Raw genomic sequence first — 115,343 nt, 5'->3', positions numbered from 1 at the left:
CCCTGGCTCAGGCATTGCCGAGCTTCGTGCGCAACGCCCTCGGCATGCTCGGTCAGGTCAGCGCGAAACCGGTGCCGAGCAGTTTCCCGCTGCCCGACCGGCTGCTGCAAAGTCTGGAAGGTGAAGGCGATCTGGAACACTTGCTGCGCCTCGCTGCAGCCGCCGTGTCGCGCCTGCAAAGCCATCAGCTGTCGAGTCTCGAACAGACCGGCGTCACCGACGACGGCCGCCTGCTCAGCACCTGGCAACTGGAAATCCCGATGCGCAATATGCAGGACATCGTGCCGTTGCAGGTCAAGTTCCAGCGCGAGGAAGCACCGGAGAAACAGGAAGCGAACGAACAGCGCCGCGATGAGCGCGAACCGAAACAACAACTGTGGCGCGTCGATCTGGCGTTCGACTTGGAACCGCTGGGGCCGATGCAGATTCAGGCGCAATTGATCAGCGGCAGCCTGTCCAGTCAGCTGTGGGCCGAGCGGCCGTACACCGCGAGCCTGATCGAAAGCAACCTGACCGCCCTGCGTCAGCGCCTACTGGATTCCGGGCTGAATGTCGGCGACCTCGACTGCCACCTCGGCACCCCGCCGCAAGGCATCCAAACCCGCCTCGAACACCGCTGGGTCGACGAAACCGCATGAATGACACCACCGCTCCACGCCAGGCCATCGCCCTCAAATACGACGGCAGCCACGCCCCGACCCTCACCGCCAAGGGCGACGAAGCACTGGCCGAAGAAATCCTGCGGATCGCCCGTGACTGTGAAGTGCCGATCTACGAAAACGCCGAGCTGGTGAAACTGCTGGCGCGGATGGAACTGGGCGACAGCATCCCTGAAGAGCTGTACCGCACGATCGCCGAGATCATCGCGTTTGCCTGGAACCTCAAGGGCAAGTTCCCGCAAGGGCACGACCCGGATGCACCGATGGTCGAGAAAGACGTCACCGAACGCGGCGACGATTACTGAGACTTCAAAGACGCCTTCGCGAGCAAGCTCGCTCCCACATTGGTTCGGCGTACACCGATCTAATGTGGGAGCGAGCTTGCTCGCGAATAGGCCATCAGCTTGAGCGCAAAAATCAGTTCTTGTGCAGCTTGCGCATCAACTCCGCCTCAGCCTGGGTCAACCCGCAGGACTGAGTCAGCTCATCAACGCTTGCGCCCATCCCCACCAGTTTCGCCGCCTGGGCGAATGACAGGCTGGAAGGATCCCGCTGTTCGAGCTGGCTGATTTTGTCCGGGATCGGACCGACGACCGAGCGCAGCTCGTGCAGGGCTTCGCCCATGCGCACGTTGCCGTTCTGGTAATCGTCGACACGCTTGGCCAGGTCCTTGATGCGCTGATCACGCAGCGCATCGCCCTGGGCCTGTTGCGCAGCGATCACGCGCTGCGCCTTGATGTACGCCAGAAACATCGCCAGCGTGCCTGCCCAGAACAGGAACAGGACAATGACCGCTACCTCGAGAATCAATCAGATGTTCTCCAGTTCCGACCATTCTTCTTCGCTCATCATCTTGTCCAGCTCGACCAGGATCAGCAACTCGTTGTTCTTGTTGCACACGCCCTGGATGAACTTGGCCGACTCTTCGTTACCGACGTTCGGTGCGGTCTCGATTTCCGACTGACGCAGGTAAACCACTTCGGCCACGCTGTCGACCATGATGCCCACGACTTGCTTGTCGGCTTCGATGATGACAATACGGGTGTTGTCGCTGATCTCACCGCTCATCAGGCCGAAGCGCTGACGGGTATCGATCACGGTCACCACGTTGCCGCGCAGGTTGATGATGCCCAGCACGTAGCTTGGCGCACCCGGCACCGGAGCGATCTCGGTGTAGCGCAGGACTTCCTGAACGCGCATCACGTTGATGCCGTAGGTTTCGTTGTCCAGCTTGAAGGTCACCCATTGCAGGATCGGATCTTCGGAACCCTTTGCCGCCGTAGCCTTGTCGTTCATACCCTAGCCCCTCGAAAAACCGCGCCTGGCGGTGTGTGTTTCGTTCGCCGGCATTTGAATGCCGGTACTGTCTTTATGTCGGTTTGTGGTTCGGCTTACTGCCGGACATGTGCTTTGCCCCACCGCTGGCGATCAACTCGGCCAGAGCGGAAACATCGAGCAAGGCGCACATGTGTTCAATCACCGTGCCGGCGAGCCATGGCCGCTGACCCCGGTGACTTCTCCATTTGATTTCATTCGGGTCCAGGCGCAACGAGCGACTGACCTGATGCACCGCCAGGCCCCACTCGTAACCCTGCACCGAAATCACGTATTGCAGGCCCTGACGGAAGTCATCGCGGTAGCGATCCGGCATGACCCAGCGTGCGGTGTCCAGCACCTTCAGGTTGCCGGCCTGGCTCGGCAAAATCCCGAGGAACCATTCCGGCTGGCCGAACAGCGGCGTCAGCTCATGGCCGGCCAGCGAATAGATCGAGCCGAGGCACACCAGTGGCACCGCCAGCGTCAACCCGGCCACGTCGAACAACAGGCATTCGAATGCTTCCGAAGCCCAGGCCGGACGGCCGTCGGTTTCCAGCGGTGGCGGCGTATTGTTTGGCGGTAGATGCACTTCGACCAGCGGCGCAACCAGGGTCGGTTCGACCGGGGCTGGCGCAGGCGCTTCAGGTTCTGGTGCCACGGGAACCGGAGGCGTTTGCAGAAGTTGGGTTTGCAGCAGCGGTGCCAGAGTCGAGACCACGCGCACCGGCTCAGGCTCTTTGATCAACGTCGCCGGTGCCTTCGCTACCACAGCGGCAGGTGCTGCAACCGGGGCGATCGGTCGGGCGGCTTTTTGCGCATCCCGGGCCTGCTCTTCAAGGACAGCGGCCTGGAATTCATCGAGTGCCGCGGCGGTCTCGACCACCTCGACCGGCGCTACGACTTCCTGCTCGACCTCGTCCGTCACCTCCGTCAGCAAGCCGTCCAGATAGGACTGCAACGCCAGTTGCGGCTTCGACGTCAGCTTGATCGGCCGATTCATGCTCAAGCCACCTGCGGAACGAGTTGCTGCGCCAGCAGATGCTTGAGCAGCGCGCGGTAAGCCAGCACGCCACGGCTCTTGCCGTCGAACTGCGAAGGGGTGACACCGGCACGGCTGGCGTCGCGCAGACGGGTATCGACCGGGATGTAACCCTGCCAGATCTCGTCGGGGAATTTGTCGCGCAGCACGCGCAAGGTGCCCATCGACGCCTGGGTGCGGCGGTCGAACAGGGTCGGCACGATGCTGAACGGCAGCGCCTGTTTGCGTGAGCGGTTGATCATCGCCAGGGTGTTGACCATGCGCTCCAGACCTTTGACGGCCAGATGCTCGGTCTGCACCGGGATCACCAGTTGCTGACTCGCAGCCAGGGCGTTGACCATCAGCACGCCGAGCAACGGCGGGCTATCGATGATCGCGTAATCGAAGTCCTGCCACAGTTGCGCCAGACTCTTGGCGATCACCAGACCCAGGCCACTCTGCCCCGGTGACTGGCGCTCGAGGGTGGCCAGTGCGGTGCTCGACGGTAACAGGGAAATACGTTCATCGCTGGTCGACAACAGCAATTGACCCGGCAAGCCTTGCGGCACCGTGCCCTTGTGCAGAAACAGGTCGTAGTTGCTGTGTTCCAGGCTGTCGGGGTCGTAACCGAAATAGCTGGTCATCGAGCCGTGCGGGTCGAGATCGACCACGACCACGCGCTTGCCCGCCTCGGCCAGCAACCCGGCTAAAGCGATGGAAGAAGTGGTTTTACCAACACCACCCTTTTGATTGGCGACTGCCCAGACTCTCATTCGGATCGTTCCTCTCGGCCGAGGTGCTCGGCCAAGACATGGTTCAGCGTATTAATGCGGGCGACGGAGAATTGACGGCACTCTCGCGTCCCGGCGTCTTGACCGGGGTCGGTGCAGTTTGTGTGCCAGCACGCTTCAGTGCGGCGTCCGGTGTTGCATTGGCGGTTCCGGTGCCGGTCAGGCTGCGGCGCACATCGAGATTGCGCGACACCACCAGCACTACACGACGGTTCTTCGCCCGGCCTTCGGCAGTGGCGTTGTTGGCCACCGGCTGAAACTCGCCGTAGCCCACCGAAGCCAGACGACCGGGGTTCACACCCTGCATCGCCAGCATCCGTACGATGCTGGCCGAACGCGCCGAAGACAGTTCCCAGTTGGTCGGGTACTGCGCGGTACGGATCGGTTGATCGTCGGTGAAGCCTTCGACGTGGATCGGGTTGTCGAACGGTTTGAGGATCGCCGCGACCTTGTCGATGATGTTGAACGCGATGTCGCTCGGCATCGCATCACCGCTGCCGAACAACAGGCTGGAGTTGAGTTCGATCTCGACCCACAGTTCGTTGCCGCGCACGGTCATCTGGTTCGAGGAGATCAGGTCGCCGAACGCGGCACTGATGTCATCGGCGATGCTTTTCAGCGGATCGCTGGCCCCGGCGATGCCGGCGTCGACCTGTTCGGCATCCTTGACCAGCGGCTTGGCCGGGGTCACGGTCTTGGGTCGTTCTTCACCGATCGGGATCGGCTTGAGCGCACGGTCGGAGTCGGTGAAGACCCCGATCAGCGCTTCGGAAATGATCTTGTACTTGCCTTCGTTGATCGACGAGATGGAGTACATCACCACGAAAAAGGCAAAGAGCAAGGTGATGAAGTCGGCGTAGGAAACCAGCCAACGTTCATGGTTTACGTGCTCTTCATGCTGGCGACGACGTGCCATGAGGTTAGTCCCTTAATCCATGAAGCCCTGAAGCTTCAACTCGATGGAGCGTGGGTTTTCACCTTCAGCGATCGACAAAATACCTTCCAACAACATTTCGCGATAACGCGACTGCCGCAATGCAATTGACTTGAGCTTGGCGGCAACCGGCAGCAACACCAGGTTGGCACTGGCCACACCGTAGATAGTGGCGACGAACGCGACCGCGATCCCGTTGCCCAGTTGCGACGGATCGGCCAGGTTGCCCATCACGTGGATCAGGCCCATCACCGCACCGATGATGCCGATGGTCGGCGCATAGCCGCCCATGCTTTCAAACACTTTGGCGGCCTCGATGTCGCGGGCCTCCTGAGTGTAGAAATCCACCTCGAGGATGCTGCGGATCGCTTCTGGCTCGGCGCCGTCGACCAGCAGTTGCAGCCCCTTGCGCGAGTAGGCATCAGGCTCGGCATCCGCCACGCCTTCCAGACCCAGCAGGCCTTCCTTGCGTGCGGTGAGGCTCCAGTTGACCACGCGGTCGATGCCGCCGGCCAGGTCCACACGCGGCGGGAAAAAGATCCAAGCCAGAATCTGCATGGCGCGCTTGAACGCGCTCATCGGCGATTGCAGCAGCGCGGCACCGATGGTGCCACCGAGCACGATCAGCGCCGCCGGGCCGTTGGCCAGTGCGCCGAGGTGACCGCCTTCAAGGTAGTTGCCGCCGATGATGGCGACGAACGCCATGATGATCCCGATAAGGCTTAGAACATCCATCAGACGCACGCCTCGACCAGGTGCTTGCCGATATCGTCCAGGCTGTACACCGCATCGGCGAGGTCAGCTTTGACGATGGCCATTGGCATGCCGTAGATCACGCAACTGGCTTCGTCCTGAGCCCAGACCGTGCTGCCGCCCTGCTTGAGCAGGCGCGCACCTTCGCGGCCGTCGGCGCCCATGCCGGTCAGTACGACCGCCAGAACTTTGTCGCTGTAGGACTTGGCTGCAGAACCGAAGGTGATGTCCACGCACGGCTTGTAGTTCAGACGCTCGTCGCCCGGCAGGATTTTCACCGCGCCACGGCCATCGATCATCATCTGCTTGCCACCCGGTGCCAGCAGCGCCAGGCCCGGACGCAGGATGTCGCCATCCTCGGCTTCCTTGACGCTGATGCGGCACAGCTTGTCCAGACGCTCGGCGAAGGCCTTGGTGAAGGCCGCCGGCATGTGCTGGATCAGCACGATCGGCGCCGGGAAGCTGGCCGGCAACTGGGTCAGGACCCGTTGCAGGGCTACCGGGCCGCCGGTCGACGTACCAATCGCGACGAGCTTGTAGTTTTTGCGTTTCGGGGCCGGCGACGAAGCGCTGGCCGCTGGCGCGCGAGTCGGAGCAGGCGCAGGTGCCGGACGGACCGGAGCACTGTGGCTGCCAAAACTCGACGGCGCCGGCGCAGGAGTCGACGCAGGCGCAGGTGCAGCGGCAGGCGCCGGCGCACTGTAGGCACTGAAACGACGGTTGCTGCGCGAGATGCTGTGAACCTTTTCGCACAGCAGTTGCTTGACCTTCTCCGGATTGCGGGAGATGTCTTCGAAATTCTTCGGCAGGAAATCCACCGCGCCGGCATCCAGCGCATCCAGAGTGACCCGGGCGCCTTCGTGCGTCAGCGAGGAGAACATCAACACCGGGGTCGGGCAGCGCTGCATGATGTGCCGCACGGCCGTGATGCCATCCATCATCGGCATCTCGTAGTCCATGGTGATCACGTCCGGCTTGAGGGCCAGGGCCTGATCGATCGCCTCTTTACCGTTGGTTGCCGTGCCGACAACCTGGATGCTCGGATCCGCTGAAAGAATTTCCGAGACGCGGCGGCGGAAAAAACCCGAATCGTCCACCACCAGGACTTTGACTGCCATAAACACTCCATTAGGTGCGGCGGAACGTTGTCGCCCCGCCGCCCCGGATTCAAATACGCCGTGCGGCGTAACGCTTGAGCATGCTCGGAACATCGAGAATCAGTGCAATGCGGCCGTCACCGGTGATGGTGGCGCCGGACATGCCCGGAGTTCCCTGGAGCATCTTGCCCAATGGCTTGATGACCACTTCTTCCTGGCCGACCAGTTGATCGACGACGAAGCCGATCCGCTGGGTGCCCACCGAAAGGATCACCACATGGCCTTCGCGCTGCTCTTCGTGAGCGGCGGAGCTGACCAGCCAGCGCTTGAGGTAGAACAATGGCAGCGCCTTGTCCCGCACGATCACCACTTCCTGGCCATCCACCACGTTGGTGGTCGACAGGTCGAGGTGGAAGATTTCGTTGACGTTCACCAGCGGGAACGCGAACGCCTGATTGCCGAGCATCACCATCAGCGTCGGCATGATCGCCAGCGTCAGCGGCACCTTGATGACGATCTTCGAGCCCTGGCCCTTGGTCGAGTAGATGTTGATCGAACCGTTGAGCTGGGAAATCTTGGTCTTTACCACGTCCATGCCGACACCGCGGCCGGACACGTCGGAGATCTCGGTCTTGGTCGAGAAACCCGGAGCGAAAATCAGGTTGTAGCACTCGGTGTCGCTCAGGCGATCGGCGGCATCCTTGTCCATCACACCGCGTTTCACGGCGATGGCGCGCAGGACGTTCGGGTCCATGCCCTTGCCGTCGTCGGAGATCGACAGCAGGATGTGGTCGCCTTCCTGCTCGGCGGCCAGGATCACCTTGCCGCCACGAGCCTTGCCCGACGCTTCGCGTTCTTCCGGCGACTCGATGCCGTGGTCGACCGCGTTGCGTACCAAGTGGACCAGCGGGTCGGCCAGTGCCTCGACGAGGTTCTTGTCGAGGTCGGTCTCTTCGCCCACCAGTTCCAGGTTGATCTCTTTCTTGAGCTGACGCGCGAGGTCGCGAACCAGACGCGGGAAGCGGCCGAAAACTTTCTTGATCGGCTGCATCCGGGTCTTCATCACCGAGGTCTGCAAGTCGGCGGTGACGACGTCGAGGTTCGACACAGCCTTTTGCATGGCTTCGTCGCCGCTGTTCAGGCCCAGGCGCACCAGACGGTTACGCACCAGCACCAGTTCGCCGACCATGTTCATGATCTCGTCGAGACGCGCGGTATCGACGCGAACGGTGGTTTCGGCTTCGCTCGCCGGTTTTTCCGGTGGCGGAGTCGCCGGTGCACGGGCCGGAGCCGGTGCAGCAGCGGCAGCCGGTTTGGCCGGTTCGGCTTTCGGCTCAGGCGCTTTTGCAGCAGGTTTTGCCGCAGCCGCCGGGGCCTTGGCGGCAGGCGCCGCAACAGCCGAAGCAGTGCCGGCAGTCACGACGGCACCGGTGGCGACGTCAGTGAACTTGCCTTTGCCATGCAGATCGTCGAGCAGCGATTCGAACTCGTGGTCGGTGATCAGATCGCTACCGGCCGCAGCCGCTGCCGGAGCAGCCGTCGCAGGAACGGAAGCAATCGCCGACTCCAGCGCATCGACGGCAAAGTTGCCCTTGCCGTGCAACTGATCGAGCAAGGCTTCGAATTCGTCGTCGGTGATGTCCGAGCTGTCGCCCGCCGCAGGAGCCGCCGGAGCTGCAGCCGCGGGTGCCACGGCGTCGGCCGCGAACTGGCCCTTGCCATGCAACTGGTCGAGCAGCGACTCGAACTCGGCGTCGGTGATTTCATCGCTGGCTGCTTCATCGGAAGCAGGCGCAGCGGCAGCCGCCGGGGCTTCGGCTTCGGCCTTGACGGCGTTCAGCGAGTCCAGCAACTGCTCAAATTCGTTATCGGTGATGTCGCCCGAATCGCCTTCGACGACCAGTTCTTCGATCATCTCGGCAACGGGGGAAGCCGCAACCTCATCGGCCGACTGCGGTTCGGCCAGGCGCGACAGAGCGGCCAACAGTTCCGGGGTAGCCGCAGTGATCGGGCTGCGATCGCGGACTTCGCCGAACATGCTGTTCACCGCGTCCAGCGCTTCAAGCACCACGTCCATCAGTTCTGCATCTACGCGACGCTCACCCTTGCGCAGGATGTCGAACACGTTTTCGGCGATGTGACAGCACTCCACCAGCTCGTTGAGCTGAAGGAAGCCGGCGCCCCCTTTTACAGTGTGGAAACCGCGAAAAATTGCATTGAGCAGATCTGCGTCATCCGGGCGGCTTTCCAGCTCGACCAGTTGTTCGGACAGTTGCTCAAGAATCTCGCCGGCCTCAACCAGGAAATCCTGAAGGATCTCTTCATCGGCGCCGAAGCTCATTAATGGGGTGCTCCTACAGGTCTAAAAACCCAAAAAAACTCAAAATCCAAGGCTGGATAGCAAATCGTCCACATCGTCCTGACCGGACACAACGTCTTCTCGTTTATCGGCATGAATCTGCGGACCTTCACCCTGCGAGAGATGTTTTTGTGGATCTTTTTCAGCAAGCATCGCCGCACGGTCATGTTCGATGCCCGCAAAGCGGTCCACCTGGCTGGCCATGAGCACGAGTTTGAGCAGGTTGCTTTCGACTTCGGTGACCAATTGGGTCACGCGCTTGATCACCTGGCCGGTGAGGTCCTGGTAATCCTGGGCAAGCAGAATGTCGTTCAGATTGCTCGACACCGCCCGGTTATCCGCGCTGCTGCGTGACAGAAAACCGTCGACCCGACGCGCCAGTTCACGGAACTCTTCAGCCCCGACCTCACGGCGCATGAAACGGCCCCAATCGGCGCTCAATGCCTGGGCTTCGTCAGCCAGGCCATTGACCACGGGGGTAGCGCTTTCCACCAGATCCATGGTGCGGTTGGCTGCGTTTTCGGTCAGTTTGACCACGTAGCCCAAGCGTTCGGTCGCATCAGTGATCTGCGACACTTCCTCGGCTTGTGGCATGTGCGGATCGATCTGGAAATTGACGATCGCACTGTGCAATTCACGCGTGAGCTTGCCCACTTCCTGGTACAGGCCACGGTCACGGGTCTGATTGAGCTCATGGATCAGTTGCACGGCTTCGCCGAACTTGCCCTTTTCAAGGCTCTCGACCAGTTCGACCGCGTGTTTTTTCAGGGTCGACTCAAAATCGCCCTGTGAAGATTCGTTGTGCTCCATAGCTCCCCCGCGCGTCATCAGCCGATGCGTTCGAAAATCTTCTCGATTTTTTCTTTCAACGCCTGGGCCGTGAAAGGTTTGACCACGTAGCCGTTCACGCCGGCCTGGGCCGCTTCGATGATCTGCTCGCGCTTGGCTTCAGCGGTCACCATCAGCACCGGCAGGTGCTTGAGTTTTTCATCGGCGCGCACATGGCGCAGCAGGTCGATACCGGTCATGCCGGGCATGTTCCAGTCCGTCACCAGAAAGTCGATGCTGCCGCTGTTGAGCACCGGAATGGCGGTGGTGCCATCGTCGGCTTCAACGGTGTTGGTGAACCCGAGATCACGCAACAGGTTCTTGATGATCCGCCGCATCGTTGAGAAGTCATCAACGATGAGGATTTTCATGTCTTTGTTCAATTCGACCTCCAAGCAGTCTTAAACGCGCCCAGCACCTGGACGCGCCATTTCAATCAATCCGGCAAAGCACTCGATGACTGTCTGGAGCACAACAGATCGAGACCGGTGCCGTTCACCACCGCACCAGCCTCGTTCGCAGTGTCCCCACACTGCCTTCAGCGCGCTCGCCACTCCCCCAAACGCCCCCGCAAACGGGCCGCGCACTGGCTGTGTAACTGGCTGACCCGCGATTCACTGACGCCAAGGACTTCACCGATTTCCTTGAGGTTCAGCTCTTCGTCGTAGTACAGCGCCAACACCAGTCGCTCACGCTCCGGCAAATTGGCAATCGCGTCCGCCAGCGCTGCCTGGAAGCGTTCGTCTTCCAGATCGCGCGACGGCTCAAGATGAGCACTGGCGCCATCCTCGTGCAGCCCTTCATGTTCGCCGTCCTGCAACAGGTCGTCGAAACTGAACAGCCGGCTGCCCAGGGTGTCGTTCAAAATCCCGTAGTAATCGTCGAGACTCAATTGGAGTTCGGCCGCAACCTCGTGATCTTTAGCGTCACGGCCGGTTTTAGCTTCAATTGCGCGAATCGCGTCGCTGACCATACGGGTGTTGCGGTGAACCGAGCGCGGTGCCCAGTCCCCCTTGCGCACTTCATCAAGCATCGCGCCGCGGATCCGGATGCCCGCGTACGTTTCGAAACTGGCGCCTTTGCTGGCGTCGTATTTGGTCGAGACTTCGAGCAGCCCGATCATGCCGGCCTGAATCAAGTCTTCGACCTGAACACTGGCCGGCAACCGTGCCAGCAAGTGGTAGGCGATGCGCTTGACCAGTGGCGCGTAACGCTCGATCAACTCGTACTGCGCGTCACGCGCCGACTTTTTGTAAAGGTTCATACCGCTGGCGGTCATAGCACAGGTCCTGCCGTTTGCTGCACGAGGCGCTCGACGAAAAACTCAAGGTGGCCACGCGGGTTGGCGGGCAGCGGCCAGGTGTCGACCTTCTGGGCGATCGCCTTGAACGCCAACGCGCACTTGGAACGCGGAAAGGCTTCATAGACCGCTCGCTGCTTCTGCACCGCTTTGCGTACGCTTTCGTCGTAGGGCACCGCACCGACGTATTGTAAGGCGACGTCGAGGAAGCGATCCGTGACCTTGGTCAACTTGGCGAACAGGTTGCGACCTTCTTGCGGGCTCTGGGCCATGTTGGCCAGGACGCGGAAGCGGTTCATGCCGTAATCGCGGTTGAGCAATTTGATCAACGCGTAGGCGTCGGTGATCGAGGTCGGCTCGTCACACACCACCAGCAACACTTCCTGCGCCGCACGAACGAAACTGACTACCGAGTCACCAATACCCGCAGCGGTGTCGATCACCAGCACATCGAGATTGTCGCCGATGTCGCTGAAGGCCTGAATCAGACCGGCATGCTGGGCCGGGCTCAGATGAACCATGCTCTGGGTGCCGGATGCAGCCGGCACGATGCGAATTCCGCCGGGACCTTGCAACAGCACATCGCGCAGCTCGCAGCGACCTTCGATCACGTCCGCCAGCGTACGTTTGGGAGTGAGGCCCAGCAGAACGTCGACGTTCGCCAGCCCCAGGTCGGCGTCCAGCAGCATGACCCGACGGCCAAGCTCTGCCAGCGCCAGGGACAAGTTCACTGACACGTTAGTCTTGCCGACGCCACCTTTGCCGCCGGTCACCGCGATCACCTGTACGGGATGCATGCTGCCCATGTTATTTCTTTACCTTGTCTTGCATAGACGGAGGCCACATTACTGGCTGCGCGTTCACAACCGGAACAATGCGTGGCAGACCATCGATGTAGGTACGAAAACTGTTCATTACCTCAGCCAACCTGCTTGGTCGGACTGTGGTAGATATCAGCGAACATGTCGGCCATGGCTTCTTCGCTGGGTTCTTCCTGCATTTGCACGCTGACGGCACGGCTGACCAGTTGATGACGGCGCGGCAGATGCAGATCATCCGGAATCCGCGGGCCGTCGGTCAGGTAGGCGACCGGCAGTTCGTGACTGATCGCCAGGCTCAACACTTCGCCCAGACTGGCCGTTTCATCCAGTTTAGTCAGGATGCACCCGGCGAGCCCGCAACGCTTGTAACTGTGATAAGCGGCGGTTAGAACCTGTTTCTGGCTGGTGGTTGCCAGCACCAGATAATTTTTCGACCGAATGCCACGACCGGCCAGACTTTCCAGCTGCATGCGCAGGGCCGGATCGCTGGCCTGCAGGCCGGCGGTATCGATCAGCACCACGCGTTTGCGCAGCAGTGGATCCAGCGCCTGCACCAGGGACTGGCCCGGATCGACGTGGGTCACCGACACATTGAGGATGCGGCCCAAGGTCTTGAGCTGCTCCTGCGCGCCGATGCGGAAACTGTCCATGCTCACCAGCGCGATGTTCTGCGCGCCGTACTTGAGCACGTAGCGGGCGGCCAGTTTGGCCAGCGTGGTGGTCTTGCCCATGCCGGCCGGGCCGACCATGGCAATCACGCCGCCCTCTTCCAAAGGTTCGACTTCCGGCACGGCAATCATCCGTGCCAGGTGCGCCAGCAGCATGCGCCAGGCCTGACGCGGCTCGTCGATCTCGGTGATCATCGACAGCAGATCACGGGACAACGGGCCGGACAGACCGATACGTTGCAAACGACGATACAGATTGGCCTGTGCCGGGCGGCTGCCTTGCAGCTGGTTCCAGGCCAGCGTGCCTAGCTGAACTTCCATCAGCTCGCGCAGGCTGTTGAGTTCGAAACGCATCGAGTCCAGCGCACGCGGGTCGACGCCAGCGGCGGCCGGCGCAGGCGCCGGGGCTGGACGGGCCGGAGCCTCGTAGGTCGGCTCGGTCAGCGGTTCGGCGGCGGTCAGCGGCAGGCCGGCCGTCAACGGCAGCCCGGCGAACAGCTGGCGATTGGTGTTGCCGTCGGCTTCGCCACGCAGGCTCAGCTCGGCCTGTGCGGTAACGATGCGCGACTGGGTCTTGCGCAGCTCATCCTCGAGTTCCATGTTCGGAACACGCGGGGCCAGCGCCGACAGTTTGTAATCGAGCGCCGCCGTCAGCTCGACGCCGCCGGCGATGCGGCGGTTGCCAATGATGGCGGCATCAGCGCCCAGCTCATCACGAACCAGCTTCATGGCCTGACGCATATCGGCGGCGAAAAAACGCTTAACTTGCATAAACCACTACCTCAGCCGTTGGGCCCTACTGTCGCAACGATGGTCACTTGCTTGTTGTCCGGAATTTCCTGGTAGGCCAGCACATGCAGTCCGGGAACTGCCAGGCGACCAAAGCGCGAGAGCATCGCGCGAACCGGGCCTGCTACCAACAGGATCACCGGCTGACCTTGCATTTCCTGGCGCTGCGCCGCTTCGATCAGCGAACGCTGCAGCTTCTCGGCCATGCTCGGCTCCAGCAGAACGCCCTCTTCCGAGCCTTGTCCTGCCTTCTGCAGACTATTGAGCAATATTTGTTCCAACCTTGGCTCCAGCGTGATAACTGGCAGCTCCGACTCAGTCCCCACAATGCTTTGGACGATGGCGCGGGATACGCCGACCCGCACAGCGGCCACCAAAGCGGCGGTATCTTGACTCTTGGCGGCATTGTTGGCGATGGCTTCTGCAATGCTGCGGATATCGCGCACCGGCACGTGCTCGGCCAGCAACGCCTGCAACACCTTGAGCAACTGCGACAGCGTGACCACGCCCGGCACCAGCTCTTCAGCCAGTTTCGGCGAGCTCTTGGCCAGCAGTTGCATCAATTGCTGCACTTCTTCGTGACCGATCAGCTCGCTGGAGTGCTTGTACAGAATCTGGTTCAAGTGAGTCGCGACCACGGTGCTGGCATCGACCACGGTGTAACCGAGCGATTGCGCCTGGGCACGCTGGCTGACTTCGATCCACACCGCCTCCAGGCCGAAAGCCGGATCTTTGGCGGTAATGCCATTGAGCGAGCCGTAGACCTGACCCGGATTGATCGCCAGTTCGCGATCCGGGTAGATCTCGGCTTCGGCCAGGATCACGCCCATCAGGGTCAGGCGATAGGCGCTCGGTGCCAGGTCGAGGTTGTCGCGGATGTGCACGGTCGGCATCAGGAAGCCCAGATCCTGCGAGAGCTTCTTGCGCACGCCCTTGATCCGCGCCAGCAATTGCCCGCCCTGGTTGCGGTCCACCAGCGGAATCAGGCGGTAGCCGACTTCCAGGCCGATCATGTCGATCGGGGTCACGTCGTCCCAGCCCAGCTCCTTGGTTTCCATGGCGCGGGCCGGCGACGGCAGCAATTCCTGTTGACGCTTGACCTCTTCCAGCGCGACGACCTTGGCCACGTTCTGCTTCTTCCAGAACAGGTAAGCGCCACCGGCAGCCAGGGCGGCCATGCTCAAGAACGAGAAGTGCGGCATGCCCGGCACCAGGCCCATGACCGCCATCAGACCGGCCGCCACCGCCAGCGCTTTGGGCGAGGCGAACATCTGGCGATTGATCTGCTTGCCCATGTCTTCCGAGCCGGAAGCACGGGTCACCATGATCGCTGCCGCTGTAGATAACAACAGTGATGGCAATTGCGCCACTAAACCGTCACCGATGGTCAGCAAGGCGTAAACCTTGCCGGCGTCGGCGAAGGTCATGTTGTGCTGGAAGATACCGACGGCCATGCCGCCGATCAGGTTGATGAACAGAATCAACAGGCCGGCGATGGCGTCACCACGGACGAATTTGCTGGCACCGTCCATCGAACCGTAGAACTCTGCCTCCTGGGCCACTTCCTGACGACGGGCCTTGGCCTGCGCCTGGTCGATCAGACCGGCGTTGAGGTCGGCGTCGATCGCCATTTGCTTGCCGGGCATCGCATCGAGGGTGAAACGCGCGCTCACCTCGGAAATCCGGCCCGCACCCTTGGTCACCACGACGAAGTTGATGATCATCAAGATCGCGAAGACCACGATACCGACCACGTAGTTACCGCCGATCACCACCTCACCGAAGGCCTGGATCACCTTACCGGCAGCGGCGTGGCCGTCCTGACCGTGGAGCATGACCACTCGCGTAGACGCCACGTTCAGCGCCAGTCGCAACAGCGTCGCCACCAGCAGGATCGTCGGGAACACCGCGAAATCCAGCGGCCGCAAGGCGTACACGCAGACCAGCAGCACGACGATCGACAGGGCAATGTTGAACGTGAAAAACACGTCGAGCAGGAACGGCGGCACCGGCAACATCATCATCGCCAACATGACCAGCAGCAACAGCGGCACACCCAGATTGCCTCGACTGAGGTCTGTCAGGTTGCTGCGTGCACTGCTGAGTAACTGAGAGCGATCCACCGGTTTTCCCCGTTCCTTTAAAGCAAACTTTTGACGCCCGAAGCAGGCGCACCGCGGCTACTGCAAGAAGCCTTCCAACTTTTGCCGATGATTGAAACAGAGGGGTTTGAGCGAGGTTTTTCTGCTGACCGGGATGCCGCCTTCGCGAGCAAGCTCGCTCCCACATTTGGAATGCATTTCCCTGTGGGAGCGAGCTTGCTCGCGAAGAGGCCCGAGAAATCAGCACAAAGTGCCTTTTAAACTCGGGTGTTTAAAAGACACCTTCAGACACGCCTTACAGGCTACGAATCCTTGCGCCATTGCCTACAGCTACGCCAGAATCCGCCGGCTTGTGCGCCTTGGGGTCGGATTCTATTGTGGATCGGTCGCTGACGAATCAGCGATCGGGTTTAGCGACTCGGTTCGAATTAAAGGTGCACCAGCGTCCCAGGCTTCGTTGCGGATCTGTATGTCTGCAATTTCGTTATGGTGGCTGTATGCGGGAGACCCTTGCGGTCTACCGGGTGCCTTTGACCGGTTCGCTAACCTGCGTACAGCCGCCACCCTTCCTGTTTAGCGACTGGATTTGGCGGCTCCACCCAAAGGAGCTTCACCATGATCAAACCCACACCCAATCCACCCGAAACCGACCCCGCCTCGCCCTACGAATCTGCCGATTCCAGAAAGCTTCACGAAGCCGCCGACCGCGCCCTCGATCACTATCTCTGCCCGCCCGGCTCCACGCCACCACCGCGCAAGACCCGTAGAATGTATGCCGTCACCGCGGACTTCAAAAACGAAGAGCTGCTGGCCGATGCCTGCGAAACCCTCGCTTCAGCCAGAACCATCGTCAATGACTTCACCCACCTCATGCCCGCCTCACAGCGCAGGACGCTGGTGGGCATTGCGCAACTGATCATGCTCGGGGAACTGGCAGTGAATCGGGTGCTGGATAATCTGGAAATACCGCCGTCGCAGACTTCCGCGTAAAGACTTGAGAGATGTGCCGTGGCGGCTGACGCCTTCGCGAGCAAGCTCGCTCCCACAGTGATTTGTGGCGTGCTCATATTTCCCGAGCGACGCCAAACCTGTGGGAGCGGGCTTGCCCGCGAAAGCGGCCTCACAAGCACCACAGATCATCTGTGACATAAAAAAACCGCCACCGGGTTCAACCGGAGGCGGTTTTTTTTACTTCATCAGCATCAGGAATCGCGCCGCAGATCCGGCGGGATCGGCAAGTCATCACTGAGCGGATCCGGGCGCTTGCCCTTGCCGGCCTGGTGCTGGCGAATCTGGTAGACGTAAGCCAGTACCTGGGCGACCGCCAGATACAGACCACCGGGGATTTCTTCCTCAAGCTCGGTGGAGTAATAGATCGAACGCGCCAGCGCCGGCGATTCGAGGAGCATGACATTGTTGGCCACGGCGATTTCGCGGATCTTCAGTGCCAGGAAGTCACTGCCCTTGGCCAGCAGCAACGGCGCCCCGCCCTTCTCCGAGTCGTACTTGAGCGCCACGGCGTAGTGGGTCGGGTTGGTGATGACCACGTCGGCATCCGGGATCGCTGCCATCATCCGCCGTTGCGACATCTCGCGCTGGACCTGACGAATGCGCTGCTTGACCTCCGGCCGACCTTCCTGGTCCTTGTGCTCGTCGCGCACTTCCTGCTTGGTCATCTTGAGCTTCTTGATGCTTTCCCAGATCTGCACGGGCACGTCGACAGCGGCGATGATGATCAACCCGCACGCCAGCCACAGCGAGCTCCAGCCCACCAGCTGCAAGCTGTGAATGATCGCGCGGTCCAGCGGCTCATGGGCGATGCGCAGCAGGTCATCGATGTCCGAATTGAGCACCACCAGCGCCACACCCAGCGTGATGAGGAACTTGGCCAGCGCCTTGAGCAGCTCGATCACGGCCTTCATCGAAAACATCCGCTTGAGGCCCGCCGCCGGGTTCATCCGGCTGAACTTGGGTGCCAGCGAACCGGCGGCGAACAGCCAGCCACCCAGCGCGATCGGCCCGAGAAAGGCCGCCAGCAACAGAGTAATCATGATCGGCTGAATCGCCAGCAAAGCCTGCAATCCGGAACTCATCAGGAACGTCGCCATGGAGCGCTCGTCCATGATCACTTCCCGCGACAGCGTGAAGTTCTGGCGCATCAGATCCATCAGTTCTTCTGCGAGCATGCCGCCAAAAATCAGCAGCGCAGCGGAACCGGCGAGCATGATCGCCAGGGTGTTGAGTTCCTTGGAGCGCGCAATCTCACCCTTTTCCCGGGAGTCCTTCTTGCGCTTCTCCGTGGGGTCTTCTGTTTTGTCCTGACCGCTTTCGCTCTCTGCCATGACTCAGCGCGCCTGTGCCAGTTCGCGTAAAAACTGCAAGGCCTCGGTGGCCAGCGGTTGATACTGATTGAGAATGTCCGCCATCCCGACCCAGACGATGAACAGGCCGAGCACGAGGGTCAGCGGGAAGCCGATGGAGAAAATGTTGAGCTGTGGCGCAGCGCGGGTCATCACGCCAAAGGCGATGTTGACCACCAGCAGCGCGGTGACCGCCGGCAGCACCAGCAACAACGCAGCACCCAGCACCCAGCCGAGTTTGCCGGCCAGTTCCCAGTAATGCGTGGTCATCAGCCCGCCGCCGACCGGCAGCGTGGTGAAGCTTTCGGTGAGCACTTCAAAGACCACCAGGTGCCCGTTCATAGACAGGAACAGCAAGGTCACGAGCATAGTGAAGAATTGCCCGATCACCGCCACCGATACGCCGTTGGTAGGGTCGATCATCGACGCGAAGCCCATGCCCATCTGGATCGCGACGATCTGCCCCGCCACCACAAAGGCCTGAAAGAACAATTGCAGAGAAAAGCCCAGCACCGCACCGACCAGAATCTGCTCGGCAATCAGCAGCAGACCGCTGAGATCCAGCGGACTGACCGCCGGCATCGGCGGCAGGTTGGGCGTGATCACCACGGTGATCGCGAAGGCGAAGTACAGACGGATCCGCCGGGGCACCAGCGTGGTTCCGAAGACCGGCATCACCATCAACATCGAGGCGACGCGAAACATCGGCAGCATGAACGACGCCACCCAGGTGCTGATCTGGGTATCGGTCAACTGAAGCAGCGATTGCATGGCTTAGCCGATGACCATCGGAATGTTTTTGTACAACTGCGTGATGTATTCCATGAACGTCTGCACCAGCCACGGGCCGGCGACGATCAGCGTTACCAGCATCACCAGCAGACGCGGCAGGAAGCTCAGGGTCTGTTCGTTGATCTGCGTGGCGGCCTGGAACATCGACACCAGCAGCCCCACCAGCAAGCTCGGGACCACCAGAATCGCCACCATCATGGTGGTCAGCCACAGGGCTTCGCGAAAGATGTCGACCGCTACTTCTGGCGTCATGGCGATACACCTCCGAAACTGCTGGCCAGGGTGCCGATGATCAGTGCCCAGCCATCCACCAGCACGAACAGCATGATTTTGAACGGCAGGGAAATGATCAGCGGCGACAGCATCATCATACCCATCGCCATCAGCACGCTTGCGACCACCAGGTCGATGATCAGGAACGGAATGAAGATCATGAAGCCGATCTGGAACGCGGTCTTCAGCTCAGACGTCACGAACGCCGGCACCAGAATCGTCAGCGGCGCCTGATCCGGCGTCGCGATGTCGGTGCGTTTGGACAGGCGCATGAACAGCTCCAGATCGCTGGAGCGGGTCTGAGCGAGCATGAAGTCCTTGATCGGCACCTGAGCCTTTTCCACCGCCTGCTGAGCCGTCAGCTTTTCCGCGAGGTACGGCTGCAAGGCATCGTTGTTCACCCGATCGAACACCGGCGCCATGATGAACAGCGTCAGAAACAGCGCCATGCCGGTGAGGATCTGGTTCGACGGGGTCTGCTGCAGACCCAGGGCCTGACGCAGGATCGAGAAGACGATGATGATCCGGGTGAAACTGGTCATCAGAATGACGGCGGCCGGAATGAAGCTCAGCGCCGTCATGATCAGCAGGATCTGCAGGCTGACCGAATACTCCTGCGCGCCCTCGGCGTTGGTGCCCAGAGTGATCGCCGGGATCGACAACGGATCGGCGGCAAATGCCAGCGGCGCGGCCAGCATCAAGGCCAGGGTCAAGACGATGCGCAACGCACCCATTACTTCTTATCCTTCTGATCCTTGCCGAGCACCTTCAACAGATGCTGGGCAAAATCCGGTGTCGCCTTTTCGGCAGCGGCGGGAACTTCAATCGGTTCTTTGAGCACGTGCAGTGCAGTGATGGTTCCCGGGCTGAGGCCGAGCAGGATCTGCTCGTTGCCGACCTGCACCAGCATCAGACGGTCACGCGGCCCAAGCGCGCGGGAACCGATCAGCTCGATCACCTGGCCCTTGCCGGCGGGACCTGCCTGCTGCACCCGGCGCAACAGCCAGGCGAGGAAGAAGATCAACCCCAGCACGAGCAACAAACCCAGCACCAGTTGCGTCAGCTGTCCGGCCACGCCGCTGTTGACGGCCGGCGCAGCCGCCGCTGCCGTGGTCGCCACCGGCTCGGCCGCCAGTACGCTGAACGGCAACGCCAGTGCCAGACCGAACAAAGCACCCAGTACTTTTTTCACTCAGCGCAGCTTCTTGATGCGTTCGCTCGGGCTGATCACGTCAGTCAGACGGATGCCGAACTTTTCGTTGACCACAACCACTTCACCGTGAGCGATCAAGGTGCCGTTGACCAGCACGTCCAGCGGTTCGCCGGCCAGACGATCGAGCTCGATCACCGAACCCTGGTTGAGTTGCAGCAGGTTGCGAATGTTGATGTCGGTGCTGCCCACTTCCATCGAGATCGACACCGGAATGTCGAGAATCACGTCCAGATTCGGACCGTCCAGCGACACTGGCTCGTTGCTTTTCGGCACGCTGCCAAACTCTTCCATCGGCAGACGGTTGGAGCTCGAAACGCCAGCGTCGGCGGCCAGCAGCGCGTCGATGTCGGCCTGTCCGGCTTCACCGGTTTCTTCCAGGGCCGCAGCCCACTCATCGGCCAGTGCCTGATCGTCCTGGGTGTTCATATCGTCGTTCATCATTTGTCCTCGGCGGGCAAAAAACCGGTAAAAAAATTAGAGAGTTGGGGCGCCGCCTCAGCGGCGCTCGATTGGCTCGATCACTTGCAACGCCAGGTTGCCTTTGTGCGAGCCCATCTTGACCTTGAAGGCCGGCACGCCGTTGGCGCGCATGATCATGTCTTCCGGCATTTCCACCGGGATCACGTCACCCGGCTGCATGTGCAGGATGTCGCGCAGCTTCAACTGACGACGAGCGACGGTAGCGCCGATCGGCACGTCGACGTCGAGCACGTCCTGGCGCAGGGCGTTGACCCAGCGCTCGTCCTGGTCGTCGAGGTCCGACTGGAAACCGGCGTCGAGCATTTCGCGCACCGGCTCGATCATCGAGTACGGCATGGTCACGTGCAGGTCGCCGCCACCGCCGTCGAGTTCGATGTGGAACGTGGAGACCACGATCGCTTCGCTCGGGCCGACGATGTTGGCCATGGCCGGGTTCACTTCCGAGTTGATGTACTCGAAGTTGACTTCCATGATCGCTTGCCAGGCTTCTTTCAGATCGACGAATGCCTGCTCCAGCACCATGCGCACCACGCGCAGTTCGGTCGGGGTGAACTCACGCCCTTCGATCTTGGCGTGACGGCCGTCGCCGCCGAAGAAGTTGTCCACCAGTTTGAACACCAGTTTGGCGTCGAGGATGAACAGCGCGGTGCCGCGCAGGGGTTTGATCTTGACCAGGTTGAGGCTGGTCGGCACGTACAGCGAGTGAACGTATTCGCCGAACTTCATCACCTGCACGCCACCGACGGCAACGTCAGCCGAACGGCGCAGCATGTTGAACATGCTGATGCGGGTGTAGCGGGCAAAACGCTCGTTGATCATTTCCAGAGTCGGCATGCGTCCACGGACGATGCGATCCTGGCTGGTCAGGTCGTAGCTTTTGACACTGCCGGGTTCGGCAGCGTTATCGGTCTGTACCAGACCATCGTCGACGCCATGCAACAGCGCGTCGATTTCATCCTGGGACAGCAGATCCTGCACGGCCATGTCGTGTTCCTACTGCAGTACGAAATTAGTGAAAAGCAACTGTTCGATCACCACTTTGCCCAGCTCTTTCTGCGCCACTTCCTGGACGCTGGCTGTGGCCTTCTGGCGCAACATTTCTTGACCGACCGGGGTCGCCAGCGTGGCGAAATCCTGACCGGAGAAGAGCATCACCAGGTTGTTGCGGATTACCGGCATGTGCACTTTGAGCGCTTCCAGATCAGCCTGGTTGCGCGCCAGCATGGTGATGCTCACCTGCATGTAGCGCTGACGGCCGTTCTGGTTGTAGTTGGCCACAAAGGCCGGCGCCATCGGCTCGAAAATCGCCGGTTGCTTGCCGACAGGTGCAGCTTCAGCAGCCGCCTCGGGCTTGCTCTGGGCGCTGTGCATGAAGAACCAGGTCGCCCCCACAGACGTACCAATGGCCAGCAACAGACCCAGCACGATCACGATGATCAGCTTGAGTTTGCCTTTGGTTGCGGGGTCTTTTACTGCTGCAGCTTCGCTCTTCGCCATGCCAATAATCCGTCACTAATCGGGTTTTCACAGTCGCACGGCAAGGCAAGAGCAAGTGTTATGCCAGAAGTGTCGGAGGGGTAGACAGGGGCAACGTAAACAACTGTGGGAGCGAGCTTGCTCGCGAAAGCGGTTTAACATTCAACACAGGTGTTGTTCGTCAAAAAGCCTTCGCGAGCAAGCTCGCTCCCACAGTTAATTTGCCTTGAATATCAGGCGTAGTAGTCGACGGCGCTGGAGCCGATCACGTGAGTGGCCGTAGCCGCCGCTTCAGCGACGGCCGCTGGCGTCAATTCCTCTTCGGCCGAATCCAGACGACCGCCGGCAGCGCTGGTACGACCGCCCTGCCCCTGCTGCGCCTGCTCCTGGCCCTGGCCCTGCCAGCCACGGTTCTGGTCGGAAACGTTGACATCGACCTGCCCCATGCCTTGCTGGTTGAACATGTCGCGCAGGCGATGCATCTGGCCGTCGAGAGCTTCACGCACACTCGGGTGAGCGCTCATGAAGGTCACTTGGGTCTGCTGGTCCGGCACCATGTTCACCCGGATATCCAGACGCCCCAGTTCGGCTGGCTGCAACTGGATGTCAGCCGCCTTCAGGTTGTTGCTCGACAGGTACATGACCCGGTTGACCACTTCTTCGGTCCAGCCGTTCTGGTGCATCGCGATCGGCTGGCTCACCGGCACCGCGTTGGCGGTTTTCGGCGTGGCTGCCTGAGTGAGCGCCGCCAGTCGGTTGGCGAAATCATCCACGCGGGTGTCGCTGGTGGCGGTCTTCAGGTCTTTCAGGCCGTCATCGATCAGGCCGCTGAACGCCTTCTCACCGCCCTGACTGGTGCTGTCCTTGTCAGCCTGCACATCGAGCATGCTGGCCATGCCGGCAGCGAAGTTCTGCGCCGAGGTCAATTCGCCGTCAGCCTGAGTCTGGGCCGTGGCGGCCTTGGGTTGGGACTGGCTGGAGGCGGAAATGTGACCACTCTGCTCCATGGCCATGCGCACGGCGGGAAGCGAATCCAGCGGATCCGCCTCGGGGTCAAAAGACGGGTCAGTGGCTGGTGCCGGATCCTTGACCACACCCGGCAATACCGTCAGGACAGGTTGATCGGTTTCCGGTTTCGCGGCGGTATCGACGACGGGGGTGACTACCACCGGTGCCGTAACGACGGGCTCTACCGCTGCCACCAGTGCCGGATCCACTGGCGCCGTATCGGCAACCGGAGCCGGTACGGTTTCAGCCGTTTCGTCATCGGTCGTGGTCTTGTCGTCCGCTGCCGCCGTCGCCGGTTTGTCGGCGGGCAAGGCTTTGCCGCTATCGGCAACCGCCGGCTCCGGGGCGGCAGACTGATCCTTGCCAACGTCCTTCTTGCCGCTGTTGTCGGCGGCTTTGTCACGGGCAGGTTTTGCCGAATTGTCGACGGTCACCGAGGGCTTGTCAGCCCCCTGATCGGCGAACACCTGAGCGAAGCTGGAGGCCTTGTCCCCGGGCTCTGCGGCCACTGCCGATGATTTGGTCGAGGCAGCTTGTGCCTTGGCCTGGGCGGCGGTCTGAAGAAGAATGTTGGGGCTTGCAGGCATGGCACGGTCTCCGCTGCACTGGGATCGTAGGTACAGTTGAGTTAGTTGACTGCAAGTGCCGGGCCAGTTTCGTCAGAAATCCGGCAAAACCGCCCGACGGCAGGATCAGTGCGTCAGAGAGCGCTGTCGCTCGGCAACATAAACGGGCCGGACATCCGCAAATTCACTATGGATATCGGCGACCAGCTTGATGATTTCAGAAGGACTTTTGTCTTTGGCGTGCTGTTCCAGCTCCTGGCACAGCACCGCTAGACGAATCGCCCCCATATTGCTGCTGCTGCCCTTGAAACTGTGCGCAACGGAAGACAATGCGTCGGCATCGGCAGTCTGCTGCAACTCCCGCAGGCGATTTTCGGAATCGGCGATGAAGGTATCCAGCAATTCCGGATAGCTGTCTTCCATCACTTCCCGCAGCGCGTTGAGCGCCTCGTGGTCCACATGGGTATCAGCCACTTGTTCACTCCTTGATCAAGAATGCGTGGATTATGCCAGAGCCTCCCAGAAAAACTCCACGCGGGCACTGCGACCATCGTCTGACCAGCTGGCGTTGCTGGCCAATTGGCGGATCAGACTGACACCGCGCCCCGACAGACGGACAGCATCGAGCGGTCGCTCCATCACGCGCGAGACATCAAATCCCTGGCCGCTGTCTTCGACACGCACAACCAGACAGCCGCCCGCGCCTTCGGGGCGCACTTGCAGATGCACGCGTACGTAGCCGTCCTGCAGCGCTTCGAGGCGCGAGTTGCGCTGCTCATAATAACGGCCAAAACCCGAAGCATCACGTTTGAGGCTTGAATCAAGACCCAGCACGCCGTGCTCCAGCGCATTCGAGTAAAGCTCCGCCAGCACGCTGTATAACGCTCCGCTCTGGGCCCGCAATCCATGCACCTCCAACAAAAGCTGCAACAGATAAGGCAAGGGATTGAAGCGTTTGAGGGTGGCGCCGCGAAACTCGAAACTCACCGACCAGTCCAGCGGACAGGACTGACCACTGTCGGAATACACCGGTGCCGACGGATTGACCTGGGCCATCTCCAGCAGGCTGACCTCGACCATGCTCACGTCGTCACGGGCCTCGCCTCGAAAATCCTGTAACGCCTGCTCGATTTCCTCGAACAATCGATCCGGCTGGCGATTGGCGGCGAACACCTTGTGCAAGCGCTCGACACCGAACAACTGATCGCTGGCATCGCAGGTGTCGATGACCCCGTCCGAGAGCAGAAACACGCGATCACCCACCGCCATCGAGTGAACCTCGGTGCGGTCGTCGAAAGCTTGCGGACTCAACACCCCCAGCGGCAAGTGCCGCGCCGCCAGTGGCGTGCGCTCCCCCGTGGCGAGGCAATGCAGATAACCGTCGGGCATGCCGCCGTTCCAGACTTCCACCGAACGCCGCTGGAAACTCAGGCACAACAAAGTTGCGCAACAGAACATGTCTACCGGCAGGATGCGCTTGAGCTTGGCATTCATTTCCCGCAGGGTCTCGGCCAGACCGTAGCCCTTGGCGGTCATGCCGTAAAACACCTCGGCGAGCGGCATGGCCCCGACGGCGGCCGGCAAGCCATGACCGGTGAAGTCACCGAGCAACACATGCATGTCCCCGGCCGGCGTGTAGGCCGCCAACAGCAAATCACCGTTGAACAGGGCGTACGGCGATTGCAGGTAGCGGATGTTCGGTGCGCTCAGGCACCCGGAATGCGCCACCTTGTCGAACACGGCCTTGGCGACCCGCTGCTCATTGAGAAGATAATCATGGTGTTTGGCAATCAAGTCGCGCTGTTGCAGCACCGTGGCCTGCAAACGTCGCAGGCGATCCATCGCCTTGATTTTGGCGGCGAGGATCACCTGGTTGTACGGCTTCGCCAGAAAGTCGTCACCTCCGGCCTCCAGGCATCGGGCCAGCGCCTCACTTTCCGTCAGCGACGTCAGAAAGATGATCGGCACCAGACTTTCGCCGGCCAGCGCCTTGATCTGTCGCGCCGCTTCGAATCCGTCCATCACCGGCATCATGGCGTCCATCAGCACCAGATGCGGCTTGTGCCGGGTAAACGCCTCGATCGCTTGCGCGCCGTTGGTGGCCGTCAACACCTCATGCCCCTGCCGCCGGACAATGGTCGACAACAGCAGCCGGTCGGCAGCGCTGTCTTCGGCAATCAGAATCGTCAGCGGCTCTTGCGGCTGCATGGCCGTCAACTGATGTCGAACAGTTTGTCGAAATTGGAGATGGCGAGGATCTTTCGCACATCCGAATTGCTGTTGACCACCCGCACGTCCGAATCGTCGCCACCGGCGTGATCACGCAGCAGAAGCAGCATGCCCAGCGCCGAACTGTCGAGGTAGGTCGCTTCTTTCAGATCGACAACGATGGATTCGGGCTTTTTGACAAGCCGCTCATAAGACTCGCGAAACTCTTGGTGGCGACCGAAATCGAACCGCCCCCTGATTGAGATCGTCAGTTTTTGCCCATCCGGAGACACTTCTGTAACGACTGACATGTACTGGCTTCCTTGTCATTGACGAACGTGTACAAGGTTTAGCACCTGGAGGGGCCATGGGCAAGGCGCGATGGCGTCGGGATCTGTCAGATATCTGCCCGTCAGAACGCCTGATGACGCGGCAAACGCTGGGACAACTCGTCCAGCAGCTTTTGTTCGCGCTTGTCTTCAAGGCGTTGCGCCTCTTCGCGATAACGCTGCACCAGTTTGCGCAGGCCTTCAACCTTGGCGAACGCCTGCTGCCATTCCTCTCGCGCCTTGTCGAGCTTGTTCTGGTGCCATTGCAGGCTCTGGCGCTGCTGATCGACTGCGGTATCGAGTTGCGCCAGAAAGCCCTGAAAACCCAGCAGCCATTGCCCGGTCACACCGGTGCTGCCGCGCACGATCCACTGCTGGGAGTAATCCAGACGAAAGGCATTGAGGTCGGCCAGTTTGCTTTCAGCAACCTTCACCTGCCCCTGAAAGTAGCCCAGGCGCTGCACGGCGGTTTTTTCGGCCTTCTCGGCCATATCCACCACCGGCGCCAGACGCGCGGCTCGACTGACAGCGGCCATGAGCGGTTAGCCGCCCGCCGCCGGGGCAAAAAGGGTTTCGAGATAAGCCTGGCTTTCGCCCATGTTGATTTTGTCGTTCAGCCCCTGCCGCTGGTATCTGACCAACTGCGGCTGCAGGGAAATCGCCAGGTCGGTCTCACGATCACCACCGGCCACATAGGCGCCGACGCTGATCAGATCGCGACTCTGCTGATACCGCGACCACAGCTGCTTGAAGTATTGCGCCCGGGTCATGTGCTCCGGTGACACCACCGCCGGCATCACCCGGCTGATCGAGGCTTCGATATCGATGGCCGGGTAATGCCCTTCTTCGGCCAGACGCCGGGACAATACGATGTGCCCGTCGAGCACACCCCGCGCAGAGTCAGCAATCGGATCCTGCTGATCATCGCCTTCGGACAATACGGTGTAGAACGCAGTGATCGACCCCCCGCCCTTCTCCGCATTACCGGCGCGCTCAACCAGTTTCGGCAGCTTGGCAAATACCGACGGCGGATACCCCTTGGTTGCCGGGGGCTCGCCGATGGCCAGGGCGATTTCCCGCTGGGCCTGGGCGAAACGGGTCAGGGAATCCATCAGCAACAGGACATTTTTGCCTTTGTCGCGGAAATACTCGGCGATCCGCGTGCAGTACATCGCCGCGCGCAGACGCATCAGCGGCGCATCGTCCGCAGGCGACGCCACCACCACGGAGCGCTTGAGGCCCTCTTCACCGAGAATGTGCTCGATGAACTCTTTAACTTCACGACCCCGCTCACCGATCAGGCCGACGACAATAATGTCGGCTTCGGTAAAGCGGGTCATCATGCCCAGCAGTACCGATTTACCGACACCCGTACCGGCAAACAGGCCCAGACGCTGACCGCGACCGACCGTCAACAAACCGTTGATGCAACGGATGCCGACGTCCAGCGGCACGCTGATCGGGTCACGGTTGAGCGGGTTGATCGTCGGGCCGTCCATCGGCACCCAGTCTTCGGCTTTCATGCCGCCCTTGCCGTCCAGCGCACGTCCGGCGCCGTCCAGCACGCGACCGAGCATGCTCATGCCCATCGGCAAGCGACCGGTGTCGGCCAGCGGCACTACGCGGGCACCAGGAGCAATGCCGGCCACGCTGCCGACCGGCATCAGAAAGACTTTGCTGCCGGAGAAGCCCATGACTTCGGCTTCAACCTGGGACGGGTGATAGGTGTCGTCGTTGATCACCATGCAGCGGGTGCCCATGGCGGCACGCAGACCTTCGGCTTCGAGCGTCAGGCCGACCATGCGCAACAGGCGCCCTTCTAGAATCGGCGCACCGGCGATTTCGGTGGCCTCGGCGTAAGTGCTCAGGCGCTTGGCGAAACTGGTGCGTTCAAGGCGCATCGGGGGCGTCCGCGAGCGGCTCGTCAGTGGCCGTTGCCGGTTTTGGCGCTTCAGGCAAGTCCAGACTCAGGTCCGGTGCCGCCGGGTGAAGGGCCTGTTCGTGCAACTGATCGAACAGCTTGTCCATGACCTGGCCGACGCGGGTTTCGATGCTCGCATCGATACGGCTGTGCTCGGTTTCGACCCGGCAGCCGCCCGGCAGCAGGGATTCATCCTCGACGATGCGCCAACTTTCCTCATGGCGCTCACGCAGGGCTTTGACCTGTGCAAAATCCTGCGGATTGACGTATAGCCGCACGTTTTCCACACCCAAGGGCAACAGCTTGAGCGCGTCACGCATGACATGTTCGATCTGCGTCGAGTCGATGGCCAGTTCGCGCTTGATCACCTGCCTGGCGATATGTTGCACGAGGTCGACCAGCGACTTTTCGATCTGAGTGTCCTGCTCGGCGATAGGCTCGAACAGATGCGCCATCAATTGCTCAAGGCTGGCAATCTTGGCAGCCAGGGCCACCTCGGCTTCCTGACGGACCTTGAGCGTGGTGCTGTGGAACCCTTCCTTTTCACCAATGGCGAAGCCTTCGTTGTAAGCCTCCTGACGGATGCTCTCGAGTTCTTCCAGCGTCAGTGGCTGGACTTCCTCCAGCGGCACTTCTTCCATTTCCGGCGGTTCAGGCTCCGGTTCCGGCTCGGGCTCAGGCTTCGGCGGATCGAAGCTGGGCAACGCCCAGGTATCGAAACCGCGGACGTCCCGGGCACGGATCAGATCCGTCACATCGTCGTCGTGCTTTTCCATGGGCTTAAATCATTTCCTCGCCACCCTTGCCACCGAGCACGATTTCTCCGGCTTCGGCCATACGGCGGGCGATGGTGAGGATTTCCTTCTGCGCCGTTTCCACGTCGCTGACGCGCACCGGGCCCTTGGCCTCGAGGTCGTCGCGCAACAGTTCGGCGGCACGTTTGGACATGTTCTTGAAGATCTTCTCCTTGACGCCTTCGTCCGAACCCTTGAGGGCCAGCACCAGCACATCGGAGGACACTTCGCGCAACAGCGCCTGGATACCGCGGTCGTCGACATCGGCCAGGTTGTTGAACACGAACATGAGGTCTTCGATCTGACCGGACAGGTCTTCGTCGACTTCGCGGATCGAGTCCATGAGCTGGCCTTCGATCGAGCTGTCGAGGAAGTTCATGATGTCCGCCGCCCGCTTGATGCCACCCAGGGTGGTGCGCGAGGCATTCGAGTTGCCGGAGAACTGCTTCTCGAGAATCTGGTTCAATTCTTTCAGTGCGGCCGGCTGCACGGTATTCAACGACGAAACGCGCAGAATGATGTCCAGACGCACCTTGTGGTCGAAGTTGCCCAGCACTTCACCGGCCTGATCCGGATCGAGGTACGCGACCACGATCGCCTGGATCTGCGGGTGTTCGTAACGGATCACGTCGGCAACGGCGCGCGGCTCCATCCATTTCAGGCTGTCGAGGCCGCTGGTGTTGCCGCCCAGCAGAATGCGGTCGATCAGGCCGTTGGCCTTGTCTTCACCCAGGGCCTGGGTGAGCATTTTGCGCACGTAGTCGTCGGAGCCGACGCCCAGGCTGGTCTGGTCGCCGACGATGTCGACGAACTCGCTCATGACCTGCTCGACCTGCTCACGGTGGACGTTGCCCATCTGGGCCATGGCCACGCCGACACGCTGAACCTCTTTCGGGCCCATGTGGCGCAGCACTTGTGCGGCATCGGTCGAACCCAGGGACAGCAGCAGAATCGCGGCTTTATCGACCCGGGACAGTTTGGCGACGGCGGCTCGGTTATCACTCATCTGCGTTAATCCACTCTTTCACGACCTGGGCCACACGGCCCGGGTCTTCTGCCACCAGACTCTTGATTGCGTTCAACTGAGCGTCATAGCCTTCGCTCGGGCTCGGCAGCAGGATGCTGGTCGGGCCGCCGAGGCTGACGCGATCGTTGGCCAGTTCACCGTCCAGACCGCCCATGCCACCCAGTTCGACGTCACCGCCCAGACCGGCCAGTTCCTTGCCTTTGCCGCCGCCGGTGATGTTGTTGAGCACCGGACGCAGCACGCCGAACACCAGCACCAGGATGAACAACACACCCAGCACTTGTTTGACGATGTCCCAGAACCATGGCTGGGAGTAGAACGGAATATCGGCGATCACTTCGCCGCGCTCGGCGGAGAACGGCATGTTGATCACGCTGACGCTGTCGCCACGGCTGGCGTCGAAGCCGACGGCGTCCTGCACCAGGCGAGTGAAGCGCGCCAATTCGTCGGCGCTCCACGGCGCACGGGTTGTTTCGCCGTTGGCCGGGTTGATCTTGACCTGATCGTCCACAACGACCGACACCGACAGGCGATTCAGACGACCCTGCTGCTGCTTGGTGTGGCTGATGGAACGGTCGAGCTCGAAGTTCTTGGTGGATTGTTGACGCTTGTCCGCCGGATACGGTGCGAGCATTGGCTGGCCGGTGGCCGGGTCCATGATCTGCTGACCGTTGGCATCAACCAGTGGCTGGCCAGGTTGCACCATGCTCGCCGGGGCAGCAGCGCCACCGGTGGTTTGCGGTGCGGAGGCCGGCGACGGCGGCTGGTTGCTCAGGGCACCCGGTACGCCTTGCGGGCCATTGCTGGCAGTGCGCTGTTCGTTGACCGACTGCTCGCTGCGCAGGGCCGGCTGATCCGGGTTGAACTGCTCGGCGGTCGACTCGACGGCGCTGAAATCCACATCGGCCGACACTTCAGCCTTGTAGCGATCATTACCCAGTACGGGTTGCAGAATGTTGTGCACGCGCTGGGTGAGCATGCTTTCCATGCGACGGCTGTAATCGAACTGCTTGCCGGCCATGGTCATTTCGGAGTTTTCCGCCTGGTCCGACAGCAGGTTGCCCTTCTGGTCGACGACGGTGATCTGCGATTTGCTCAATTCGGGAACGGAGGTCGCTACCAGGTTAATGATCGCCACCACCTGGCCCGGCTCCAGCGAACGGCCGGAGTACAGCTCGACCAGTACCGAAGCGCTCGGCTTGCGCTCGTCACGCACGAACACCGAGCTTTTCGGGATCGCCAGATGCACGCGCGCACCCTTGACGTTGTTCAGGCTGGAAATGGTGCGGGCCAGTTCGCCTTCGAGGCCGCGACGATAACGGGTCGCTTCCATGAACTGGCTGGTGCCCAGACCCTGTTCCTTGTCGAGGATTTCAAAACCGATGTTGCCGTCGCTGGGAGTGACACCAGCGGCCGCGAGCTTGAGCCGCGCACGGGACAGGTCATCGGCCTTGACCAGCAAGGCACCGGAGTTCGGTTCGACGGTGTAGGGAATGTCGGCGGAGGCCAGAGTGTCCATGACCTGTTTGGCGTCCATGCCGGCAAGGCTGCCGTACAGAGGCCGGTAGTCCGGTTGCTGTGACCACAGCACCACGGCAAAGCCAATCGCCACGCTCGCAGCCAGGCCGACCAACAGGCCTACCTGACGCAGCATGGTCATCTCGGAGAGGTTTTCCAGGAAGGACAGGCCGAACAGCGGCGGTTTGCCGTCTATCGGGGTGGCCTTGGCCGGAACGTTATCGGCGACTGCTTCTGCCATGACTCAATCTCGTCCTTATACCGGCATCTGCATGATGTCTTGATAAGCCTGAACCAGCTTGTTACGTACCTGGGTCAGAGCCTGGAACGACACGCTGGCTTTCTGCGAGGCAATCATCACGTCAGTCAGATCGACGCCGCTTTTGCCGATTTCAAATGCGTTGGCCAACTGAGTCGACGCCTGCTGGGTATCGCTGACTTTGTTGATGGCCTGACCGAGCATGTCGGAAAAGCTGCTGCCTGCCACTTCAGGGACGGCGGCAGTCGATTTCGGCTTCGACATGGCGTCCATTTGCATGGCCTTCATGTCCATCATCAACCGATTAAATTCAATACCTTGGCTCATGGTCTACTCTCTTGGGCGGCCCGCAATTTTTTGACACTCACTCGGCGGGTACTCAGGTGTTAGCAACAACGGTGCCAGCTCATGGACACCGCCTTCAGAAAAAGCCGATTCAAACGTTTGCGCGAGCTGTCACGTGGCGAACAGATAGCCTTCGACATCCATGCCCGCATCGCGCATTTGCGCCAGTTTGTAACGCAGGGTGCGCGGGCTGATGCCGAGTTTTTCGGCGGCTTCCTTGCGTCGACCGCGCTCGGTACGCAGGGTGTCGATGATCATCTGGAACTCGCGGCGACGCAGGTCATCGCCCAGCGCACCGGCCGAATCCGCCTCGATTTCCACTTCACGAATGACCGGCGCGATCGGCACCACTGCCGGCAATGGAGCAAACAACGCAGGCCCGGAGAGACAAAAATCCTGCGGCTGGATCAACCCGCCCTGCTGGAGAATCAAGGCCCGCTGGACCGCGTTATCCAGCTCGCGCACATTGCCCGGCCACGGATAACCGATCAGGCACGCTTGCGCCTCGGGCGAGAACTTCGCCATCGCATGCTTCATTTTATTGACGTGTTTGGCCAGCAGACGCTCGGCCAGCGGCAGGATATCGGCGGTGCGCTCACGCAGCGGACGCCAGGCCAGCGGAAATACCGACAGTCGATAATAGAGATCTTCACGGAACCGCCCCGCCGCCACCTCGCCGGCCAGATCACGGTTGGTAGTCGCCACCACGCGAATATCGAGCGTGATCGGCTTGCGTGCGCCGACCCGCTCCACCTCGCGCTCCTGCAACACCCGCAACAGTTTGGCTTGCAGGCCCAGAGGCATTTCGGAAATTTCATCGAGCAGAATGGTGCCGCCGTCCGCCTGTTCGAACTTGCCGGCCTGGGCCGCGATGGCGCCGGTGAACGAACCTTTTTCGTGACCGAACAGGGTGGCTTCGAGCATGTTGTCGGGGATCGCCGCACAGTTGATCGCAATGAACGGCTGACTGGCGCGATGGGATTGCTGGTGAATGTAGCGCGCCAGCACTTCCTTGCCGGTGCCGGACTCGCCGGAAATCAGCACGGTTGAATCGCTGCGTGCAACCCGCGCCGCCAGGTCCAGCAACTGAGCACTGGCAGGCTCGACTGCGACCGGCCCTTCGGCGTCACTCGCCCCCACACTACCCAAAGCGTGACGTGCTACCAGATCCAGCAGAGCCTTGGGTTCGAACGGCTTGACCAGATAATCCGCCGCGCCCTGGCGCATCGCATCGACCGCACGCTCGACCGCACCATGCGCGGTCATCAGCAGCACCGGCAATTGCGGTTGCCGCGCGCGCAGCAGGCCGAGCAACTGATGGCCGTCCATGCCCGGCATGTTGACGTCGCTGACCACCAGACTGAACGCTTCGCACTCGACGGCGCTCAACGCCTCTTCGGCCGAACCCACCGCGTGATAGTCGTGACCGGCCAGCAACAGCGTATCGGCCAGCGCTTCGCGCAACGAGCGGTCATCCTCGACCAGCAGAACTTTGATGCCCATGACCTTCACTCAGCTCCCTGTACAGCAGAAAACAACGGCAGGATGACCTGCGCGCACGTACCGCGCCCGACCCGCGAACGCAGCTGCAATTCTCCCTGATGCGCACGCGCCACAGCCTTGACCACGGTCAGGCCCAGGCCGGTCCCGGTGACTTTGGTGGTGAAAAACGGCTCGCCCAGCCGCGCCAGCACCGCCGCATCAATACCGCTGCCGCTGTCACTGACACACAAACGCAAGGTGTTGTCGCGGGTATAGCAATGCACCTTCAGACGCACCTCACCGGCACTCGCCTGAATGGCGTTTTCAATCAGATTGAGCAGCGCCCCGACCAGCGTGTCGCGATTGCACAGCAACTCGCCGGCATGGCTGTCGCACTGCCAGCGGATCGGCAGATCCTGCACATGGGTCAACGCGGCAGCCTGCAACGACTGCATCAAGGCGTTCGGCGTGACACGGTCGGTCAGTGGCAGCTCGCCACGCGCAAAGACCAGCATGTCACGCACCTGGTGCTCCAGTTCATGCAGACGCTCCTTGAGACGCCCGGCGAAACGCTGCTGGGTAGCGACCGGCAGCTCCTGCTCGGTCAAATGACTGGCATAGAGCAAGGCGGCGGAAAGCGGAGTACGGATCTGATGAGCCAGCGACGCGACCATCCGCCCCAGGGACGACAGGCGCTCGTGACGCGCCAGCTGATCCTGCAAGTGACGGGTTTCAGTCAGATCGTTGAGCAGCACCAACTGCCCCGGCTCGGCATCCAGCGAGCGGGTGGCAATCGACAGGCGTCGACCGTTTTTCAAGGAAATTTCGTGACCGTCATCTTCGCGAGGCGCAAAGCAACGGGCGATGACATGGCGCCACAGCTCGCCTTCCAGCGGCAGGCCAAGCAATTCGATGGCGGCAGGATTGGCCTCGCAAACAATGCCGTGACCGTCGATAACGATGACGCCACCGGGCAACAGATCGAGGAGGTTTTGCAGACGGTTGGCCAGGCGTTCTTTTTCCGCCAACTCCTGCATGCGCTGGGCGCTGACCACGGCCAGCTCGCCCTTGAGCTCGGTGACCCGGGCTTCAAGCATGCTGTAGGAGTCGGTCAACTGGCTGGACATCTGATTGAACAGGGCGAATGCCTGTTCAAGCCCCTGGCGGCTCGCCTGCTCTACGGACGGCAGTTGCCCCGAGGACTCGGGAACAGAAGACATCTGGGAGGCTTGGGGCATTGGGCTCTCTCGCTTGGCTGACCGTCAGTTAAACGGAACGTTGCGAGGGATGTAGCAATACCCGTGCCTAAAAAAAACTGCTTATAAATGAGACAGTTGAAAAACAGGCGTCAATCATCCGCCTGTTCATCACCTTCACGACGGCTCATGCCGTACTTGCGCATCTTCTCCACCAGCGTGGTGCGGCGAATGCGCAGGCGTTCGGCGGCACGGGCCACGATGCCGTTGGCGTCGTCCAGCGCCTGCTGAATCAAGCCTTGCTCCAGACCACCGAGATAGTCCTTCAGGTCCAGGCCTTCCGGCGGCAGCATGGCGTTGGCGGTAAAGTCCGGCGTATGGCCGTTGATCGCCACGCGCTCTTCCAGGTCGCTGCGCAGGCTGTCGACCATTTGCTCGTCTTCGTCGTCGACGTAGCGGAATTTCTTCGGCAGCTCGACCACGCCGATGACCCCGTATGGGTGCATGATCGCCATGCGCTCCACCAGGTTGGCCAGCTCGCGGACGTTGCCTGGCCAGCCGTGACGGCACAGGGACATGATGGCGGCGGAGTTGAAACGGATCGAGCCGCGTTTCTCATGCTCCATCCGCGAAATCAGTTCGTTCATCAGCAGCGGAATGTCTTCGACGCGCTCACGCAGCGGCGCCATCTCGATCGGGAACACGTTCAGGCGATAGTAGAGGTCTTCGCGGAAGGTGCCGATCTCGATCATGCTTTCGAGATTCTTGTGGGTCGCGGCGATGATGCGCACGTCGACGCTCTGGGTCTTGTTGCTGCCCACGCGCTCGAAGGTGCGCTCCTGCAATACGCGCAACAGCTTGACCTGCATCGGCAGCGGCATGTCGCCGATTTCATCGAGGAACAGCGTACCGCCGTTGGCCAGTTCGAAGCGGCCGGCACGGCTGGTGATCGCGCCGGTGAAGGCACCCTTCTCGTGGCCGAACAGTTCGCTTTCCAGCAACTCGGCCGGGATCGCCCCGCAGTTGACCGGGACGAACGGCGCGTCGCGACGCTTGGAATGGTAATGCAGGTTGCGCGCAACCACTTCCTTGCCGGTCCCGGACTCGCCGAGGATCAGTACGCTGGCGTCGGTGTCGGCCACTTGCTGCATCATCTGACGCACGTGCTGGATCGCACGGCTGGTGCCGACGAGGCTGCGGAACAGGTTGGGTTCGCGATGGCGGCCGCGTTCGCGGGCCTGGTCGTACATTTCGCGATAGACCTGGGCACGGTGCAGGGAATCCAGCAGTTTGCTGTAGCTCGGCGGCATTTCGAGGGTCGAAAGTACCCGGCGGCGTTGGTCTTCGGGCAGGTCTACCGAAGAATTATCGCCCATCAGCAAAACCGGAAGGAACTCATCCCAGGTTGAGAGTGTCTTTAACAGGCCCAAAAGTGCACCAGGAGCATTGACCGTCCCGATCAGTACACAAATGACCTCACGACTAGACGACAAAGAGCCGACTGCCTGCTGCCAGTCATGGCTTCCGCAGGGTAAATTTTCTTCGCCAAGAAAATTTAAGATCACCGCCAGGTCGCGGCGGCGGACGCTATCGTCATCGATCAGCAGAATTTTGGTTTCACGCCACATGCAATAGCAACTTCCCTAGTCAACTCAATGCCCAAAATGAGGGGCAAGCGAGACGCTTGCAGGACACCTTGTGCCTGTAGACGCCTGAAATCTGAAAACAGCCACTAGTTAAGTCAAAAAACCGTGCACAGTCAAATTTATGGCGCACATGTCTGGATTAACTGAGGGTTAATTAACCAAACAGATGGTAAACCTTTGCCGCGTTCTGCGCTTGGGTGATCTGCGACATCTCGTCGACTATCGCCTGACGCTCACCCATGGCAACTTCAAGCAGCTGCTTGTAGACATGCAGCAACTCCTCAAGGTTATCGCGCAACGCGACCTCGTCCACCGAAGCCTCACTCAATACATCTTCCATGCAGGAACGGCAATCGAGATCCAGTTGACCGATCGCCTCCCAGTTGCGCTCGGCCAGGGCGCCGACCAACGCTGCTCGGGTTTCTTCGATTCGCTGCAATACAAGACTCATGGTGATCTCCTCAGAACTGCGGAGCGGGCGCAGGCGCGATCGCATCCCAGCCTTCCTTGACGGTGCTCAGCAAGCCGGCAACCTCATCAAGAATGCGCGGATCGCTGCTGATGTTCGCCTCGGCGAGACGCTTCATCATGTAGATGTAAAGACCGTCCAGATCAGCCAGCGTGTCCGCGGAATTCTCCAGATCCAGACCTTCGCGCAGTCCGCTGACGATGCCGATGGCCTTGCTGATCGACGTGCACTTGGCAGGAATGTCCTTGCGCTCGATCGCACCCTTGGCCTGGGCGATACGGTCCAGACCGCCTTCCATCAGCATTTGCACCAGACGATGAGGGCTGGCTTCAGATGTCTGAGCGTGCGCACCTACTTTCTGGTATTGCCGAAGGGCTAACATCGGATTCATGTTCTACCTCATTTGCCACAATGACTCGTATGAACAGTGTATCGCCAGCGAGTCGAAAAACTTTAGACCATAAGACAAAAACCCGGCGCACGCTCGAAAGCGTAGCCGGGTTTTTGTCGCTCTTGCATGTTACTTCGCAGATTGCTGAGCGTTCAGCGAGCTGAAGAACGAAGTAATGTTGCTCGCCGTCGCTTTCATTTGCCCTACCAGCAAGTCCATGGCGTTGTACTTGGCAGTCAACGTCTTGGTCAGGTTGGCCACACGGACATCCAGCGCTTTTTGCTGATCGGTGATCGTCCGGCTATTGGCATTCAGGATCGTCAGCCGCTGATCCAGCAGGCCTTGAGTCTTGCCATCGGCCGATGTCTTGAGATACGGGTCGACCGCCTTGCTCATGCGCGCCAGCAGACCGTTGGTGTCATTGGTACCACTGAACAACTGCTGTACCTGACCCGTTGCCCCCGGAGCCGCCATGGCCTTGTTGAAGGCAGTGGTGTCGAGCTTCAGGTTACCGGTAATGGAGTCGGTCATGATCCCCACTTCCGACAAATAGGCCATCGAGCCACCCGCGCCCGCGCCGGTAAACTCGGCGCGAATGCTCGCGATCAACGAACGCGGCAAGGAATCGCCAGTGAACGCCGCCTGCACGGTCAGCTTGCCGTCTTCATCCGGCGTGGCCTTGGACAGGCTGTCAACGGTGGTCTTGAGCGAATTGTAGGCATCGACGAACTGCTGAAGCGACGTCTGCAGCCCTTTGGTATTGGTATCAACGGTAACCGTGGACGGCGTCGTGCTGGCAGCTACCAGATTCAGGGTCATGCCACTGATCGCACCGGTAACCGTGTTGCTCTTGCTGGTGACTGCCAGACCATCGATAGTCAGGGATGCATCCTTGGCGAGCGCCCCCACAGAACCGGAATCACCCGCCGCCGGCGTAGCCGACATGACTTTGCTGCCATCGATTTCCAGACCGGCAATACCGCTGACAGAGAGATCGGAACCCGCACCGGTCTTGTTCGAACCGATCACCAGACGAGAAGCGCCAGTGGCGTCGGTCACGATGTTGGCGGAAATACCATTGCTGCCCTGGGCCTTGTTGATCGCATCACGCGTGCTCTGCAAGGTGGCATTGGCCGGGATGGTGACATTGTAATCAGTGCCATTCTGACTGATTTTCAGGGTACCACTCGGAATGGCACTGGATGCACCGCCGGCAAAGGCTGCAGAGGCGACCTTCGAACCGGTAGCCAGTTCTTTCACGACAACGCTGTAAGAGCCCGAAACCGCAGTGTTATCGGAGGTTACAGTCAGCGTTCCAGGCACGCTCGATGTCGCCGTGTAGCCAGCGAATGCGGGATTGGTCTTGCTGCCCAGAGTGGCCAATGCCGCCTGAAAGGTGGTCAGCGCGCTCTTCAGAGCACCCACACCGGAAATTTTCAGCGTGTTGGTTTTGGTCTGGTTATCGATCTGCGTTTGCTTCGGCGATTTGTCAGCGTTGACCAGCGCAGTAACGATCGCACCGATGTCCAGGCCGGAACCCAGGCCCGAACCCGGTAAAATTGGACTTGCCATGTGCATCTCCCTTGGGTTGTTGCCAGTCTTTTGACCAATACCTGCGTCTAAAGAACTTCAAACACTATTCATGCCAGCTATCAGACTTTGGCGTCGAACAACACGTGACTTGCGTTGGCGAGGCTGTCTGCCAGCTTGAGGGCTTCTGCGGAGGGGATCTGTCGTACGACCTCGCCCGTCTCGCTCGCGATCACCTTGACGATGACCTTGCCGGAATGCTCGTCGATCGAGAATTCCAGATTGCGCTTGATCGACTGAACGAACTTCTCGATCTCCTGCACCGCCAGCTTCAGCTTGGTCTCATCCGCTTCCTGGCTCTTTTTCGAGGCAGGAACAGCATCAACGGTCTGAGGCTTGGTCTCCGACGGTTTGTCGGTGACGGTATTGGCTGGCTTGGGAGCCGGATAAGACACGTTAAGCTTGACGCTCATGTCCATGCTCATCACCTCATAACGTAAAAAGCGAGAGAGCACGCAAGCGCACTCCCCCGCTAAAACTCATTCCGAAATTACTGAAGCAGCTTCAGTACAGCGGAAGGCAGTTGGTTGGCTTGAGCCAGAACAGAGGTCGAAGCCTGTTGCAGGGTTTGCTGCTTGGTCAGGTTAGCAGTCTCTGCGGCGAAGTCGGTATCTTGTACGCGACCTTGTGCAGCAGTGGTGTTCTCGGTGATGTTCTGCAAGTTCTGGATGGTGCTGGTCAGACGGTTTTGCGAAGCACCCAGGCTGGCACGAGTTGCACCGATTGCAGCGATAGCGGCGTCGATTGCAGTGATCGCGTTGTCGATGTTCTGCGAAGCGCCAGTTACGGTAGCACCGGTCAGGGACAGAGTACCGCTACCAACCGACAGGCTGACGGCGTCGAACTTGGAGCTCAGTACCAGGTCGATGTGGTTAGCCGAACCGGTGTTTGCACCCACTTGCAGGGTTACAGTACCAGCCGAACCGTCCAGCAGGTTTTTGCCGTTCAGGTTGGTCGAAGCCGAGATACGGGTGATCTCGTCGGACATCTGAGCGAATTCAGCGTTGGTAGCGGTCTGGTCAGCAGTGCCGTTGGTACCGTTACGTGCTTTAACAGCCAGTTCACGCATACGCTGCAGGATGTCGGTAGTAGCTTGCAGAGCGCCTTCAGCGGTCTGGGCAACGGAGATACCGTCGTTGGCGTTCTGGATTGCCTGGGTGTTACCGCGGATCTGGGAAGACATACGGTTGGAGATCTGCAGGCCAGCGGCGTCGTCTTTAGCGCTGTTGATTTTCAGGCCGGAAGACAGGCGCTGCATCGAAGTCGACAGAGCGTCGGAAGCGCGGTTCAGGTTTTTCTGAACGTTCAACGACGTGGTGTTGGTGTTTACTGTTAAAGCCATGACGAATTCCTCGTTGGTTGGGTACTGCGGCTTCCGGCCCTGGCAACCGCCGGGTATGGCCTAGAGAACCTTCGTAATAGTTATCGTCGGGTTTGGAGGTTGCTTGAGGGCTTTTTTGAAAAAATTTGCCATCAACCTGCCACCCCCTAGAAAACAAAGACTTAGCAGCACTTTACCTTCGAAAAAATGACGTCATAAAACCGTCCGTGGCGCAAACCTGCGGGCCAGCGCCTTCGACCGTCTTCAGGCGGACGACTCTTCCAGCAATTGAATCAACTCGTACTCCATGAAATCGGCAAGTCCCAACCAGTCCTGACGCTCCTGACATTCGAGCATTTGCGTGAGCAACTGCGCCCAGGCCTGCTGTGTCTGTGCGCCGGCCGACAGCAAAGACTGCTGTGCACCCTCGAACACATCGACCATGGTCAACGCGGCCTCGACATCACGCCCCAGGCGGAACAATCCGGCGCACTGGTGGCATTCGTCGACCCAACTTTGCAGCGCAGTCATTGCACAAACTCCTGATTGAACGCGGTACCGGCAATCTGCGCGCCCGCGCGGCTGCTGTTGAAAAACGCCACCTGCGGCTGACCGGCGATGTATCGCTCCAGCACGCACAGATAACCGCGAAAATTGAGCTGGGTACTGACGCGCTGGCCATACCCGTCACGCACCCAGTGCCGAGCCTGATTCACCGACGGCCCAAGGTCCCCGTCGTTCCAGCCGGCATGGGTCTTGTTCATCGGGAAGGCAAAATCGGCGCCGAACAGCGTGATGCGTGCAGCGCCCATTTTCACCGCCAGATCCACGGCCGGGTGAATCACACTACCGCCCACATGCAGCAGCGCCCTCGGGTGCTGCTCACGCAATGCCGCATAGACCGGACTGGCCGAGTAACCGCCATAACGTTTGCCCTTCCAGGCCCTCAGCACCTCGGGATCACTCATGGGCAGATACACCAGCGGGATGCCGTCGGACTCCTCGAATGGCAAATGCCGAAAGCTGATGCGCTGATCGATGCTCACCACATAGTCGGGCACGATCCCGTGCTCGCGCAGCGGCCGGTAAGCGGTATCGACGCAAATGAACAGCGGGCGCTCGTCTTGCTCGCGAATGGCGGCCAGTCGCTCGAAATGCTGCTCGAGTGTCGGCCCGGTACCGATCACATAAATCTCCCGACCGGCACAGGTTCCGAACAGCGTCGCCACATCGTCGTCGGCGAGCAATACCGGCAAGCAATCCTGCAGACGCTGCTGAATGAACGGTGACTGCGGATCGAACTCACGGTTGTTGAAGCTCAGGTGCACCTCGCTGACCAGCCGATCACGGATCTTTGCGTTGAAGTCATCGGCCAACAGCATCTCGGCAGGCAATGCGAAGAATGGCGTACAGATGTCGGGCAGGTCGCCGGCGTAGAGCAATTCAACCCGCGGATCCTGCAGCCACTCCCGCTGATCGAGCAATTGCAGCACCAGAGCGAACAGCGCGCCGTTGAGGATGTGCACATACAAGCGCTCAAGCCCGGCGCGCTCCAGCAACACCGTGGGCAAATCCCCGAGGCCGGTGCCGTAGACATGCAGCTGCGGCTTGTCCGCCGGCAGGTTGGCGGCCTGAATCTGCGCCTCGCGGACACGGTCATGCCGGCTGGTGAGCTGAATGCCGCCAATGCTCAGCGTCGAGCCCAGCCCTTGCGTCAGCTCGGCCTCGATTGCCGAACTGTCTTCGGTCAGCAATCGTGCGAACAGCGTCGGCCAGCGTCGTTCGATGACTTCAGCATTGGCCTGGAAAAACTCGTTCATGGTGCCTCGCGCTCCCTTCAGGCAAAAAAATAGCGTTCAAGGTTAACCCTTGAACGCTATTTTTGTATCCGTCGCTCTTTGCGGATTCAAGGACGATAAATAATCGCCGAACCCCACGACAGACCGACACCGAAACCACTGATCGCAATGCGATTCCAGTCAGAATCCATCACGTGCTTTTCCAGCAGCAGCGGCACACTGGACGACACGGTGTTACCGGTCTCGACCATGTCCTTGATGAACTTCTCCGGCTCGCCTTCGAAGCGCCGCGCCACGGCATCGACAATCGCCGCACTGCCCTGGTGAATGCAGAAAGCATCGATGTCATCGGCCTTCAGGCCGGAATCGTCGAGCAGTTCGTGCAAGTGCGCCGGCACTTTGAGCAGCGCAAAGTTGAACACCTGACGGCCGTTCATGAAGAACACGCCATCGGTGACTTTCAGGTGCGGTGCGCCGGAACCGTCAGTGCCGAACTTGGCCTTGCCCAACGCCCAGACCGGGTCTTCGCCCATCCAGGTCGCGGTGGCGGCGTCGCCGAACAGCATGGTGGTGTTGCGATCTTCCGGATCGACGATCTTCGAATACGGGTCAGCGGTGATCAGCAGACCGTTTTTCAGGCCGGCGGCTTCCATGAAGCCCTTGATCGCGTAGATGCCGTAGACGTAGCCGGAGCAGCCCAGGGAAATGTCGAACGCCGCAACATTGGTCGGCAGACCCAGTTTGTCCTGCACGATTGCAGCGGTATGCGGCAGGCCTTCTTCGTCACCGTTCTGGGTGACGACGATCAGCGCATCGATGGATTCACGCTTCAGTTCCGGGTTACTGGCAAACAGCGCATTGGCCGCTTCAACGCACAGATCGGAAGTTTCCTGTTCTGCATCTTTACGTGGCAGGAAGGCCGAACCGATCTTGCCGAGGATGAATTCTTCATCCTTCTCGAATTTTGCACCTTGTGCGTAATTGTCCACGCCGGCTACAGGAACGTAGCTCGCAATGCTTTTTATGCCAATCATTACGGCTTCCCAATAATAAACAGCCCAATACCACCGCTCGCAAGGATTCGAGGGGCGCCGACAAACAGAAAACGGCCGCCACAACGGGCAGCCACGGGGAGCGCAAAGGGCTATCACTGGAACCGAAAACGGGCCAGGCGCCATCTCCCCGGTCATTACAATACAGTGAAGATGCGCGTTATGACTCGCAGGTCACGCTATTTTGCCGAATCGGTAACAGATCGGGTCATTCGACCAAAGACCAGTCCAGCGGTGTACCGCGTTTGATTGGCTGGCGCGCGCGGCGCCCGAGGACGGCATCGGTGTGCTTGGGCGGCAGACCGAGACCGGGACGAATGGCGCGCAGGTTGGCCGCCGTGAAGGGTTCACCGGCCGCCATATCGGCCGTGACGTACAGCGACCGACGGTAGACCAGCGACTTTTTCTCAGCCTCGGTCACGCCGTAATGCACTTGGCCCATTGCCTGCCAGGCGCGTTCGGTCTCCACCACCAGACTGGCCAGTTCCGCCGGTTCCAGCGAGAAACTGGCATCCACCCCACCCGCTGAGCGGTCGAGGGTGAAGTGTTTTTCCACCACGGTCGCGCCCAACGCCACCGCCGCCACCGATACGCCAACGCCCATCGAATGATCGGACAGACCAACCTCACAGCCAAACAGCTCACGCAGATGCGGGATCGTGCGCACGTTGCTATTGATCGGGGTCGCCGGGTAGGTGCTGGTGCATTTGAGCAGCACCAGATCCTTGCACCCGGCCTCGCGGGCAGCGCGCACGGTTTCGTCGAGTTCGGCGATGCTGGCCATGCCGGTGGAAATGATCAGCGGCTTGCCGGTCGCGGCCACGCGGCGAATCAGCGGCAGATCGGTGTTCTCGAAACTGGCGATCTTGTACGCCGGCACGTCGAGGCTTTCAAGGAAGTCCACGGCGCTGTCGTCGAACGGCGTCGAAAACGCGAGCATGCCCAGTTCCTTGGCACGGGCGAAGATCGGCGCATGCCATTCCCAAGGCGTATGGGCCTTTTCATACAGGTCGTAGAGCGAGGTGCCCGCCCACAGACTGTTCGGATCCTTGATGAAGAATTCGCCTTCAGCCAGATCCAGGGTCATGGTTTCGGCGGTGTAGGTTTGCAGCTTCAAGGCGTGCGCCCCGGCCTTTGCCGCCGCTTCGACAATCTGCAAGGCGACGTCCAGCGACTGGTTATGGTTGCCGCTCATTTCAGCGATGATGAACGGCGGCGCATCGGCACCGATCTGGCGGTTGCCGATCTTGAAACTGCTCATAGACGGGATTCCTTCAAAACCTTGCTGAACGCGCAGGCACTCTGGGTGAACCCGGCGTCACAAAAAACATTCATCGAGGGCCGATTGGCCGGCAACACCTGGGCGGTGATGGCGGTCATCTGCGGCCAGTGCGCGGATACAAAAGCCTCACCCTGCGCCAGCAGCGCCCTGCCCCAACCCAGACCGAAACGCCCCTCGAGCAGATACAGCGAAACCTCTGCCTCAAAGCCGCGCAGATCGTAGCGCAGGACACCGACCGGGCCGTCATCCGCCTCGGCTACCAGCAGCAATCGCTGAGGATTGCGCAGGCTCGCGTCCAGCCAGTTCACGTGCTGCGTCCAATCGATCGCCCCGCTGTCCAGCGACCAGCGGCGCACAGCCTCGGCATTGCGTCCATCGAACAGCAACTGTGCGTCATCCGGCGTCGCCAGACGCAACTTGAGCACCGCACCGGCCAGTGCCGCCGCTACCCGCAGCGCACCGCGCCCGTCGACCAGTTGCCGCGAACGCTCGGCCAGGCTATGGCGCAGATAAAAGTTGCCCACGACAAAGCCGACGGCATCGCGCAGTTGTTCGACGCTGATCTGCTCCCGCGCACCCATGAACACATGCGCGCCGGCCGCCGCCATCACTTCGCCGTTGGCCTGCTGGTTGTTCGACACCGCGATGCAGATCGTCGGCAGGCCCAGCGCCGCGCGTTCCCAACTGGTGCCGCCGCCGGCACCGATAAACAGGTCGGCCTCGGTCATGCGCCGATGAAAATCGCTGACAAAACTGTGCAGCCGCCAGTGCGGCCGCGTTTCGGCCAGCGCCTGCATCTCTGCCCAGGCCGGGTTGTCGGCACCGGCGACAAAATCCACTTCAAGCCCGGAAAAATCCGCCAGCGCCAGCATCGCGTGATGGGTCTGGCGCGCCGCATCGAAGCCGCCGAAATTCACCAGCACCCGGCGCGCCACCGGTTTGATCTCGATGGCCGGGCCACTGAACTCTTCGCGCAACATGGCGAAGCGCGGACCGAGCAGCGTTCGGCAACCGGCCGGCAGCAGCGGCTGATAGTTTTCGCTGAGGCCCGACAGATTCTGATTGAGCAGCAGATCCACGCTGTAGCGCCGGGTCGCCAGATCGTCGACGGCGGCAATCCGTGGTGCGAAGCGACGGGCAGCGGTCTGCCAGTGATGGTCGAGGCCGTAATGGTCGACGATGACCCAGTCAAACTCAGGCTGCCCTTCCAATTGCGCCGCCAGTGCCTCGATATCCGCGTGCCACGGCAGCATCGATTCAATAGCCTGCTCCGGGTCTTCACCGGCATAGCGATCCGGCAACGCGAAGGTCTCGAAGCCTTCGCTCTGCAACGCATCGAGCCGATGCCCCGGCAAACGGCGACAGGCAAACGCGACATGACTGCCCTGCGTGCGCAGCACCCGCGCCAGTGTCAGGCAACGGGCGATATGGCCGCTGCCGATGGTCGGCGAGGCGTCGGCGCGGATCAGCACTCTCATTGCAGCTCTCCACCAGCCTTGAGGGCGGCGTAAAGGTATTCGGCGCGCTTCCAGTCTTCGACGGTATCGATGTCTTGCACCAGATGCCGGGGCAGGATCACCGGCAGACTGGTCGGCGAATACAGAATCTCGCCACGCAACCAGGCCTCGCTGCGCCCCCAGTAAAACTGCCCGGCATCCTGAAAGGCGACCGGCAGATCCTGGGATCGGGTATCGCGAAATTCGGGGTACAACGCCGTCAGCGCGCCCTGCCCGTCCAGGGTCAAGGCGCGCTGCACCGGAAAGCCGAAATCGGTCACTGAAAAAGCAAACGATTTGTCCGGATGCTGCGCCAGCAACTCCAGGCCCTGTCGCAGAAACCGCGCCTGCAACAACGGCGCCGTGGCGTACACACAGCAGGCGTAGTCGAAGGCCGGCAGTTGCTCCAAGGCATGCACGATCACCGCCGCAGTACCGGTGAAATCATCGGCCAGTTCCGCCGGACGCATGAAAGGCACGTGAGCACCGCTGGCCCGCGCCACGTCCGCGATCTCTTCGTCGTCGGTGCTGACCACCACTTGCTCGAACAACCCCGAATCGAGGGCCGTGCGAATCGAACGGACAATCATCGGCACGCCGTCGAACGGCTTGAGGTTCTTGCGCGGGATGCGTTTGCTGCCCCCGCGGGCCGGGATGATTGCGACGTTGTTCAAGGACGTTTTTCCAGCAGGAACCAGGTGATGTCGTCCACCGGAAATTGCGGATCGCGGTGATAACCGAAGCCGTAGTCCAGCAGTTGCAGATCAGGATAGCGATCGAGCATTTCCCCGGCGAAATCGCGCTTGAACAGCTTGCCGCTGTTGCCGCGATAGGACACTTCCACCGGCGAGGGATTGTAGTACTCGGCGATCAGGATGTAGCGCGAGCTCAACTCATACAACTGCGCATACGCCGTCGCCAACAGCTCCGGCGCCAGATGGATCAGCACGCCTTTGCTCAGGGTCAGGTCGTATTGGCGCTCACGGGGAAAGTCGAACAGCGAACCGTGCCAGATGTTCGCAATCTCCAGCGCACGCGCCTGGGCGCAGGCACTGGCATTGATTTCGACCCCGAACAGCTCGCAGCGCGGCAGCAGCTGACGCAGCGCCTGCAAGTTGTTGCCGGCGTTGGTGCCCAGCTCCAGCAGGCTGTCGATTCGCCCGGCCCGGGTCAGCGCCTTGGCGAACAATGCCAGATTGGCCGCCACCAGTGGCTGGCCGACGTTGCGGTCAACGTACTGGTTGCCGAATTCGCCCTGCCAGAATTGTTCCTGCTCGCTCAGATCACGCATTACCGTTTCCATCCACCGCCGCAGCGGCACTCATTCAGTCAACCGACGCAATTGCTCGACCACGTAGTCCTGCTGCTGATCGCTCAGCAACGGGAACAGCGGCAGGCTGATCGCTTCGGCGTAATAACGCTCGGCTTCGGGGAAGTCACCCTCGGCGAAACCCAGGTCACGATAGTACGGCTGCAAATGCACTGGAATGTAGTGCAGGTTCACGCCGATGCCGGCGGCACGCAAGCCTTCGAACACCTGACGATGGCTGAGGCGGATGCGATCCGTCTGCAAACGCACCACGTAAAGATGCCAGGCCGATTCGGCGTCCGGCTGGAGGCTCGGCACAGTCACCGGCAAGTACGCCAGCAAGCGGTCGTAACGCGCAGCCAGCTCCCGACGACGGGCGATGAACTCGTCCAGTTTGCTCAGTTGCGACAGACCCAGCGCAGCTTGCAGATCGGTGATCCGGTAATTGAACCCCAGCTCGACCTGCTGGTAGTACCACGGGCCGTGGCTGGGTTCGGTCATCTGCTGCGGATCGCGGGTCATGCCGTGGCTGCGCAGGCGTTGCAGACGCTCGGCCAGTTCCGGGCGATTGGTCAGCACCATGCCGCCTTCGCCGCTGGTGATGATCTTGACCGGGTGGAAGCTGAACACGGTCATCGCGGCAAATTCACCGCAGCCCACCGGACGCCCGGCATAGCTTGCGCCGACCGCGTGGGAAGCGTCTTCGATCACCGTGAAGTTGTAGCGCGCGGCCAGTTCGGCAATTCGCCGCATGTCGCAGCTTTGCCCGGAGAACGCCACCGCCACCAGCACTTTGGGCAGCGTGCCGTCGCGTTCGGCAGCATCAAGTTTGCTCGCCAGAACCTCGGCATCGAGGTTCCAGGTCAGCGGATCGATGTCGACGAAATCAACGTCGGCACCGCAATAACGGCCGCAGTTGGCCGACGCGAGAAAGGTGTTCGGCGTGGTCCACAAGCGGTCGCCGGCTCCCAGCCCCGCCGCCAGACAGGCAATGTGCAGCGCCGCCGTGGCGTTGCACACCGCCACGGCGAAGTCGGCCTGACAACGCTCGGCCATCGCCTGCTCGAAGCGTTCGATGGTCGGGCCCTGAGTCAACCAGTCGGACTGCAACACCTCGACGACCGCGTCGATGTCCGCCTGGTCGAGGCTTTGCCGACCGTAGGGAATCATACCGACAGCTTCGCGTGCAGATCGGCGATCTGCCCCACCGAAAGGAAATGCGGGTTGGTGTCGGAGCGGTATTCGAAATCTTCGCTGACCGGCACGCCACGCTCACCGAGTTTGTCCTCGGCAAAATCCACGTCGACGCTGGTGAAACGAATCGACGGCTGGATGGTGTAGTGATCGGCGAACTCCAGGGTCATCCGCGCATCGTCCAGCGGCACCATCAGCTCGTGCAGTTTCTCGCCCGGACGGATGCCGACGTTCTTGTGCGGCAGGTGCTCGGCCATGCCGCGCGCCAGATCCACCACGCGGATCGACGGAATCTTCGGCACGAACACTTCGCCGCCGTGCATCCGCGCAAAACTGTCGAGCACAAATTGCACGCCGTGATCGAGGGTGATCCAGAAGCGGGTCATGCGCTCGTCGGTAATCGGCAGTTCTGTCGCGCCATCGGCGATCAGCTTGCTGAAAAAGGGCACCACCGAGCCGCGCGAACCGGCGACGTTGCCGTAGCGCACCACGGCGAAACGCGTCTGCTGTTCGCCGGCGATGTTGTTGGCCGCAACGAACAACTTGTCCGACAGCAACTTGGTGGCGCCATACAGGTTGATCGGGCTCGCGGCCTTGTCGGTGGACAGCGCGACGACTTTCTTCACGCCGTTGTCGATGGCGGCGGCGATGATGTTCTCCGCGCCGTTGACGTTGGTGCGGATGCATTCGGTCGGGTTGTATTCCGCCGCCGGCACCTGCTTCAACGCCGCGGCATGCACCACGTAATCGATACCGCGCATGGCCTGGCGCAGACGATCGGCGTCGCGCACGTCACCGAGGAAGTAACGCATGCACGGCGCATTGAACGTCTGCTGCATTTCGTATTGCTTGAGCTCATCCCGGGAGAACACCACCACGCGCTTGGGCTGGTATTGCTCGAGCAGGCGCGCGATGAACTTGCGCCCGAACGAGCCAGTGCCACCGGAGATGAAAATCGATTTACCGTTGAACATGTTCTGATTCCTGTTCCCTGCCCGGCAGGCTCAAGCGAGCAACTGTGCCCAGTTGATCGAAGTATTTTCGCCCAGCGTGAAACCTTTGCCGGTCAACGCCAGATTGGCGTTGTAGGCCGGATCCTGCGCGAAAGCCGTGCTCCATTTTTCGCGCAATGCCGCCAAGGCTTGCGGTGCCTGCGGCAACTCGCCGGTATGCAGCACCTGCACCAGAGGCGTCCACACATTGAGATAGCCGGCCTGACCCGCCTTAAGGCACAGGTCGATATCGCTGAAGCCGTCGGCGAACGTCACTTCATCGAGACCGCCCAGCGCATTGAACAACTCCTTGCCGATCATCAGGCAGACCTTGGACACGGCCGAGTAATTCTGCTCGACAGCCAGGCGCTGCATGTAGCCCCCGGCGCTGTGCTTCTCGCCAATGAAGGGCGAACCGACGCCATCGTTGAGGCCGAGGATCAAGCCGGCCTGAGAAACCTTGCCGTCGCGGCTTACCAGTTTGCCACCGACGATGCCCACTTCCGGCCGCAGGGCGTGGTTGAGCAGCAAGTCGATCCAGTTCGGATTGACCACCTCACTGTCCGCCGCCAACAGCACCAGATAGTCACCTTGCGCCTGCTCGCTGGCCGCGTTGCACAGCGCCGCGTCACACAACGGCTGATCGGCACGCAGCACACGCACCTTGGCGTGCTGCAGGGAACCCAGCCAATCGTTGACCTCGGCCGACGTATTTGGATTGGCCGCCACCAGTACCTCAAAGCGGCTGTAGCGGGTCTTGAGCACCACGCTTTCCAGGCAGCGCTGCAACGCACGTACATCATCGATGACCGGCACAATGATCGACACCAGCGGCTGCTCGGCATGACGATAATCAATCTGCCAGGTACCCGGCAGGGTCGAGTTGACCTTGGCCTTGTAGCCACGATTACCCAGATGGCGCAGCAGGGCCTGACGCTCGTGGGCATTCTCTTCCGGTGCCACTGCCTGAGTGATCAGCAGGGGTTCGTCAAGGTGTGCCAGACCGTCCAGACCACCCTGCTCGATGATGCGCAGCAGCAAGTCCAGTTCCAGCGCCTTGTTGAAGTCGGCCTGATAGCCACCCGCATCCAGCAGGACGTCGCGACGGACCAGCCAGTGACGCGCCATCAGCGACGGCACGCTTTGCAGCAGATCAAGATTGATACCAGGGCGGAACACGTCAACCAGCGCGCCGCTCTCCTGGCGCTGGATCTCGTCAGTGGCGACTGCACGAATCTGGCCCGCGTCCATCAGTTCCAGGCTGGCGCGCAACAAGCCACTGGCGGTGAACTGATCGCCGGCCTGTGCCAGCAGCAGCCAGTCGCAAGGCGACTGCTGGGCACTCTGATTGAGCTTGTCGACAAAGTTGCTCTGGGTCACGCGGACAAAGTGCAGGGTGTTCTGCGCGGTGGTAGCGCTCGGTGCTTCACCGGTGGTGAGCACCACAATCCGGAACGCTTTGCAGTGGCCCTCAAGCAGGCTGTCGAGCGAGACCTGCAACTTGTCGATGTCGTTATCCAGGTCCAGCAGGAAAATACCGAACTGCGGGCCACCGCCGTTGACCGCCAGATGACGGGCAATCGCCTGCAATTGGTCGGCGGAGGGCTCGCGGGCAGCCAGCCACTTGAGCAGGCGACCGGACTTCGTTTTGTCGAACATGGCCTGCTGGTCATCGTCCGCAAACGCCTCGAGGCGAGCGATCCAGTCGTTCAAGGCATGCGCCGCTTCGTCCTCATCCGACGCCTGCAATTGCTTCGACAGGCGTTTGACGACCGTCTGGTTGAACGCACTGAGGTCGTGCGCCTGCCACAACCGGTCAGTCACGCTTTCTGCCGTATCGTTATTGCGCGCCTGCAGCAAGTGCGCCTGACGCGTCCATACGCCCTCCAGCCCTTCCAGCTGGATGCGACCGGCCGGCATGGCGTGGAGCATGAATTCGAACTGTTCCAGACGGTCGAAGAACGCCTGGTTGTAGAACGGCATTTCGACGTACTGCAGCGGCCCGAAACGACGATCCGGCACCTTCTTTTCCTGACTCCAGACCGATTCGAAAATCAGTTCCGCGGTCAGTGCACGACCGCTGCGCAGGCTCTCGGCCATCGCATCGAAACTTTTCAGGGCAAACGCTTTGGCCTGTGCGGCGTCGAGCCCTTCGATAGCACAAGGCAACGAGGTGAGGAACTCGGCAAAGGCCTCTCGCTCGGCAACCGATTTGGTATCGACGTAGGTCAACGAATGAAACACATCGGTATTGTGCTCGGAGACGCCGTAGTTGATTTCGCGGACCACGTAGGGAATCGGTAGAATCCGTGCCTTGGCACTGGCCAGCAGGAAATACACGTGGCCGATTTCCTGCCATTGAAAATTGGTGCCGGCCGGCAATGCCGAGTGCCAGGTTTTCATCAGGTCGGTACGCGTCACCGCATAGAACGGCGGGATGTACTGACTCATGTAATCGATAACCCGATCCTGAGCCCGCTCCGACGCGTAGTCTTCCTGGACCTTCTTGTCCCGACGGTAGTAGTTCACGCCGTTGGTCAGCGTCAGGTACATCAGGCAATAGCCGTGGCACATGCCATAGTCCTGGTTCGCGTGCAGGAAGCTCACGGACTCGGCCAGCGAATCGTGCAGGATGAAGTCGTCATCGGCTGCCAGCACCATGTACGGCGTTGTCAGTCGCTCGACACCATAAGCCAGCTTGGCCTGCATGCCCCAGTAGGCAAACTGCGGCACGTGGTGATAATCAACGGCGGAAAAATCCCCCTCGGGCCGCTCGACCGTGGAGTCCAGCACCATGATTTTGCAGGGCAAGCTGCTGTAATACTTCACCGCCCGACGCAGGAACGCCGGACGATTGTGCGTAATCAGCACCACGGTCAACAGCTCGTTGAGCGGTAGCGTCAATTCAGAACTGTACTTGCCTTGCATAACTTCTCTCCACAACCGGCGACTCGCCGAGATAACGCTTTGGTGATGTTGCGAATTAACGAACGCGACGCAGATAGCCGTCCGGCGCCACGGTGATCAGCAGCTTGTTCTGCAACTGAACATCGATCTCGAAATCCTTGTTCTCTTCCAGGTATTTCCACACGGCGGTCTTCGGGTTGTCGCCCGGGCCCCATGGACGATCCGGGAAGAAATCGGCCGGCATGTCTTCAACCACGGTGTCCATCACCACGCAGTAGCTGTCGACCGAAACCAGTGGCGCATAGAGGCGCAGCTCTTCGAGCACGTGGTCGTGAGTGTGGTTGGAGTCGAGCACCAGAATGACTTTCTTGCCTTCGGCAGCCGCGCGCACCTGGGCCGCGATGGCCGGGTCGATGCTAGAACCTTCGATCATCTTGATGCGCTTGCTCATCGGGTGACTTTCGATGGCTTCACGGTTGTGTGGGCGAATGTCGAGGTCGATACCCAGCACTTCGCCGTGACCTTGCAGTTCCAGCAGGGAGGCGTAGTAGATGATCGAACCGCCGTGGGCGATGCCGCACTCGATGACCAGATCCGGCTTCACCTGCCAGATGATTTCCTGCATGGCCATCATGTCTTGCGGCAGCTGGATGATCGGACGGCCCATCCACGAGAAGTGGTAGCTGTATTTGTGTTTGGCCGATTCGTTGAAGAAATCGCGGGCCAGGCCCGTCAGTTTCTGGTCGTCACCCTGCTGGGCGATCTGCTCGCGGCATTCGGCTTCAAAAGCTTTGTTGATGCTGTTATCGGTCATTTTCAAAATCTCAAGGGTCACTGGAACGAAGCGCTGTCGACGGCGTGATAGACGTAACGTCCACCGGTCATCCGCTTGATCTCTTCGAGGTAATTGGAATTCATCACAAACAGGTTGGCGCCCTCGGGCAAGGCGTCCATCGCCTCTTGCGGCGAGGACACCCGGGCGCCGCTCAGGGGCAGGTAACGCCCCTGTTTGGCCGGGTTGATATCGACCACGCGATCCACCGCCACACCGGCGCGTTGCAGGAACAGCGAATAGATCACGCCTTTGGACGAGGCGCCCCAGATCGCCGAACCCTGCTCGGGTGCGCCCTGGATGATCTGCACCGCGCGCTCGAGGCTGGCGGTGAAATCGTCCGGCAAGGCCAGGCGTGGCACCGGTTGCTCCGGCGTCAGGCGCAACGTGGCGAGGTCAGCGACGATGTACAGGTACTGGCCACCGAACAGGTGACCGGCCTCGTGCACGGTGCCGAACATCCGGCGCAGGTCATCGAGGCGGAAATAATTGACGTGCTCGTAGAACAGGTCGAACCAGGCGCGGTGTTCGAGGATCCAGTCGAAGCACGGCACTTCGATGTAGATCTGCCCGCCGCCCTGATTGGCTTCGGCGATCACCGCCAGAAAGCTCAGCGGATCCTGAATGTGTTCCAGCACATGACGCAGCACGATGGCGTCCGCCTCAAGGCCCAGACCTCGGGTGAACGGGGCCTTGATCACGTCGGCGTTCTCGCCTTCGTAGGCCGGGTCGATGCCGGTGATGCGGTAGCCCAGACCTTTGACCAGCTCCAGGAAATAGCCTTTGCCGCAGCCGACTTCGATCAGTTCCTGACCCTTGAAGTGCCGGGCAATGATGCCTTCGACATCGCTCAGGTGCTTCTGGAACTGGCCGGAATGCGCCTGTTCGTTCTGGTAGTCGGCGTCGTAGCTGAGCTTGTCGGCATCGAACGCCGCATTGAAGATCAGCCCGCTGCGCTCATCCTGCACCAGCAACATGTCGGCGCTGGCCGACGCCTTCGCCGATTCGGAATCGGCAAAGGTGCGGTTCTGCAGCACCGGCAGGTCGGTGACCCGATACAACTCGTGCCTCATTGCGGCTCTCCCAATAACTGTTGCAAGCGCTCGGTCACCGCCCAGAACGCCAGCGGTTCGTGGGTCGGATACGGGTAATGGCCGAGGTTCAGGCCGATGGTCGCGCCGCGCTCACGCACGCGCTGTTCGACCAGCGCCCGCACCGAAACCGGCTGGCCGCTGGCGCAGTTGATCGTGCCGTCGAAATCGCGTTTGTGCAGGATCGCGGCGAGATGAGCGGCGGCAGCTTCAATCGGCAGAAAATCGCGTAGCTGCTCACCCGCAGACATGTTGAACGTCGCATCGCCGGCATCGATGGCCCGGTCCAGCGCCGCCAACAGACTGTTGGGGTTCTGCCCTTCACCGTGCAGATAGAACAGCCGTGCCCATTGCAGGGTGAACGAATGCTCCTGCTGCAGATTTTGCAGAAACAGGTGCAGAGTGTGCTTGGCCAGACCGTAGGGATTGGCCGGCTGAGCGTCGTTCTGCTCGCTCAACGGGCCGCTCTGCATGCCGTACTCGAAACAGGTGCCGGTCACCAGCACCTGCTTCACACCCGCCTCTACCGCGCCTTTGATGAAGCGGTAGTCGGCCATCAGGTTGTGCTCGAAATGAAACAGCGCCCGATAGTTCGGCAACCCCGGCCAGGCCAGGTGCGCGAGTGCATCGACGCCCTCGGTCAGCGCCGCGACGTTCAGATCCGCCGCGTGAATATCCGCGCTCACGAACTCGACGTCATTGATCCACGGCATGTCTGCGGCTTTCTGCGCGTCGCGTGCGACCGCCCGCACCGTGCAGCCACGGGCCAGCAACGCTGCGACCAGATGCCGACCGACGAAGCCCGTGGCCCCGGTGACCAGCACCTTCACAGCACGCTCAACTCAGGCACGGCAATCACGAAGCGACCGTCCCATTGACGCACCTGAGCCAGTTGCTGACTGACTTCATGCAGCAGGTTCCACGGCAGCACCAGCACGTAATCCGGCTTCTCGATGTCGATCTGCGCCGGCGCGACGATCGGGATGCGGCTGCCCGGCAAATACTTGCCCTGCTTGTGCGGGTTGGCATCGGCGACCCAGGCCAGCAAATCCGGTTTGACCCCGGCGTAGTTGAGCAAGGTATTGCCTTTGGCAGCAGCGCCATAACCCACCACACGTTTGCCGTCGGCCTTGGCCTGCAACAGGAAGCGCAGCAGGTCATGCTTGATGCGTTCGGCGACTGGCGCCAGCGTGGCGTAGTACTCGGGGGTTTTCACCCCGGCGTCGAGTTCGGCCTGCAACTGCTGTTGCACCGCTGGCTGCACGGCGCGGCGTTCGCCGTCCTTGCGTTGCACAAACACCCGCAGCGATCCGCCATGGGTGGTCAGCTGGCTGACATCGAACACTTCCAGGCCGTTGCGTTCGCACAGCGTTTGTACGGCGGTCAACGACAGGTAGGAATAGTGTTCGTGATACAGCGTGTCGAACTGCGCGCCGGCCATCAGCGTCAGCAGTTGCGGGAATTCGAAGGTGGCGACGCCGGTCGGTTTGAGCAGCGCGGCGAAACCGCCGAGGAAGTCATTGATGTCCGGCACATGAGCGAGCACGTTGTTGGCGGCCATCAGGTCGGCGGCCCAGCCTTCGCTTTTCAGCTGCGCGGCGGTGTCGCGACCGAAGAACAGTTCACGGATTTCCAGGCCTTTTTCCCGTGCTGCCTGCGCGGTGCTACGGGTCGGCTCGACGCCCAGGCACGGGATGCCGCGACCGGCCACGTATTGCAGCAGGTAGCCGTCGTTGGCCGCGACTTCCACCACGCGGCTGTCGGCGGTCAGGCCGAAGCGCTCGACCATCTCCGCCACATAGCGCTCGGCGTGGGCCAGCCAGGTGCTGGAGAACGAGCTGAAATAGGCGTACTCGGCGTCGAACAGGCTGTCGGCGCTGGTGTAATCCTCGGTCTGGACCAGCCAGCACTGCTGGCACACGGCGACCTTCAGCGGCACCCATTGTTCGGCCTGCTCCAGCCGATCGGCGTGCACGTAGGCGTTGGACGGTGGCGAGGTGCCGAGGTCGATCAGCGGCAGGCTCAGCGGTGCGGCGCACCCACGGCAGTTCATAGACGCACTCCAGCAAAGTGTTGATCGAGCGCGGGATGGCTGGAATCACGCGCTGACAAATTATTGACAGGCAACGGCCAGGCAATCGCCAGCCGTGGATCGTTCACCGACAGACCGCCCTCGTGCTCCGGCGCGTAATCGGCGCTGTGCAGGTAAAGCAGTTCGGCGTCTTCGGTGAGGGTCTGGAAACCGTGGGCGAAGCCGGCCGGAATCAGCAGGCTGCGACCGTCGCCGGCCTTCAGGTGCTCGGCATGCCAGTGCAGGAAGGTTTGCGAGTCCGGGCGCAGGTCCACCGCCACGTCCCACACTTCACCGCGCAGGCAGGTGATCAACTTGGCTTCCGGCGCGTTGGCGTTCTGATAATGCAGACCGCGCACGCTGCCCTTTTCACGGGTGCAGGAATGATTGATCTGGCGGATGTGAAATTCACTGCCGAACGCCTTCAGGCTGCCTTCACAGAACAGCCGGGCGAAGTGCCCGCGCTGATCTTCGAAGCGTTTGTGCTGAACGCTGAACAACCCGGCCAGCGGCAACGGTTTCAAGGAAAACTCGCTCACAGCGCGCCCCGGTACAGGTTCAGCTGGCCGAGGGTCACGGTGCGCATGTCATCGCCGTTCTGCCACGCCAAGTGCCAGTCGAGGGTCTGGGTCAGGCATTGCTGCAACGACCAGCGCGGTTGCCAGCCCAACACTTGGCGGGCACGGCTGCTATCGAGGCGCAGCAGGCCGGCTTCGTGCAAGTCACTCTTTTCGAGGCGCAGGCCACGGGCCTGAGGCCAGCGATTGGAGAGCAGTTCGACCACTTCACCGACGCTGCACATGTCCGCTTCACCCGGGCCGAAGTTCCACGCGCCGGCGTATTCCGGGCCATCCTCATAGAGCCCGGCGGCCAGTTGCAGGTAGCCGGCCAGAGGCTCCAGCGCGTGCTGCCACGGGCGCACGGCTTGCGGGTAACGCAGGGTCACCGGCTCGTCGGCCGTCCATGCCTTGAGCACGTCGGGAATCAGCCGTTCTGGGGCGAAATCACCACCGCCCAACACGTTGCCAGCGCGCGCAGTGGCCAGGGCCAGACCGTGCTCGGCGTACTTGTCGGCCGGGAAGAACGACGCCGCGTAAGACTGCGCCAGCAACTCGCAGCACGCTTTGCTGCTGCTGTAAGGATCGTGGCCACCGAGGGCTTCGTCCTCGCGGTATGGCCACAGCCATTCCTTGTTGGCGTAGACCTTGTCGGTGGTCACCAGCACGCAGGCCCGCACGCAACCGACCTGACGAATCGCTTCGAGCAGGTTGAGGGTGCCCATGACGTTGCTGGAATAGGTGCCGAGCGGATCGCGATAGCCTTCGCGCACCAGCGGCTGGGCTGCCAGGTGCAGGACGATCTCGGGCTCGGTGTCGGCGATGATTTCGAGCAAGGCGCCAAGATCACGCAGATCGCCGCGCTGATCGTTGATGCCTTCGTGCACGCGCGCCAGTTCGAACAGGCTCGGCTCGGTCGAGGGATCGAGGGAAAAACCGCTGACTTGCGCGCCGAGGCTTTGCAGCCACAGGGTCAGCCAGCTGCCCTTGAAACCGGTGTGACCGGTAATCAGAACCCGCTTGCCGCGCCAGAACTCAGGACTCAGGCCCATTGCTTCCATGGGGCCTCCCCGCTCTGCCACAGTGCTTCGAGATGGTTCTTGTCGCGCAGGGTATCCATCGGATGCCAGAAGCCTTCGTGTTCGAAGGCTTTGAGTTGTTCGTCCTGGGCCAACTGAGCCAGCGGCTCGGCTTCCCAGGTGGTTTCGTCGCCGGCGATATAAGACAGCACTTTTGGCGACAGCACGAAGAAGCCGCCATTGATCCAGCCACCGTCGCCGCGCGGTTTTTCGGTGAAACCGAGCACCTGATCACCATGCCGCTCAAGGGCGCCGTAGCGGCCCGGCGGCTGCACGGCGGTGACGGTCGCCAGACGGCCGTGGTTCTTGTGATAGTCGACCAGCTGAGCAATGTTGATGTCGGAAACGCCGTCGCCGTAGGTGAAGCAGAACGCCTCTTCATCCTTGAGGTAACGGCCGGCACGCAGCAGACGGCCACCGGTCATGGTTTCCTCGCCGGTGTCGATCAGGGTGACGCTCCACGGCTCGCTGTAGTTCTGGTGCACGTCCATGCGGTTGTTGCGCATGTCGAACGTGACGTCGGAGGTGTGCAGGAAGTAGTTGGCGAAGAAGTCCTTGATCGCGTAGCCCTTGTAGCCAAGGCAGATCACGAAGTCGTGGATTCCGTGGGCGGAATACTGCTTCATGATGTGCCAGAGAATTGGCTTGCCGCCGATCTCGATCATCGGCTTGGGCTTGAGGTGCGACTCTTCACTGATGCGCGTGCCGAGGCCACCCGCCAAAATAACTGCCTTCATCGTCTCCCCTCTTCTACGTCACAGGGCTCGGCCTCGCTGTTGCAGGCCTTTGCGGCTGAACCTTGCCAGTCCGGGCGCAGGTGAATGACCGCGAGCGCTCGTTTTATGGCGATTTGAGGGGGACTTGCAGGAAACGCGCCAGCTCCGCCAGCCCCGCGTCGGCAGGAAATTCGGGCATGAAAAAGGGACGAGTCCGTTGCCGGAATCATCCCTCTCATCAAGCTACTTCAATGAATCGGACAGATCAGCCAAACATCGCGAATCCATCGATCGTGGCCGGCAGTTCGTAGACCTGGCCGTCAGCGGTCTGCAGATGCTCGATGTTGTTGTAACCACCCACATACCAGTCCACCAGTTTCACGCCATTGGCCGGAACACCACTGCTGCCGTCATTGGCGCCGTGCAGGTAGGCATCGTCGCCGACCCGCGTGACGCTCAACTGACTGAGGTTGGCAATGGTGTTCATGATCAGGGTGTCGTTGAAGCTGCTGGCCAAATCCTGAATGGCTACCAGGCCGGGGGCATTCACCACATAGGTGTCATCGCCATCGCCACCAATCAGCGTATCGTTCTGCGGTGCCTCGCCATCCAGACCGGATGCCAGGCCACCATAAAGAATGTCCGCCCCCCCGCCACCCTGAATGAAATCGTCGCCAGCCCCGCCTTCCAGAATGTTGTCGCCCCAATCACCTTGCAGCACATCATTGAAATGGCTGCCACGCAGGTTTTCGATGTCGATGTACATGTCGTAGAGGGCGATACCGCTCTGCGGGCCCCAGCCGAGGGAGACGCTCAACCCCTCAGTGCTGTCTTCGTAGCTGACGGTGTCGACACCCGCTCCGCCTTCGAAGCGATCGGCACCCGCGCCGCCGAACAGGACGTCATTGCCGGCGCCCGAAACGATGACGTTGTCCCCGTCATTGCCGTAGCCCGTGAAGTCTGCGGTGCCGGTATACGTCATTTTTTCAATGAAGGGGTCCATGTGCAGCGACGACAGGCTGGTGTACACATGGTCGATGCCACCAAAGAAGTCTGTCTCGACGATGCTTACACCGGTGCTGTTGATGGTGTACACATCGTCGCCCATCCCACCTTCCAGCGTCACGCCCGCGACGTTGGCGGTGAATTGGTCAGCGAACGATGTGCCGATGACTTTCTCGACGTTCAGCAACGTGACATCCGGACCTGCGTGCTGACCAATGCCGATCTTGACGCCATCCCAGGAGTGGCGGTAGCTCACGGTGTCGTAGCCATCGGCGCCATCCACGATCATGGCGTTATCGAGCAGATACACCACGTCATCGAAACTCGATCCCTGAATCGCCTCGATGCCGGTGAAGGTGTCGCCAGCGGCGATGGTCAATGCGTCGTAGTTCTCGAAGTCCAGGACTCTCACACCCTCGAGGCTGTCGGAATAGCTGACAGTATCGAAGCCTTCGCCACCCACGAAGTGATCAGCGCCGGCGCCACCCCACAGCCAGTCGTTACCCGCGCCGCCGATGATCTCGTTGTCACTGGCATTGCCGTAACCTTTGAAATCGCCGGTACCGGTAAAGGTGAGCTTCTCGATGAACGGGTCCATCTTGATGGTGTTCAGGCTGGTGCGCAGTTCGTCGTAGCCACCGTTGTTTTCTTCAATCAGGGTCACGCCTTCGGCGCTGACGTTGTACACGTCATCACCAACACTGCCGTCCAGCGTCACGCCACCCACGGAAGCGGTAAAGGTGTCGTTGTAGAAACTGCCGACCACCTTCTCCACCGAAACCAGCGTGTCGACCTTGCCATCGGCCCCAGTGACCGTAACAGCGCCAGCGCCAACCTCGACACCGACTCCCGAACTCATGCCGTAATAGGTCGCCGTATCAAACCCTTCACCGCCGTCCAGTACGTCCGATCCCCCGCTGGCCAACAGTTGATCATCCGACTCCATTCCATAGAGTTCGTCATTGTCCTGGGTGCCAATCAGGACATCCGCTTCACTCGTTCCATTCACGATTGCCATTTGTCTCTTCCTTGTGTTGTTGAATCTGAAAACCGGCCCTTGCGGACCGGATTGCATTCCCCTGAACAGCTGCAACCGCAGGGCGCGATTGCAGTTGTGCGATTCAGTGGTCAGCCAAACATCGCGAACGCATCACTGTTGGCCGGCAGATTGATGGTCTGATTATCGGCTGTCAGGATCTGCTCTATGGTGTCGGAACCGGCAAACCAGTCCTTCAGGCGCACGCCCTCGTCCGGCGTCTGTCCGGCTGAAACGCTGTAACGGTGCAGATAGAGGTCGTCGCCGACGCGGTCGACTTGCAGTTCCGAAGCGCGAATGTTCGACAGCACAATCTTGTCGCCACGGCTGGTGCCATCGTCCTGGAGGGTGACCAATGCCCAAGTGTTGATGGTGTAGATATCGTCACCTTCACCACCGAAGGCCGAACCGATGGACTGCAATATCAGACTGTCCTTGCCCTCGCCGCCAAACAGCGAGAAACCCAGACCCGTACCTATCAACGTGTCATTGCCTTCACCACCATCGGCGATGCCATGGACCACGGTGATGGTGTCATCGCCCGCTTCTCCATATGCACGGCTACCGGTGTCGTTGGCCGCAGTGAGAATCGTGTCGTTGTCATTGCCGCCATAGAGCGTATCGGACTGAGCCCCTGCATTGGCTGCCGAACTGGCTAACGGCCCGGCCAGAGAAACCAGGCCTCCATAGATGAAGTCGGCCCCGTCGCCGCCATAAATCACGTCGTTCCCCGTGTTGCCCTCAAGAAAATCGACGGACGAACTTCCGGTCAACGTATCGTTGAATTGACTGCCGATCACTCGCTCGATATTGAGCAGCACATCACCTTGAGCATCGGCGCCTTCGTTGACGTTGGTCTGCAGATTGATGTTCACAGCGGCCTTGCTGTTGATGTACCAGGCGGTGTCATGCCCTTCACGCCCATCGATCAGGTCCGCTCCGGAGCCACCGATGAAGTTGTCACCGAATGCCGTTCCGGACAGGGTGTCGTTGAAGCTGCTGCCCTGGAAAAACTCGATTCCGGTGTAGGTATCGCCGGCCGCGTCACCCGCATTGACCTTGGTTTTTAAATCGATGGTCACAGCGCTATCGGATTGCTCGTAGCTGACCATGTCCATGCCCGCCACCCCGTCAAAGGCCATGGCTGCGCTGTCAGCGATAAAAATGTCATTGGCTATCGTGCCGGTCAAAGCCTCAATGCTGCTGTAGGTATCCCCTGCTGCGATACCGGTGTGAACCCCGGTTTTCAGGTTGATGGTGACGCCAACAGTCGTGTCACCGTAGCTGACAGTGTCAAACCCGGCACCACCGATAAATTGATCGGCACCTGCGCCGCCATAGAACGTGTCGTTGCCGGCACCCCCGGTAATAATGTTGTCGCTGGCATTGCCCCAGCCGATGAATGAAGCGTTGCCGGTATAGGTCAGTCGCTCGACGTTGGCGCTCAGGTAAATCTGGCCGAAGTTGCTGCGCACTTCATCGTTACCGCCTCCCGCCTGTTCGATGACCGTGCCGCCGCTGCCGTTGAGGACGTAGACATCATCCCCCGCTCCGCCTTCGAACGTTGCAGTGGCCGTATCGAGATTGAAGGTGTCGTTGAACGCGGTGCCGATCACCTTGTCGATGTTCTGCAGGGTGTCACCCTCTGCATCGCCGCCGATACCTGCACGTCCCGGACCGGTACTACGGATATCGACGTTGATTGCCTCGGCGGAGGTCGAATAATCCACAGTATCGACGGCGGTATCCTTATAACCGTCAAAAGCCATGACCCGACTGTCGGCGACAAAGGTGTCGCTGCCTTTCGAGCCAAGGATTCTTTCGATGCCGTTGTAGGTATCCCCGGCAGCGATTCCGGAATTGACCCCGGTCTTCAGGTTGATGGTCACACCCACACCGAGCGGGCTGTCTTCGTAGCCGACCGTGTCGATACCCGCACCACCGATGAACTGATCGGCACCTGCGCCGCCATACAGGGTGTCATTGCCAATGCCCCCTGTAATGACGTTGTCGCTGGCATTGCCCCAACCGGTGAATGCCGCGGTGCCGGTATAGGTCAGGCGCTCGACGTTGGCGTTCAGGTAAATCTGGCCGAAGTTGCTGCGCACTTCATCGTTACCGCCTCCCGCCTGTTCGATGACCGTGCCGCCGCTGCCGTTGAGGACGTAGACATCATCCCCCGCTCCGCCTTCGAACGTTGCAGTGGCCGTATCGAGATTGAAGGTGTCGTTGAACGCGGTGCCGATAACCTTTTCGATGCCGAACAGGGTGTCGCCCTGAGCGTCGCCGCCAATGCCCGCAAGGCCGACAGCATTAGAGCGGATGTCGATGTTGATCGCTTCGGCGGACGTCGAATAATCCACCACGTCTGCCGCTCCGCCACCGCCGTCAAAGGCAAACACACGACTGTCGGCGACGAAGGTATCGTTGCCGTTCGAGCCAAGGATTCGCTCAATGCCGGTATAGGTATCGCCCGCCGCGATGCCGGAGTTGACGCCGGTTTTCAGGTTGATGGTGACGCCAACAGTCGTGTCACCGTAGCTGACAGTGTCAAACCCGGCACCACCGATAAATTGATCGGCACCTGCGCCGCCATAGAACGTGTCGTTGCCGGCACCCCCGGTAATAATGTTGTCGCTGGCATTGCCCCAGCCGATGAATGAAGCGTTGCCGGTATAGGTCAGTCGCTCGACGTTGGCGCTCAGGTAAATCTGGCCGAAGTTGCTGCGCACTTCATCGTTACCGCCTCCCGCCTGTTCGATGACCGTGCCGCCGCTGCCGTTGAGGACGTAGACATCATCCCCCGCTCCGCCTTCGAACGTTGCAGTGGCCGTATCGAGATTGAAGGTGTCGTTGAACGCGGTGCCGATAACCTTTTCGATGCCGAACAGGGTGTCGCCCTGAGCGTCGCCGCCAATGCCCGCAAGGCCGACAGCATTAGAGCGGATGTCGATGTTGATCGCTTCGGCGGAGGTCGAATAATCCACCACGTCTGCCGCTCCGCCACCGCCGTCAAAGGCAAACACCCGACTGTCGGCGACAAAGGTATCGTTGCCGTTCGAGCCAAGGATTCGCTCAATGCCGGTGTAGGTATCGCCCGCCGCGATGCCGCTGTTGACACCGGTTTTCAGGTTGATGCTGACGCCGACAGTACTGTCGCCGTAGCTGACGGTATCGACGCCGGCGCCACCGATAAATTGATCGGCGCCCGCGCCCCCATACAACAGGTCGTTACCGACACCACCGGTAATAACGTTGTCACTGGCATTGCCCCAACCGGTGAATGCCGCGGTGCCGGTGTAGGTCAGGCGCTCGACGTTGGCGGCCAGGTAGATCTGGGCGAAGTTGCTGCGCACTTCATCGTTACCTCCTCCCGCCTGTTCGATGACCGTGCCGCCGCTGCCGTTGAGGACGTAGACATCATCCCCCGCTCCGCCTTCGAACGTTGCAGTGGCCGTATCGAGATTGAAAGTGTCGTTGAACGCGGTGCCGATCACCTTTTCGATGCCGAACAGGGTGTCGCCCTGAGCGTCGCCGCCAGTGCCCGCAAGGCCGACAGCATTAGAGCGGATGTCGATGTTGATCGCTTCAGCCGATGCCGAATAGTCCACCGTATCGGTCCCGGTACCACCATCGATCCTGTCTGCCCCGGCACTCCCCTTGATCAGATCATTGCCGGCCAGGCCATTGATTTCGTCATCCCCACTGGTACCGGTCAGCGTATCCGCGCCGTTTGTTCCGTTTATGACTGCCATTACTTCTTCCTTGCCTTGTTATGAATCGGTCCCTGCTTGCGTGGCGATCAAACCCCGCCACAGCACACTGATAAATCGCGGAATACGTTGATATCGACAGCAAAATTCCAAAGCTTTAATCCGCGCGCAAATCCTTCGGCATTTAATGTAAATACGCATTTCACAGCCGAAAAAAAAGCGACCTTCAGGTCGCCTTTTTTCGGTTGTCGCGCGGTTCAGTCCGCCAGCCAGCCATACTCCCAATACCGCAGGTTATCGCCGCGCAGCACGTAGTCACGCAGGACCACCTCGCGCAAATCGTCACCCATACGGTAGCTGGCATCCGGGTCGGCCAGGTGCATGCGGATCGCCTGCAGCCACTCGTCCGTGCTGTTGGTCTTGATCCGGGTACACGGCAGATAACCGCGATACGCTTCGGTGTCCGTGCAGATCACCGGATAACCGCAGGCACCGTATTCCAACAGCCGCAGGTTGCTTTTGCAGTCGTTGAATACGTGGAATTCCAGCGGCGCCAGGGCCAGGTCAAGGTTCAGGCTGGCCAGTTTCGCCGGGTAGATCTCCAGATCGATCACGCCGTGGAATTCATGCATGTACGGAAGCAGATCGTCCGGGCACATGCCGAAGAATACCCAGTCGACTTCGTCGGCCAGCTCGCGCACCACATCGGCGATGACGGCCAGATCGCCGTGGTGACTGGTGCCGCCACCCCAACCGACGCGCGGTTTTTTCGAGGTACGGCGCTGACTGCGCAAGTGACTCCACAAGTCCTTGGACAGCATGTTCGGTACGACACGAATGTCGTGATGCATGTCCGACAGCACGTTAGCCAATGGCTGGGTCGACACGACCACTCGATCACACAGACCAATGGCGCGTCGCACCATACGCTCCATGTCCTGCTTGCTCGGCATGTTGCGGATGTGCGCATTGCGATGGGGAACGTCGATGACGTAGTCATCGAGCTCGAAGATGCGCCGCGCATTGAAATACTTTTTCAGCGGCGGGATTTCGTCGATGGCGTGTTCCGAATAGCGCCCTTGCAACACGATCACATCAGGCGACTGACGCTCGATATCGATGATCGACGGCAAGCCGTAGCAAATGCGCCCCTCGACTCTGTTGGCCGCCTGCAGCTCGATCATCGGCTGACTCATGCGGTAGTGCCCGATGGCAGAGGCGTTGATCGGCACTACCAGCACATTCGGCAACTGCGCCCTGGAAAAGGCACTCCAGCCGGTGCGCAATCCAGGCTCGAGGCTGAAGTTGGTGGCGCCGACACCCTGTAGCGTCAGGTTGGTGTTGTAGGCCGGGTCGCGTGCGATGGTCGGCAACCAGCGCTGGTAGAAGGTGTCCCTCTCCTCGGCGAGCAGCGCTTCGTCTTCCGCCGTCGCCGCAACGCTTGGGCGCGCGCCCACCGCCAGCACGGCATGGGGATTCATCACCACCAGGTAGCCTTCTCGGCCAACTCGCAAGCACAGGTCAACGACGTTCAACGACTGCTTCAGATCTTGCTCGTCGAGCCCGCCTGCAGCATCGAAAACCGATTTGCGAATCATCAGGCAATCGCCGCCGACAGCGCTCAGGTCATGAACCGCCTGCAAGCGGAACATGTACCCGTCCGACTGCATGGGCTGACCATAGAACGGCAGCCCGACCGGCCCGTTCAAACCGAGAATCAGGCCAGCGTGCAACACCCCGCCATCCGGATTGAATAGCTTTGCACCGACCACCCCGACTTCCGGACGCTGCGCATGGTTGAGCAGTTCATCGAGCCAGTCGGCCTGGGTAATCACCGCAAAGGCGTTGAGCAGCAACACGTACTCGCCACGCGCCTGGCTGACCGCAAAATTGTGCACGGCGGCAGCATTACCCTGTTGCGGATAGCTCAGCACGCGGATCCGGTCGCTGCCCAGTTGTGCCATGCCGTCGAGCCATGCCCGCGCTTCGGCGCTTTCGCTGCCGTTGTCGACCAACAGCAATTCGTACTCGGTATAAGCGGTCTTTTCCAGCAGCGTTTCAACACAGCGCTGCACGGCAGCAGTCTGGTCCTGAGTGACAATGACCACCGACACCAACGGGCGTCGGGCATGGTGATAATCCACGCGGCTCAGCAGCTGGCTGCCGCCATGGCGGATGCCATGGGCAACCCCCAGCCGATGCAGATGCGCTTCAAGAATTCGTGGACTTTGCTCCACGACACCTGGCTCGGTGAGCCATTGGGAAAGATCGAATTTGGACTCCAGCAGCACTTCGGCAATGTGTCCCACGACGTGCAGGCCGTCGCTCTCGACCATCCGCCACAGCGCATCATGGGGCGCCAGCTCGGCAAACGCCGGTGCAAAACCGCCGAGTGCCAGAAAGCGCTCGCGCTTGAACGCCAGGGCGCGCCCGACGTAGGGATAACTGCGCATGAGGTCGAGGTTGAAATCCGGCTTGAACGCAGGCTCCGCCGATTCGCCGGTGCGCAGGCTACCCTCGTCACTGTAAAGACAGGTCAGGGTCTGGCTGTGCGCGATCCGGTCAGCCATGACCAACAACGCCGGCGCCACCAGGCAATCGCCTGGCTGCAACAGATAGAACCAGTCGGCGCCTTCGAGCTGCGGCAGCAGTGTGTTGATCTGCTCCAGCCCGTCATCCTGCAACGGCATGTGGAACACGCGCCCGTCGAGGGTCGCCTCGTTACACGAAACGGACAGCACCAGGATCAGCTCTGGCGGGTAATCCTGGCCAGCAAGCGCCTCCAGTGTGCGCTCCAGACCATCGCGACTGCCCTGCCGGTCAATGATGATCGGCACAATCCGTGGCTGCTGCGGCCAGCTGGCAAGCGTTTCCGGCAACCAGTTGCGTTGCTGCTCGGTGAGCACCCGGCATGCCAGCCACTGCGCGTAGAGTTCGCCGAAGCTGAAGCTGTTGACGCCTACGCCCCACTCCTGACGGCTCTGTTTGGAGCCAAGGGTTCGGCTCAGGGGCAACTCTTGCCACACCCGGGGCGACTGTTCGACACCGGTCAACGGAACATAACGCACCCACCCCGGCGCAGGCGCCGACTCACCACTGCGTGCCTTGAGCATTTGCGAAATCCATTCGCGCTCGACTTCTGCCGCATCCTTCATCGGTTGTTGCGCACTCAAACGTTCCGGGTAGAGACGTTCGGCGCTGAGTACGTTGTTGGAAACCGCCAGATTGCCACGCCGCAGCAGGCAGACATACAGGGCAAAATCCAGCGTCGCGACGAAGCAGGCACCCTCCTCGGTCAACGCCGGCAAAAGCTCGACAACGTCGGCACGACGCATCAGCGCACTGCTGAATCCACCGAGAACGTTGACCGGGAATTTTTCAAAGATGCCCAGGACATCGTCACCCTTGAGCAGTGCACTGACTGGCGACAACGGAGTGTTTTCAATACGCGCCGGAAGAATGATGTCGTTGGCATCCCAGAGCAGCCGCTGAGCCACCACCAGGCTGACTTCGGCATGCCGCATTTCATGAACCTGCTGCTCGATGCAAGCCGAATAGAGCAGATCGTCATCGCACAGGAACTTGATGAATTCGCCCTGCGCCTGCTCAAGACAGACCTTGAGATTGTCGACCAGCCCCAGTGTCCGTGGATTGCGCACGTAGCGTACGGCCACGCCTGTCTGCTCGCTCACTGACGCTGTGATGTCCTGGATCTCGTTGCCGCGACTGTCATCGCACACAATGATTTCGAGATTGCCGTAATTCTGGCTCACGGCGCTGTTCAAGGCGCGTTCGAAAAAACGCGGATTGAAGGCAGGGATGACGAGGCTGACAAGGGGAAGTGAATTCACGGCGGACTCGCAAGCGGCGGGAACCCGCCCGGAACAGCGAGCCCTTTGAAACCGCAAAAAAAGACGATTGATACAGAGCGGTCAGAACAAACGGGCGCTTGCGCGCCCGTTCAGGATCAGATCTTGTTGAACAGGCCCAACTGAGAGATTTTGCTGAACGCCAGTTGCGAGGCCTGCAGCATGGTCTGCTGCAAGGTCAGGCGGGTCATCACTTCGGCCGGATCCGAGTCACGGATCGTGCCCTGGGTGGTGGAGTTTGCCAGCTGCAGACTCTGGTTGGTCGTGTTCTGATCTTCCAGCGACTGACCGCGGGCACCGATGGACGTCACCGCGCTACCGATCTGGTTGGCGGCGCTGTCGATGTTGCCGAGACCGGATTCCATGGCACCCTGGAATTTCTGCTTGGCCACCGGATCACCGTCGATCGGGGTATTCAGCGCCGTGACCATCTGGCCCAGGGTGTCGAGCACGTTCTGGGTCTGGTGGTTGTTGGACTGGATCGAGAACTGGTCACCCGCCGCCGGCGTGCCGCCGATGGCGAAGGTCACGCCCGCAGCGGTAGCGTTACCACCGGCCACGGTGCCCGACGAAATCGGCTTGCTGTCGGCAGTGACAGGCGCCGCGTACAGGTCGAACGCGGTGGCGCTGGTGAACTTCAGGACTGCGCCGCCGCCCGACGGAAAGGCCGCGTCGTAGGCTGCCTGGTTGGTCACGCTTGAACCGGTGATGACCGCAGTCGACGGATTGCCCGGGCTGCGCGAAGTGGTGAACGAGTCCGGCGAAGCCGACAGCTGGAAGCTGTGGCCGGCAATGACCGCGTCCGGGTTGGTGTCGCCGGTCTTGAGGTTGATGTTCAACTTCATGTCGACGCCACGGAAGCTGACGGTCTGGTTCGCGCCGTTGCTGTTGCTGATCAGACCGTTCTGGCTGGCTTCGGCAGTCACGTCGTTGCCCAGGGCATCGGTGATCTTCAGCTGAGTGCTGCTGATGAAGTCCACGGTGTAAGGCTGACCGGCCGCAAACTTGGCGTTATAGGTGGCAGCGGTGCCGACCGTACCGTTGGTCAGCACCACGCGACCGTCATCAACGGCCGGAGCCGTCATTGTGGTCTGGGTGCGGCTGGTGTTGATGGTCTGCTGGAACGCATCCCAACCGGTGGTGTTGGTCGCGACCGACATGCCGTCGCCAATGCCCAGGTTGATCTGGGTCTGGTCGCCGTTGTAGGTGTAAGTGCCGTCGGCGTTCTGCGAGTACGGCGCGGTATCGGTCTTCGAACCGGCGAACAGGTAGTTGCCGTTGGCGTCCTTGGAGTTCATCAAGCCCAGCACCTGCTGCTGGATCTGGCTCAGTTCCGCCGCATAGGCCTTGCGGTCCGCGTCGGTGGCGATGCCGTTGTTGGCGGCCAGACCGATTTCCTTCGCGCGCTGCAAAGCGGTGGTGATGGAGTTCAGTGTGGATTCCTGAACGGTCAGCGCACTCTTGGTGGTGTCGATGTTGCCTTGATACTGATCGAGCATCGCAGCCTGCTGACCCAGCCTGAGCAAACGACCGGCACCGATCGGATCGTCGGCGGCGGTGTTGATGCGCTGCAGGCTGCTGGCTTCGTTCGCGGTCGCGACAGCCTTGCTGTAGTTGCGCTGATATTGGGCAGCTTGCGTCGCGTAATACTGGGCGGTGGAAATGCGCATGAATTACGGCTCCTTAAAGGCTGTTGATCAGCGTGGCGAAGGTTTCCTGCGCAGCCTTGATGATCTGCGAAGACGCTGTGTAGTACTGCTGAAACTTGACCAGGTTGCCGGTTTCTTCATCCAGGTTAACCTGAGACAACGAATCCCGTGCGCCCTGAGCCTGATCCAGGATCACCGTGGTGGCGGCGCTGTCTGACTTGCTCTGGGCGGCCTTGGTGCCGACGTTGGTCACCAGCTTGTTGTAGGCGTCGGTCAGGCTGATGCCCTTGCTTGCGGTGCCGGTGTCCACTGTCTGTTTGGTTTGCAGGCCGACCAGCGCCTGGGCGTTGCGGTTGTCCGAAGACGCCGCGCCGGTCAGGTTGATGGTGAAGGTTTCGCCAGACTTCGGCGTCGCACCCACAGTGGTCTGCACGGTGAAGGTCTTTTGCACGTTCGGGATGACGGAGGTGTCCATCACCGCATTACCGGCGGAATCGACCATGCCGATCTTGAGGTTCAGGGTGTTGGCCTGGCCTGGAACGATAACGCCGGAGCCGATCGTGAAACCTTTGGAGTCGACCATGTTGTAAGTCTGACTACCGCTGGTCGTTGCACCGAACACCAGTTTGACCGGCGTCGAATATTTCAACGCATTCTGCAACTCGGCCTGGGACGTCGGGTTGTAGATGTCGATGGTGTCGGTCAGCGTCGGCTGAGTGTAAGTACCGGAGTTATTGGCACTGGCGACACCGGTCAACGGCGCGGCCGCTGCGATTTTTTTCGGGTCGGTGAGCACGGTCTGAATGCTCGCCGCTGCGTTGCGGGTCGGGGTCACCTTGAAGGTGTCGCCGGCGCTCAGCGCACCGCCGTTAAGGGCCAGAGTGAAACCGTCGATCACCGGTGGCGGTGTGGTCGTGGTGCTGAACGAACCCAGGTCAGTGCCGTCGGAGCGCTTGACCGTGTAGTCGGTCGCGCTGGTAAACGTGACCTGATAGTCGCTTGTGGTCAGCTTGCCGGTGTCCGTGATGGTGACATCAAGGTTGCCCGAGCCTGCACTGTTACCGGACTGGGCAATGCTGCGCTGGCTGATCAGCGCGGCACTGTTGATGTTGTTGAAAATGGCTGCGCCAAAGTCACCGTTCTTGTCGATGCCCTGGGCTTGCTGGCGGTTGACCTGGTCGGCTACGACCAAGGCCACACGACCCAGCTCATTGAGCGCAGGATCGAGGACTTCCTTGCGATAGGTCAGCAGGCCACCGATTTCGCCGCCGGTCATTGCCGAGGTGATATCGATGGTGCTCGAACCGCGATCCATCTGGATGCCCATGCGCGACGGGTCACCTTTTACCGGCACGGTGCTCAGGGTGTTGGTGGTGTTGCCGATGACCAGCGGCTGGCCGCTGCCGATGTAGATGTCGAAGCTGGTGCCACGCTCGACGACCTGCGCACCGGTCAGCTCGGAGAGCTGGCGCACGGCTTCATTACGGCTGTCGAGCAGATCGTTCGGCTGGCCGCCGCTGGTGGAAATTTCGCCGATCTTCTGGTTCAGCGTGGCAATCGAAGTCGCCAGCTTGTTCACCTGAGACGCCATGTCGGACAGATTGCCGTTGAGCGTGGCGTTCTGGTCGTTCATCTGCTTGGCCAGCGCGTTGAAGCGACTGGTCAGCGCCTGGGCACCGGTCAGCACCGACTGACGCGAAGTGTCATCGGTCGCCGACGTCGAGACGCCCTGCATCGAGGTGAAGAATTTCTGCAACACGCCAGTCAGGCCAGTGTTGGTGTCGGACAACGAACCGTCCAGCGCTGTCGCCTGCGCACCGTAGGCAGCGGCTTCGCTGTTGAGCGAAGTGGCCGTACGCAACTGCGTTTCGAGATAGGAGTTGTACACCCGGCGCACGTCGGCCAGGGTCGTACCGGTGCCGATGAACACGTTGCCATACTGGATCGAGGACTTGGTGTTCTGCACGGTCTGCTGGCGTGAATAACCGGCGGTGTCGACGTTGGCAATGTTGTTACCTGTCACAGCCAGAGAGGACGAACTCGCGGCCAACCCCGACATCCCGATATTGAGCAAACTCATGATTCAAACCTTACCGTATGTTTATAAAGGCGTCGTTGAAACGCCGGCCGCAGCGTAGTTCTGATTGACGGTCATCTGTTTGGCTATCTGCGAAATCTTTGTCGCGTAGTTCGGGTCGGTCGCGTAACCGGCCTTCTGCAATTCGCGTACAAACTGTTCTGGGTTATCGGCAGACTTCAGCACATCTTGATAGCGATTATTGCTCTGCAGCAAAGTCACCAGATCGTGGAAACTGTCTTTGTACGAGGCATAGGAACGGAACTCGGCCGTCTCCTTGACCATCTGCCCGTTGCGGAATTCGCTGGTGATCGCCCGGGCCGAATCGCCCTTCCAGTTGCTGCTGGCCTTGATGCCGAACAGGTTGTGGCTGCTACTGCCGTCCTGGGCGCGCATGACCGATTTGCCCCAACCGGTTTCCAGCGCGGCCTGAGCCACCAGATAACGCGGATCGACGCCAATGCGTGCGGCGGCCTCCTGGGCCATCGGCAGCATGGTGTTGACGAACTGGTCGGCGTTGCTGAACGCGCGCTTGGCGGGTGCCAGCGGGATCTGCGCCATGGCACGGCCGTAAATCTGCATCTGTCCGCCGGAAGCCTTGTCCGCCTCGGCGCGGTCCAGCCAGTCGCCGTTGTACAGCGGGCCGGAACCGGTAACAGCGGTGGTCGTGACGCGTTGCGGCAATTGAGTGGCAGCCGCCGGCGTGGCCGAAGGCACCAGACCTGCGAGCAAGCGATCCGCCAGTTTCGGCGGCAACGCCAGACGACGCTGGTTGATCATTTCCATGTCGTTGCGATGAGTCAGTTCGGTGTTCGGCGCATGCACCGAACGCGACGCCCACAACGGACGCTCGCCATTGAGTCGCGACAACGGACCGTTGGTGGCCACGGTGCCGGCAGCGACAGGCGTCACAACGGCAGCAGCCTTGGCCAGGGCTTCTTGCTGCTTGGCGGCGGACGCAGCCGCAGCCTCGCCCGGCGCCATCGGTTTGTTCTTCGACATCTGCTTAAGCAGCACGTCGGCCAGGCCGATACCACCCCCCTCGCGCGACAGGGAAACCGCCAGTTGCTGGTCGTACATTTCCTGATACTGCTTGGCGGCCGGCGTGTTGAGCGGATTGTCCTGGCCCAGCGCTTCGGTGGCCGAACGCATCGACTTGAGCATTTCACCGAGGAACAGCGATTCGAATTCCTGCGCTACCTTGCGCATGTTCGCGTCGCTGTTCTTGTCGCCGACCTTCAGCTGACTCAAGCGATTGAGGTCGGAGTACGACCCCGAATCGCTGCTGCTGACCAGACCGCTCTTGCGCATATCCATGGTCGCCGTCCTCAGATCACGATCAGGTCGGCTTGCAACGCGCCGGCCTGCTTCAGTGCTTCAAGGATGGCCATCAGGTCACCCGGCGCTGCGCCGACCTGGTTCACCGCACGAACGATCTCGTCGAGGGTGGTGCCCGGGCCGAACTTGAACATCGGCTTGGCTTCCTGCTCGGCATTCACACGCGAGCGCGGCACCACGGCGGTCTGGCCGTTGGACAGCGGGCCCGGCTGACTGACGATCGGGTCTTCGGTGATGGTCACGGTAAGGCTGCCGTGGGTCACGGCGGCTGGCGACACCTTCACGTTCTGGCCGATGACGATGGTGCCGGTACGCGAGTTGATGATGACTTTCGCCACGGCCTGACCCGGATCGACTTCGAGGTTTTCCAGGATCGACAGGTAGTCGACGCGCTGACTCGGATCGAGCGGCGCGGTGACGCGGATCGAACCGCCATCGATAGCCTGGGCGACACCAGGGCCGAGCATGTCGTTGATCTTGTCGACGATACGCTTGGCGGTGGTGAAGTCGGAACGGTTGAGGTTCAGCGTCAGGCTGTTGCCCTGGTTGAAACCGCTCGGCACCGAACGCTCGACCGAAGCACCGCCAGGGATGCGACCAGCCGACGGAACGTTGACGGTGATCTTCGAACCGTCACGACCTTCGGCATCGAAACCGCCAACCACCAGGTTGCCTTGGGCGATGGCGTAGACGTTGCCGTCGATACCCTTGAGCGGGGTCAGCAACAGGGTGCCGCCGCGCAGGCTCTTGGAGTTACCGATGGACGACACGGTGATATCGACCTGCTGACCCGGTTTGGCGAACGCCGGCAGATCGGCACTGACCGATACCGCCGCGACGTTTTTCAGCTGCACGTTACCCGATCCCGGCGGCACCTTGATGCCGAACTGCGAGAGCATGTTGTTGAAGGTCTGCAGGGTGAACGGGGTCTGCGTGGTCTGGTCGCCGGTGCCGTTGAGGCCGACCACCAGGCCGTAGCCGATCAACTGGTTGGAACGCACGCCGGAAATGCTGGCGATGTCTTTCAACCGTTCGGCTTGTGCATTGAAGGCCGCCGACAACAGAAACGCGGCCACCATGAGACTCTTGAAATTCAACGTAGCCACCTAGAAAGGGAACAGCGGGCTGAGGAAGAAACGGTCGAACCAGCCTGGCTGACTCGCATCGGCGAACGAACCGGTGCCCGAGTAGGTGATGCGCGCATCGGCGACCCGGGTCGAGGACACGGTATTGTCGGTGGCGATGTCATCGGCCCGTACCAGACCTGCAATCCGCACCAGTTCGTCGCCGGTGTTGAGGGTCATCCACTTCTCGCCGCGCACGGCGATGATGCCGTTGGGCAGCACGTCGGCCACAGTCACGGTGATCGAGCCGGTCAGGGTGTTGCCCTGCGCGGCCTTGCTGTCACCCTTGGTTGCACGGTCGCCTTCGTAGCTGGCGCTCAGACTCAGGTCACCGTCACCGAACGGACTGTTGGTGGTGGCGCTGCCACCGAACAACGAAGTCAGGCCGATGCCGGTCTTGCTGTTCTTGGCCACTTGCGAGTTGGCGTTCTTGCTCGCCTGTGTCTTCTCGTTCAGGGTGATGGTGATGATGTCACCGACCCGGAACGCCTTGCGGTCGCTGTACAGGTTCTGTTCGAAGCCGGCCTGATAGATCGAGCCGTTGTTGGCGGCCGCCGGCAACGGCGTACGCGGCAACACCGGGGCGTAGTAAGGGTCATTGGGCTTGGGCGTCGAAGGGACGCAGCCCGCGAGCGAGACGACCCCGCTCAATGCCACAACAGATACAAAGCGCTTCATGACCCTTACCTCACGGTGTTGCCGGCGACCTCATGGCCGCCACTTGGACTTGATTACAGATTCTGCGTTACGAACGAGAGCATCTGGTCGGCGGTGGAGATCACCTTGGAGTTCATCTCGTACGCGCGCTGGGTGGTGATCATGTTGACCATCTCTTCCACGGTGCTGACGTTGGAGGTTTCCAGGGTGTTCTGCAGGGTGGTGCCGAAACCGTTCAGGCCCGGAGTACCGACTTGCGGCGCGCCAGAAGCGGCGGTCTCCAGGAACAGGTTGTTGCCCACGGCTTGCAGACCGGCCGGGTTGATGAAGTCGGCGGTTTGCAGGTTGCCGATCACTTGTGAAGCGGCGTTGCCGGCAACGGTGATCGACACAGTGCCGTCACGGCCGACGGTGAAGGTCTGGGCATTGTTCGGGATGACAATCGCCGGCTCCAGCGCGAAACCACTGGCATTGACGATCTGGCCATTGGAGTCGAGGTGGAAAGTACCGTCACGGGTGTAGGACGTGGTGCCGTCCGGCTGCAGGATCTGGAAGAAACCGCGGCCGTCGATGGCCATGTCCAGCGGTTGCTCGGTGGTTTGCAGGCTGCCGGCGGTGAAATTTTTCTGGGTGCCGACGATGCGCACACCGGTACCCACTTGCAGACCCGACGGCAGTTCGCTGTCCTGGGTCGACTGGGCGCCTGGCTGACGCTTGATCTGGTACAGCAGGTCCTGGAACTCGGCGCGGTCGCGTTTGAAACCCGTGGTCGACACGTTCGCCAGGTTGTTGGAAATGGTGGTCAGGTTGGTGTCCTGGGCGGACAGACCGGTTTTGGCAACCCATAGAGCCGGAAGCATTCGATTCTCCTCGTGCGCCTGTTTTACGGCGCGACGTTCTGATAATTAGCTGATCTGCAAGACCCGAGCCATGGCCTGGTCGTCGTCTTTGGCGGTGTTCATCATCTTGACGTGCAACTCGAACTGCTTGGCCAGGGCCAGCACCGACGTCATCTCTTCCACGGCATTGACGTTGCTCGACTCCAGGAAACCCGACACCAGCTTGACGTTGGCATCGGCCGGCGCAGGCTGGCCGTCCTTGGTGTAAATCGAACCGTCCAGGCCCTTGTTCATGTTCTTGATGTCCGGATTGACCAGCTTGATGCGGTCGACTTCGGCCATGACACGGGGACCCTCGCCCATCGCACGGATACTGATGGTGCCGTCTTCACCGACTTCCACCTGCTGCTCCGGCGGCACGGCGATCGGTCCGCCATTGCCCATGACCGGCATACCGTTGCCGGCACGCAACACACCGAGGGCGTCGATATTGAGGCTGCCGGTGCGCACATAGCTTTCACCGCCATTAGGGTTCTGCACGGCGATCCAGCCGTTGCCCGACACGGCGACGTCGAGGTCACGGCCGGTCTGCACCAACGAGCCCGGCGTGAAGTCGGTGGCGGGCCGTTCGCTCATGGCAAACGCACGCGCCGGAAAGCTGTCACCGAACACCGGCATCGAACGCGCCTGCTCCAGGTCGCGCTGAAAACCATTGGTGGAGATGTTCGCCAGGTTGTTGGCATGAGCCTTTTGCGCCAGTGCGTTCTGGCTGGCGCCGGTCATTGCCACATAAAGGTACTTGTCCACACTCTTTCCTCTGCATGCCGGACGTTTGCCGCCCACCGCTGTACTGCTGAGCCATAAGCAATTTGCAGACCAACTTTTTTCTGACGGCCGAGGGCCCGGTAAACAAAGGACTTGAGGGATTTTGTGGAGATCAGGGAAATGTATCGAAGACGAAAAACCGGCGGTGTCATGCCGGTAGGTGGCAAAGGCTGACGCAGAGATTGCCGGGATTACCGCTTTCGCGAGCAGGCTCGCTCCCACAAGAGATCGCATTTTCACTGTGGGAGCGAGCTTGCTCGCGATGAGGCCATCAGAAGCGATGCAATTACCGGTTAAGACTCACTCTTGCCGACTTCATACTCACGCAGCTTGTTGGCAATCGTGGTGTGCGAAACCCCGAGCCGCTTGCCCAGCTGGCGACTGCTCGGATGCTCGGAATACAAACGTTCCAGCACCGCTTTCTCGAAGCGCCCGACAATTTCGTCCAGCCCGCCCTCGAGGGAAAAATCGCCAAGCGGCTGACGCACACCGTAATCCGGCAGGCGAATGTGCTCGGCCTTGACCGTGCCGCCGTCGCACAGCGAAACCGCCTGGAACAACACGTTCTCCAGTTGCCGCACGTTGCCCGGCCAGTGGTAGTGACTGAGCCGGTCCATCGCCGCTGGCGCCAGTTTCGGTAGCGGGCAGCCGATCTGCCGGCTGGCCTGATCGAGGAAGTGCTCCACCAGCGGCGTCAAACCGTCGAGGCATTCGCGCAGTGGCGGGATGTGCAGCGACAGCACATTCAAGCGGTGATACAGATCCTGGCGAAACTCGCCGCGCGCGCACAACTCCGACAGGTCCACCTGGGTGGCGCAGATCACCCGCACATCCAGGTAAACCTCTTCATCACTGCCCACCCGACGGAAGCAGCCGTCCTGCAGGAAGCGCAGCAGTTTCACCTGCAAGCGCGGGCTCATTTCACCAACGCCATCGAGAAACAGCGTGCCACCCGCCGTCAGCTCCAGCAGCCCGAGCTTGCCTTCGGCCCGCGCGCCTTCAAAGGCACCGGGGCCGTAGCCGAACAGTTCGGTCTCGGCCATCGACTCCGGCAGTCCCGCGCAGTTGAGCGCCATCAGCGGTGACTGGCCGCGTGGACTCGCCAGGTGACAGGCCCGCGCCAGCAACTCCTTGCCGGTGCCGGTTTCGCCTTCAATCAGCAGTGGCGCATCCAGCGGTGCCATGCGCCGTGCTTCGCGCACCACCGCCGCCATCACTTTCGAGCTCTGGAAGATGCTGTCGAAGCCACGCAGCTCCTGCTTGCGCACGTTATAAATGCGCTCGCCGACGCGGTCCGCGCGATGCAAGGTCAGCACAGCACCGGCCATCGCCTCGCTGTCGTCGTGCTCCGATTGCAGCGGCGCAATATCGGCCAGAAAGATGTCGCCCTTGACCTTGACCCGCATCCCGTTGATTCGCGACTTATTGGCGCGCACCAGCTCCGGCAGGTCGAAATCTTCGGCGTAACGCGACAATGGAATCCCCGGCACCTCGTCGACCCGCACCCCGAGCAACTGCGCCGCCGCCCGGTTGGCGGCGACGATGGAGCCGCCCATGTCGATCGACAGCACCGGAAACTCCAGCGCGCCGAGCAACGCATTCAACTCCATGTGCCGCCGCTCGCTGGGCATCAGCCCTACCCGCTTGACGCCGAACACACCGGCAATCGCTTCAAACTTGGGTCGCAGCGCCTGGAACTGAATATTGATCAGGTTCGGGCAATGCAGATAGATAGCGTTGCCATGCTCACCGCCCACTTCGCCACGGGCGACGTTGATCCCGTATTCCACCAGCAGATTGAGAATGTCGCGCAGGATGCCGATGCGGTTCTGGCAGTGGACTTTGATACGCATATAAAGGCCCGAAACAGGTGAAGAGGCGGTCTGACGCCGGAATTTTCTGCGCAGCGCGCAAGATAGTCGTCAAGATTATGTGACAGCCATCGGCCATTTCAAACCCGACAGTCACCGCAAACACGACTTATCGCACGAATCGTAACGAAAATTTTACGAATTAAAGAGACTTTTCCTACTCGACCGGTCTTCAACCTGCTGCAACAACGAACGTTCCGGGGTATTTCTCAGTCCATCGCAGGACATAACAAGAACGAAATTCCCCTCGCAGGAGAGCAGTATGAAGCAGACGCAATACGTGGCCCGCGAGCCCGATGCGCAAGGTTTTATCGACTACCCCGCCGAAGAACACGCGGTGTGGAACACGCTGATCACCCGCCAGATGAAAGTGATCGAGGGTCGCGCGTGCCAGGAATACCTGGACGGTATCGAGAAACTCGGTCTGCCCCACGACCGCATTCCGCAACTGGGCGAGATCAACAAGGTGCTCGGCGAGACCACCGGTTGGCAGGTTGCCCGCGTTCCGGCGCTGATCCCCTTCCAGACCTTTTTCGAATTGCTCGCCAGCAAGCAGTTTCCGGTGGCCACGTTCATTCGCACCCGTGAAGAACTGGACTACCTGCAAGAGCCGGACATTTTCCACGAGATCTTTGGCCACTGCCCGCTGCTGACCAACCCGTGGTTCGCCGAATTCACCCACACCTACGGCAAGCTCGGCCTGCAAGCGACCAAGGAAGAACGCGTTTACCTGGCGCGCCTGTACTGGATGACCATCGAGTTCGGCCTGGTCGACACCCCGCAAGGCAAACGCATCTACGGCGGCGGCATTCTGTCTTCGCCGAAAGAAACTGTTTATTCGCTGTCGGACGAGCCCGAGCATCAGGCCTTCGATCCGCTGGAAGCCATGCGCACGCCGTATCGCATCGACATTCTGCAACCGCTGTACTTTGTCCTGCCGAACCTCAAGCGCCTGTTCGATCTGGCTCATGAAGACATCATGGCCATGGTCAAACAAGGCATGCAGCTGGGTCTGCACGCACCGAAGTTTCCGCCAAAACCAAAAGCCGCGTGACACGCGACTTTTGCTTACAAGTGAGTCTGTCAGTCGTCGCCACTTTGGTTTAGCGTGGCGACATTGACCGCCAATATAAAAAAACACCTTCAGATTTCAGGAAGTCCACCATGTCCACTTTGAACCAAGCCCATTGCGAAGCCTGCCGTGCCGATGCCCCACAAGTCAGCGATGAAGAGCTGCCGATCCTGATCAAGCAGATCCCTGACTGGAACATCGAAGTACGCGACAGCATCATGCAGCTGGAAAAAGTCTTCCTGTTCAAAAACTTCAAACATGCGCTGGCCTTCACCAACGCCGTCGGCGAGATCTCCGAGGCCGAAGGTCACCACCCGGGTCTGCTGACCGAATGGGGCAAAGTCACCGTGACCTGGTGGAGCCACTCGATCAAGGGCCTGCACCGCAACGACTTCATCATGGCCGCGCGCACTGACGAAGTGGCCAAGACTGCAGAAGGACGCAAGTAATGCACTTCGACGCCATCGGCCGGGTGCCCGGCGACCCGATCCTCGGCCTGATGGAGGCCTACGCGCAGGACTCCAATCCGCGCAAGTTCGACCTCGGCGTGGGCGTCTACAAGGATGCCCAAGGCCTGACGCCTATCCCCGAGGCGGTGAAAATCGCCGAGGCGCGTCTGGTCGAGAGCCAGGACACCAAGACCTACATCGGCGGCCACGGCAATCCGCTGTTCGGCATGGTCATCAACGAGCTGGTGCTCGGTGCCGATTCGGCGCTGATCACCCAGCAGCGTGCCGGCGCCACCCAGACCCCGGGCGGCACTGGCGCCCTGCGTCTGGCGGCGGACGTCATCGCGCAATGCCTGCCAGGCAAAGGCGTATGGCTGAGCAACCCGACCTGGCCGATCCACGAAACGATTTTCGCGGCCGCCGGCGTCAAGATCAGCCATTACCCGTACGTCGGCAGCGACAACCGCCTCGACGTCGACGCGATGCTCGCCGTGCTCAATGAAGTGCCGAAAGGCGATGTAGTGCTTCTGCACGCGTGCTGCCATAACCCGACCGGTTTCGACCTGAGTCACGACGACTGGCATCGCGTGCTGGATGTGGTGCGCAGCCGTAATCTGCTGCCGCTGATCGACTCTGCCTACCAGGGCTTTGGCGACGGTCTGGAGCAGGATGCATGGTCGACCCGGCTGTTTGCGGCCGAGTTGCCTGAACTGCTCATCACCAGTTCCTGCTCGAAGAACTTCGGCCTGTACCGCGACCGCACCGGTGCGTTGATCGTCAGCGCGAAAACCGCTGACAAGCTCATCGACATCCGCAGCCAGTTGGCGCACATCGCCCGCAACCTGTGGTCGACGCCACCGGATCACGGCGCGGCCGTAGTCGCCACGATTCTCGCCGACCCGGAGCTGAAACGCCGCTGGGCCGACGAAGTGGAAGCCATGCGTCTGCGCATCGCCCAGTTGCGCAGCGGCCTGGTGGAAGCGCTGGAACCGCACGGTCTGCGCGAGCGCTTTGCACACATTGGCGTGCAACGCGGGATGTTCTCCTACACCGGCCTGTCACCGGAGCAGGTGAAAAACCTGCGCGAGCATCACAGCGTGTACATGGTCAGCTCGGGCCGGGCCAACGTCGCCGGGATTGATGCAACGCGTCTGGACCTGCTGGCCGAAGCGATCGCCAACGTCTGCAAATAAACACAACCGTGGGAGCGAGCCTGCTCGCGATAGCGGTGCATCAGTCAGCACAAATGTCGACTGACACGCACTCATCGCGAGCAGGCTCGCTCCCACACTTGCCCTGCGTCACCCTGTCGCACTTGTCTAGACAATCCCGCCCGTCGAAACAAATGGATTTAAAAATCTGTTTGTCACTTTTCCTGCTGTATCCTTCGCAGGCTTTCTGAAAGCGCGGATCTACCAGATCTATCAACAGACTTAGCGAGGAGCGCAACCATGCACGAGATTCCGAATCTCCCCTTCCCAAGCCTGCACGAAACTGAGCAGACGACCACGCAACAAGCCGGTGCCCAACAGCCCGAGCCGAAAGAAGCCGCCGAGAGCCGTCCGGCCGACAGCGAAGAGTAAGCAACACCCGCCGTACAGACCGTGTGGAAAGCGCTAACATGCGCTTTCCACACTGCCTGAAACCGAGCCTGCAATGACCGACGAATCCTTTAACGAACAACAGGCCGAGATCCTGATCGGTGCCACCGAGAAGATGATCGAGATCTGGACCCGTCTCTCGCCCGAGAAACAGGCCGCCCTGCTCGCCCGTTTCGGCAGCGAAGAAAACGCGCTGGCTGCCCTCGTCACCACGCAATTGGTCGCCCCGGCCAAATAGTTTTACTTTTCCCCGCCCCAGACGCGTCCGCACCGGTATCATGAGCAGCCTATCTATTCTGCTCTTCCCGTGGATCGTAATTCATGTCGTCCTCTATGCCAGAACCCCAGCGTCCCCTGGCGGTCACGCTGCAAGTCGTTTCCATCGTCCTGTTCACCTTCATCGGCTACCTGAACATCGGCATTCCGCTGGCGGTGCTGCCCGGTTATGTGCACAGCGACCTAGGCTTCGGCGCGGTCATCGCCGGGCTGGTGATCAGCGTGCAATACCTGGCCACCCTGCTCAGCCGTCCGTATGCCGGCAAGATCATCGACAACCAGGGCAGCAAACGTGCGGTGATGATTGGCCTGGCCGGTTGTGGCTTGAGCGGTGTGTTCATGCTGATTTCGGCGTGGACACCCAATCTGCCGTTGCTGAGCCTGATCAGCCTGCTCGTCGGCCGTCTGGTGCTGGGCAGTGCGGAAAGCCTCGTTGGCTCAGGCTCGATCGGCTGGGGCATCGGCCGCGTCGGCGCCGCCAACACCGCCAAGGTCATCTCGTGGAACGGCATCGCCAGTTATGGCGCGCTGGCGGTCGGCGCACCGCTGGGTGTGTGGCTGGTCAGCCGTTTCGGTCTGTGGAGCATGGGTGTGAGCATTCTGTTACTCGCAACACTGGGGCTGCTGCTGGCCTGGCCGAAAACCGCCGCGCCGATCGTTGCCGGCGAGCGTCTGCCGTTCATGCACGTGCTCGGTCGCGTTTTCCCGCACGGCTGCGGACTGGCGCTGGGCTCGATCGGTTTCGGCACCATCGCCACCTTCATCACCCTGTATTACGCCACGCAGCACTGGGATAACGCGGTGCTGTGCCTGAGCCTGTTCGGTGCCAGCTTCATTGGTGCGCGGCTGCTATTCGGCAACCTGATCAACCGCCTCGGCGGCTTCCGCGTGGCGATTGCCTGCCTGTCGGTGGAAACCCTGGGCCTGCTGTTGTTGTGGCTCGCGCCCGACGCGCACTGGGCATTGGCCGGTGCGGCACTGAGCGGTTTTGGTTTTTCGCTGGTGTTCCCGGCGCTGGGCGTGGAAGCGGTGAACCTGGTGCCGGCCTCCAGCCGTGGCGCGGCAGTCGGGGCCTATTCGTTGTTCATCGACTTGTCGCTGGGCATCACTGGGCCGCTGGCGGGTGCGATTGCGGCGGGCTTCGGTTTTGCCTCGATCTTCCTGTTCGCCGCCCTCGCCGCGCTGAGCGGCCTGGCACTGAGCGTCTATCTGTACCGCCACACGGCAAAGTACCGCGAAGACTAGAAATCCACCTTGCCGCGCCCGGCCTTGATGCTGCCGCGCTTGGTTTTCGACTCGAGCCGACGCTTCTTTGAACCCAGCGTCGGCTTGGTCGGCCGGCGCTTCTTCTCGACCTTGGTGGCGCTGAGGATCAGCTCGGTCAGACGCTCCAGCGCATCGGCGCGATTCTGTTCCTGCGTACGGTACTGCTGGGCCTTGATGATCAGCACGCCGTCGCCGGTGATGCGACTGTCACGCAACGCCAGCAGCCGCTCCTTGTAGAACTCGGGCAACGACGAGGCCGGAATGTCGAAGCGCAGATGCACGGCGCTGGAGACCTTGTTGACGTTCTGCCCACCGGCGCCCTGGGCGCGGATGTACGTCAGTTCGATCTCGGCATCCGGCAGATGCACGTTGTTGGAAATCACCAGCATGGAAAAGCGTCCGTAATCAGAACCCGCAGGATACCGCGAAAGCATAAAAAACCCGGCACTTGGCCGGGTTTGTTGTTTTTGCAACGACGCTTACTTGGCAGCGCTCGCGGCGTGCGGTGCCTGTTGTGCACCGCGCTTGTTCTTGATCACGTAGCAGACCCACATGAACACCACCCACACCGGGATCGCGTACACCGAGACCTGAATGCCCGGGATCAGCAACATCACACCGAGGATGAACGCGACGAAAGCCAGGCAGATGTAGTTGCCGTATGGGTACCACAGCGCCTTGAACAGCGGCTTCTGGTTGGTCTTGTTCATGTGCTGGCGGAACTTGAAGTGCGAGAAGCTGATCATCGCCCAGTTGATCACCAGCGTTGCAACCACCAGCGACATCAGCAGTTCCAGCGCGTGTTGCGGGATCAGGTAGTTAAGTAGCACCGCAACCAGAGTCACTGCCGCCGACGCCAGGATCGAACGCACCGGCACGCCGCGCTTGTCGATCTTCGCCAGCGCTTTCGGCGCATCGCCCTGCTCGGCCATGCCCAGCAGCATGCGGCTGTTGCAGTAGGTGCCGCTGTTATACACCGACAATGCCGCGGTCAGGACCACGAAGTTGAGGATGTGCGCGGCGGTGTTGCTGCCAAGCATCGAGAACACCTGCACGAACGGGCTGCCGCTGTAGGAATCGCCGGAAGCGTTGAGGGTTTCCAGCAGGCTGTCCCACGGGGTCAGCGACAGCAGGATCACCAGCGCGCCGATGTAGAAGATCAGAATCCGGTAGATCACCTGGTTGATCGCCTTCGGGATCACGGTTTTCGGCTTGTCGGCTTCGGCTGCGGTGAAACCGAGCATCTCCAGACCGCCGAAGGAGAACATGATGATCGCCATGGCCATCACCAGACCGCTCACGCCGTTCGGGAAGAAGCCGCCGTGGGACCACAGGTTGCTGACCGAAGCCTGCGGGCCGCCATGGCCGCTGACCAGCAGGTAGCTGCCCAGGGCAATCATGCCGACGATCGCCACGACCTTGATGATCGCGAACCAGAATTCGGCTTCACCGAAGACTTTGACGTTGGCCAGGTTGATCGCATTGATCAGCACGAAGAACGCCGCCGCAGTGACCCAACTCGGGATCTCCGGCGCCCAGTAGTGGATGTATTTGCCGACCGCGGTCAGCTCCGACATGCCCACCAGGATGTACAGGATCCAGCAGTTCCAGCCCGACAGGAAACCGGCGAAACCACCCCAGTATTTGTGCGCAAAGTGGCTGAAGGAACCGGCCACCGGCTCTTCGACGATCATTTCGCCGAGCTGGCGCATGATCATGAAGGCGATAAAGCCGCAGATGGCATAGCCGAGGATCATCGACGGGCCGGCGGATTTCAGCACCCCGGCCGAGCCGAGGAACAATCCGGTACCGATCGCGCCACCAAGGGCGATCAGTTGAATATGGCGATTTTTCAGGCCGCGTTTCAGCTCGCCTGATTGCGAGTTTTGTCCACTCATGAAAAAGGTCTCACGCAAGGTTTGATGATGTTCAGTAGACGTTGCTGCAAGGTTGCGATTTCAACCAACCTTGATCAAACCCCAGCGCAGGCACCAGGAATTCAGCTTTTTTACAACGGTCATGCGTCACCTGTTTGTTTTTATCTGTGACGAAATCGAACCCGACACGCTTGTGACGCGGCGGAGTGAACAAGGTGGATAAACCTTGAGGTTTGCGCGATTACGCAGAGGGTCACAGTTAAAACGCGGCGCATTGTACACCGCTAACCCCCTGCTGCCAGACCTCGCCGGATCAGCGTGTCGGTTGCCGGGATTGCATGTGTCCACCCCGGGAGGCCCGGGCGGCTGCAAAAATTGAGTCAGGCCTTTGCAGGCCATCGGCGTGGACGATGGAAAATCCGCCCCACGTGGAGAGGTGAAATTGGATAACGGCGTTCATTGCGCCTCCTTCTTGTTATGCACCTGCACGACAGGCATGCATCGCATCTCACCTTCCTAACGACGCTGAAACAAGCGCGCCAGAGCGCTGCACCAGCCCCGGCGGACGGGGCTTCGGCAGATTTTCCTTACAGCTTGGCGGAGGGACACGATCCATGGGGCTTCGCAGGTTTTTTCGTAAATATTCACTGACAGTGCGTAACGTAAAGTTTCCACTCCAGACCTGTCGAAGCTGCGCCCGGTGATTGACGTTAGCTGGCTAACTATTTGAAAGGCGTTGAGTTTTTTTGTTTTAGAACAAGAAAAACACTACCGAAAAAAAGAAATAAAAAGTCCAAAAAAAAACGCCAACTCTATGAGTTGGCGTTTTCTGTTTCAGCTTGAAGCTTGCAGCGGCCTTATTCCGGCTTCTTGCGACCGAAACCCGGACGCTGGCCGGAACCGGCCGGTGCGCCACGGCGTTTGCCCGTCGGCTTGTCATCGTCAGCCAGCTTGATGCCCGGACGCTTCGGCGCCGGTTTGGCCGGGCGCTTGGTGTCGGCTGGACGATCCGCCACCGGCGTACCGCGACCTTCGCCCCGCTCGGTACGGCCATTGGCCGGACGCGGGGTGCGTGGACCGCGCTCGCCATCCGGACGCGCAGCAGGTTTGCGACCTGGACGCTCGCCTTCGATCTGCGGCTCGCGGACCGGACGCGGACCGGCGCCAATCGGTGCACCGTTGGCCGGACGCAGGGTGCGCACGCGCTCGGTACGGGCCATCGGGCGCGACGACTTGCGCTGCATACGGTCGAGCTTGTCTTTGCTTTTGGCGTTCAGTTGCGGCATAGCCACCGGCGTCAGACCGACTTCGGCGCTCAACACGTCGACTTCGTACTGGCTCATTTCGCGCCAGCGGCCCATGGGCAGGTCGGAGTTGAGGAATACCGGACCGAAACGCACGCGCTTCAGGCGGCTGACCACCAGCCCCTGGGATTCCCACAGGCGACGTACTTCACGGTTACGGCCTTCCATCACCACGCAGTGATACCAGTGGTTGAAGCCTTCGCCGCCCGGTGCCTGTTGAATGTCGGTGAAACGTGCCGGGCCGTCTTCCAGCACAACGCCGGCCTTCAGGCGCTCGATCATTTCGTCATCGACTTCGCCACGTACACGCACCGCGTACTCGCGGTCCATCTCGTAGGACGGGTGCATCAGGCGGTTGGCCAGCTCACCGTCGGTGGTGAACATCAGCAGACCGGTGGTGTTGATGTCGAGACGACCGATATTGATCCAGCGGCCTTCTTTCGGACGCGGCAGCTTGTCGAACACGGTCGGACGGCCTTCCGGGTCGTCACGGGTGCAGATCTCGCCATCGGGCTTGTTGTACATGATCACGCGGCGAACCGACTCGGCGGCTTCTTCGCGCTTGATGACCTTGCCATCAATGGTAATCGCGTCGTGCATGTCGACACGCAGGCCGAGGGTAGCGTCTTTACCATTGACCTTGATCCGGCCGGCAGCGATCCAGGACTCGACGTCACGGCGCGAGCCGACGCCGATACGAGCGAGGACTTTCTGCAGCTTTTCGCCTGCTGGGCCGATTTCCTGGTCGTCTTTCTGATTGATGTCACTCATCTGGGCACCTCCCGGTGTGGTCTGTTCAGCGGCGCTGAATTGAGCCGCTGAAGCGTTGAAATCTGGGTTTTCGGGCGAAGGGATCGCCGAAGGGTCGCGAATCATACGCGGATGTGGCCGCGCGCGCATCAGAGACTAGTCGATCAGGGCAAGGTTATTTCTTTTTCCGCCGACCGGTGGCCCCGAGTTTGATCAGACGCAGCGCGGCTTCGGCCAGCACAGTGCGCTTGTCGTCCTTGTCGAGTTTCTTCCAGGCCCGGATCTCGCGCTTGCTGCGGCCGCAGCCCAGGCAGATATCCTCGCTGAACTTGCAGACGCTGATGCAAGGATCTTTGGTAGCGCTCATCCAATATTCCAGAACAGTGCATAACCCTGTGGGAGCGGGCTTGCCCGCGAAGGCGTCCGACTAGTCAAAGATGATGTTGAATGTGCCGGCCTCTTCGCGGGCAAGCCCGCTCCCACAGAGTTCTTCGGTGCTCGGAGCATTGAGCTCAATCCTCGAACTCGCGGCGTTCGGCTTCGATGGCTTCGGCCAGGGCGCGGGCTTCGGCTTCTTCTTCGCTCAGTTCTTCCTCGGCGGCAGGTTCCGGTGCGGGCTGTTCGAGCCGGGCGACGGCGGCCAGCAGTTTTTCCCGGGCTTCTGCCACGCCGAGCACATCGTCTTCCTGCTCGGGCTCTGGCTCGAATTCTGGCTCGGGCTCAAATTCGGGCTCAAATTCAGATTCTGGTTCACCCTCGTCCGGCGGCTCGACCGGATCGGATTCAAACCCGGTCGACATCGATTCGTCGCCTACCCCGTCACGCAGCAAGTCGTCGAAATCGGTCTTGATCCCCTCCTCCATGCTGTCCAGTTCCAGCAGCAACGTGTGGAAACTGGTTTCCTCCTTCGGTTCTTCCGGCTCGGCGCTGGCGTCGGCCAGCTCCTGCAATCCCGGAGGCACGGGAGCGTCGTCGAAGTCGAGCACCGGATCAGCCTCCATTTCGCGTAGCTCGGCCAGTGGCGGCAGCTCGTCGAGGCTTTTCAGGTTGAAGTGATCCAGAAACAGTTTGGTGGTGGCAAACATCGCCGGTTTGCCCGGCACGTCACGGTAACCGACGATGCGGATCCACTCGCGCTCCATCAGCGTCTTGACGATGTTGGTGTTGACCGCCACGCCCCGCACATCCTCGATTTCGCCCCGAGTGATCGGCTGGCGATAGGCGATCAGCGCCATGGTTTCCAGCAAAGCCCGCGAATAACGCTGCGGGCGCTCTTCCCACAAACGGCCGACCCACGGCGCGAACTTCTCACGGATTTGCAGGCGATAGCCCGAAGCGACTTCCTTGAGCTCGAACGCCCGGCCCTCGCAGGATTTGCCGAGCAGGGTCAGGGCTTTCTTGAAGACCGGCGGTTCCGGGCGCTCGCCTTCTTCGAACAGTTCATACAGGCGCTCGAGCGATTGCGGCTTTCCCGAGGCCAACAGAAAGGCTTCAAGCAGGGACGCCAGCTCGCGGGGTTCAGTCAGGTTCATATCGGGACTCGTTATTCGGCTCGGGCTCGCACGTGGATCGCGGCGAACGGCTCATTCTGCACCAGCTCGATCAGGGATTCCTTGACCAGTTCAAGGATCGCCATGAAGGTCACCACCACCCCGAGCTTGCCCTCCTCGGCGGTGAACAGCTCGACGAACGGCACAAACCCGCCGCCCTTGAGCCGCTCCAGCACGTCGCTCATGCGCTCGCGGGTGGACAGCGCCTCGCGGCTGACCTGATGGCTTTCGAACATGTCGCCCCGGCGCAGCACTTCGGCCATGGACATCAGGATTTCTTCCAGCGCCACGTCGGGCAACAGCTTGCGCGCGCGGGCTTCCGGGGCGTCGAGCTTGGGCACGATCACGTCGCGACCGACCCGGCTCAGGCCATCGATGCCCTCGGCAGCGGCCTTGAAGCGTTCGTACTCTTGCAGGCGACGGATCAACTCGGCACGCGGGTCTTCTTCTTCGTCCTCGACGGTTTCGGCCCGGGGCAGCAGCATCCGTGACTTGATCTCGGCCAGCATCGCGGCCATCACCAGGTATTCGGCGGCCAGTTCCAGGCGCACCGACTGCATCAGCTCGACATAACCCATGTACTGGCGGGTGATTTCCGCCACCGGGATGTCGAGGATGTTGATGTTCTGTTTGCGGATCAGGTACAGCAGCAGGTCGAGCGGGCCTTCGAAGGCTTCGAGGAAGACTTCCAGGGCGTCCGGCGGGATGTACAGGTCCAGCGGCATCTCCGTGACGGCCTGGCCATAGACCATGGCAAACGGCAGTTCCTGCTGGGCACCGGCCTGGGGATCAACGGTTTCCACTGCGGACATTCAGGCCTCGACCATGAATGGCGCAGGATCGCCGCAACCGACGCGGATCACTTCCGGATCATCGCCCGTGAGGTCGATCACGGTGGAGGCCTTGATGCCGCCAAAACCGCCGTCGATGATCAGGTCGACCTGATGCTCGAGCAACTGGCGCATTTCGTACGGATCGCTCAACGGATCTTCATCGCCCGGCATGATCAGGGTCACGCTCATCAACGGCTCGCCCAGCTCGGCCAGCAACGCCAATGCGATCGGATGACTCGGCACCCGCAGCCCGATGGTGCGTTTCTTCGGATGCAGCAGCAGGCGCGGCACTTCACGGGTGGCGTTGAGAATGAAAGTGTACGGGCCCGGCAAGTGGGCTTTCAGAATCCGAAAGGTCCCGGTGTCGATCTTCGCGTAGTTGCCCAGCTGCGACAGGTCGCTGCAGATCAGCGCAAAGTTGTGCTTTTCGTCGAGCTGACGCAGCCGTCGAACGCGCTCAATGGCGTTCTTGTCACCGATCTGGCAACCGATTGCGTAGGAAGAGTCCGTTGGATAGACCACCACCCCGCCCTTGCGGATGATCTCGACCGCCTGTTTGATCAGGCGCGCTTGCGGGTTTTCCGGATGAATCTGGAAAAATTGACTCACATTCTCTACCTGTTCAGACGGCGGCAATAACTGTGTCATGTTTGAACCGACACCACAGGGGTGGAAGGTCCTCCGGCACCGGCCGGTACTGGCCGATCTCGGACCAGCCACCAGGGCCATGGAAATCACTGCCGGCGCTGACCAGCAGACCGAACTCACGGGCAAGGATCGCAAGGCTCCCCACCTGTTCCGCAGGCTGATGACCGTTGACCACTTCGATCGCCTGCCCGCCTGCTTGAATATAGTCGGCAATCAGCTTTCGGCGCTTGCTGCGGGTGAAATCGTAGTGCCACGGATGCGCCAGACTGACCCAGGCACCGGCGGCGCGCAGCGTGCCGACGGTTTCTTCGAGGGTTGGCCAGTGTTGCTTGACGTCCCCCAGCTTGCCGGCGCCGAGCCATTTGCGAAACGCCTCGGCGCGATCCTTTACAAAACCTTCACGCACCATCCAGTCGGCGAAATGCGGACGGGCCGGCGCGTTGCCGCTGTCGCCCAGTTCCTGCTGGATCTGCCGTGCGCCTTCGAGCGCGTTCGGCATGCCCTTGAGGGCGAGCTTGCGGCTTATCTCTTCAGACCGCAGCCAGCGGCCGTCGTGCAACTTCGCAATCGCCTCGACCAACGGCGCGGCGTTGACGTCGAAACCGTAGCCGAGCACGTGAATGGTCGCCCCGCCCCAGGTACAGGACAACTCGACGCCGTTGACCAACTGCATCCCCAGTTCCGTGGCCGCAATACGGGCTTCGGCCAAGCCTTCAAGGGTGTCGTGATCGGTCAGGGCCAGGACTCGCACGCCGTTCTCGAACGCACGCGCAACCAGTGCCGCAGGCGCCAGGGCGCCATCGGAGGCCGTGCTGTGGCAGTGCAAATCAACATTCACGGGGATGTGTAACCTCAAATCAGCTGGCGCTATCGCGCGCCCATATGTTTGTTATTATGCCGGCACATCCAGCTTCTGGCTCTCACTGTGAAACAATTCATCGATTTCATCCCGCTTCTGCTGTTCTTCATCGTCTACAAACTCGATCCACGCACCGTCGACGTTGCCGGCCATGAACTGACGGTAGGCGGTATCTACAGTGCCACCGCCATGCTGATCATCAGCTCCCTGGTGGTGTACGGCGCGCTCTTCATCAAACAGCGCAAGCTGGAGAAGAGCCAGTGGCTGACGCTGGTCGCCTGCCTGGTGTTCGGCAGCCTGACCCTCGCCTTCCACAGCGAAACCTTCCTGAAATGGAAAGCCCCGGTGGTCAACTGGCTGTTCGCCCTGGCTTTCATCGGTAGCCACTTCATAGGTGACCGCCTGCTGATCAAACGCATCATGGGCCACGCGCTGACCCTGCCGGATCCGGTCTGGACCCGCCTTAACATCGCCTGGATCGCCTTTTTCCTGTTCTGCGGGGCCGCCAACCTGTTCGTCGCCTTTACCTTCCAGAGTATCTGGGTGGACTTCAAGGTGTTCGGCAGCCTGGGCATGACCGTGCTGTTCCTGGTCGGTCAGGGCATCTACCTGTCCCGTCACCTGCACGACGCCGATACCACAACGCCAAAAACCGAGGACTGACATGCTCTACGCCATCATTGCCACCGACGTCGCCAACTCCCTGGACGCCCGCCTCGCTGCGCGCCCGGCGCACCTTGAACGCCTGCAAGTGCTCAAGGGCGAAGGCCGCATCGTGCTGGCCGGCCCGCACCCGGCGGTCGACAGCAATGATCCGGGCGCAGCAGGTTTCAGCGGCAGCCTGATCGTCGCCGAATTCGACTCCCTGAGCGCGGCGCAAGCCTGGGCCGATGCCGACCCGTACATCGCCGCCGGCGTCTACGCCAACGTGATCGTCAAGCCGTTCAAGCAAGTCCTGCCGTAACCTCCCCCGCCAATGTCCCCACGCGATGAACCTTGTCGGTTCATCGCGTTCTCAATCGCTCATTATTCTCGTTTGCCGGCCGACAACCTGCCCAATATCCATTTGGAAACAGGAGTCGCGATGCGCAAGGGTCCGTTGTGTCTGATGTTGGTCACGTTGTCGATCGTGGCGCCCGCCCATGGTGAAGAAAGCACCGAAGGCGGCAACTCCACGCCGCTGTCGTTGAGCGCCGGCAGTCAGATCACCGAGTTGCAGCAGCGCCTGAAGGCCAGCGAGCAGCAACGGGAAGAACTGAGCAAACAACTGCAAAATGCCGACAACACCCGCGAAAGCGCCCAGCTCGCCCGGTTGCGCCAGGAGAACCAGCGTTTGAAGCTGCAACTCAAGGAAGCCCAGGCCAGCCCGCTGCCGCGCCTGCTGACCGAACAGCAGCAATGGTTCGTCACCGGGGCCGGGGTAGCGCTATTGGCGCTGCTCTGCGGTATCTTTGCCAGTGGAGCAAGCCGAAAACGTCGGCAATGGCTAAATTGAGTGAGTCATGAGCGAGCTGTTACTGATTGATGATGACCAGGAGTTGTGTGAACTCCTGAGTAGCTGGCTGAGCCAGGAAGGCTTCCAGGTCCGGGCCTGCCACGATGGTCAGAGCGCCCGCAAGGCGCTCGCCGAAACCGCGCCTGCGGCCGTGGTACTCGATGTGATGCTGCCCGACGGCAGCGGCCTGGAACTGCTCAAGCAATTGCGCAGCGATCACGCCGACCTGCCGGTGCTGATGCTCTCGGCCCGGGGCGAACCGCTGGACCGGATCCTGGGCCTGGAACTGGGCGCCGACGATTACCTGGCCAAACCCTGCGATCCGCGCGAACTGACCGCCCGCCTGCGCGCCGTGCTGCGCCGCAGTCATCCGGCCGCCGTGTCGACCCAGCTCGAGCTGGGCGACCTGAGCTTCAGCCCGGTGCGCGGCGTGGTCAGCATCGACGAAAAGGAATTCACCCTCACCGTCTCCGAAAGCCGCCTGCTCGAAGCCCTGCTCAAGCAACCGGGCGAGCCGCTGGACAAACAGGAACTGGCGCAGATCGCCCTCGGCCGCAAGCTGACCCTGTACGACCGCAGCCTCGACATGCACGTCAGCAACCTGCGCAAAAAGATTGGCCCGCACCCCGACGGCCGCCCGCGCATCGTCGCCCTGCGCAGCCGTGGCTACTACTACAGCCTCTGATCGTCTGTCAGTTTTGTCAGGTCGGCGCGAAAACGTGTTTACCCAAGCTTTACACAGCGCTGACCGCCGCTGACCTTGATCTCCGTAATCTGTACTCATCCGGAACGTACCGGGAACGAGACAAAGGAGATTCACCATGCGCAAGACTCTTATCGCTCTGATGTTTGCCGCTGCCCTGCCAACCGTCGCCATGGCCATGCCACAGGATGGCGGTCCGATGGGTGGCCCGCTGGACGGCCCGCGCCATGGCGGTCAGATGCACGGCATGCACGGCAAAGGCCCGTACAGTCAACTGGACCTGTCCCGCGAACAGCGCGAGCAGATCCGCAAGATCATGGGCGAGCAGATGCACGAGCGTAAGCAGACGGTCGAAAAATACCTGGAGAAACTCTCGCCAGCCGACCAGAAAGCCATGAAGGACGAGATGGCGGCCAACCACAAGAAAGCCGAGTCCGATGTCCGCGCGGTGTTGAAGCCGGATCAACAGAAGAAATTCGACGAAATCCAGAAAAAGCAGGCCGAACGCCGCGCCGAATGGGCCGAGTTCAAAGCCTGGAAAGCGCAACAGCCGCAAAAGGCGCAATAATGTTCTGACCCCAGGCCCGACGGCTTACCCCGTCGGGCCTGCTTTCACCCGATCAAATGTGGGAGCGAGCTTGCTCGCGATAGCGGTGTATCAGACAAAACTTAGCTGTCTGACACTACGCTATCGCGAGCAAGCTCGCTCCCACAGGGTTTTGCGTTTGTTCTGAGGAATCACTGTGCGTTCATTGTTCTGGCGTATCCTCGCCAGCTTCTGGCTGGCCATCGCTCTGGTTGCAGGGCTTTCCATTCTGCTGGGGCACATGCTCAACCAGGACGCGTGGATCCTCAGTCGTCACCCTGGCCTCAACACCCTGGCTGCCGAATGGACGCAGACCTACGAAGCCCAGGGCGAAGACGCCGCCCAGGACATCCTCGAACAGCGCAAGCGCCAGTACCACATCGACGTGCAGGTGCTGAACGAAAGCGGCGACCCGGTGGTGCGCGGCACATTCCCCCGGCGCGCGGCCGCCTTCGAAGCACGGCAGAACAACGATGACCGCCGCCTGCCCTGGCGCCGCCTGACCGACGAATTCACCAGCGAAAAAAGCGGCGACACCTACCTCTTCATCTACCGCATCCCGCACCCGGAGCTCGACGCCTGGCACCGCGAAAGCCTGCTCTGGCCATTGAGTGCGCTGGGCATTGCGTTGGTGGTGCTGACCCTGTTCAGCCTGCTGGTGACCTTTTCCATCACCCGCCCGCTCAGTCGCCTGCGCGGCGCGGTGCATGACCTCGGCCAGACCACCTATCAACAGAACAGCCTGGCGCAACTGGCCAACCGTCGCGATGAATTCGGCGTGCTGGCCAACGATTTCAACCGCATGGGCGCCCGCCTGCAAAGCCTGATCGGCAGTCAACGTCAGTTGCTGCGCGACGTATCCCACGAACTGCGTTCACCGTTGGCACGGCTGCGCATCGCGCTGGCCCTGGCCGAACGGGCAAGCCCGGAAGAACGGGAAAAACTCTGGCCGCGCCTGACTCGCGAGTGCGATCGGCTGGAAGCGTTGATCAGTGAAATTCTGGTGCTGGCGCGGGTCGATGCCGACAACGCCAGCGCCGAAGACGTGGATCTGAATGCCTTGCTCGCCACCCTGCAAAAGGACGCGCAATTGGGTTCACCAGAGCAGACCGTGCGTCTGGAGGCCGAGCCGGCGCTCAATCTGACAGGCTGGCCGACCATGATCGAGCGCGCCGTGGACAACCTGCTGCGCAATGCCCAGCGCTTCAACCCGGTGGGGCAGTCGATTGAAATGCAGGCGTCACGTCAGGGCGAGCGGATCGTGGTCAGCGTGCGTGACCATGGTCCGGGAGTGCACGCCGAACATCTAAGCCAGTTGGGCGAACCGTTTTATCGGGCGCCGGGGCAGACCGCAGCTGGCCATGGCCTGGGACTGGCGATTGCCCGGCGGGCAGCGGAACGGCATGGTGGGACACTGGTGCTGGCCAATCACCCGCAGGGCGGGTTTGTGGCCAGTCTTGAATTGCCTCTCGTACCGGGGGCAATTGTCCAACCGTGATACCAATGTGGGAGCGAGCCTGCTCGCGATAGCTTTTTGTCAGTCAATGGTGATGTGACTGGCTGCCCCCCATCGCGAGCAGGCTCGCTCCCACCTTTATTTAGTGTGTCAGGCCTTTGCCGGCCAGGCACTGACAAACTCAGCCAGATCAACCTTCTCGGCCACCCGCGGTTCTTTCTGCGGCGTGCCGAGGTACAGGAAGGCAATCACCTCTTCGTCATCCGTCAGGCCCAGGCCCTTGGCGACATGTTTCGAGTAGGCCAGATCACCCGTGCGCCACACCGCGCCAATCCCCTGCGCGTAAGCTGCCAGCAGAATCCCGTGAGCCGCACAGCCCGCGGCCAGCAACTGCTCGGCTTTCGGGTACTTGACGTGATCCTGCAATTTGGCAATCACCACGACCACCAGCGGCGCCCGCAGCGGGCCGTTACGCGCCTTGTCGATCATCGCTTCGGTGACTTCACCTTCCTGCATTTGCGCTGCTTCGGCCAGCAACTCGCCCATTTGCTCACGCGCCGCGCCTTCGACGGTCAGGAAGCGATACGGCTGCAAATGCCCGTGATCGGGTGCACGGGTCGCGGCGGCAAACAGCACTTCGCGCTGTTCGGCGGTGGGGGCCGGATCGATCAGTCGTGGAACGGAAACACGGTTGAGCAAAGCGTCGAGAGCCTGCATCGGCCACCTCCTGTAAAAAATGTCCGGCTATTCTAGCTGCAAGTGATCCAGCCGCGTCGGTTTACATGCCTTGCCCCGCAGGTAGAATGGCGCCCTTCCCACATCAGCCCGAGCAGACTTCATGGCGTTGCCGACCTTACGGATCATTGGTTTCATCATCGGCATCTTCCTGATCACCCTGGCCATCGCCATGGTCGTACCCATGGCCACCCTGCTGATCTTCGAGCGCACCGGCGATCTGCCGTCGTTCCTCTGGGCGAGCATGATCACCTTCGTCGCCGGCCTCGCCCTGGTGATTCCGGGGCGTCCGGAACACATTCACCTGCGCCCCCGGGACATGTACCTGCTGACCGTCAGCAGCTGGCTGGTGGTGTGCATTTTCGCCGCGCTGCCGTTCTTGCTGACCCAGCACATCAGCTACACCGACTCGTTCTTCGAAAGCATGTCCGGCATCACGGCCACCGGTTCGACCGTACTCAACCATCTGGACGACATGTCCCCCGGCATCCTGATGTGGCGCTCGCTGCTGCACTGGATCGGCGGCATCGGCTTCATCGGCATGGCGGTGGCGATCCTGCCGCTGCTGCGCATCGGTGGCATGCGCCTGTTCCAGACCGAATCCTCGGACCGCTCGGAAAAGGTCATGCCCCGCTCGCACATGGTGGCGCGGCTGATCGTGGCGGCGTACGTCGGCATCACCATTCTCGGCAGCCTGGCGTTCTGGTGGGCCGGGATGAGCCCGTTCGATGCGATCAATCACGCGATGTCGGCGATTTCCACCGGCGGGTTCTCGACCTCCGACCAGTCGCTGGCCAAGTGGACGCAACCGGCCGTGCACTGGGTCGCAGTAGTGATCATGATTCTCGGCAGCCTGCCGTTCACCCTGTACGTGGCGACGTTGCGCGGCAACCGTCGGGCGCTGATCAAGGATCAACAGGTGCAGGGTTTGCTCGGGATGTTATTGGTGACCTGGCTGGTGCTCGGTACCTGGTACTGGTGGACCACCAACCTGCATTGGCTGGACGCGCTGCGCCACGTGGCGCTGAACGTGACGTCGGTGGTCACCACCACCGGATTTGCGCTGGGGGACTACAGCCTGTGGGGCAATTTCTCGCTGATGCTGTTCTTTTATCTGGGCTTCGTCGGCGGCTGTTCCGGGTCGACGGCGGGCGGGATCAAAATTTTCCGCTTCCAGGTCGCCTACATCCTGCTCAAGGCCAACCTTAATCAGCTGATCCACCCGCGCGCGGTGATCAAGCAGAAGTACAACGGTCACCGCCTCGACGAAGAAATTGTCCGTTCGATTCTGACCTTCTCGTTCTTCTTCGCCATCACCATCTGCGTGATCGCCCTGCTGCTGTCGCTGTTGGGCGTGGACTGGATGACCGCATTGACCGGCGCCGCCAGCACCGTGTCCGGCGTTGGCCCGGGCCTGGGCGAAACCATCGGCCCGGCCGGCAACTTCGCCAGCCTGCCGGATGCGGCCAAGTGGATTCTGTCGTTCGGCATGCTGCTTGGCCGACTGGAGATCATTACGGTGTTTGTACTGTGTATTCCGGCGTTCTGGCGTCACTGATCGCGTTTGGCGCCTCCAGCAACCGCGCCCGATAATCGCCGGGCGTGGTGTCGAACCAGCGGCGGAAAGCGCGGAAGAAATTGCTCGGATCGGCAAACCCCAACAGGTAGGCAATCTCCAGCAGGGTCATGCTCGGCTGCGCCAGGTATTGCTCCGCGAGTTCGCGGCGAGTGTCGTCGAGCAACTGCTGAAAACTGGTGCCCTCCTCCTGCAAGCGTCGTTGCAAGGTGCGTTGCGACAGGTGCAGGGTCTGCGCCACAGTGTCGCGCTTCGGTTCGCCTTGCGGCAGCAGGCGGCACAACACCTGACGCGCCTTGTGGGTCACGCGGCTTTCGGAAAACCGTGCCAGATATTCCCCGGCAAACCGGTCGTGCAACAGCGCCATCGCCTCGTTGGCGGTGGGTAGCGGCGCTTCCATGTCGGCCCGTTCGAAGATCAGCGCGTCATACGGCGCGTTGAACACCAGCGGTGCATGGAAGGCCTGTTTATAGGGTTCAAGATCATCCGGCTCGTCGCCCTGCACCAGCACTTTGCGCGGGTGCAGCGTGCGCCCGGTCAGCCAACCGCACAGTGCCAGCGCGCAGGCCAGCGAGGCTTCGGCACTCTGACGGGTCGGCGGCAGATGATCGCCATGCACCGTCAGGATCAGCGCATAACCTTCGTCGAGCAGACGAAAGCTCAGGTCAGCACTTTCGGCGATGATTCGCTGATAACGCACCAGTCGCTGAAAACCTTCCGCCAGCGTATTGCTGGACATCAGCGCATAACCCGCGACATGGAACGAAGCCGGCCGCACCACCTTGCCCATGTTCAGGCCGATGGCGGGATTGCCGGACAGCTCGACCGCCCGTTGCCAGAGTCGGGTCATGGAATCCTGTGGGAAACGCGCGTCCGGATCCTCCAGCGCCGCGTAGTCGAGCCCCAGCTGTCTGAACAAAACCCGGCAATCCAGGCCGTCCATTTCCAGTGCTTTGACAATCCCCATCGCCCAGCTTGCAGATGTCGTTCGTTCGCTCATGGCGTTTTTTCTTGGATGACATGGTGAGCCGCATACTACGGCCGATTTCCCAAGGATAGTAAAGTGGCGCCGATTGTCACTGGCCGACGCCATTGATCACTCTAGACTCAAATAAGCTACCCGCCGAACAACTTGCAATCAGAACAATAACCATAGAGATCGCAGTCGTGGACACCATCAAGCATTTCAACAGCTTCGCCGAGTTCTATCCGTATTACCTCAGCGAGCACAGCAACAGCACCTGCCGTCGCCTGCATTTCATCGGCACGACGCTGGTGATCTTCATTCTCGCCCTGACCATCGCCAAGGGCGCCTGGCTGCTGTTGCTCGCCTTGCCGCTGGCCGGCTACAGCTTTGCCTGGGTCGGCCACTTCTTTTTCGAGAAAAACCGCCCGGCCACCTTCCAGCACCCGTTCTACAGCCTGCTCGGCGACTTCGTCATGTACCGCGACATGATCCTGGGCCGCGTGCCGTTCTAGAAATTCCGACCAAGAGGACTGCCGATGAATGCCACTGCCCGTTTCACCCACATGAAGGACGGCACACAGGACGACTGGGCGATCATCGCGGCGGATTTCAGCGCCTACGCCCGTCAGTTGCCGGGCCGGATCATGGCCCACCTGAAACTGCTCGAAGGCGATTTCGGCGGTTTCCCGGTGGATCGCCTGACCCACTCGCTGCAAACCGCCACCCGCGCCTTTCGCGACGGGCGCGACGAGGAATACGTGGTCTGCGCCCTGCTCCACGACATCGGCGACACCCTTGGCTCCTACAATCACCCGGACATCGCCGCCGCCATTCTCAAGCCGTTCATCAGCGCCGAGAACCTGTGGATGGTGGAAAAGCACGGGATCTTCCAGGGCTACTACTTCTTCCATCACCTGGGCATGGATCGGCACCTGCGCGAGCAATTCAGTGACCACCCGCAATTTCTGGCGACCGCGGAGTTCTGCGCCAAATACGACGCGGCGGCGTTCGACCCCGAGTACGACACCCTGCCGCTGAGCTTCTTCGAACCGATGATGGAAAGGCTGTTTGCTCAGCCGAAAAACTCGATCTACAAGGCGGCGATGGAAGAGCACAGCCCGGCCTGAGTTAGTTTGAGAACTCAGGCCAGTTCGGCAACCTTCGCCGCTTTCAATTCCGCTTCCCGCGCCTGCGCATCCGCCAGGCGATACAACTCGATCGTACCGTCCCAGTGCTCGATCAGCGCCGTGCATGACTCCACCCAGTCGCCACAATTGAGGTAATCCACCTCGCCGACCTTGCGGATCTCGGCGTGGTGGATGTGCCCGCAGACCACCCCGTGCAGCTCACGCTTCACGCATTCGTGGGCGATGGCTTCTTCGAAGTCGCTGATGAAGCTGACCGCGGTCTTCACCTTGTGTTTGAGATAGGCCGACAGCGACCAGTAGCCGTAACCGTATTTCGCCCGCCAGTGATTGAGCCAGCGGTTGAGGGTCAGGGTGAATTCGTAGGCTGAATCGCCGAGGAACGCGAGCCAGCGGTGATAGCGGGTGATCACGTCGAACTGGTCACCGTGAATCACCAGCAGATGCCGGCCATCGGCGGTGACGTGCACCGCCTCGTCGACCAGCTGGATGTTGCCCAGAATCAGTTTTGAATAGCGGCGCAGGAATTCGTCATGGTTGCCGGTGACGTAGATCACCTCGGTGCCGCGCTTGCTCATGGTCAGCAAACGGCGGATCACGTTGGTGTGCGCCTGGGGCCAGTACATGCCGCCGCGCAGCTTCCAGCCGTCGATGATGTCACCGACCAGGTAGATTTTGTCGGCGTGGTAGCCCTTGAGAAATTGCGACAGATGCTCGGCCTGGCAATCCCGCGTGCCCAGGTGCACGTCGGAGATCCACAGGGTGCGAACCCGTTGTTTACGACTGGGTCTGGCGAGCTCGGCGCTGGTCATGGGCAACCCTCTGCGATGTTTTCGCCACTGTGCGCGCGCCCGGTTAATCGACCATGACAGGCGTGCGTCAGTCGTGTGACAAACGCGCCGGCCCTGCGCCGGTGTAGACTGGCGGCTCGCCCGGAGACCGCCATGCAACCGATCCTGACCCTGCGCCATTACAGCCACGACCTGATCGCCCACAGCCACGACCACGCGCAACTGGTGTTCGGCCTGTCCGGCGCGCTGGATTTCGAAGTCGAGGGACGCGGCAGTCAGGTATTGCAGCAAAGCTTCGTGGTGATCCCCGCCGGCGCGCATCACGCGTGCGGCAGTCCCAAGGGCAGTCGCTGTCTGGTACTGGATGTGCCGGACGAGCAATGGCTGGCGCGCTCGCTGGGCGATCACGCGGATGCCAGCCGACGTCTGCTGGACAACGCAGCCCGGTTGTCGCTGGATGCCGGGCAGGGTCAATTGGTCAACTGGCTGGCGAACAGTCCGGTGGACGATCCGTTGATAGCGCAACAGGGCGCGGTGTTGCTGCTGGCGAGCCTGAACCACGTGCCACCCGCCGAAATCGCCGCGCGCCGCCTGCCCTACGCGGCACTCGATGCGCACATCGAGCAGTACGCGGCCTATCCGCTGCAAGTCGCGGATCTGGCGCGCGTCGCCGGATTGTCCAGCGCCCGGTTGCATGCGCGATTCGTCGCCGAATGCGGGCAGACGCCGATGGACTACATTCGCAGTCGCCGGCTGCATAAAGCCGTGGCACTGTTGCGCAACACCACGCTGCCCATCGGTGAAGTGGCCAGCCGTGTCGGCTACAACTCGCAAAGCGCGTTTTCGGCCGCTGTCCTGCGTGAGTTCGGCACCTCTCCTACACAATTGCGACGCGAGGCTGACGACAAAAGTCGATAGCCTGCCGACAGACTTTTGCACCGCGACACGCTTCAATGTGTGCCTGTAATGGTGTTCGGAAAAAAGGACTGCAATGACTCCCCGTACCGCCCTCGGCGCCCTGCATATCGGCGCACTGATGTTCGGCCTGACCGGCGTCTTCGGCAAACTCGCGGCTGCAACGCCCGCCGTCATCGTGTTCGGACGCGCCGCGTTTGCCGTGCTGGCCCTGGCGTTTTTCGCCCGCTTCGCTCAACAGGGTGGCTGGCAGAAACTGCAAGCCGTGGACTGGCGGCGACTGGCCCTGAGCGGCGTGCTGCTGGCCGGGCACTGGGTGAGTTTCTTCATTGCGGTCAAGGTCGCGGGCGTCGCCATTGCGACCTTGGGCTTCGCCAGTTTCCCGGCCTTCACGGTGATCCTCGAAGGGCTGATCTTTCGCGAACGCATCCGCGCCAATGAAATCGTACTGGTCGCGCTGGTCAGCATCGGGCTGGTGCTGGTGACGCCAGCGTTCGATCTGGCCAGCGGCGCGACCACCGGCCTGCTCTGGGCGATTCTTTCCGGTCTGTTGTTTTCGTTGCTGTCCCTGACCAACCGCGCCAGCTCCGGGCGCATCCCGGCGGTGCAGGCGGCGCTGTGCCAGAACGTGGTGGTGGCGTTGTGTCTGCTGCCGGTGGCGGCACCGCAACTGAGCGAAGTGCGCGCCATCGACTGGTTGTGGATCGGTCTGCTCGGAGTGTTCTGCACCGGCGTCGCCCACAGCCTGTTCGTCGCCAGCCTCGCGGTGATCAAGGCGCGCACCGCCGCAGTCGTGTTCGCCATGGAGCCGGTGTACGGGATTACCGTGGCCTGGCTGCTGTTCGATGAAGATCCGACTCTGCGCATGCTGATCGGCGGCGCGCTGATCATCGTAGCGATCGTGGTGTCGAGCCGGATGTCAGGCAGCAACGACAAGAAAACCGTCGCGGCTGAGGCAGCCTCTCACTGAGTACGATCGTTGTGGCCCAAGTCGCGGTCAGGGTCGATCTGGTCGCGTACTCGCTGCTTGAGCACCTTGGCCTCGGGGAAGCCGCCGTCGGCCTTGCGTTCCCAGATCTGCACGTCGTTGCAGGTAATGTGAAATATCCCGCCGGTGCCCGGCACCAGTGACACTTTGCCTAAATCGTCGCCGAAGGTGCTGAGCAGCTCCTGCGCCAGCCATGCGGCGCGCAACAGCCACTGGCATTGTGTGCAATAGGTGATGACGATTTCCGGTTTTGTAGCGGTCATGATCGCTGAAACTCCTGAGCCAGAGGGCGCCGCTATAATAGCCGGCTTTATCGCTCGCCCCGAGACTCACGATGCGTCGTCTTCTGATCTGCCTGTTGCTTGGTTTCCTACCCCTGTTCGCTGGTGTCAGCGTCCACGCCAGTGAGGCCACACGCCCGAAAGTCGGCCTGGTGCTGTCCGGCGGCGCGGCCCGTGGGCTGGCGCACATCGGAGTGCTCAAGGCTCTGGAAGAGCAAGGCATCAAGATCGATGCGATTGCCGGCACCAGCATGGGCGCAGTGGTCGGCGGGCTGTACGCCTCGGGTTACAAGATCGACGAGCTGGAAAAACTCGCCCTGACCATCGACTGGCAGCAGGCATTGTCCGACGCCCCTCCCCGTGAAGACGTGCCGTTCCGGCGCAAGCAGGATGACCGCGATTTTCTGGTGAAACAGAAACTGAGCTTTCGCGATGACGGCAGCCTCGGCCTGCCATTGGGCGTGATTCAGGGCCAGAACCTCGCGCTGCTGCTGGAAAGCCTGTTGGCCCACACCAGCGACACCCGGGATTTCGACAAGCTGCCGATTCCGTTCCGCGCCGTGACCACGGATATCGCCAACGGCGAAAAAGTGGTGTTCCGCAAGGGTCACCTGCCGCAGGTGATCCGCGCCAGCATGTCGATCCCGGCGGTGTTCGCTCCGGTCGAACTCGATGGCCGTCTGCTGGTGGATGGCGGCATGACCGACAACATTCCTCTCGATGTGGCCCGGGAAATGGGCGTCGACGTGGCCATCGTGGTCGACATCGGCACCCCGCTGCGCAACCGCAAGCAACTGGTGACCGTGGTCGATGTGCTGAACCAGTCGATCACCCTGATGACCCGGCGCAATTCCGAAGAGCAACTGGCGTCCTTGCATCCCGATGACGTGCTGATCCAGCCGCCGCTGGCCAGCTTCGGCGCCACCGACTTCGGTCGAGGCCAGGAGATGATCGACGCCGGCTACCGCGCGACCAAAGCCCTGGACGTGCGCCTCGCCCGCCTCAAACCCGCGCATTCGCAGGACGCCGAACTCAACGCCGCGCGCGCACCAGGCCAGCGCACGCCGATCATCACGGCGATCAAGGTCGAGAACGACTCGAAAGTCGGCGATGACGTGATCCGCTACTACATCCGCCAGCACATCGGCGAACCACTGGATCTCGGGCGTCTGCAAACCGACATGGGCACGCTGTACGGCCTCGATTACTTCGAGCAGGTGCAATACCGCGTGGTGCACAAGGGCCAGGATCACACGCTGGTGATCAGCGCGCGAGGCAAGCGCACCGGCACCGACTATCTGCGGGTCGGCCTCAACCTGTCGGACGATATGCGCGGCGACAGCGCCTTCAATCTCGGCGCCAGTTACCGCATGAACGGCATCAACCGCCTCGGCGCGGAATGGCTGACCCGGGCACAGATCGGCGATAAACAAGAGTTGTACAGCGAGTTCTATCAGCCGCTGGATGTGGGTTCTCGGTACTTTGTTGCACCTTACGCATCGTTTGCCGCGCAGAACGTCGATTCGGTTCTGGACAACGATCCCATCGCCCAGTATCGCGTCGAGCGCTACGGCTTCGGCCTCAATTTTGGCCGGCAGATCGGCAACAGCGGCGAAGTGCGCTTCGGGGTCGGCGAGGCGTGGGGCAAGGCGGATGTGCGGATCGGCGATCAAGACCTGCCGAGCGAAAACTTCAACGAAGGCTTCTATGCGCTGAAGTATTCGTTCGACTCGCTGGACAACGTCTACTACCCCCACGAAGGCGAAGATATCGGCCTGACGCTGGTGCAGTTCGAACCGAGCCTGGGTTCCGACACGCGCTACCGACAGTGGGAATTCAAACTGGACAAGGCCATGAGCAGTGGCCCGGACACGCTGATTCTCGGCGGTCGTTACGGCCGCACGCTGGACGATGCCAACGTCGTGACCTCCAGTTTCCTGCTCGGCGGCGCGCGGCAATTGTCCGGTTTCCGCGAGGACGCGATTTCCGGGCAGAACGTGAGCCTGATGCGCGCCGTGTATTACCGCCGCCTCACGCCGCGCTCGTACCTGCCGCTGGACTTCCCGCTGTACGCCGGCGCCTCGCTGGAACGCGGCCGGGCCTGGAACAATGACAACGAGTTCGACAGTGGCTACATCAACGCCGCCAGCGTGTTCATCGGCTTCGATACGCCGCTGGGGCCGCTGAACTTCAGTTATGGCCTGAACGATGCGGATGAACAGGCGGTGTACCTGAACCTCGGCCAGACCTTCTGACAGCGGTCAGCGGATCCCCGCCAACAGCGTGCGCGCGGTTTGCTTGAGGGGTTCGTCAGCCTCTTTGAGCAGTTCGTTGAGCAAGGCAATGGCGCTGTCGAGATCGCCGTCGTCGATGCAGGTCTGGGCCTGTTCGAGCTTGCCGGCGTTGGCGGCGCCTGAGGGTTCGGGTTCCAGTTCCGGGGCATTCAGCTCCAGTGGTTCCAGCGAGAGCGACGAACCGGGATCACCAAACTCGTTGAGGAAATCCTCGTCCAGCGACTGCATTTCGGGTTCGGCGATCCATTCCAGTTCGGTGGCTTGCGAGTCGTCGGGAAGAGTTTCCTCCGGCAATTCGAAATCCTGTGGCAAAACCTGTAGATCGGAGCCGAGCGTTGATGCCGCCTGTTCAGATGCGGCGGTGGCCGGGCGCGTTTCCTCAAGATCCCAACTGGAGGCCATCGAGAGCTGATCCAGGTTCAGTTCGAAATTGTCTTCGGCTACCGGCTCCATAGGCATTGCGGGGTCGATCGGCAGCGTGGCAATCACCGGAGCCGTGGCCACCAAAGGCGCGGCGCTGACCAGTTTCGGATAGCGGGCGCGAACCTCCTGCAAGCGCTGATCCTCGACCCCAAGCTGGCGCAGGTGGCTTTCCTGCTGGTCGAAGGCCGGCGTGTCGCCCTGACGTCCCAGCACTTCCAGCAACTGCATACCAAGATCGATACGCTCCGGTTCCCGCTGCAACGCATCGCGCAACAAACCGGCGGCCTCACCCATTCGTCCGTAGGCCAGGTATATGCCGACCGCTTCCAGCACATCGCCGTTGGCGTGTTCCTCACGATGCTCGACGGCACTGTGAACGGTACTCGGCTGCATCGGTTCGGCGTCGTAGACCGGGGATTCATTACGTTCCGGCAGGATCGGCGTCGGCTCATTAACCTCTTGCGCCTGCTGGCGTTGCCGGCGCACGTACAGCCCCGCCACCAGCAATCCCACTACCAGCAGCAATCCGCCGAGCAGCGGCCAGTTGAGTGAATCCTCCTGAGACTCTACCGGGGCAATCACCGGCGCAGGCGCCTCGGGGGCTACCGGTGCCGGAGGCGCCTGTTGCACTTCAATCAGACGTGCCTGCAAATCACCGAGCTGTTTCTTGCCGTCAGCGATCAGCACCTCCTGCGCCTGAAGCTTCACGTTCAATTCATCGATGGTTTTTTGCAGTTGCTGGTTCTGCACAAGACTCGCCGCCAGTTGCTCGGCCTGCGCGTCAACGACCGGAGCCGGTGGCTGCACAGGCGCTGCAGGTATGGCCGGCGTGGTTGCGGTGGGAGCTTCAGGGGTCGGGAACTCCGACGATTGCGCACGCGCAGTTGGCTCGTCGGTAGCCGGGACAATCCCCGGTGAGCCCGGCGGGTCGATCAGCACTGTGTATTCGCGCAGCAGATGGCCGTTGGGCTGATCGAGCTGCACGAGGAAATTCAGAAAGGGTTCGTTGACCGGTTTGGTGGAAGTCACCCGGATCAGGTTGCGATTGCCACGCAGGATCGGGGTGAACTTGAGGTCATTGAGGAAGAACACGCGCTCGACGCCGGCACGGCCGAACTCGTCCGCCGTGGCAAGGCTGACCTTGAGTTCGCTTTCATTGAGGCCTGCAACGTCCACCAGGGCGATGTCGGCCTTGAGTGGCTGATTGAGGGCTGAGTGCACGGTGATATCACCAAGCCCCAGCGCCAATGACGCGGTAGACCAGGCGAAAACACCGACCACCAGCAGCGAGTTGGCGCAACGCAGTACTACGTGCCGACTTCCGAGCATGAGCATCCCTTAAATAAGCAAAACCGACTTCTATGCGTTCGCACATCCGGTACGAACACGATATTGCCCAGTAGTTCTTATAGTCTGCCCAGCGTGATCTCTCAAAGAATCGGCACGCCGTTATGCCTCAAGACTTTTCCAGGTTGGCCAGAATGTGCCCGTGAACCCGCATGCAGACCTTCATGTCCGCCTCATCGATGCCTTCGAACAATTCTTTGCGCAATTGCGTGGCGATGGTTTCAATCTGTTCGATCAGCGGGAGGGCCGGTGCGCACAACACGATTTTTTTCGCCCGGCGGTCTTCCATCACGGACTGGCGTTGCACCAGGCCCTGGCTTTCCAGGCTGTCGAGCAGGCGGGCCAGTGTCGGCCCTTCGACGCCGACACTTTGCGCCAGCTCTCGTTGGGTCGGTGCCTCTTCGAAGCGAGCCAGATGAAGCAGGACAAGCCAGCGGGCCTGGGACAAACCCAGGCCAGCCAGCCGGCGATCCAGTTCGGCACGCCAGCCACGGGACATCTGGGCCAATTGCATGCCAAAACGGTGTTGATCGGTTAACGGCATAAAACACTCATGATTAGACTGAACAAATAGAGAAAAACTAATTATTAGTCAGCTAAGCATGACATTTGCCTATAGGCAAGAGGCGTCCTGTACTGAATCGTTACAACCGTATAACGGTTGGCACAAACGCCCTCTTACATTTCAAACTCGGATTGCAGCGCAGCCCGCACGCAATACAGCACGCCTTCCGGAACACGACCGGCAAACAGCTCGGCCACTTCGGCGACCGACGGTAATTCGCCTTCGCCGTCGAGGAACGCGTCCTGGACTTCGCCCATCAGGTCTTCCGGCAAATCCAGCGCCTGTTCCAGCGAGAGCTGCTGCTTGCCGATGGCTTCGGCGAGCATGGTGTAGACGTTCTTTTCCGTGCATTGCAACTGACCGGAGATCTGCAACGGCGTCATCCCGGCGCGGGCCAGGGTGATCAGTTCGTGGCGCACGTCGGCCACCACTTTCGGCGCCTCGGCCTCGCCGCCGAGCACTTCGAGGAAGGCCTCGCCGTAACGCTCCAGCTTGCGCGCGCCGACGCCGCTGACCCGGGCCATGTCCGCCAGCGAGGTCGGCTGGCTGCGGAGCATTTCCAGCAGGGTCGAGTCGGGGAAAATGACATAAGGCGGCACGCCGTGTTCTTCCGCCAGTTTGCGCCGCAGGGCACGCAACGCTTCCCACTGCTCGCGCTCTTCACCTCGCACCAGTTGGCTGGCCGGGCTCTTGCTGCCGCTCTTGGCGCTGACTTGCGGCTTAAGGTCGCGGCGCAACTCCAGGCTCACTTCGCCCTTGAGCAGCGGCCGGCAGGTATCGCTCAGACGCAGCCCGCCGTAGCCTTCGTGATCGACATCGGCCAGACCGCGAGCAACCAACTGGCGAAACAGCGAGCGCCATTCGCTCTCGCTCAACGCCTTGCCGACGCCGTACACCGACAAGTGTTGATGGCCGAAGCTGCGGACCTTTTCGTTGTCCTTGCCCAGCAATACGTCCACCAGATGACCGACGCCGTAACGCTGGCCGGTGCGATAGATCGCCGACAGCGCCTGACGCGCAGGCTCGGTGGCGTCCCAGGTCTGCACGCCGTCGGTGCAGTTGTCGCAATGGCCGCACGGCTCGGGCATGTCTTCATCAAAATACGCCAGCAGCGCCTGACGGCGGCAGCGGGTTTCTTCGCAGAGCGAGAGCATGGCGTCGAGCTTGTGCTGCTCCAGACGCTTGTGGCGCTCGTCGCCTTCGGAGTTCTGCAGCATCTGCTTGAGCATCACCACGTCCTGCAGACCGTAGGCCATCCACGCGTCCGCCGGCAGGCCATCACGGCCACCGCGTCCGGTTTCCTGGTAATACGCCTCAAGGGATTTCGGCAGGTCGAGGTGAGCGACGAAGCGCACGTTGGGTTTGTCGATGCCCATGCCGAACGCCACGGTGGCGACCATGATCAGGCCTTCCTCGTTGAGGAAGCGCTTCTGGTGATAGGCGCGCAAATCATTGGGCAGACCGGCGTGGTACGGCAGCGCCGGGAAGCCCTGCTCGGTGAGAAACGCGGCCACCTCTTCCACCTTCTTGCGCGACAGGCAGTAGACGATGCCGGCGTCGCTGCGCCGCTCGGCAAGGAACGCCAACAACTGCTTGCGCGGCTGCTCCTTGGGCACGATGCGGTAGAAAATGTTCGGCCGATCGAAACTCGACAGGAAACGCTCGGCATTCTGCAAATGCAGGCGGGTGACGATTTCTTCGCGGGTACGCTTGTCGGCGGTGGCGGTCAGGGCGATGCGCGGCACGTCGGGGAACATTTCCGCCAACTGCCCCAGTTGCAGGTATTCCGGGCGGAAGTCATGGCCCCATTGCGACACGCAGTGTGCTTCGTCGATGGCGAACAGTGCGATGTTCAAGCCCTGCAGGAACGACAGCATGCGCGGCTGCACCAGACGCTCCGGCGCCAGATAGAGCATCTTCACTTCGCCGCGCTTGATCCGGTTGGCGAGATCGCGCTGTTGTTCGGCACTAAGGGTGGAGTTCAACGCGGCGGCTGCCACGCCCAGCTCTTCGAGGGTGGCAACCTGATCGTCCATCAGCGCGATCAGCGGCGACACCACCACCGCCAGGCCATCGCGCAGCAGCGCCGGGACCTGGAAGCACAGCGACTTGCCGCCGCCGGTCGGCATCAGCACAAGGGCATCACCGCCACTGGCCACGCGCTCAATGATTGCACCCTGACGGCCACGGAAACTGTCGTAGCCGAAGATGTCCTTGAGGACGCGTTGAGCCTGTTCGAGCATAAAAACTCCAAAAATCCACCGAAACATCCCTGCACAGGCTGGTTCAAGACAGCCGAGGCTGCTTTAAACAAAACGTAAGGGCGCATTGCATGACGCCGTACACATTCAGCCGCGACACCGGCAGGGATCGCAAAGCGCGGCAGTATACCCGAGCCCTCCCCGGCAAAGGGCACCGCTGATAAGACACTGATAAACCTGCCACGCAACAAATCCCTTGTGGGAGCGAGCCTGCTCGCGAAAGCGGCGCGTCAGTCGATGCAAAAGTGCCTGATGCACCGCCTTCGCGAGCAGGCTCGCTCCCACAGGGTTATTCCTGTTGTCCAGTAAGTCCTGTAATTCGGGCAAATCTGCCGTGCGGCTGGCTTGAGGGCTCAAGAAGGCCTAGAATTCCCGCATTGTTTATTCCCCCAAGGTAGCCCTTTAATGTCCTTCGCCGAGCAACTAACCCGCCTGCAAGTCTTCCTCGACGCCGACGAGCTGCATGAAGAGGCGCTGGACTACGTGGCCGCTCACGGTTATCTGACCGCGCTGTCGATCTGCGCCGACGTGGTGCCGGATCGTGAGTGGATCGACGCCCTGTTCGCCGAAGAGCCGCATTACAGCAGCGAAGCCCAGCGTGAAGAGATCGAAGCCACGCTGATCGGCCTGAAAGCCCACATCGCTCGCCAACTGGCGTCGGATGAAGAATTCGAGCTGCCATGCGAACTGGACCTGGGCGACGAGCCGGACGATTCCGAACTGCGCGGCTGGTGCATCGGCTTCATGGAAGGCGTGTTCCTGCGCGAAGCAGCCTGGTTCGAAACCGCCGAAGAAGAAGTCAGCGAAATGCTCCTGCCGATCATGGTCGGTTCGGGCCTGTTCGACGAACAGCCCGAGTTCGAAGACATCGCAAAAGATGCCAACCTGATGGACGACATGATCGTGCAGATTCCGGAAGCCCTGACCGCGCTGTACCTGCTGTGCCAGGCACCTGACGAAAAACCGGCAATCCTCAAGCCACGTCACCACTAAGATCCGGCCTATGGACAACCCCATAGGCAACCGTCCCCTGATGTTGCGCTACATCCTGCTGGCCATCGGCTGGCTGAGCGTGGCATTGGGGGTGATCGGGATTTTCCTGCCTGTTCTCCCCACTACTCCCTTCCTGCTGCTGGCTGCCGCCTGCTTCGCCCGCAGCTCTCCGCGTTTCTATCAATGGCTGGTCGAGCACCCCCGGCTCGGGCCATGGATCCGTGACTATCTTGATGGCAACGGCATACCGCTCAAGGGCAAGGTCTACGCGATCGGGCTGATGTGGGCGAGCATTCTGTTTTCGTGTTACCTGGTGCCGCTGCCTTGGGCGCGGGGGTTCATGTTGACCAGTGCGGTGTTGGTGACGGTTTATATCTTGCGGCAGAAGACGTTGCACAAACCCTGATCTCACCCTGCTCTCAAGCTCTTCAGATCAACGAACCGTTCATCGAAAACCCCCGTCCACCTGTAATTTCTGACAGTAGCCAACCCCCTCGCTTCACGCCATAAATCATTTCAGCCCCTGATCCACAGCTCGAACGTCCAAGTGCTCGTTCTTGCCCGGGAATCCTTGACGCCACTGGCATCCCGCTTCGGATGGAGTTGACCATGTTCACTTTCCGCCGGTCCTTGTTCCCCCATCCTGATGAATTGCTAGCGCCCCTTTCGGGATTGTTCCCACCCTACTTCGCCGACATGGTCATCCCGGTGCCGGGTGCTGACGGGGGGATCAACAAAAACGCGTATGAAGCGTTCGATACAGGGCTGTTTGTCGTTATCGATCCTTATCAGGGAATGGCGATTGGTGACCTGCTGGAAGTCATCCTGAATGACAAAAAGGTCGCCGAACTCAAGGTCAAGGATGAGCACCTCAATCAGCGATGGTTCTTCTTCGTACCCAAGGGCGGGCTTCTACCGGGTCTTTTCACCTGCCACTACGTGTTGACCCGGGCAGGCGAAACCGTACCCGACGACCCATCGGCCACATTGACGCTGTTGCTGGAAATCGACGACCCGGCCGGCCCCGACAAGCGTCCTTTCGAGCCTTGGCACTCAGAGCTGAAAAAGGTCGGGCTACCGCAGGATGTCATCGATAATGGCGTGACCAAGGAGTGGGCCGACAAGGGCGTGCCGATGACCATTACGCCTTATCCGAAAATGGCAGTGGGCGACATCATCCTCGCAATGTGGGGCAGTGTGTTTCTTCTGCCCCATGTGCTGACGCAGGCAGAAGTGGATGGTACTGCCGAAATCATTGTCATGGCCCGGCCTGAAGATATCCTCACAGCGGGTGACAGCGCCGCGATGAAGATCCATTACGACGCTTGTGATCTCGTTTACAACTGGAGCGAGAAGTGGTCAGAAGCCACTTCCGTGCAGGTCGATGCCGGAGTATCACGCCTCGATGCCCTCATCATCAAGGAAGCGGATGACGGGAAAATCATTCTTGCGGACCTGGACGCCAACCCTGTCACCTTGCAGATCCTGATCAAACCCAACGACGTCTTCACCGCCGGTGACACGCTCCTGATCACAGCGGTCGGCACGCCGATTCCCGGCAGGCCACCTCAAACGTTTACCGTTGAAGCCATAGTCCGTAACCCGCCTTATATTCATGAAATCCCGCTTGCCTACGAGTTCGTGAAACTCTTCGCCCAGGGCACCCTCGACGCCTCCTATGCATTGCGCAAGCAGGACGGCAGCCCGACGCTTTATTCAAAACGCACCTTTGCCACCGTAATCGGCAACCCCTCATTACTGCCGGCACCTACCATCAGCGAAGTGGTCGGGAATATTTTGCCCGCACTGATACAAGCGGCATCGGTGGTCATCAGATACCCAGCCATCAAAAATGGCGATTTCCTGACACTGATCTGGCTAGGTAAAAAATCCAACGGTGATGATTACCTGCATGAAGAAGAACACACCGTATCGGGCGAAGAGCAGAAGGCCGGCGAGGTGACGATTTACGTCATGGGCGAGCACGTCAAAGCGTTGGAAAACGGCAGTCTCAAACTTCAGTACCGAGTATTCAACGACGCTACCGGCCAGTACGGAACCAGCGAGTCCGAGTTTCTGCGGGTCAACGTGGGATCATGGCAGGCAACACTTCCGGCCCCCAAGGTTGAAGAGGCACCGGATGACATTCTCGACCCCTCGCAAACTGACAAGCTGGTTCATGTGCTGGTCAAACCGGTGAGTTGGGTCAGGGGCGATACGCTCACCTACCACTGGATCGGGATCAACCTTTACGGCAGTACATCCGGAAGCGTACCGATCACGTTGGCGACAGTTGGCCAACCGGTACGATTTCGGGTGGACAAACAATATGTCTCGGCCAATATCGGCTACTACGTGACCGTCAACTACACACTGCTGCACGCGGCCACCGGGAAATACAGCTATTCAGAGCCTCTTGAGGTGCTGGTCGGCATTCCACTAGGCAGATTACTGCCGCCTACGGTCGTCCAGGCCCCCGGTGGCAGTCTGAACCCGATGCACGCCATCAATGGCGTGGATATCGATTGCAGCTACGCGTCCATGGACGCCCTGCTCGACAAACTCGGATTGAAATGGCGGGGCACGCCAGGCGCAGGGACTTCGGAAGACCTTGAGAAACCTGCCGAGGCCACCGGCACCGTGAGGTTTCATCTGCCGCGCTCCTTTGTCGGGGCCAACATCGACCGCGAGGTAGCGGTCAATTACGACGTTCAGCGCTATGGTTTGTGGACCCCCTCGGAAATCCTCCCGCTGAAGGTTCTCAACTTCCAGAATCCAGAAACGGAACTGCCGCGACCCGAGGTTCCAGAAGCGAAGGCAGGTGAGCTGCTGGTAATGGAGCTCACAGGGAACGCGAACGTTCTGATCAAGGCATGGCCTTTCATTGCCCTCAAGCAGTTGGTCTGGCTGTATATCGAAGGGCAGGCCAGCACGGGCGGCTATCGAATCGATCTGCTCACCGCACATGAAGTGAACTCAACACAGCTCACTCAAGGGTTGAATCAAACCCTGCTCAAAACGGAATTGCTGAAGCTGCTGCACGGCTCCAACGCCACCGTGGTTTGCAAGGTCATTTTCGATAACAGCACGGATGAAGATGCCGCCATCGTTTTCCCGAAACTGCTGTTGGTCATCCGCCAGCACTACGAGTACGTCACGCCCGTCATCACCACTGTGAAAACGGAATTGGGTGCGGTCATTCCCGAAGCGGGTCAGACATACGACAAGCGTTTGACGATCGAAGGGACAGCTACTCGGGCCGAGAAAGTCGATATCCAGATCAATGGTGTATCCAAAGGCGTGCCCACGGTGGATGCCAGCAGCAAATGGACACTGACGGTGGATTTGATTGAGGGTTTGCACCAGGTAGAGGCAATTGCCCAATACGACGCCGATGACAAAGTCAGCAAGCCTCGAACCTTCACAATTGCAGTGGCTACGAAGCCAAGCATTACAGCCGTTACGGACGCGAGCGGCCCGGTTGATGACAACGACACGACCTATTTCACAGAGGTCACGGTGTCGGTTCACGCGGATAGTAACCAGACTGTGCAGCTTTACGACGGAATTACGGCGATTGGAAGCCCAATACCTCTGGATATAAATGGCGATGGAAGTACCAAGCTATCGAATCTGAGCCTGAAAATTTACGCACTTAAAGCCAAGGCAACTTATGGCGACCAACTCGAGTCTGCAATTCGAGCCTTTACTGTGACGGCTGCTTCGCCTCCGCTCATTAAATCCATCATCGATTCCCTGGGCGAAGTGCAGCCCGGCGGCATCACGTTCTTTAACAGCGTGACCATCACCGGTACCGCCGACGCCAACCAACGTGTGCAGATCTACAACGACACCACGCCCATCGCTCCCGACACCCCTGTCGACAGTAAAGGGGAATGGACCAAAACACTGACCGGCCTGAGTGCCACCGCCTATAGCATCAAGGCCAAGGCTTTGAATGGAGCACAACCAGAATCTGCGGTTCGAGCCTTTACTGTGGCGGTTGCTTCGCCTCCGCTTATTAAGTCCATCACCGATTCCTTGGGCGAAGTGCAGCCCGGCGGCATCACGTTCTTTAACAGCGTGACCATCACCGGTACCGCTTACGCCAACCAACGTGTGCAGATCTACAACGGCGCAACGCCCATCGCTCCCGACACCCCTGTCGACAGTAAAGGGGAATGGACCAAAACACTGACCGGCCTGAGTGCCACCGCCCATAGCATCAAGGTCAAGGCTTTGTATGGTCCGCAACCGGAATCTGCAGTTCGAGCCTTTACTGTGGCGGTTGCTTCGCCTCCGCTCATTAAATCCATCACCGATTCCTTGGGCGAAGTGCAGCCCGGCGGCATCACGTTCTACAACAGCGTGACCATCACCGGTACCGCCGACGCCAACCAACGTGTGCAGATCTACAACGGCGCAACGCCCATCGCTCCCGACACCCCTGTCGACAGTAAAGGGGAATGGACCAAAACACTGACCGGCCTGAGTGCCACCGCCCATAGCATCAAGGCCAAGGCTTTGTACGGTACGCAACCGGAATCTGCGGTTCGAGCCTTTACTGTGGCGGCTGCTTCGCCTCCGCTCATTAAATCCATCACCGATTCCCTGGGCGAAGTGCTGCCCGGCGGCATCACGTTCTACAACAGCGTGACCATCACCGGTACTGCCGACGCCAACCAACGTGTGCAGATCTACAACGACACCACGCCCATCGCTCCCGACACCCCTGTCGACAGTAAGGGGGAATGGACCAAAACACTGACCGGCCTGAGTCCCACCGCCTATAGCATCAAGGCCAAGGCTTTGAATGGAGCACAACCAGAATCTGCGGTTCGAGCCTTTACTGTGGCG

General features: G+C 60.8%; 107 protein-coding genes (1 of these 107 running past the window's edge). 24 read left to right on the top strand and 83 right to left on the bottom strand.

Translation table 11 applies throughout. The features are described 5' to 3' along the window. Together N8H71_RS11750 and N8H71_RS11745 are read left to right on the top strand one after the other, a co-directional pair. Nucleotides 1-638, top strand: partial view of a flagellar hook-length control protein FliK gene (locus N8H71_RS11750; protein ID WP_262194113.1) — the final stretch only. Its footprint begins 937 nt before the window's first position; the window shows 638 of its 1,575 coding nt (coding positions 938-1,575); its start codon lies beyond the left edge, outside the window; its stop codon occupies nt 636-638. Further along, on the top strand, nt 635-964 hold the full coding sequence (locus N8H71_RS11745; protein WP_262194112.1) for an EscU/YscU/HrcU family type III secretion system export apparatus switch protein: 330 nt from the start codon (nt 635-637) through the stop codon (nt 962-964). Before N8H71_RS11750 ends, N8H71_RS11745 begins: the two co-directional genes overlap by 4 nt. A gap of 112 nt (nt 965-1,076) precedes the next feature. Here N8H71_RS11745 and N8H71_RS11740 read toward each other — a convergent pair whose 3' ends face one another. From N8H71_RS11740 to flhA, 14 genes are all read right to left on the bottom strand, one after another. Continuing rightward, entirely contained in the window at nt 1,077-1,469 is a 393-nt protein-coding gene (locus N8H71_RS11740) for a DUF2802 domain-containing protein (protein WP_085699425.1), read from the bottom strand. Next, on the bottom strand, nt 1,470-1,955 hold the full coding sequence (locus N8H71_RS11735) for a chemotaxis protein CheW (RefSeq protein ID WP_007959223.1): 486 nt from the start codon (nt 1,953-1,955) through the stop codon (nt 1,470-1,472). It lies immediately after the preceding gene. A gap of 73 nt (nt 1,956-2,028) precedes the next feature. After that, nucleotides 2,029-2,976 (bottom strand): CheW domain-containing protein, encoded by a 948-nt coding sequence (locus tag N8H71_RS11730; protein WP_262194110.1) that lies wholly within the window; start codon nt 2,974-2,976, stop codon nt 2,029-2,031. Nucleotides 2,977-2,978: 2 nt separating this feature from the next. Beyond that, complete coding sequence (locus tag N8H71_RS11725) at nt 2,979-3,767, bottom strand: ParA family protein (protein ID WP_262194109.1); 789 nt, start codon at nt 3,765-3,767, stop codon at nt 2,979-2,981. Between the two features lie 43 nt (nt 3,768-3,810). Beyond that, the gene (gene motD, locus N8H71_RS11720; RefSeq protein WP_085682977.1) at nt 3,811-4,701 is read right to left on the bottom strand and encodes a flagellar motor protein MotD; all 891 of its coding nucleotides are present in this window, start codon (nt 4,699-4,701) and stop codon (nt 3,811-3,813) included. 12 nt (nt 4,702-4,713) lie between these two features. Then, a complete protein-coding gene (locus N8H71_RS11715; RefSeq protein ID WP_085683348.1) occupies nt 4,714-5,454 on the bottom strand; it encodes a flagellar motor protein in 741 nt (246 codons plus the stop codon). Then, on the bottom strand, nt 5,454-6,590 hold the full coding sequence (locus N8H71_RS11710; protein ID WP_262194108.1) for a protein-glutamate methylesterase/protein-glutamine glutaminase: 1,137 nt from the start codon (nt 6,588-6,590) through the stop codon (nt 5,454-5,456). The genes N8H71_RS11715 and N8H71_RS11710 overlap by 1 nt, the downstream gene beginning before the upstream one ends. Nucleotides 6,591-6,639: 49 nt before the next feature. After that, complete coding sequence (locus N8H71_RS11705; protein ID WP_262194107.1) at nt 6,640-8,910, bottom strand: chemotaxis protein CheA; 2,271 nt, start codon at nt 8,908-8,910, stop codon at nt 6,640-6,642. A 39-nt stretch (nt 8,911-8,949) separates the two neighbouring features. Then, a complete protein-coding gene (locus tag N8H71_RS11700; RefSeq protein ID WP_262194106.1) occupies nt 8,950-9,738 on the bottom strand; it encodes a protein phosphatase CheZ in 789 nt (262 codons plus the stop codon). Between the two features lie 17 nt (nt 9,739-9,755). Continuing rightward, entirely contained in the window at nt 9,756-10,127 is a 372-nt protein-coding gene (locus N8H71_RS11695) for a chemotaxis response regulator CheY (protein ID WP_003183998.1), read from the bottom strand. 167 nt (nt 10,128-10,294) lie between these two features. Further along, nucleotides 10,295-11,035, bottom strand: coding sequence for an RNA polymerase sigma factor FliA (fliA, locus tag N8H71_RS11690; RefSeq protein WP_085682981.1), 741 nt, complete (start codon nt 11,033-11,035; stop codon nt 10,295-10,297). After that, nucleotides 11,032-11,862, bottom strand: a complete 831-nt coding sequence (fleN, locus tag N8H71_RS11685) for a flagellar synthesis regulator FleN (protein WP_003222917.1) — start codon at nt 11,860-11,862, stop codon at nt 11,032-11,034. Before fleN ends, fliA begins: the two co-directional genes overlap by 4 nt. Before the next feature lie 113 nt (nt 11,863-11,975). After that, a complete protein-coding gene (gene flhF, locus N8H71_RS11680) occupies nt 11,976-13,316 on the bottom strand; it encodes a flagellar biosynthesis protein FlhF (RefSeq protein WP_064594406.1) in 1,341 nt (446 codons plus the stop codon). An 11-nt stretch (nt 13,317-13,327) separates the two neighbouring features. Then, complete coding sequence (flhA, locus tag N8H71_RS11675) at nt 13,328-15,457, bottom strand: flagellar biosynthesis protein FlhA (protein ID WP_262194105.1); 2,130 nt, start codon at nt 15,455-15,457, stop codon at nt 13,328-13,330. A gap of 594 nt (nt 15,458-16,051) precedes the next feature. Here flhA and N8H71_RS11670 point away from each other — a divergent pair. After that, complete coding sequence (locus N8H71_RS11670; protein WP_207985423.1) at nt 16,052-16,426, top strand: DUF6124 family protein; 375 nt, start codon at nt 16,052-16,054, stop codon at nt 16,424-16,426. A gap of 212 nt (nt 16,427-16,638) precedes the next feature. Here N8H71_RS11670 and flhB read toward each other — a convergent pair whose 3' ends face one another. The 54 genes from flhB to N8H71_RS11400 form a co-directional block, all read right to left on the bottom strand. Next, entirely contained in the window at nt 16,639-17,778 is a 1,140-nt protein-coding gene (flhB, locus tag N8H71_RS11665) for a flagellar biosynthesis protein FlhB (protein WP_262194103.1), read from the bottom strand. A gap of 3 nt (nt 17,779-17,781) precedes the next feature. Further along, nucleotides 17,782-18,567, bottom strand: a complete 786-nt coding sequence (fliR, locus tag N8H71_RS11660) for a flagellar biosynthetic protein FliR (RefSeq protein ID WP_262194102.1) — start codon at nt 18,565-18,567, stop codon at nt 17,782-17,784. A gap of 3 nt (nt 18,568-18,570) precedes the next feature. Then, on the bottom strand, nt 18,571-18,840 hold the full coding sequence (fliQ, locus tag N8H71_RS11655) for a flagellar biosynthesis protein FliQ (protein ID WP_007951951.1): 270 nt from the start codon (nt 18,838-18,840) through the stop codon (nt 18,571-18,573). Further along, nucleotides 18,837-19,595 (bottom strand): flagellar type III secretion system pore protein FliP, encoded by a 759-nt coding sequence (fliP, locus tag N8H71_RS11650; protein ID WP_007951950.1) that lies wholly within the window; start codon nt 19,593-19,595, stop codon nt 18,837-18,839. The genes fliQ and fliP overlap by 4 nt, the downstream gene beginning before the upstream one ends. Continuing rightward, nucleotides 19,595-20,053: a flagellar biosynthetic protein FliO gene (gene fliO / locus N8H71_RS11645; protein ID WP_262194101.1), complete on the bottom strand. Its 459-nt coding sequence runs from the start codon at nt 20,051-20,053 to the stop codon at nt 19,595-19,597. The genes fliP and fliO overlap by 1 nt, the downstream gene beginning before the upstream one ends. Beyond that, complete coding sequence (gene fliN, locus N8H71_RS11640; RefSeq protein WP_431768309.1) at nt 20,054-20,512, bottom strand: flagellar motor switch protein FliN; 459 nt, start codon at nt 20,510-20,512, stop codon at nt 20,054-20,056. Nucleotides 20,513-20,569: 57 nt separating this feature from the next. Further along, on the bottom strand, nt 20,570-21,538 hold the full coding sequence (fliM, locus tag N8H71_RS11635; protein WP_003222890.1) for a flagellar motor switch protein FliM: 969 nt from the start codon (nt 21,536-21,538) through the stop codon (nt 20,570-20,572). Between the two features lie 9 nt (nt 21,539-21,547). Continuing rightward, the gene (fliL, locus tag N8H71_RS11630; protein ID WP_230736292.1) at nt 21,548-22,051 is read right to left on the bottom strand and encodes a flagellar basal body-associated protein FliL; all 504 of its coding nucleotides are present in this window, start codon (nt 22,049-22,051) and stop codon (nt 21,548-21,550) included. A gap of 212 nt (nt 22,052-22,263) precedes the next feature. Next, nucleotides 22,264-23,625 (bottom strand): flagellar hook-length control protein FliK, encoded by a 1,362-nt coding sequence (locus N8H71_RS11625; RefSeq protein ID WP_262194099.1) that lies wholly within the window; start codon nt 23,623-23,625, stop codon nt 22,264-22,266. A gap of 105 nt (nt 23,626-23,730) precedes the next feature. Continuing rightward, nucleotides 23,731-24,078: an Hpt domain-containing protein gene (locus N8H71_RS11620; protein ID WP_262194098.1), complete on the bottom strand. Its 348-nt coding sequence runs from the start codon at nt 24,076-24,078 to the stop codon at nt 23,731-23,733. A 30-nt stretch (nt 24,079-24,108) separates the two neighbouring features. Further along, nucleotides 24,109-25,812, bottom strand: coding sequence for an ATP-binding SpoIIE family protein phosphatase (locus tag N8H71_RS11615; RefSeq protein ID WP_262194097.1), 1,704 nt, complete (start codon nt 25,810-25,812; stop codon nt 24,109-24,111). 5 nt (nt 25,813-25,817) lie between these two features. Beyond that, the gene (locus N8H71_RS11610; RefSeq protein ID WP_262194095.1) at nt 25,818-26,123 is read right to left on the bottom strand and encodes an STAS domain-containing protein; all 306 of its coding nucleotides are present in this window, start codon (nt 26,121-26,123) and stop codon (nt 25,818-25,820) included. 101 nt (nt 26,124-26,224) lie between these two features. Beyond that, nucleotides 26,225-26,677: a flagellar export protein FliJ gene (fliJ, locus tag N8H71_RS11605; RefSeq protein ID WP_262194094.1), complete on the bottom strand. Its 453-nt coding sequence runs from the start codon at nt 26,675-26,677 to the stop codon at nt 26,225-26,227. Nucleotides 26,678-26,683: 6 nt separating this feature from the next. Next, nucleotides 26,684-28,042 carry a flagellar protein export ATPase FliI gene (gene fliI, locus N8H71_RS11600; RefSeq protein ID WP_262194093.1) on the bottom strand — a complete coding sequence of 453 codons (1,359 nt, stop codon included), beginning with the start codon at nt 28,040-28,042 and terminating at the stop codon, nt 26,684-26,686. After that, on the bottom strand, nt 28,032-28,838 hold the full coding sequence (fliH, locus tag N8H71_RS11595) for a flagellar assembly protein FliH (RefSeq protein WP_262194092.1): 807 nt from the start codon (nt 28,836-28,838) through the stop codon (nt 28,032-28,034). Before fliH ends, fliI begins: the two co-directional genes overlap by 11 nt. Before the next feature lie 4 nt (nt 28,839-28,842). Then, nucleotides 28,843-29,862 (bottom strand): flagellar motor switch protein FliG, encoded by a 1,020-nt coding sequence (gene fliG, locus N8H71_RS11590; protein ID WP_007958288.1) that lies wholly within the window; start codon nt 29,860-29,862, stop codon nt 28,843-28,845. Next, nucleotides 29,855-31,642, bottom strand: a complete 1,788-nt coding sequence (fliF, locus tag N8H71_RS11585; RefSeq protein ID WP_262194091.1) for a flagellar basal-body MS-ring/collar protein FliF — start codon at nt 31,640-31,642, stop codon at nt 29,855-29,857. The genes fliG and fliF overlap by 8 nt, the downstream gene beginning before the upstream one ends. Nucleotides 31,643-31,657: 15 nt before the next feature. Continuing rightward, nucleotides 31,658-31,987, bottom strand: coding sequence for a flagellar hook-basal body complex protein FliE (gene fliE / locus N8H71_RS11580; protein ID WP_262194090.1), 330 nt, complete (start codon nt 31,985-31,987; stop codon nt 31,658-31,660). 129 nt (nt 31,988-32,116) lie between these two features. Next, entirely contained in the window at nt 32,117-33,508 is a 1,392-nt protein-coding gene (locus N8H71_RS11575; protein ID WP_262194089.1) for a sigma-54-dependent transcriptional regulator, read from the bottom strand. A gap of 5 nt (nt 33,509-33,513) precedes the next feature. Next, nucleotides 33,514-34,725, bottom strand: coding sequence for a sensor histidine kinase (locus N8H71_RS11570; protein ID WP_011333046.1), 1,212 nt, complete (start codon nt 34,723-34,725; stop codon nt 33,514-33,516). A gap of 110 nt (nt 34,726-34,835) precedes the next feature. After that, nucleotides 34,836-36,311 (bottom strand): sigma-54 dependent transcriptional regulator, encoded by a 1,476-nt coding sequence (locus N8H71_RS11565; RefSeq protein WP_003222863.1) that lies wholly within the window; start codon nt 36,309-36,311, stop codon nt 34,836-34,838. A gap of 172 nt (nt 36,312-36,483) precedes the next feature. Beyond that, complete coding sequence (locus N8H71_RS11560; protein ID WP_007958300.1) at nt 36,484-36,780, bottom strand: hypothetical protein; 297 nt, start codon at nt 36,778-36,780, stop codon at nt 36,484-36,486. A 10-nt stretch (nt 36,781-36,790) separates the two neighbouring features. After that, nucleotides 36,791-37,189 carry a flagellar export chaperone FliS gene (gene fliS, locus N8H71_RS11555; RefSeq protein ID WP_007958302.1) on the bottom strand — a complete coding sequence of 133 codons (399 nt, stop codon included), beginning with the start codon at nt 37,187-37,189 and terminating at the stop codon, nt 36,791-36,793. A gap of 129 nt (nt 37,190-37,318) precedes the next feature. Continuing rightward, nucleotides 37,319-38,761, bottom strand: coding sequence for a flagellar filament capping protein FliD (gene fliD / locus N8H71_RS11550; protein WP_262194088.1), 1,443 nt, complete (start codon nt 38,759-38,761; stop codon nt 37,319-37,321). An 80-nt stretch (nt 38,762-38,841) separates the two neighbouring features. Beyond that, complete coding sequence (locus N8H71_RS11545; RefSeq protein WP_085605774.1) at nt 38,842-39,198, bottom strand: flagellar protein FlaG; 357 nt, start codon at nt 39,196-39,198, stop codon at nt 38,842-38,844. A gap of 71 nt (nt 39,199-39,269) precedes the next feature. Next, nucleotides 39,270-40,121, bottom strand: coding sequence for a flagellin domain-containing protein (locus N8H71_RS11540; RefSeq protein ID WP_007920059.1), 852 nt, complete (start codon nt 40,119-40,121; stop codon nt 39,270-39,272). A gap of 243 nt (nt 40,122-40,364) precedes the next feature. After that, a complete protein-coding gene (locus tag N8H71_RS11535) occupies nt 40,365-40,631 on the bottom strand; it encodes a hypothetical protein (RefSeq protein WP_262194086.1) in 267 nt (88 codons plus the stop codon). Further along, nucleotides 40,628-41,920 (bottom strand): motility associated factor glycosyltransferase family protein, encoded by a 1,293-nt coding sequence (locus N8H71_RS11530; RefSeq protein WP_262194085.1) that lies wholly within the window; start codon nt 41,918-41,920, stop codon nt 40,628-40,630. The genes N8H71_RS11535 and N8H71_RS11530 overlap by 4 nt, the downstream gene beginning before the upstream one ends. 86 nt (nt 41,921-42,006) lie before the next feature. Next, nucleotides 42,007-42,933, bottom strand: coding sequence for a ketoacyl-ACP synthase III (locus N8H71_RS11525; protein WP_262194084.1), 927 nt, complete (start codon nt 42,931-42,933; stop codon nt 42,007-42,009). A 226-nt stretch (nt 42,934-43,159) separates the two neighbouring features. Further along, nucleotides 43,160-44,212, bottom strand: a complete 1,053-nt coding sequence (pseI, locus tag N8H71_RS11520) for a pseudaminic acid synthase (protein ID WP_262194083.1) — start codon at nt 44,210-44,212, stop codon at nt 43,160-43,162. Next, a complete protein-coding gene (pseG, locus tag N8H71_RS11515; protein WP_262194082.1) occupies nt 44,209-45,711 on the bottom strand; it encodes a UDP-2,4-diacetamido-2,4,6-trideoxy-beta-L-altropyranose hydrolase in 1,503 nt (500 codons plus the stop codon). Before pseG ends, pseI begins: the two co-directional genes overlap by 4 nt. Continuing rightward, nucleotides 45,708-46,403: a pseudaminic acid cytidylyltransferase gene (gene pseF, locus N8H71_RS11510; protein ID WP_262194081.1), complete on the bottom strand. Its 696-nt coding sequence runs from the start codon at nt 46,401-46,403 to the stop codon at nt 45,708-45,710. The genes pseG and pseF overlap by 4 nt, the downstream gene beginning before the upstream one ends. Further along, entirely contained in the window at nt 46,400-47,020 is a 621-nt protein-coding gene (locus N8H71_RS11505; RefSeq protein WP_085699487.1) for a pseudaminic acid biosynthesis-associated methylase, read from the bottom strand. Before N8H71_RS11505 ends, pseF begins: the two co-directional genes overlap by 4 nt. A 30-nt stretch (nt 47,021-47,050) precedes the next feature. Next, a complete protein-coding gene (gene pseC, locus N8H71_RS11500; protein ID WP_262194080.1) occupies nt 47,051-48,208 on the bottom strand; it encodes a UDP-4-amino-4,6-dideoxy-N-acetyl-beta-L-altrosamine transaminase in 1,158 nt (385 codons plus the stop codon). Continuing rightward, entirely contained in the window at nt 48,205-49,206 is a 1,002-nt protein-coding gene (gene pseB, locus N8H71_RS11495; RefSeq protein WP_262194078.1) for a UDP-N-acetylglucosamine 4,6-dehydratase (inverting), read from the bottom strand. Before pseB ends, pseC begins: the two co-directional genes overlap by 4 nt. A gap of 30 nt (nt 49,207-49,236) precedes the next feature. Continuing rightward, nucleotides 49,237-52,152 (bottom strand): glycosyltransferase family 2 protein, encoded by a 2,916-nt coding sequence (locus N8H71_RS11490; protein ID WP_262194077.1) that lies wholly within the window; start codon nt 52,150-52,152, stop codon nt 49,237-49,239. A gap of 55 nt (nt 52,153-52,207) precedes the next feature. After that, on the bottom strand, nt 52,208-52,945 hold the full coding sequence (locus N8H71_RS11485) for a cephalosporin hydroxylase family protein (protein ID WP_007958324.1): 738 nt from the start codon (nt 52,943-52,945) through the stop codon (nt 52,208-52,210). Nucleotides 52,946-52,962: 17 nt separating this feature from the next. Next, a complete protein-coding gene (locus N8H71_RS11480) occupies nt 52,963-54,036 on the bottom strand; it encodes a class I SAM-dependent methyltransferase (RefSeq protein ID WP_262194076.1) in 1,074 nt (357 codons plus the stop codon). Continuing rightward, nucleotides 54,033-54,884 carry an NAD-dependent epimerase/dehydratase family protein gene (locus N8H71_RS11475; protein WP_262194075.1) on the bottom strand — a complete coding sequence of 284 codons (852 nt, stop codon included), beginning with the start codon at nt 54,882-54,884 and terminating at the stop codon, nt 54,033-54,035. Before N8H71_RS11475 ends, N8H71_RS11480 begins: the two co-directional genes overlap by 4 nt. Further along, complete coding sequence (locus tag N8H71_RS11470; protein WP_262194074.1) at nt 54,881-56,107, bottom strand: class I SAM-dependent methyltransferase; 1,227 nt, start codon at nt 56,105-56,107, stop codon at nt 54,881-54,883. Before N8H71_RS11470 ends, N8H71_RS11475 begins: the two co-directional genes overlap by 4 nt. Then, complete coding sequence (gene rfbC, locus N8H71_RS11465; RefSeq protein WP_262194073.1) at nt 56,104-56,664, bottom strand: dTDP-4-dehydrorhamnose 3,5-epimerase; 561 nt, start codon at nt 56,662-56,664, stop codon at nt 56,104-56,106. The genes N8H71_RS11470 and rfbC overlap by 4 nt, the downstream gene beginning before the upstream one ends. Beyond that, nucleotides 56,661-57,743 (bottom strand): CDP-glucose 4,6-dehydratase, encoded by a 1,083-nt coding sequence (gene rfbG, locus N8H71_RS11460; protein WP_262194072.1) that lies wholly within the window; start codon nt 57,741-57,743, stop codon nt 56,661-56,663. The genes rfbC and rfbG overlap by 4 nt, the downstream gene beginning before the upstream one ends. Then, the gene (gene rfbF, locus N8H71_RS11455; RefSeq protein WP_262194071.1) at nt 57,725-58,498 is read right to left on the bottom strand and encodes a glucose-1-phosphate cytidylyltransferase; all 774 of its coding nucleotides are present in this window, start codon (nt 58,496-58,498) and stop codon (nt 57,725-57,727) included. Before rfbF ends, rfbG begins: the two co-directional genes overlap by 19 nt. 244 nt (nt 58,499-58,742) lie before the next feature. Further along, a complete protein-coding gene (locus N8H71_RS11450; protein ID WP_262194070.1) occupies nt 58,743-60,500 on the bottom strand; it encodes a calcium-binding protein in 1,758 nt (585 codons plus the stop codon). 110 nt (nt 60,501-60,610) lie between these two features. Then, a complete protein-coding gene (locus tag N8H71_RS11445) occupies nt 60,611-64,273 on the bottom strand; it encodes a beta strand repeat-containing protein (RefSeq protein ID WP_262194068.1) in 3,663 nt (1,220 codons plus the stop codon). Nucleotides 64,274-64,488: 215 nt separating this feature from the next. After that, nucleotides 64,489-68,082 carry a glycosyltransferase gene (locus N8H71_RS11440; protein ID WP_262194067.1) on the bottom strand — a complete coding sequence of 1,198 codons (3,594 nt, stop codon included), beginning with the start codon at nt 68,080-68,082 and terminating at the stop codon, nt 64,489-64,491. 116 nt (nt 68,083-68,198) lie between these two features. Beyond that, on the bottom strand, nt 68,199-69,770 hold the full coding sequence (locus tag N8H71_RS11435; RefSeq protein WP_262194065.1) for a flagellar hook-associated protein 3: 1,572 nt from the start codon (nt 69,768-69,770) through the stop codon (nt 68,199-68,201). Nucleotides 69,771-69,783: 13 nt separating this feature from the next. Beyond that, nucleotides 69,784-71,829 (bottom strand): flagellar hook-associated protein FlgK, encoded by a 2,046-nt coding sequence (gene flgK, locus N8H71_RS11430; protein ID WP_262194064.1) that lies wholly within the window; start codon nt 71,827-71,829, stop codon nt 69,784-69,786. Nucleotides 71,830-71,850: 21 nt separating this feature from the next. Next, nucleotides 71,851-73,143, bottom strand: coding sequence for a flagellar assembly peptidoglycan hydrolase FlgJ (flgJ, locus tag N8H71_RS11425; protein ID WP_262194063.1), 1,293 nt, complete (start codon nt 73,141-73,143; stop codon nt 71,851-71,853). An 11-nt stretch (nt 73,144-73,154) separates the two neighbouring features. Further along, entirely contained in the window at nt 73,155-74,243 is a 1,089-nt protein-coding gene (locus tag N8H71_RS11420; RefSeq protein ID WP_039765528.1) for a flagellar basal body P-ring protein FlgI, read from the bottom strand. Between the two features lie 27 nt (nt 74,244-74,270). Continuing rightward, complete coding sequence (gene flgH / locus N8H71_RS11415) at nt 74,271-74,966, bottom strand: flagellar basal body L-ring protein FlgH (protein ID WP_262194062.1); 696 nt, start codon at nt 74,964-74,966, stop codon at nt 74,271-74,273. Nucleotides 74,967-75,019: 53 nt separating this feature from the next. Beyond that, nucleotides 75,020-75,805, bottom strand: coding sequence for a flagellar basal-body rod protein FlgG (gene flgG / locus N8H71_RS11410; RefSeq protein ID WP_007958342.1), 786 nt, complete (start codon nt 75,803-75,805; stop codon nt 75,020-75,022). A gap of 45 nt (nt 75,806-75,850) precedes the next feature. Beyond that, nucleotides 75,851-76,591: a flagellar basal body rod protein FlgF gene (locus N8H71_RS11405; RefSeq protein ID WP_007958343.1), complete on the bottom strand. Its 741-nt coding sequence runs from the start codon at nt 76,589-76,591 to the stop codon at nt 75,851-75,853. A gap of 311 nt (nt 76,592-76,902) precedes the next feature. Further along, on the bottom strand, nt 76,903-78,462 hold the full coding sequence (locus N8H71_RS11400) for a sigma-54-dependent transcriptional regulator (protein WP_262194061.1): 1,560 nt from the start codon (nt 78,460-78,462) through the stop codon (nt 76,903-76,905). Nucleotides 78,463-78,742: 280 nt separating this feature from the next. Between N8H71_RS11400 and phhA the strand changes: the two genes are divergently transcribed. From phhA to N8H71_RS11370, 6 genes are all read left to right on the top strand, one after another. Continuing rightward, on the top strand, nt 78,743-79,534 hold the full coding sequence (gene phhA, locus N8H71_RS11395) for a phenylalanine 4-monooxygenase (protein ID WP_039765515.1): 792 nt from the start codon (nt 78,743-78,745) through the stop codon (nt 79,532-79,534). 110 nt (nt 79,535-79,644) lie between these two features. Then, nucleotides 79,645-80,001 carry a 4a-hydroxytetrahydrobiopterin dehydratase gene (locus N8H71_RS11390; RefSeq protein WP_003222798.1) on the top strand — a complete coding sequence of 119 codons (357 nt, stop codon included), beginning with the start codon at nt 79,645-79,647 and terminating at the stop codon, nt 79,999-80,001. Beyond that, nucleotides 80,001-81,194 (top strand): amino acid aminotransferase, encoded by a 1,194-nt coding sequence (locus tag N8H71_RS11385; protein ID WP_262194060.1) that lies wholly within the window; start codon nt 80,001-80,003, stop codon nt 81,192-81,194. The genes N8H71_RS11390 and N8H71_RS11385 overlap by 1 nt, the downstream gene beginning before the upstream one ends. A gap of 258 nt (nt 81,195-81,452) precedes the next feature. Then, a complete protein-coding gene (locus N8H71_RS11380) occupies nt 81,453-81,584 on the top strand; it encodes a hypothetical protein (protein WP_007958347.1) in 132 nt (43 codons plus the stop codon). 73 nt (nt 81,585-81,657) lie between these two features. Then, nucleotides 81,658-81,840, top strand: coding sequence for a hypothetical protein (locus tag N8H71_RS11375; protein WP_262194059.1), 183 nt, complete (start codon nt 81,658-81,660; stop codon nt 81,838-81,840). Between the two features lie 95 nt (nt 81,841-81,935). Continuing rightward, nucleotides 81,936-83,123, top strand: coding sequence for an MFS transporter (locus tag N8H71_RS11370; protein WP_262194164.1), 1,188 nt, complete (start codon nt 81,936-81,938; stop codon nt 83,121-83,123). Here the strand turns inward: N8H71_RS11370 and arfB are convergent. The 8 genes from arfB to N8H71_RS11330 form a co-directional block, all read right to left on the bottom strand. Beyond that, nucleotides 83,120-83,533 (bottom strand): alternative ribosome rescue aminoacyl-tRNA hydrolase ArfB, encoded by a 414-nt coding sequence (gene arfB / locus N8H71_RS11365; protein ID WP_011333010.1) that lies wholly within the window; start codon nt 83,531-83,533, stop codon nt 83,120-83,122. The genes N8H71_RS11370 and arfB overlap by 4 nt on opposite strands. 90 nt (nt 83,534-83,623) lie before the next feature. Beyond that, on the bottom strand, nt 83,624-85,042 hold the full coding sequence (locus N8H71_RS11360; protein WP_262194058.1) for an amino acid permease: 1,419 nt from the start codon (nt 85,040-85,042) through the stop codon (nt 83,624-83,626). Between the two features lie 836 nt (nt 85,043-85,878). Next, nucleotides 85,879-87,096, bottom strand: coding sequence for a 23S rRNA pseudouridine(2605) synthase RluB (gene rluB, locus N8H71_RS11355; RefSeq protein ID WP_262194057.1), 1,218 nt, complete (start codon nt 87,094-87,096; stop codon nt 85,879-85,881). A gap of 154 nt (nt 87,097-87,250) precedes the next feature. Then, nucleotides 87,251-87,442, bottom strand: a complete 192-nt coding sequence (locus N8H71_RS11350; protein WP_262194056.1) for a DUF1289 domain-containing protein — start codon at nt 87,440-87,442, stop codon at nt 87,251-87,253. Between the two features lie 145 nt (nt 87,443-87,587). Continuing rightward, on the bottom strand, nt 87,588-88,607 hold the full coding sequence (gene scpB, locus N8H71_RS11345) for an SMC-Scp complex subunit ScpB (RefSeq protein ID WP_262194055.1): 1,020 nt from the start codon (nt 88,605-88,607) through the stop codon (nt 87,588-87,590). An 11-nt stretch (nt 88,608-88,618) separates the two neighbouring features. Beyond that, complete coding sequence (locus N8H71_RS11340; RefSeq protein WP_236181677.1) at nt 88,619-89,317, bottom strand: segregation and condensation protein A; 699 nt, start codon at nt 89,315-89,317, stop codon at nt 88,619-88,621. Nucleotides 89,318-89,437: 120 nt separating this feature from the next. Beyond that, on the bottom strand, nt 89,438-90,067 hold the full coding sequence (locus N8H71_RS11335; protein WP_262194054.1) for an L-threonylcarbamoyladenylate synthase: 630 nt from the start codon (nt 90,065-90,067) through the stop codon (nt 89,438-89,440). A gap of 13 nt (nt 90,068-90,080) precedes the next feature. Beyond that, the gene (locus N8H71_RS11330; protein ID WP_262194053.1) at nt 90,081-90,944 is read right to left on the bottom strand and encodes a PHP domain-containing protein; all 864 of its coding nucleotides are present in this window, start codon (nt 90,942-90,944) and stop codon (nt 90,081-90,083) included. Between the two features lie 87 nt (nt 90,945-91,031). Here N8H71_RS11330 and N8H71_RS11325 point away from each other — a divergent pair, with 87 nt between their 5' ends. The 6 genes from N8H71_RS11325 to N8H71_RS11300 all read left to right on the top strand — a co-directional run bounded on the left by N8H71_RS11325 (nt 91,032) and on the right by N8H71_RS11300 (nt 95,247). Then, a complete protein-coding gene (locus N8H71_RS11325; protein WP_085699543.1) occupies nt 91,032-91,628 on the top strand; it encodes a septation protein A in 597 nt (198 codons plus the stop codon). 1 nt (nt 91,629) lies between these two features. Continuing rightward, nucleotides 91,630-91,929, top strand: coding sequence for a YciI family protein (locus N8H71_RS11320; RefSeq protein WP_064378589.1), 300 nt, complete (start codon nt 91,630-91,632; stop codon nt 91,927-91,929). Nucleotides 91,930-92,049: 120 nt separating this feature from the next. After that, nucleotides 92,050-92,460, top strand: a complete 411-nt coding sequence (locus N8H71_RS11315; protein WP_262194051.1) for a translation initiation factor 2 — start codon at nt 92,050-92,052, stop codon at nt 92,458-92,460. A gap of 7 nt (nt 92,461-92,467) precedes the next feature. Then, nucleotides 92,468-93,145, top strand: coding sequence for a response regulator transcription factor (locus N8H71_RS11310; protein WP_007958370.1), 678 nt, complete (start codon nt 92,468-92,470; stop codon nt 93,143-93,145). A gap of 136 nt (nt 93,146-93,281) precedes the next feature. Then, complete coding sequence (locus N8H71_RS11305) at nt 93,282-93,731, top strand: Spy/CpxP family protein refolding chaperone (RefSeq protein ID WP_007958371.1); 450 nt, start codon at nt 93,282-93,284, stop codon at nt 93,729-93,731. 175 nt (nt 93,732-93,906) lie between these two features. Then, a complete protein-coding gene (locus N8H71_RS11300; RefSeq protein WP_262194050.1) occupies nt 93,907-95,247 on the top strand; it encodes a sensor histidine kinase in 1,341 nt (446 codons plus the stop codon). A gap of 108 nt (nt 95,248-95,355) precedes the next feature. Here N8H71_RS11300 and N8H71_RS11295 read toward each other — a convergent pair whose 3' ends face one another. Then, nucleotides 95,356-95,922 carry a nitroreductase family protein gene (locus tag N8H71_RS11295; protein WP_039765496.1) on the bottom strand — a complete coding sequence of 189 codons (567 nt, stop codon included), beginning with the start codon at nt 95,920-95,922 and terminating at the stop codon, nt 95,356-95,358. A gap of 121 nt (nt 95,923-96,043) precedes the next feature. On the opposite strand from N8H71_RS11295, the gene N8H71_RS11290 reads away from it, so the two are divergent. After that, nucleotides 96,044-97,498, top strand: coding sequence for a TrkH family potassium uptake protein (locus N8H71_RS11290; RefSeq protein WP_262194049.1), 1,455 nt, complete (start codon nt 96,044-96,046; stop codon nt 97,496-97,498). On the opposite strand, the gene N8H71_RS11285 is transcribed toward N8H71_RS11290, so the two are convergent. Beyond that, nucleotides 97,455-98,516, bottom strand: coding sequence for an AraC family transcriptional regulator (locus N8H71_RS11285; protein ID WP_202949245.1), 1,062 nt, complete (start codon nt 98,514-98,516; stop codon nt 97,455-97,457). The two genes, N8H71_RS11290 and N8H71_RS11285, sit on opposite strands and share 44 nt — an antisense overlap. Nucleotides 98,517-98,683: 167 nt before the next feature. On the opposite strand from N8H71_RS11285, the gene N8H71_RS11280 reads away from it, so the two are divergent. Together N8H71_RS11280 and N8H71_RS11275 are read left to right on the top strand one after the other, a co-directional pair. Continuing rightward, nucleotides 98,684-98,995 carry a DUF962 domain-containing protein gene (locus N8H71_RS11280; RefSeq protein ID WP_262194048.1) on the top strand — a complete coding sequence of 104 codons (312 nt, stop codon included), beginning with the start codon at nt 98,684-98,686 and terminating at the stop codon, nt 98,993-98,995. Nucleotides 98,996-99,019: 24 nt separating this feature from the next. Next, complete coding sequence (locus N8H71_RS11275; RefSeq protein WP_262194047.1) at nt 99,020-99,610, top strand: HD domain-containing protein; 591 nt, start codon at nt 99,020-99,022, stop codon at nt 99,608-99,610. A 14-nt stretch (nt 99,611-99,624) separates the two neighbouring features. On the opposite strand, the gene N8H71_RS11270 is transcribed toward N8H71_RS11275, so the two are convergent. Beyond that, a complete protein-coding gene (locus N8H71_RS11270; protein ID WP_007958385.1) occupies nt 99,625-100,440 on the bottom strand; it encodes a UDP-2,3-diacylglucosamine diphosphatase in 816 nt (271 codons plus the stop codon). A gap of 132 nt (nt 100,441-100,572) precedes the next feature. Here N8H71_RS11270 and N8H71_RS11265 point away from each other — a divergent pair, with 132 nt between their 5' ends. After that, complete coding sequence (locus N8H71_RS11265) at nt 100,573-101,337, top strand: AraC family transcriptional regulator (protein WP_262194046.1); 765 nt, start codon at nt 100,573-100,575, stop codon at nt 101,335-101,337. Nucleotides 101,338-101,410: 73 nt separating this feature from the next. Then, the gene (locus N8H71_RS11260) at nt 101,411-102,304 is read left to right on the top strand and encodes a DMT family transporter (RefSeq protein ID WP_011332994.1); all 894 of its coding nucleotides are present in this window, start codon (nt 101,411-101,413) and stop codon (nt 102,302-102,304) included. Here N8H71_RS11260 and N8H71_RS11255 read toward each other — a convergent pair. Then, nucleotides 102,298-102,585, bottom strand: coding sequence for a SelT/SelW/SelH family protein (locus tag N8H71_RS11255; RefSeq protein ID WP_262194045.1), 288 nt, complete (start codon nt 102,583-102,585; stop codon nt 102,298-102,300). The genes N8H71_RS11260 and N8H71_RS11255 overlap by 7 nt on opposite strands. Before the next feature lie 71 nt (nt 102,586-102,656). Between N8H71_RS11255 and N8H71_RS11250 the strand changes: the two genes are divergently transcribed. Next, nucleotides 102,657-104,858: a patatin-like phospholipase family protein gene (locus tag N8H71_RS11250; RefSeq protein ID WP_262194044.1), complete on the top strand. Its 2,202-nt coding sequence runs from the start codon at nt 102,657-102,659 to the stop codon at nt 104,856-104,858. Nucleotides 104,859-104,864: 6 nt separating this feature from the next. On the opposite strand, the gene N8H71_RS11245 is transcribed toward N8H71_RS11250, so the two are convergent. The 3 genes from N8H71_RS11245 to recQ all read right to left on the bottom strand — a co-directional run bounded on the left by N8H71_RS11245 (nt 104,865) and on the right by recQ (nt 109,475). Continuing rightward, nucleotides 104,865-106,649, bottom strand: coding sequence for a FimV/HubP family polar landmark protein (locus N8H71_RS11245; protein WP_262194043.1), 1,785 nt, complete (start codon nt 106,647-106,649; stop codon nt 104,865-104,867). Nucleotides 106,650-106,776: 127 nt separating this feature from the next. Next, a complete protein-coding gene (locus N8H71_RS11240) occupies nt 106,777-107,211 on the bottom strand; it encodes a MarR family transcriptional regulator (RefSeq protein ID WP_115076960.1) in 435 nt (144 codons plus the stop codon). Nucleotides 107,212-107,345: 134 nt separating this feature from the next. After that, complete coding sequence (gene recQ / locus N8H71_RS11235; protein ID WP_262194041.1) at nt 107,346-109,475, bottom strand: DNA helicase RecQ; 2,130 nt, start codon at nt 109,473-109,475, stop codon at nt 107,346-107,348. 423 nt (nt 109,476-109,898) lie between these two features. Here recQ and N8H71_RS11230 point away from each other — a divergent pair, with 423 nt between their 5' ends. The 3 genes from N8H71_RS11230 to N8H71_RS11220 form a co-directional block, all read left to right on the top strand. Then, nucleotides 109,899-110,486 (top strand): YecA family protein, encoded by a 588-nt coding sequence (locus tag N8H71_RS11230; RefSeq protein WP_085710385.1) that lies wholly within the window; start codon nt 109,899-109,901, stop codon nt 110,484-110,486. A gap of 10 nt (nt 110,487-110,496) precedes the next feature. Beyond that, entirely contained in the window at nt 110,497-110,892 is a 396-nt protein-coding gene (locus N8H71_RS11225) for a YbaN family protein (RefSeq protein WP_262194040.1), read from the top strand. Between the two features lie 203 nt (nt 110,893-111,095). Continuing rightward, nucleotides 111,096-115,343, top strand: a 4,248-nt coding sequence (locus tag N8H71_RS11220; RefSeq protein WP_262194039.1) for an Ig-like domain-containing protein, incomplete at its 3' end; no start/stop codon positions are given.

The organism is Pseudomonas koreensis, from assembly GCF_025447595.1.
Taxonomy (GTDB): domain Bacteria; phylum Pseudomonadota; class Gammaproteobacteria; order Pseudomonadales; family Pseudomonadaceae; genus Aquipseudomonas; species Aquipseudomonas koreensis_H.
Note: the sequence above shows the minus strand (reverse complement) of the source record. Positions and strands in the feature narration are given on the sequence as shown.

Coding starts and splice junctions, on each gene's coding strand:
- N8H71_RS11420 (WP_039765528.1), bottom strand. CDS start 74,243: ATGGTGGCCGCGTTTCTGTTGTCGGCGGCCTTCAATGCACAAGCCGAA.
- N8H71_RS11745 (WP_262194112.1), top strand. CDS start 635: ATGAATGACACCACCGCTCCACGCCAGGCCATCGCCCTCAAATACGAC.
- N8H71_RS11320 (WP_064378589.1), top strand. CDS start 91,630: ATGCTCTACGCCATCATTGCCACCGACGTCGCCAACTCCCTGGACGCC.
- flhB (WP_262194103.1), bottom strand. CDS start 17,778: ATGGCAGAGAGCGAAAGCGGTCAGGACAAAACAGAAGACCCCACGGAG.
- N8H71_RS11390 (WP_003222798.1), top strand. CDS start 79,645: ATGTCCACTTTGAACCAAGCCCATTGCGAAGCCTGCCGTGCCGATGCC.
- N8H71_RS11535 (WP_262194086.1), bottom strand. CDS start 40,631: ATGACTGCGCTGCAAAGTTGGGTCGACGAATGCCACCAGTGCGCCGGA.
- fliN (WP_431768309.1), bottom strand. CDS start 20,512: ATGAACGACGATATGAACACCCAGGACGATCAGGCACTGGCCGATGAG.
- N8H71_RS11545 (WP_085605774.1), bottom strand. CDS start 39,198: ATGGACATGAGCGTCAAGCTTAACGTGTCTTATCCGGCTCCCAAGCCA.
- N8H71_RS11525 (WP_262194084.1), bottom strand. CDS start 42,933: ATGATTGGCATAAAAAGCATTGCGAGCTACGTTCCTGTAGCCGGCGTG.
- pseC (WP_262194080.1), bottom strand. CDS start 48,208: ATGATTCCCTACGGTCGGCAAAGCCTCGACCAGGCGGACATCGACGCG.
- N8H71_RS11270 (WP_007958385.1), bottom strand. CDS start 100,440: ATGACCAGCGCCGAGCTCGCCAGACCCAGTCGTAAACAACGGGTTCGC.
- N8H71_RS11480 (WP_262194076.1), bottom strand. CDS start 54,036: ATGAGGCACGAGTTGTATCGGGTCACCGACCTGCCGGTGCTGCAGAAC.
- fliM (WP_003222890.1), bottom strand. CDS start 21,538: ATGGCCGTGCAGGATCTGCTGTCCCAGGATGAAATCGACGCGCTGTTG.
- N8H71_RS11240 (WP_115076960.1), bottom strand. CDS start 107,211: ATGCCGTTAACCGATCAACACCGTTTTGGCATGCAATTGGCCCAGATG.
- flhF (WP_064594406.1), bottom strand. CDS start 13,316: ATGCAAGTTAAGCGTTTTTTCGCCGCCGATATGCGTCAGGCCATGAAG.
- N8H71_RS11445 (WP_262194068.1), bottom strand. CDS start 64,273: ATGGCAGTCATAAACGGAACAAACGGCGCGGATACGCTGACCGGTACC.
- fliQ (WP_007951951.1), bottom strand. CDS start 18,840: ATGACGCCAGAAGTAGCGGTCGACATCTTTCGCGAAGCCCTGTGGCTG.
- fliS (WP_007958302.1), bottom strand. CDS start 37,189: ATGAATCCGATGTTAGCCCTTCGGCAATACCAGAAAGTAGGTGCGCAC.
- N8H71_RS11705 (WP_262194107.1), bottom strand. CDS start 8,910: ATGAGCTTCGGCGCCGATGAAGAGATCCTTCAGGATTTCCTGGTTGAG.
- N8H71_RS11625 (WP_262194099.1), bottom strand. CDS start 23,625: ATGCCTGCAAGCCCCAACATTCTTCTTCAGACCGCCGCCCAGGCCAAG.
- flgK (WP_262194064.1), bottom strand. CDS start 71,829: ATGAGTTTGCTCAATATCGGGATGTCGGGGTTGGCCGCGAGTTCGTCC.
- fliG (WP_007958288.1), bottom strand. CDS start 29,862: ATGAGTGATAACCGAGCCGCCGTCGCCAAACTGTCCCGGGTCGATAAA.
- pseG (WP_262194082.1), bottom strand. CDS start 45,711: ATGAGAGTGCTGATCCGCGCCGACGCCTCGCCGACCATCGGCAGCGGC.
- phhA (WP_039765515.1), top strand. CDS start 78,743: ATGAAGCAGACGCAATACGTGGCCCGCGAGCCCGATGCGCAAGGTTTT.
- fleN (WP_003222917.1), bottom strand. CDS start 11,862: ATGGGCAGCATGCATCCCGTACAGGTGATCGCGGTGACCGGCGGCAAA.
- N8H71_RS11400 (WP_262194061.1), bottom strand. CDS start 78,462: ATGCGTATCAAAGTCCACTGCCAGAACCGCATCGGCATCCTGCGCGAC.
- N8H71_RS11265 (WP_262194046.1), top strand. CDS start 100,573: ATGCAACCGATCCTGACCCTGCGCCATTACAGCCACGACCTGATCGCC.
- N8H71_RS11575 (WP_262194089.1), bottom strand. CDS start 33,508: ATGGGCATCAAAGTTCTGCTGGTCGAGGATGACCGCTCGTTGCGCGAA.
- flgG (WP_007958342.1), bottom strand. CDS start 75,805: ATGCTTCCGGCTCTATGGGTTGCCAAAACCGGTCTGTCCGCCCAGGAC.
- fliR (WP_262194102.1), bottom strand. CDS start 18,567: ATGCAATCGCTGCTTCAGTTGACCGATACCCAGATCAGCACCTGGGTG.
- N8H71_RS11615 (WP_262194097.1), bottom strand. CDS start 25,812: ATGCAGCCGCAAGAGCCGCTGACGATTCTGATTGCCGAAGACAGCGCT.
- N8H71_RS11530 (WP_262194085.1), bottom strand. CDS start 41,920: ATGAACGAGTTTTTCCAGGCCAATGCTGAAGTCATCGAACGACGCTGG.
- fliJ (WP_262194094.1), bottom strand. CDS start 26,677: ATGGCCGCTGTCAGTCGAGCCGCGCGTCTGGCGCCGGTGGTGGATATG.
- flgJ (WP_262194063.1), bottom strand. CDS start 73,143: ATGGATATGCGCAAGAGCGGTCTGGTCAGCAGCAGCGATTCGGGGTCG.
- rfbF (WP_262194071.1), bottom strand. CDS start 58,498: ATGAAGGCAGTTATTTTGGCGGGTGGCCTCGGCACGCGCATCAGTGAA.
- N8H71_RS11290 (WP_262194049.1), top strand. CDS start 96,044: ATGGCGTTGCCGACCTTACGGATCATTGGTTTCATCATCGGCATCTTC.
- N8H71_RS11305 (WP_007958371.1), top strand. CDS start 93,282: ATGCGCAAGACTCTTATCGCTCTGATGTTTGCCGCTGCCCTGCCAACC.
- N8H71_RS11295 (WP_039765496.1), bottom strand. CDS start 95,922: ATGCAGGCTCTCGACGCTTTGCTCAACCGTGTTTCCGTTCCACGACTG.
- N8H71_RS11250 (WP_262194044.1), top strand. CDS start 102,657: ATGCGTCGTCTTCTGATCTGCCTGTTGCTTGGTTTCCTACCCCTGTTC.
- N8H71_RS11725 (WP_262194109.1), bottom strand. CDS start 3,767: ATGAGAGTCTGGGCAGTCGCCAATCAAAAGGGTGGTGTTGGTAAAACC.
- pseI (WP_262194083.1), bottom strand. CDS start 44,212: ATGAGCAGTTTCAAGATCGGCAACCGCCAGATCGGTGCCGATGCGCCG.
- N8H71_RS11245 (WP_262194043.1), bottom strand. CDS start 106,649: ATGCTCGGAAGTCGGCACGTAGTACTGCGTTGCGCCAACTCGCTGCTG.
- N8H71_RS11450 (WP_262194070.1), bottom strand. CDS start 60,500: ATGGCAATCGTGAATGGAACGAGTGAAGCGGATGTCCTGATTGGCACC.
- N8H71_RS11230 (WP_085710385.1), top strand. CDS start 109,899: ATGTCCTTCGCCGAGCAACTAACCCGCCTGCAAGTCTTCCTCGACGCC.
- arfB (WP_011333010.1), bottom strand. CDS start 83,533: ATGCTGGTGATTTCCAACAACGTGCATCTGCCGGATGCCGAGATCGAA.
- N8H71_RS11375 (WP_262194059.1), top strand. CDS start 81,658: ATGACCGACGAATCCTTTAACGAACAACAGGCCGAGATCCTGATCGGT.
- N8H71_RS11715 (WP_085683348.1), bottom strand. CDS start 5,454: ATGGATGTTCTAAGCCTTATCGGGATCATCATGGCGTTCGTCGCCATC.
- N8H71_RS11380 (WP_007958347.1), top strand. CDS start 81,453: ATGCACGAGATTCCGAATCTCCCCTTCCCAAGCCTGCACGAAACTGAG.
- N8H71_RS11315 (WP_262194051.1), top strand. CDS start 92,050: ATGCGCAAGGGTCCGTTGTGTCTGATGTTGGTCACGTTGTCGATCGTG.
- N8H71_RS11370 (WP_262194164.1), top strand. CDS start 81,936: ATGCCAGAACCCCAGCGTCCCCTGGCGGTCACGCTGCAAGTCGTTTCC.
- N8H71_RS11275 (WP_262194047.1), top strand. CDS start 99,020: ATGAATGCCACTGCCCGTTTCACCCACATGAAGGACGGCACACAGGAC.
- rfbG (WP_262194072.1), bottom strand. CDS start 57,743: ATGGAAGCAATGGGCCTGAGTCCTGAGTTCTGGCGCGGCAAGCGGGTT.
- N8H71_RS11565 (WP_003222863.1), bottom strand. CDS start 36,311: ATGTGGCGTGAAACCAAAATTCTGCTGATCGATGACGATAGCGTCCGC.
- N8H71_RS11360 (WP_262194058.1), bottom strand. CDS start 85,042: ATGAGTGGACAAAACTCGCAATCAGGCGAGCTGAAACGCGGCCTGAAA.
- N8H71_RS11700 (WP_262194106.1), bottom strand. CDS start 9,738: ATGGAGCACAACGAATCTTCACAGGGCGATTTTGAGTCGACCCTGAAA.
- N8H71_RS11435 (WP_262194065.1), bottom strand. CDS start 69,770: ATGCGCATTTCCACCGCCCAGTATTACGCGACGCAAGCTGCCCAATAT.
- flgH (WP_262194062.1), bottom strand. CDS start 74,966: ATGAAGCGCTTTGTATCTGTTGTGGCATTGAGCGGGGTCGTCTCGCTC.
- scpB (WP_262194055.1), bottom strand. CDS start 88,607: ATGAACCTGACTGAACCCCGCGAGCTGGCGTCCCTGCTTGAAGCCTTT.
- N8H71_RS11490 (WP_262194077.1), bottom strand. CDS start 52,152: ATGCAAGGCAAGTACAGTTCTGAATTGACGCTACCGCTCAACGAGCTG.
- fliP (WP_007951950.1), bottom strand. CDS start 19,595: ATGGGTGCGTTGCGCATCGTCTTGACCCTGGCCTTGATGCTGGCCGCG.
- fliA (WP_085682981.1), bottom strand. CDS start 11,035: ATGACCGCCAGCGGTATGAACCTTTACAAAAAGTCGGCGCGTGACGCG.
- fliE (WP_262194090.1), bottom strand. CDS start 31,987: ATGAGCCAAGGTATTGAATTTAATCGGTTGATGATGGACATGAAGGCC.
- N8H71_RS11310 (WP_007958370.1), top strand. CDS start 92,468: ATGAGCGAGCTGTTACTGATTGATGATGACCAGGAGTTGTGTGAACTC.
- N8H71_RS11695 (WP_003183998.1), bottom strand. CDS start 10,127: ATGAAAATCCTCATCGTTGATGACTTCTCAACGATGCGGCGGATCATC.
- recQ (WP_262194041.1), bottom strand. CDS start 109,475: ATGCTCGAACAGGCTCAACGCGTCCTCAAGGACATCTTCGGCTACGAC.
- rluB (WP_262194057.1), bottom strand. CDS start 87,096: ATGAGTGACATCAATCAGAAAGACGACCAGGAAATCGGCCCAGCAGGC.
- N8H71_RS11255 (WP_262194045.1), bottom strand. CDS start 102,585: ATGACCGCTACAAAACCGGAAATCGTCATCACCTATTGCACACAATGC.
- pseB (WP_262194078.1), bottom strand. CDS start 49,206: ATGTTCAACGGTAAATCGATTTTCATCTCCGGTGGCACTGGCTCGTTC.
- N8H71_RS11485 (WP_007958324.1), bottom strand. CDS start 52,945: ATGACCGATAACAGCATCAACAAAGCTTTTGAAGCCGAATGCCGCGAG.
- fliF (WP_262194091.1), bottom strand. CDS start 31,642: ATGGCAGAAGCAGTCGCCGATAACGTTCCGGCCAAGGCCACCCCGATA.
- N8H71_RS11505 (WP_085699487.1), bottom strand. CDS start 47,020: ATGCGTGATCTGAGCGAGCAGGAACAATTCTGGCAGGGCGAATTCGGC.
- N8H71_RS11285 (WP_202949245.1), bottom strand. CDS start 98,516: ATGAGCGAACGAACGACATCTGCAAGCTGGGCGATGGGGATTGTCAAA.
- N8H71_RS11710 (WP_262194108.1), bottom strand. CDS start 6,590: ATGGCAGTCAAAGTCCTGGTGGTGGACGATTCGGGTTTTTTCCGCCGC.
- N8H71_RS11470 (WP_262194074.1), bottom strand. CDS start 56,107: ATGAACTGCCGTGGGTGCGCCGCACCGCTGAGCCTGCCGCTGATCGAC.
- fliI (WP_262194093.1), bottom strand. CDS start 28,042: ATGCGCCTTGAACGCACCAGTTTCGCCAAGCGCCTGAGCACTTACGCC.
- fliD (WP_262194088.1), bottom strand. CDS start 38,761: ATGGCAAGTCCAATTTTACCGGGTTCGGGCCTGGGTTCCGGCCTGGAC.
- N8H71_RS11670 (WP_207985423.1), top strand. CDS start 16,052: ATGATCAAACCCACACCCAATCCACCCGAAACCGACCCCGCCTCGCCC.
- N8H71_RS11735 (WP_007959223.1), bottom strand. CDS start 1,955: ATGAACGACAAGGCTACGGCGGCAAAGGGTTCCGAAGATCCGATCCTG.
- N8H71_RS11350 (WP_262194056.1), bottom strand. CDS start 87,442: ATGAGCGCTACCAAAGATCCTTGCATCAGCGTCTGCAAGTTCAGCGAG.
- N8H71_RS11730 (WP_262194110.1), bottom strand. CDS start 2,976: ATGAATCGGCCGATCAAGCTGACGTCGAAGCCGCAACTGGCGTTGCAG.
- N8H71_RS11385 (WP_262194060.1), top strand. CDS start 80,001: ATGCACTTCGACGCCATCGGCCGGGTGCCCGGCGACCCGATCCTCGGC.
- N8H71_RS11610 (WP_262194095.1), bottom strand. CDS start 26,123: ATGTCAGTCGTTACAGAAGTGTCTCCGGATGGGCAAAAACTGACGATC.
- motD (WP_085682977.1), bottom strand. CDS start 4,701: ATGGCACGTCGTCGCCAGCATGAAGAGCACGTAAACCATGAACGTTGG.
- N8H71_RS11260 (WP_011332994.1), top strand. CDS start 101,411: ATGACTCCCCGTACCGCCCTCGGCGCCCTGCATATCGGCGCACTGATG.
- N8H71_RS11225 (WP_262194040.1), top strand. CDS start 110,497: ATGGACAACCCCATAGGCAACCGTCCCCTGATGTTGCGCTACATCCTG.
- fliH (WP_262194092.1), bottom strand. CDS start 28,838: ATGGAAAAGCACGACGACGATGTGACGGATCTGATCCGTGCCCGGGAC.
- N8H71_RS11560 (WP_007958300.1), bottom strand. CDS start 36,780: ATGAGTCTTGTATTGCAGCGAATCGAAGAAACCCGAGCAGCGTTGGTC.
- N8H71_RS11570 (WP_011333046.1), bottom strand. CDS start 34,725: ATGCCCCAAGCCTCCCAGATGTCTTCTGTTCCCGAGTCCTCGGGGCAA.
- N8H71_RS11540 (WP_007920059.1), bottom strand. CDS start 40,121: ATGGCTTTAACAGTAAACACCAACACCACGTCGTTGAACGTTCAGAAA.
- fliL (WP_230736292.1), bottom strand. CDS start 22,051: ATGGCGAAGAGCGAAGCTGCAGCAGTAAAAGACCCCGCAACCAAAGGC.